109 protein-coding genes and 1 tRNA gene (1 of these 110 cut by a window edge) are annotated in these 113326 nt (G+C 72.0%); 41 read left to right on the top strand and 69 right to left on the bottom strand.

Annotated elements, in window-relative coordinates; translation table 11 throughout:
- Positions 1-109: the 5' end (the start) of an ectoine/hydroxyectoine ABC transporter substrate-binding protein EhuB gene (gene ehuB, locus AYO52_RS00545; protein WP_200841581.1), read on the bottom strand. It extends 743 nt beyond the left edge of the window; only the first 109 of its 852 coding nucleotides appear in the window; its start codon is at positions 107-109; its stop codon lies off the left edge, out of view.
- 229 nt (positions 110-338) lie between these two features.
- Here ehuB and otsB point away from each other — a divergent pair, with 229 nt between their 5' ends.
- The 5 genes from otsB (at position 339) to AYO52_RS00520 (ending at position 5013) form a co-directional block, all read left to right on the top strand.
- A complete protein-coding gene (gene otsB, locus AYO52_RS00540; RefSeq protein ID WP_067711654.1) occupies positions 339-1097 on the top strand; it encodes a trehalose-phosphatase in 759 nt (252 codons plus the stop codon).
- Between the two features lie 83 nt (positions 1098-1180).
- On the top strand, positions 1181-2209 hold the full coding sequence (locus AYO52_RS00535; RefSeq protein ID WP_082923674.1) for a metal ABC transporter solute-binding protein, Zn/Mn family: 1029 nt from the start codon (positions 1181-1183) through the stop codon (positions 2207-2209).
- Complete coding sequence (locus AYO52_RS00530; RefSeq protein WP_067711651.1) at positions 2199-3101, top strand: metal ABC transporter ATP-binding protein; 903 nt, start codon at positions 2199-2201, stop codon at positions 3099-3101. Before AYO52_RS00535 ends, AYO52_RS00530 begins: the two co-directional genes overlap by 11 nt.
- A complete protein-coding gene (locus AYO52_RS00525; RefSeq protein ID WP_067711648.1) occupies positions 3101-3949 on the top strand; it encodes a metal ABC transporter permease in 849 nt (282 codons plus the stop codon). Before AYO52_RS00530 ends, AYO52_RS00525 begins: the two co-directional genes overlap by 1 nt.
- Positions 3946-5013, top strand: a complete 1068-nt coding sequence (locus AYO52_RS00520) for an aminoglycoside phosphotransferase family protein (protein ID WP_082923673.1) — start codon at positions 3946-3948, stop codon at positions 5011-5013. The genes AYO52_RS00525 and AYO52_RS00520 overlap by 4 nt, the downstream gene beginning before the upstream one ends.
- A gap of 278 nt (positions 5014-5291) precedes the next feature.
- On the opposite strand, the gene rlmB is transcribed toward AYO52_RS00520, so the two are convergent.
- From rlmB to AYO52_RS00495, 5 genes are read right to left on the bottom strand one after another with little or no spacing between them, the layout of a single operon-like run.
- The gene (gene rlmB, locus AYO52_RS00515; RefSeq protein ID WP_067711644.1) at positions 5292-6260 is read right to left on the bottom strand and encodes a 23S rRNA (guanosine(2251)-2'-O)-methyltransferase RlmB; all 969 of its coding nucleotides are present in this window, start codon (positions 6258-6260) and stop codon (positions 5292-5294) included.
- Position 6261: 1 nt separating this feature from the next.
- A complete protein-coding gene (gene cysS / locus AYO52_RS00510; protein ID WP_067711641.1) occupies positions 6262-7698 on the bottom strand; it encodes a cysteine--tRNA ligase in 1437 nt (478 codons plus the stop codon).
- A 28-nt stretch (positions 7699-7726) separates the two neighbouring features.
- Entirely contained in the window at positions 7727-8209 is a 483-nt protein-coding gene (gene ispF, locus AYO52_RS00505; protein ID WP_067711638.1) for a 2-C-methyl-D-erythritol 2,4-cyclodiphosphate synthase, read from the bottom strand.
- Positions 8206-8997, bottom strand: coding sequence for a 2-C-methyl-D-erythritol 4-phosphate cytidylyltransferase (ispD, locus tag AYO52_RS00500; protein ID WP_253701717.1), 792 nt, complete (start codon positions 8995-8997; stop codon positions 8206-8208). Before ispD ends, ispF begins: the two co-directional genes overlap by 4 nt.
- A 16-nt stretch (positions 8998-9013) precedes the next feature.
- Positions 9014-9508 (bottom strand): CarD family transcriptional regulator, encoded by a 495-nt coding sequence (locus tag AYO52_RS00495; RefSeq protein WP_067711635.1) that lies wholly within the window; start codon positions 9506-9508, stop codon positions 9014-9016.
- 197 nt (positions 9509-9705) lie between these two features.
- Here AYO52_RS00495 and AYO52_RS00490 point away from each other — a divergent pair, with 197 nt between their 5' ends.
- Positions 9706-10278, top strand: a complete 573-nt coding sequence (locus AYO52_RS00490; RefSeq protein ID WP_067711632.1) for a hypothetical protein — start codon at positions 9706-9708, stop codon at positions 10276-10278.
- Between the two features lie 52 nt (positions 10279-10330).
- Positions 10331-11389 (top strand): DNA integrity scanning diadenylate cyclase DisA, encoded by a 1059-nt coding sequence (gene disA, locus AYO52_RS00485; protein WP_067711629.1) that lies wholly within the window; start codon positions 10331-10333, stop codon positions 11387-11389.
- A gap of 49 nt (positions 11390-11438) precedes the next feature.
- Here the strand turns inward: disA and AYO52_RS00480 are convergent, their stop codons facing one another.
- Both AYO52_RS00480 and AYO52_RS00475 read right to left on the bottom strand, forming a co-directional pair.
- The gene (locus AYO52_RS00480; protein WP_067711627.1) at positions 11439-12098 is read right to left on the bottom strand and encodes a hypothetical protein; all 660 of its coding nucleotides are present in this window, start codon (positions 12096-12098) and stop codon (positions 11439-11441) included.
- Positions 12099-12197: 99 nt separating this feature from the next.
- A complete protein-coding gene (locus AYO52_RS00475) occupies positions 12198-12851 on the bottom strand; it encodes a carbonic anhydrase (RefSeq protein WP_067711624.1) in 654 nt (217 codons plus the stop codon).
- A gap of 38 nt (positions 12852-12889) precedes the next feature.
- Here AYO52_RS00475 and AYO52_RS00470 point away from each other — a divergent pair, with 38 nt between their 5' ends.
- Together AYO52_RS00470 and AYO52_RS00465 are read left to right on the top strand one after the other, a co-directional pair.
- A complete protein-coding gene (locus tag AYO52_RS00470; RefSeq protein WP_067711621.1) occupies positions 12890-13759 on the top strand; it encodes an A/G-specific adenine glycosylase in 870 nt (289 codons plus the stop codon).
- Between the two features lie 23 nt (positions 13760-13782).
- Complete coding sequence (locus AYO52_RS00465; RefSeq protein WP_067711618.1) at positions 13783-14091, top strand: antibiotic biosynthesis monooxygenase; 309 nt, start codon at positions 13783-13785, stop codon at positions 14089-14091.
- 149 nt (positions 14092-14240) lie between these two features.
- Here the strand turns inward: AYO52_RS00465 and AYO52_RS00460 are convergent, their stop codons facing one another.
- Positions 14241-16895, bottom strand: coding sequence for an ATP-dependent Clp protease ATP-binding subunit (locus AYO52_RS00460; RefSeq protein ID WP_067711615.1), 2655 nt, complete (start codon positions 16893-16895; stop codon positions 14241-14243).
- 217 nt (positions 16896-17112) lie between these two features.
- Here AYO52_RS00460 and hrpB point away from each other — a divergent pair, with 217 nt between their 5' ends.
- The 3 genes from hrpB (at position 17113) to AYO52_RS00445 (ending at position 21047) form a co-directional block, all read left to right on the top strand.
- Positions 17113-19725: an ATP-dependent helicase HrpB gene (hrpB, locus tag AYO52_RS00455; RefSeq protein ID WP_067711612.1), complete on the top strand. Its 2613-nt coding sequence runs from the start codon at positions 17113-17115 to the stop codon at positions 19723-19725.
- Between the two features lie 95 nt (positions 19726-19820).
- Positions 19821-20372, top strand: coding sequence for a hypothetical protein (locus AYO52_RS00450; RefSeq protein WP_067711610.1), 552 nt, complete (start codon positions 19821-19823; stop codon positions 20370-20372).
- Between the two features lie 111 nt (positions 20373-20483).
- Positions 20484-21047, top strand: a complete 564-nt coding sequence (locus AYO52_RS00445; protein ID WP_067711607.1) for a hypothetical protein — start codon at positions 20484-20486, stop codon at positions 21045-21047.
- Between the two features lie 10 nt (positions 21048-21057).
- Here the strand turns inward: AYO52_RS00445 and AYO52_RS00440 are convergent, their stop codons facing one another.
- Positions 21058-21696, bottom strand: coding sequence for a L,D-transpeptidase (locus AYO52_RS00440; protein WP_067711603.1), 639 nt, complete (start codon positions 21694-21696; stop codon positions 21058-21060).
- A gap of 158 nt (positions 21697-21854) precedes the next feature.
- Between AYO52_RS00440 and AYO52_RS17505 the strand changes: the two genes are divergently transcribed.
- Both AYO52_RS17505 and AYO52_RS00430 read left to right on the top strand, forming a co-directional pair.
- Positions 21855-22595, top strand: coding sequence for a L,D-transpeptidase (locus AYO52_RS17505; RefSeq protein ID WP_082923658.1), 741 nt, complete (start codon positions 21855-21857; stop codon positions 22593-22595).
- 74 nt (positions 22596-22669) lie between these two features.
- Positions 22670-23317, top strand: a complete 648-nt coding sequence (locus AYO52_RS00430) for a DUF1801 domain-containing protein (RefSeq protein ID WP_067712096.1) — start codon at positions 22670-22672, stop codon at positions 23315-23317.
- 57 nt (positions 23318-23374) lie between these two features.
- Here AYO52_RS00430 and lysS read toward each other — a convergent pair whose 3' ends face one another.
- From lysS to AYO52_RS00415, 3 genes are all read right to left on the bottom strand, one after another.
- Complete coding sequence (gene lysS / locus AYO52_RS00425) at positions 23375-25009, bottom strand: lysine--tRNA ligase (RefSeq protein WP_067711599.1); 1635 nt, start codon at positions 25007-25009, stop codon at positions 23375-23377.
- Between the two features lie 62 nt (positions 25010-25071).
- On the bottom strand, positions 25072-26004 hold the full coding sequence (gene glsA / locus AYO52_RS00420; RefSeq protein ID WP_067711597.1) for a glutaminase A: 933 nt from the start codon (positions 26002-26004) through the stop codon (positions 25072-25074).
- Between the two features lie 49 nt (positions 26005-26053).
- Positions 26054-26509, bottom strand: a complete 456-nt coding sequence (locus AYO52_RS00415; protein ID WP_067711594.1) for a rhodanese-like domain-containing protein — start codon at positions 26507-26509, stop codon at positions 26054-26056.
- A gap of 285 nt (positions 26510-26794) precedes the next feature.
- On the opposite strand from AYO52_RS00415, the gene ygiD reads away from it, so the two are divergent.
- The gene (ygiD, locus tag AYO52_RS00410) at positions 26795-27613 is read left to right on the top strand and encodes a 4,5-DOPA dioxygenase extradiol (RefSeq protein ID WP_067711591.1); all 819 of its coding nucleotides are present in this window, start codon (positions 26795-26797) and stop codon (positions 27611-27613) included.
- Positions 27614-27865: 252 nt separating this feature from the next.
- Here the strand turns inward: ygiD and AYO52_RS00405 are convergent, their stop codons facing one another.
- The 11 genes from AYO52_RS00405 to ftsH form a co-directional block, all read right to left on the bottom strand.
- Positions 27866-28636 carry a type III pantothenate kinase gene (locus AYO52_RS00405; protein WP_067711588.1) on the bottom strand — a complete coding sequence of 257 codons (771 nt, stop codon included), beginning with the start codon at positions 28634-28636 and terminating at the stop codon, positions 27866-27868.
- A 16-nt stretch (positions 28637-28652) separates the two neighbouring features.
- Positions 28653-29078, bottom strand: a complete 426-nt coding sequence (panD, locus tag AYO52_RS00400; RefSeq protein ID WP_067711586.1) for an aspartate 1-decarboxylase — start codon at positions 29076-29078, stop codon at positions 28653-28655.
- Positions 29079-30065 (bottom strand): pantoate--beta-alanine ligase, encoded by a 987-nt coding sequence (gene panC, locus AYO52_RS00395; protein ID WP_067711584.1) that lies wholly within the window; start codon positions 30063-30065, stop codon positions 29079-29081.
- Positions 30062-31015 (bottom strand): Rossmann-like and DUF2520 domain-containing protein, encoded by a 954-nt coding sequence (locus tag AYO52_RS00390; RefSeq protein WP_067711581.1) that lies wholly within the window; start codon positions 31013-31015, stop codon positions 30062-30064. The genes panC and AYO52_RS00390 overlap by 4 nt, the downstream gene beginning before the upstream one ends.
- Before the next feature lie 159 nt (positions 31016-31174).
- Positions 31175-32458, bottom strand: coding sequence for a DUF6779 domain-containing protein (locus AYO52_RS00385; RefSeq protein WP_206473780.1), 1284 nt, complete (start codon positions 32456-32458; stop codon positions 31175-31177).
- Between the two features lie 100 nt (positions 32459-32558).
- Positions 32559-33035, bottom strand: coding sequence for a DUF3180 domain-containing protein (locus AYO52_RS00380; protein ID WP_067711578.1), 477 nt, complete (start codon positions 33033-33035; stop codon positions 32559-32561).
- Positions 33032-33562, bottom strand: a complete 531-nt coding sequence (gene folK / locus AYO52_RS00375; RefSeq protein WP_067711575.1) for a 2-amino-4-hydroxy-6-hydroxymethyldihydropteridine diphosphokinase — start codon at positions 33560-33562, stop codon at positions 33032-33034. The genes AYO52_RS00380 and folK overlap by 4 nt, the downstream gene beginning before the upstream one ends.
- A complete protein-coding gene (gene folB / locus AYO52_RS00370) occupies positions 33559-33969 on the bottom strand; it encodes a dihydroneopterin aldolase (protein WP_067712089.1) in 411 nt (136 codons plus the stop codon). Before folB ends, folK begins: the two co-directional genes overlap by 4 nt.
- Positions 33969-34787 (bottom strand): dihydropteroate synthase, encoded by an 819-nt coding sequence (folP, locus tag AYO52_RS00365; RefSeq protein ID WP_067712093.1) that lies wholly within the window; start codon positions 34785-34787, stop codon positions 33969-33971. The genes folB and folP overlap by 1 nt, the downstream gene beginning before the upstream one ends.
- Positions 34788-34828: 41 nt before the next feature.
- Positions 34829-35452 (bottom strand): GTP cyclohydrolase I FolE, encoded by a 624-nt coding sequence (gene folE, locus AYO52_RS00360; RefSeq protein WP_067711572.1) that lies wholly within the window; start codon positions 35450-35452, stop codon positions 34829-34831.
- A gap of 34 nt (positions 35453-35486) precedes the next feature.
- Complete coding sequence (ftsH, locus tag AYO52_RS00355) at positions 35487-37982, bottom strand: ATP-dependent zinc metalloprotease FtsH (protein ID WP_067711570.1); 2496 nt, start codon at positions 37980-37982, stop codon at positions 35487-35489.
- Between the two features lie 146 nt (positions 37983-38128).
- Here ftsH and AYO52_RS00350 point away from each other — a divergent pair, with 146 nt between their 5' ends.
- Entirely contained in the window at positions 38129-39463 is a 1335-nt protein-coding gene (locus tag AYO52_RS00350; RefSeq protein WP_067712086.1) for an amidase, read from the top strand.
- Positions 39464-39501: 38 nt separating this feature from the next.
- On the opposite strand, the gene AYO52_RS00345 is transcribed toward AYO52_RS00350, so the two are convergent.
- From AYO52_RS00345 to dacB, 6 genes are all read right to left on the bottom strand, one after another.
- Positions 39502-39738 carry a DUF1059 domain-containing protein gene (locus AYO52_RS00345; RefSeq protein ID WP_067711567.1) on the bottom strand — a complete coding sequence of 79 codons (237 nt, stop codon included), beginning with the start codon at positions 39736-39738 and terminating at the stop codon, positions 39502-39504.
- An 87-nt stretch (positions 39739-39825) separates the two neighbouring features.
- Positions 39826-40662 carry a sigma-70 family RNA polymerase sigma factor gene (locus AYO52_RS00340; protein WP_067711564.1) on the bottom strand — a complete coding sequence of 279 codons (837 nt, stop codon included), beginning with the start codon at positions 40660-40662 and terminating at the stop codon, positions 39826-39828.
- Positions 40663-40670: 8 nt separating this feature from the next.
- Positions 40671-42212, bottom strand: a complete 1542-nt coding sequence (locus AYO52_RS00335) for an acyl-CoA synthetase (protein ID WP_067711561.1) — start codon at positions 42210-42212, stop codon at positions 40671-40673.
- 70 nt (positions 42213-42282) lie between these two features.
- Complete coding sequence (hpt, locus tag AYO52_RS00330; protein WP_067711558.1) at positions 42283-42840, bottom strand: hypoxanthine phosphoribosyltransferase; 558 nt, start codon at positions 42838-42840, stop codon at positions 42283-42285.
- A complete protein-coding gene (gene tilS / locus AYO52_RS00325; RefSeq protein ID WP_067712084.1) occupies positions 42841-43812 on the bottom strand; it encodes a tRNA lysidine(34) synthetase TilS in 972 nt (323 codons plus the stop codon).
- A 73-nt stretch (positions 43813-43885) separates the two neighbouring features.
- Entirely contained in the window at positions 43886-45280 is a 1395-nt protein-coding gene (gene dacB / locus AYO52_RS00320) for a D-alanyl-D-alanine carboxypeptidase/D-alanyl-D-alanine-endopeptidase (protein WP_253701690.1), read from the bottom strand.
- 218 nt (positions 45281-45498) lie between these two features.
- On the opposite strand from dacB, the gene AYO52_RS00315 reads away from it, so the two are divergent.
- Positions 45499-46011, top strand: a complete 513-nt coding sequence (locus AYO52_RS00315) for an inorganic diphosphatase (protein ID WP_067711556.1) — start codon at positions 45499-45501, stop codon at positions 46009-46011.
- 140 nt (positions 46012-46151) lie between these two features.
- On the opposite strand, the gene AYO52_RS00310 is transcribed toward AYO52_RS00315, so the two are convergent.
- The 3 genes from AYO52_RS00310 to AYO52_RS00300 form a co-directional block, all read right to left on the bottom strand.
- A complete protein-coding gene (locus AYO52_RS00310; protein ID WP_082923654.1) occupies positions 46152-47015 on the bottom strand; it encodes a crotonase/enoyl-CoA hydratase family protein in 864 nt (287 codons plus the stop codon).
- Positions 47016-47038: 23 nt separating this feature from the next.
- Positions 47039-47260 (bottom strand): PspC domain-containing protein, encoded by a 222-nt coding sequence (locus AYO52_RS00305; protein ID WP_067711554.1) that lies wholly within the window; start codon positions 47258-47260, stop codon positions 47039-47041.
- A 146-nt stretch (positions 47261-47406) separates the two neighbouring features.
- Positions 47407-48261, bottom strand: coding sequence for an SDR family oxidoreductase (locus AYO52_RS00300; protein ID WP_067711551.1), 855 nt, complete (start codon positions 48259-48261; stop codon positions 47407-47409).
- A gap of 67 nt (positions 48262-48328) precedes the next feature.
- Here AYO52_RS00300 and AYO52_RS00295 point away from each other — a divergent pair, with 67 nt between their 5' ends.
- Positions 48329-52177 carry a Pls/PosA family non-ribosomal peptide synthetase gene (locus AYO52_RS00295; protein ID WP_067711549.1) on the top strand — a complete coding sequence of 1283 codons (3849 nt, stop codon included), beginning with the start codon at positions 48329-48331 and terminating at the stop codon, positions 52175-52177.
- A gap of 13 nt (positions 52178-52190) precedes the next feature.
- Here AYO52_RS00295 and AYO52_RS00290 read toward each other — a convergent pair whose 3' ends face one another.
- Both AYO52_RS00290 and AYO52_RS00285 read right to left on the bottom strand, forming a co-directional pair.
- Positions 52191-52601: a transcriptional regulator gene (locus tag AYO52_RS00290; protein WP_253701687.1), complete on the bottom strand. Its 411-nt coding sequence runs from the start codon at positions 52599-52601 to the stop codon at positions 52191-52193.
- Complete coding sequence (locus AYO52_RS00285) at positions 52598-53047, bottom strand: hypothetical protein (RefSeq protein ID WP_067711544.1); 450 nt, start codon at positions 53045-53047, stop codon at positions 52598-52600. Before AYO52_RS00285 ends, AYO52_RS00290 begins: the two co-directional genes overlap by 4 nt.
- A gap of 159 nt (positions 53048-53206) precedes the next feature.
- On the opposite strand from AYO52_RS00285, the gene AYO52_RS00280 reads away from it, so the two are divergent.
- From AYO52_RS00280 to AYO52_RS00270, 3 genes are read left to right on the top strand one after another with little or no spacing between them, the layout of a single operon-like run.
- The gene (locus AYO52_RS00280; RefSeq protein WP_067711541.1) at positions 53207-54610 is read left to right on the top strand and encodes a M1 family metallopeptidase; all 1404 of its coding nucleotides are present in this window, start codon (positions 53207-53209) and stop codon (positions 54608-54610) included.
- On the top strand, positions 54588-55946 hold the full coding sequence (locus AYO52_RS00275) for a polysaccharide biosynthesis protein (protein ID WP_067711538.1): 1359 nt from the start codon (positions 54588-54590) through the stop codon (positions 55944-55946). Before AYO52_RS00280 ends, AYO52_RS00275 begins: the two co-directional genes overlap by 23 nt.
- Positions 55943-57919, top strand: a complete 1977-nt coding sequence (locus AYO52_RS00270; protein WP_067711535.1) for an arabinofuranosyltransferase — start codon at positions 55943-55945, stop codon at positions 57917-57919. The genes AYO52_RS00275 and AYO52_RS00270 overlap by 4 nt, the downstream gene beginning before the upstream one ends.
- 59 nt (positions 57920-57978) lie before the next feature.
- On the opposite strand, the gene AYO52_RS00265 is transcribed toward AYO52_RS00270, so the two are convergent.
- Entirely contained in the window at positions 57979-58326 is a 348-nt protein-coding gene (locus AYO52_RS00265) for a hypothetical protein (RefSeq protein ID WP_067711532.1), read from the bottom strand.
- Between the two features lie 7 nt (positions 58327-58333).
- Positions 58334-59230 (bottom strand): glycosyltransferase family 2 protein, encoded by an 897-nt coding sequence (locus AYO52_RS00260; RefSeq protein WP_067711529.1) that lies wholly within the window; start codon positions 59228-59230, stop codon positions 58334-58336.
- 63 nt (positions 59231-59293) lie between these two features.
- On the opposite strand from AYO52_RS00260, the gene AYO52_RS00255 reads away from it, so the two are divergent.
- The 5 genes from AYO52_RS00255 to AYO52_RS18095 are packed head-to-tail and all read left to right on the top strand — an operon-like array spanning position 59294 to position 63243.
- Positions 59294-60046: a glycosyltransferase family 2 protein gene (locus AYO52_RS00255; protein ID WP_241261256.1), complete on the top strand. Its 753-nt coding sequence runs from the start codon at positions 59294-59296 to the stop codon at positions 60044-60046.
- A complete protein-coding gene (locus tag AYO52_RS00250) occupies positions 60043-60432 on the top strand; it encodes a DUF2304 domain-containing protein (protein WP_067711524.1) in 390 nt (129 codons plus the stop codon). Before AYO52_RS00255 ends, AYO52_RS00250 begins: the two co-directional genes overlap by 4 nt.
- A gap of 8 nt (positions 60433-60440) precedes the next feature.
- The gene (locus AYO52_RS00245; RefSeq protein WP_067711521.1) at positions 60441-60779 is read left to right on the top strand and encodes a hypothetical protein; all 339 of its coding nucleotides are present in this window, start codon (positions 60441-60443) and stop codon (positions 60777-60779) included.
- Positions 60776-62437, top strand: a complete 1662-nt coding sequence (locus tag AYO52_RS00240) for an alpha/beta hydrolase (RefSeq protein ID WP_067711518.1) — start codon at positions 60776-60778, stop codon at positions 62435-62437. Before AYO52_RS00245 ends, AYO52_RS00240 begins: the two co-directional genes overlap by 4 nt.
- An 11-nt stretch (positions 62438-62448) precedes the next feature.
- Positions 62449-63243 carry a hypothetical protein gene (locus AYO52_RS18095; protein ID WP_067711515.1) on the top strand — a complete coding sequence of 265 codons (795 nt, stop codon included), beginning with the start codon at positions 62449-62451 and terminating at the stop codon, positions 63241-63243.
- 21 nt (positions 63244-63264) lie between these two features.
- Here AYO52_RS18095 and AYO52_RS00230 read toward each other — a convergent pair whose 3' ends face one another.
- From AYO52_RS00230 to AYO52_RS00220, 3 genes are all read right to left on the bottom strand, one after another.
- Positions 63265-64203, bottom strand: a complete 939-nt coding sequence (locus AYO52_RS00230) for an SDR family NAD(P)-dependent oxidoreductase (RefSeq protein ID WP_067711512.1) — start codon at positions 64201-64203, stop codon at positions 63265-63267.
- A 92-nt stretch (positions 64204-64295) separates the two neighbouring features.
- Positions 64296-66482: a DUF6541 family protein gene (locus tag AYO52_RS00225; RefSeq protein ID WP_067711509.1), complete on the bottom strand. Its 2187-nt coding sequence runs from the start codon at positions 66480-66482 to the stop codon at positions 64296-64298.
- 136 nt (positions 66483-66618) lie between these two features.
- On the bottom strand, positions 66619-68613 hold the full coding sequence (locus AYO52_RS00220) for a hypothetical protein (protein WP_253701684.1): 1995 nt from the start codon (positions 68611-68613) through the stop codon (positions 66619-66621).
- 374 nt (positions 68614-68987) lie between these two features.
- On the opposite strand from AYO52_RS00220, the gene AYO52_RS00215 reads away from it, so the two are divergent.
- Positions 68988-69833: an HNH endonuclease family protein gene (locus AYO52_RS00215; protein ID WP_067711506.1), complete on the top strand. Its 846-nt coding sequence runs from the start codon at positions 68988-68990 to the stop codon at positions 69831-69833.
- 46 nt (positions 69834-69879) lie between these two features.
- Here the strand turns inward: AYO52_RS00215 and AYO52_RS00210 are convergent, their stop codons facing one another.
- From AYO52_RS00210 to AYO52_RS00195, 4 genes are all read right to left on the bottom strand, one after another.
- A complete protein-coding gene (locus AYO52_RS00210; protein WP_067711504.1) occupies positions 69880-70752 on the bottom strand; it encodes a hypothetical protein in 873 nt (290 codons plus the stop codon).
- 73 nt (positions 70753-70825) lie between these two features.
- Positions 70826-72007 carry an acyl-CoA dehydrogenase family protein gene (locus AYO52_RS00205; protein ID WP_067711501.1) on the bottom strand — a complete coding sequence of 394 codons (1182 nt, stop codon included), beginning with the start codon at positions 72005-72007 and terminating at the stop codon, positions 70826-70828.
- Positions 72004-73167, bottom strand: a complete 1164-nt coding sequence (locus AYO52_RS00200) for an acyl-CoA dehydrogenase family protein (RefSeq protein ID WP_067711497.1) — start codon at positions 73165-73167, stop codon at positions 72004-72006. Before AYO52_RS00200 ends, AYO52_RS00205 begins: the two co-directional genes overlap by 4 nt.
- An 8-nt stretch (positions 73168-73175) precedes the next feature.
- A complete protein-coding gene (locus tag AYO52_RS00195; RefSeq protein WP_067711494.1) occupies positions 73176-73979 on the bottom strand; it encodes a crotonase/enoyl-CoA hydratase family protein in 804 nt (267 codons plus the stop codon).
- A gap of 435 nt (positions 73980-74414) precedes the next feature.
- Here AYO52_RS00195 and AYO52_RS00190 point away from each other — a divergent pair, with 435 nt between their 5' ends.
- Both AYO52_RS00190 and AYO52_RS00185 read left to right on the top strand, forming a co-directional pair.
- Positions 74415-74681 (top strand): hypothetical protein, encoded by a 267-nt coding sequence (locus tag AYO52_RS00190; protein WP_067711491.1) that lies wholly within the window; start codon positions 74415-74417, stop codon positions 74679-74681.
- Positions 74682-74736: 55 nt separating this feature from the next.
- Entirely contained in the window at positions 74737-75042 is a 306-nt protein-coding gene (locus AYO52_RS00185) for a hypothetical protein (RefSeq protein ID WP_067711488.1), read from the top strand.
- Between the two features lie 48 nt (positions 75043-75090).
- Here AYO52_RS00185 and AYO52_RS18090 read toward each other — a convergent pair whose 3' ends face one another.
- From AYO52_RS18090 to AYO52_RS00175, 3 genes are all read right to left on the bottom strand, one after another.
- On the bottom strand, positions 75091-75888 hold the full coding sequence (locus tag AYO52_RS18090) for a hypothetical protein (RefSeq protein ID WP_156523478.1): 798 nt from the start codon (positions 75886-75888) through the stop codon (positions 75091-75093).
- Positions 75889-75961: 73 nt separating this feature from the next.
- Complete coding sequence (locus AYO52_RS00180; protein WP_156523477.1) at positions 75962-76939, bottom strand: hypothetical protein; 978 nt, start codon at positions 76937-76939, stop codon at positions 75962-75964.
- A complete protein-coding gene (locus AYO52_RS00175; RefSeq protein ID WP_156523476.1) occupies positions 76936-77289 on the bottom strand; it encodes an AlpA family transcriptional regulator in 354 nt (117 codons plus the stop codon). The genes AYO52_RS00180 and AYO52_RS00175 overlap by 4 nt, the downstream gene beginning before the upstream one ends.
- Positions 77290-77404: 115 nt before the next feature.
- Between AYO52_RS00175 and AYO52_RS18085 the strand changes: the two genes are divergently transcribed.
- Together AYO52_RS18085 and AYO52_RS00165 are read left to right on the top strand one after the other, a co-directional pair.
- The gene (locus AYO52_RS18085) at positions 77405-77971 is read left to right on the top strand and encodes a helix-turn-helix domain-containing protein (RefSeq protein ID WP_156523475.1); all 567 of its coding nucleotides are present in this window, start codon (positions 77405-77407) and stop codon (positions 77969-77971) included.
- Between the two features lie 3 nt (positions 77972-77974).
- Positions 77975-79324, top strand: coding sequence for a tyrosine-type recombinase/integrase (locus AYO52_RS00165; protein ID WP_082923653.1), 1350 nt, complete (start codon positions 77975-77977; stop codon positions 79322-79324).
- Here the strand turns inward: AYO52_RS00165 and AYO52_RS18080 are convergent.
- From AYO52_RS18080 to AYO52_RS00150, 3 genes are all read right to left on the bottom strand, one after another.
- On the bottom strand, positions 79321-79761 hold the full coding sequence (locus AYO52_RS18080; protein ID WP_156523474.1) for a hypothetical protein: 441 nt from the start codon (positions 79759-79761) through the stop codon (positions 79321-79323). The genes AYO52_RS00165 and AYO52_RS18080 overlap by 4 nt on opposite strands.
- Before the next feature lie 139 nt (positions 79762-79900).
- Positions 79901-79976 (bottom strand) — tRNA-Thr (locus AYO52_RS00155).
- Between the two features lie 74 nt (positions 79977-80050).
- Positions 80051-81265 (bottom strand): DNA polymerase III subunit delta', encoded by a 1215-nt coding sequence (locus AYO52_RS00150; protein ID WP_067711469.1) that lies wholly within the window; start codon positions 81263-81265, stop codon positions 80051-80053.
- Positions 81266-81338: 73 nt separating this feature from the next.
- On the opposite strand from AYO52_RS00150, the gene AYO52_RS00145 reads away from it, so the two are divergent.
- Complete coding sequence (locus tag AYO52_RS00145) at positions 81339-82910, top strand: adenylate/guanylate cyclase domain-containing protein (RefSeq protein WP_067711467.1); 1572 nt, start codon at positions 81339-81341, stop codon at positions 82908-82910.
- Between the two features lie 9 nt (positions 82911-82919).
- Here AYO52_RS00145 and topA read toward each other — a convergent pair whose 3' ends face one another.
- The 3 genes from topA to AYO52_RS00130 all read right to left on the bottom strand — a co-directional run bounded on the left by topA (position 82920) and on the right by AYO52_RS00130 (position 87740).
- Positions 82920-85898: a type I DNA topoisomerase gene (gene topA, locus AYO52_RS00140; protein ID WP_067711464.1), complete on the bottom strand. Its 2979-nt coding sequence runs from the start codon at positions 85896-85898 to the stop codon at positions 82920-82922.
- 135 nt (positions 85899-86033) lie between these two features.
- Positions 86034-87497, bottom strand: a complete 1464-nt coding sequence (locus AYO52_RS00135; protein WP_067711461.1) for an alpha/beta fold hydrolase — start codon at positions 87495-87497, stop codon at positions 86034-86036.
- A 48-nt stretch (positions 87498-87545) separates the two neighbouring features.
- Positions 87546-87740, bottom strand: a complete 195-nt coding sequence (locus AYO52_RS00130) for a hypothetical protein (protein WP_067711458.1) — start codon at positions 87738-87740, stop codon at positions 87546-87548.
- Positions 87741-87984: 244 nt separating this feature from the next.
- Here AYO52_RS00130 and AYO52_RS00125 point away from each other — a divergent pair, with 244 nt between their 5' ends.
- Positions 87985-89988, top strand: a complete 2004-nt coding sequence (locus AYO52_RS00125; RefSeq protein WP_067711455.1) for a 2-oxoacid:acceptor oxidoreductase subunit alpha — start codon at positions 87985-87987, stop codon at positions 89986-89988.
- Positions 89989-90012: 24 nt separating this feature from the next.
- Positions 90013-91083 (top strand): 2-oxoacid:ferredoxin oxidoreductase subunit beta, encoded by a 1071-nt coding sequence (locus AYO52_RS00120; RefSeq protein WP_067711452.1) that lies wholly within the window; start codon positions 90013-90015, stop codon positions 91081-91083.
- 68 nt (positions 91084-91151) lie between these two features.
- Here AYO52_RS00120 and AYO52_RS00115 read toward each other — a convergent pair whose 3' ends face one another.
- The 3 genes from AYO52_RS00115 to AYO52_RS00105 all read right to left on the bottom strand — a co-directional run bounded on the left by AYO52_RS00115 (position 91152) and on the right by AYO52_RS00105 (position 92895).
- Positions 91152-91937 carry an NRDE family protein gene (locus AYO52_RS00115; protein WP_067711449.1) on the bottom strand — a complete coding sequence of 262 codons (786 nt, stop codon included), beginning with the start codon at positions 91935-91937 and terminating at the stop codon, positions 91152-91154.
- A 78-nt stretch (positions 91938-92015) separates the two neighbouring features.
- Entirely contained in the window at positions 92016-92603 is a 588-nt protein-coding gene (locus tag AYO52_RS00110; protein WP_067712074.1) for a hypothetical protein, read from the bottom strand.
- 88 nt (positions 92604-92691) lie between these two features.
- Positions 92692-92895 carry a cold-shock protein gene (locus tag AYO52_RS00105; protein ID WP_067711447.1) on the bottom strand — a complete coding sequence of 68 codons (204 nt, stop codon included), beginning with the start codon at positions 92893-92895 and terminating at the stop codon, positions 92692-92694.
- A 198-nt stretch (positions 92896-93093) separates the two neighbouring features.
- Here AYO52_RS00105 and AYO52_RS00100 point away from each other — a divergent pair, with 198 nt between their 5' ends.
- Positions 93094-95466 (top strand): DEAD/DEAH box helicase, encoded by a 2373-nt coding sequence (locus AYO52_RS00100; RefSeq protein ID WP_067711444.1) that lies wholly within the window; start codon positions 93094-93096, stop codon positions 95464-95466.
- A gap of 4 nt (positions 95467-95470) precedes the next feature.
- Here the strand turns inward: AYO52_RS00100 and AYO52_RS00095 are convergent, their stop codons facing one another.
- The 7 genes from AYO52_RS00095 to AYO52_RS00065 all read right to left on the bottom strand — a co-directional run bounded on the left by AYO52_RS00095 (position 95471) and on the right by AYO52_RS00065 (position 100285).
- Positions 95471-95875, bottom strand: a complete 405-nt coding sequence (locus AYO52_RS00095) for an Rv3654c family TadE-like protein (protein ID WP_371517018.1) — start codon at positions 95873-95875, stop codon at positions 95471-95473.
- Entirely contained in the window at positions 95872-96231 is a 360-nt protein-coding gene (locus AYO52_RS00090) for a TadE family type IV pilus minor pilin (RefSeq protein WP_067711440.1), read from the bottom strand. Before AYO52_RS00090 ends, AYO52_RS00095 begins: the two co-directional genes overlap by 4 nt.
- Positions 96231-96515: a DUF4244 domain-containing protein gene (locus AYO52_RS00085; protein ID WP_082923651.1), complete on the bottom strand. Its 285-nt coding sequence runs from the start codon at positions 96513-96515 to the stop codon at positions 96231-96233. Before AYO52_RS00085 ends, AYO52_RS00090 begins: the two co-directional genes overlap by 1 nt.
- Before the next feature lie 69 nt (positions 96516-96584).
- Positions 96585-97247 (bottom strand): type II secretion system F family protein, encoded by a 663-nt coding sequence (locus AYO52_RS00080; protein ID WP_082923650.1) that lies wholly within the window; start codon positions 97245-97247, stop codon positions 96585-96587.
- Entirely contained in the window at positions 97244-98101 is an 858-nt protein-coding gene (locus tag AYO52_RS00075; RefSeq protein ID WP_067711437.1) for a type II secretion system F family protein, read from the bottom strand. Before AYO52_RS00075 ends, AYO52_RS00080 begins: the two co-directional genes overlap by 4 nt.
- Entirely contained in the window at positions 98098-99282 is a 1185-nt protein-coding gene (locus AYO52_RS00070; protein WP_067711434.1) for a TadA family conjugal transfer-associated ATPase, read from the bottom strand. The genes AYO52_RS00075 and AYO52_RS00070 overlap by 4 nt, the downstream gene beginning before the upstream one ends.
- Positions 99272-100285, bottom strand: coding sequence for a chromosome partitioning protein (locus tag AYO52_RS00065; protein WP_132062774.1), 1014 nt, complete (start codon positions 100283-100285; stop codon positions 99272-99274). Before AYO52_RS00065 ends, AYO52_RS00070 begins: the two co-directional genes overlap by 11 nt.
- A 317-nt stretch (positions 100286-100602) precedes the next feature.
- Between AYO52_RS00065 and AYO52_RS00060 the strand changes: the two genes are divergently transcribed.
- Positions 100603-101436, top strand: a complete 834-nt coding sequence (locus AYO52_RS00060; protein WP_096906146.1) for an HAD family phosphatase — start codon at positions 100603-100605, stop codon at positions 101434-101436.
- A 462-nt stretch (positions 101437-101898) separates the two neighbouring features.
- Here the strand turns inward: AYO52_RS00060 and AYO52_RS00055 are convergent, their stop codons facing one another.
- A complete protein-coding gene (locus tag AYO52_RS00055; protein ID WP_067711427.1) occupies positions 101899-102657 on the bottom strand; it encodes an oxidoreductase in 759 nt (252 codons plus the stop codon).
- 143 nt (positions 102658-102800) lie between these two features.
- Here AYO52_RS00055 and AYO52_RS00050 point away from each other — a divergent pair, with 143 nt between their 5' ends.
- From AYO52_RS00050 to AYO52_RS00035, 4 genes are all read left to right on the top strand, one after another.
- Positions 102801-103628 (top strand): PRC-barrel domain-containing protein, encoded by an 828-nt coding sequence (locus tag AYO52_RS00050; protein WP_067711424.1) that lies wholly within the window; start codon positions 102801-102803, stop codon positions 103626-103628.
- Between the two features lie 155 nt (positions 103629-103783).
- Complete coding sequence (gene acs, locus AYO52_RS00045) at positions 103784-105751, top strand: acetate--CoA ligase (RefSeq protein ID WP_067711421.1); 1968 nt, start codon at positions 103784-103786, stop codon at positions 105749-105751.
- Positions 105752-105831: 80 nt separating this feature from the next.
- Positions 105832-106347 (top strand): phage holin family protein, encoded by a 516-nt coding sequence (locus tag AYO52_RS00040; protein ID WP_067711418.1) that lies wholly within the window; start codon positions 105832-105834, stop codon positions 106345-106347.
- Positions 106348-106442: 95 nt separating this feature from the next.
- On the top strand, positions 106443-107312 hold the full coding sequence (locus tag AYO52_RS00035) for an alpha/beta hydrolase (RefSeq protein ID WP_156523485.1): 870 nt from the start codon (positions 106443-106445) through the stop codon (positions 107310-107312).
- 94 nt (positions 107313-107406) lie between these two features.
- On the opposite strand, the gene AYO52_RS00030 is transcribed toward AYO52_RS00035, so the two are convergent.
- The 4 genes from AYO52_RS00030 to nth are packed head-to-tail and all read right to left on the bottom strand — an operon-like array spanning position 107407 to position 111027.
- Complete coding sequence (locus AYO52_RS00030; RefSeq protein ID WP_067711414.1) at positions 107407-108606, bottom strand: MarP family serine protease; 1200 nt, start codon at positions 108604-108606, stop codon at positions 107407-107409.
- Positions 108603-109574 (bottom strand): CoA pyrophosphatase, encoded by a 972-nt coding sequence (locus AYO52_RS00025; RefSeq protein ID WP_253701678.1) that lies wholly within the window; start codon positions 109572-109574, stop codon positions 108603-108605. The genes AYO52_RS00030 and AYO52_RS00025 overlap by 4 nt, the downstream gene beginning before the upstream one ends.
- Positions 109571-110239 carry a thioredoxin family protein gene (locus AYO52_RS00020; protein ID WP_082923648.1) on the bottom strand — a complete coding sequence of 223 codons (669 nt, stop codon included), beginning with the start codon at positions 110237-110239 and terminating at the stop codon, positions 109571-109573. Before AYO52_RS00020 ends, AYO52_RS00025 begins: the two co-directional genes overlap by 4 nt.
- Entirely contained in the window at positions 110236-111027 is a 792-nt protein-coding gene (gene nth, locus AYO52_RS00015) for an endonuclease III (protein WP_067711411.1), read from the bottom strand. The genes AYO52_RS00020 and nth overlap by 4 nt, the downstream gene beginning before the upstream one ends.
- Before the next feature lie 324 nt (positions 111028-111351).
- Here nth and AYO52_RS00010 point away from each other — a divergent pair, with 324 nt between their 5' ends.
- Positions 111352-112056: a Crp/Fnr family transcriptional regulator gene (locus AYO52_RS00010; protein ID WP_067711408.1), complete on the top strand. Its 705-nt coding sequence runs from the start codon at positions 111352-111354 to the stop codon at positions 112054-112056.
- Positions 112057-112206: 150 nt separating this feature from the next.
- Here AYO52_RS00010 and AYO52_RS00005 read toward each other — a convergent pair whose 3' ends face one another.
- Positions 112207-113208, bottom strand: coding sequence for a hypothetical protein (locus tag AYO52_RS00005; RefSeq protein WP_156523473.1), 1002 nt, complete (start codon positions 113206-113208; stop codon positions 112207-112209).
- Positions 113209-113326: the final 118 nt, after the last annotated feature.

Here is a 113326-nt window from a genome sequence, read left to right as displayed (position 1 = left end):
TGCCGCGGTCCTGCAGGGTCTCCAGCAGGCTCGAGTCGTCGTCGGAATTCGTCGATGTACAGCCCGTGAGCCCCAGGCCGATCACCGCGGCGGCGGCGATCACGCTCATCGGACGACGGCGTACGGATGTCCTCAGCACTGATGGTGCCATGGTCTTCTCACCTTCCGGTCGCGGTCGGACACTGGGCGCACCCGGTGCCCGATCCTCTGCGCTCACCGGTGCGTCCTTCCGACGCCCGACTTCAGCCTTTGAGTCTCCTTAACGTAACACGCGTCACATGACGCGCCGGGCGCTTTCGCGGTGCCCGGGTCCGGGCGGCGCGCTTATCCTGACGTCCATGACCACCGCCGAGACCCTGGACGAGGCGCTGCGCCGCGCCGCCGACGCCCCCACCCTCGTGGTGGCGTGCGACTACGACGGCACGCTCGCCCCGTTCGTCGATGACCCCACGAAGGCCGTGCCCGCCCCCGGTGCCGCGGACGCCCTGGCGAGACTGGCGGGGCTGCCCCGGACCACCGTCGCCCTGCTGTCCGGCCGAAACCGCGCGGCCCTGGCGGAGGTGAGCGGCGCCGACGCCCCGGTGGTCCTGGTGGGCAGCCACGGGTCGGAGTGGGAGGGTGGTTTCGACTCCCCCCTCGACGACGACGAGGTGGCGCTGCTGTCCCGGGTGCGGTCCGCCCTCGAGGAGATCGTCTCCCGCACCCCCGGGGCGCACGTCGAGTCCAAGCCGACGGCCGCCGTCCTGCACGTCCGCCCGGTGGCCGACCCCGCCGAGCGCGACCGCGCGCAGTCCGAGGCGATGGCGGGGCCCGCCGCGTTCGACGGGGTGTTCGTCACCGAGGGCAAGAACGTCGTGGAGATCGCCGTGCGGGAGGCGAGCAAGGGCGCGGCCATCGAGACGATGGTCGAACAGACCGGAGCGGAGGTGGCGCTGTTCGTCGGCGACGACGTCACCGACGAGCGCGGCTTCGCGCGCCTGCGACCGCAGGATGTCGGCGTCAAGGTCGGCGAGGGCGAGACGGCGGCCGCGCACCGCGTCGCGGACATCCCCGCCGTCGTGGAGCTGCTCGACACCCTCGCCGATCTGCGGGGCTGACACCCCCGGATGTACACACTCGCCGTGTCGCGGATCTACACTTAACGACAACGGTTCCCATTACTACGAGAGTGGTCCACGTGATGTCGTCCTCCTCACCCGCCCGCACCTCACCCGCCCGCACCTCCCCCGCCCGCACGCCCCGCGCGCTGGCCCTCGCCGCGGCCGCCCTCCTGGGCGGGGGCGTGCTCACCGCCTGCGGCACCGACGGCGACGCCGGCACGGGCGACGACGGGCCCACCGTGGTCGCCTCGACGACCGTCTACGCGGACATCGCCGAGCAGGTCGCCGGCGACAACGCCTCGGTGGAGTCGGTGATCTCCGACCCGGCCGCCGACCCGCACTCCTACGAGGCCAGCCCTGCGGATGCCGCCGCGGTCGCGGGCGCCGACCTGGTCGTCTACAACGGCGCCGGCTACGACGCCTTCGTCGACATGGCGCTGGACAACGCCGGGGACGTCCCTGTCGTACGGGGGGTCGACGAGTTCGAGCGGGTCACCGGTGCGGCCGTGGACGGGCTGAACCACGCGGAGGAGGACCACGCGGACCATGCCCACGAGGCCGCCGGCAACGAGCACGTGTGGTTCAGCCTGCCCACCGCCGCCGCCGTAGCCGAGCGTGTGGCCGAGGAACTCGCCGCGATCGACTCCGGCAACGCCGAGCGATACCGCGACAACGCCCGCGCCTTCGCCGACGCCCTGACCCCCCTCGAGGCGCAGCTCGACGAGATCCACGACCGCGGCCACTTCCCCTACGCCCAGACCGAGCGGGTCGGCGCGCACCTGTTCGAGGCCGCGCATCTGACCGACCTGACGCCGCGCGGGTTCCTCGCCTCCGTCGAGGACGACACCGACCCGTCCGCCGCCGACCTCGCCGCCATGCTCGACCTGCTGGCCGAGAGACGGGTCGCGTTCCTGGCCTTCAACACCCAGACCGAGACCTCCGTGACCGCCCGCGTCCGCGACGCGGCCGAGGACGCCGACCTCGTCGTCGTCGACCTCACCGAGACCCTCCCCGAGGGCGCCGACTACATCGGCTGGATGACGGGGATCGTCGACGACCTCTCCGGCGCACTGGCCGACGCGACCCCGGTGGGCGACGGTGGCCACTGAACCCGGGTCGGGCCACGCCCGCGGCGCCCCCGGCCCCGGACCGGTCGTCGCGCTGCAGGGCGTGACGGTCTCCCGCGGCGGCCGCACCCTCATCCGCGACCTCGACCTGGCGATCGCCCCCGGCGAGTTCGTGGCCGTCCTCGGACCCAACGGCGCCGGCAAGACCACCCTGCTCAAGGTGCTGCTCGGCGAACACCGGCCCGACTCCGGCACCGTCCTCGTCGACGGTCGCGCCCCCGGCGACCGCGGCACCCACCTCGGCTACGTACCGCAACAGCGCGCCTTCGACCCCGGCATCACCCTGCGCGGACGCGACCTCGTGTCCCTCGGGATCGACGGCACCCGCTGGGGCCCCGGTTGGCCGTCACGGCGCGCCGGAAAGCGGCGCATCGTCGACGACGCCCTCACCAGGCTCGCGGCCGGAAAGCTCGCCGACAAGCCACTCGGCCGGATGTCCGGCGGCGAGCAACAACGCGTGCGGGTCGCCCAGGCCATCGCGTGCGACCCGTGCGTCATGCTCTGTGACGAACCGCTGCTCAGCCTCGACCTCACCGGTCAACGCACCGTCGCCTCCGTACTCGACCACCGACGCCGCGAGCACGACACCGCGGTCGTGTTCGTCACCCACGAGATCAACCCGGTGCTGCCGATGGTCGACCGGATCGTCTACCTGGTCGACGGCCGGCACCGCATCGGCACCCCGGACGAGGTCTTCACCACCGAGGTCATGTCCGAGCTGTACTCCTCCCCCGTCGAGGTCCTGCGCGTGCGCGGACAGATCGTCGTGGTGGGCGACACCCAGCACCTCGTCGCAGAACCCTGGTCGAGCGGGCACCACCACCACGATGACGACGCCGCAGGCGGCCACGACCACGGACACGGAGCGCACTGATGGCCCGACTGCTCGAGATCCTCGGGTCCATCGCCGACACCGAGACCACCGCGTACCTGCTGGAGCAGGACTTCGTGCTCTTCGGCCTCGCCGCGATCGCGCTGCTCGGCCTGCTCTCCGGGGCGATCGGGCCGTTCATCGTGATGCGGCAGATGTCGTTCTCCGTGCACGGCGCCAGCGAGCTCGCCCTCACCGGCGCCGCCGCCGCGCTGTTGTTCGGGCTCAACCTGGGGCTCGGTGCGATCGTGGGGTCGGTGATCGCCGCCCTCATGTTCGGCCTTATGGGCTCGCGGGCGTCCCAGCGCGACAGTTCCATCGGCGTCGTGCTGGCGTTCGGACTCGGCCTGGCCGTGCTGTTCATCCATCTCTACCCCGGCCGCTCGGGGACGAGCTTCTCCCTGCTCACCGGGCAGATCGTGGGAGTATCCGAGCACGGGCTGGTGCAGATGGCGGTGGTCGCGGCCATCATCTGCGGCGCGCTGATCGTGCTGTACCGGCCACTGGTGTTCTCGTCGGCCGACCCCGAGGTCGCCGAGGCGCGGGGCGTCCCGGTGCGGGCCATCAACATGGTCTTCGCCGTGCTCGTGGGACTGGCCGCCGCGCAGGCCGTGCAGGTCGTCGGCGCACTGTTGGTCCTGTCCCTGCTCATCACGCCCGCCGCCGCCGCAGCCGCTGTCACCTCCAGCCCGTTGCGGGCGATCGGGCTGACGATCCTGTTCGCCGAGATCGCGGCCGTCGGGGGGATGCTGCTCTCCCTCGCGCCGGGCGTGCCGGTCTCGGTGTTCGTCACCACGATCTCGTTCGTCATCTACCTCGCGTGCCGCGGTGTCGCGGCGGTGCGGCGATGACCGGGGGCGCCGGGCCGGACGGTGCTGAGCCGGACGGTGCTGGGGCGGACGGTACTGGGGCGGACGGTGCTGCCGTAACGCCCGACGATGCCACCGAACTCGAGGCCATTCGCGCCGCCTACCCCACCCTGACCTGGGACTCCGCCGAGCGGATCGAAGAGGGCTGGGACCACGTCGTGATGATCTGCCGCGGGTGCTCCGGGGCGGATGCGCACGGCCACCGCGAACTGGTGTTCCGGTTCCCCGCCGACGACCAGGCCCTCGCGCAGCTGCCGACCGAGATCGCGGTCCTCGATCACCTGGCGGGACGCGTCGACGCCGCGCTCCCCCACTACTCCCACGTACCCGCGCACGGCCGCTTCGCCGGGTACCCGCTGGTGCGCGGGCAGCGCCTCACCCCGGAGCTGTTCGACAGCCTGCCCGCCACCGAGAGGACGACACTCGCCGCCCAACTCGGCGCGATGCTGGCCGCGCTGCACATCCAGGACACCTCGGCGCCCCCGATCGACCGGGTGCCCCACTCCTACCAGCCGGAGAACCTGGACTTCGTCCGCGGGATCGTGGACAACAACCTGCCGGCGGTGTTCACCGACGCCGAGATGGCCACGGCCCGGGAGATCTGCGACGAGGTCGGGGCGCTGCAGTCCACCCTCCTACCGCGGGTGCTGCTGCACAACGACGTCTACGTCCGACACCTGTACTGGGACCGCGGGCAGGCGGCCGGGCAAGCGGCCGGCGGGCTCGGCGGGGCCGGTGGGGTCAGTGGGCCCGGCAGGCTCGGCGGACCCGGCAGGCTCGGCCTCATCGACTTCACCGACATGTGCCTGGGCGACCCGGCCGTCGACTTCGCCGAGCTGTACGAATACGGCCCGCGCTTCGTCGAGGACGTGCTGGCCCACTACACCGGGCGGGCCGACGAGACCTTCCTCGACCGGGCGTGGACCTACCAGCGGTTCGCCGCGCTCTACATGATCGCCGGCCACCTGTACTACGGGGTGGAGTCCTGGGAGCACGCCCGGTCGGCGTTCGACCGGTGCCGCTCCCCGCGCCGGCCGCGGGCCTGACACCCTCCGCGGGACGGCCCCTGCGCCCGACCTGCGCCCGCATCTACAGCCGCTCCCGCGCCTGGCGTCTCGCTCACGCGCCTGCTCGGCCAGCCCACAGCCGCTCGTCGGCATGGCGTCTCGCGCGCGCATCGGGGCAAGCCAGACGCCATGCCGGCGAGCGAACGTTCAGGCGCGTGTGCGAGACGCCAGAGGCGGTAGCGGATGCCGCGGACCAGCGCGCTGGCGGGCCGGGCGGATGCCGCGGGCCGGGCGGGCCGGGCTCCCGCCTCGGCGGGTCAGCGCTTGACGCGCCGCTGCCGCGCGAACTCCGAGAGCACCACGCCCGCCGCCACCGAGGCGTTGAGGCTCTCGACCTCGGACGCGATCGGGATGGATAGGATCGAGTCACAGTTCTCGCGGACGAGGCGGGACAGGCCCTTGCCCTCGGAACCCACGACGATGACCGTGGGACCGGTGCCGTCGTAGTCGTCCAACGAGACGTCGCCCCCGGCGTCCAGGCCGACGAGCTGCGCGCCCTCCTTGGCCCAGTCGAGCAGCGTCCGGTTGAGGTTGGTCGCCTTGGCCACGGGCAGGCGGGCCGCGGCGCCGGCCGAGGTGCGCCACGCCACCGCGGTGATGGACGCGCTGCGCCGCTCGGGGATCAGCACGCCGTGCCCACCGAAGGCCGCGACCGACCGGATGACGGCGCCGAGGTTGCGCGTGTCGGTGATGTTGTCGAGCGCCACCAGCAGGGCCGGCTTCGAGGAGTGCATGGCGCTCTGGATGAGGTCGTCCGGGTCGGCGTACTCGTAGGGAGGCACCTGGAGACCGATCCCCTGGTGCATGCCGTTGGAGGTCATCCGGTCGAGATCGTGGCGGGGCACCTCGAGGATCGAGATCCCCTTGTCGGCGGCGAACCGCACGGCCTCGGTGAGCCGCTCGTCGTTGTCGGCCCCCACGGCCACGAACAACGCCGTCGCCGGGACTCCGGCGCGCAGGCACTCCACGACCGGGTTGCGGCCCACCACGAGTTCGGGCCCGTCGGCCTTCTTCTGGGCGTACTGGCGGCGCTGCTGGGCACCGTCCGACTTGCGCGACGCGGCCTTGGCCTTGCGGTGCGCCGGGTGGTAGGTCCGGTCCTCGGCCTTGGGGGTGGCGCCGCGCGCCTCGAGCCCGCGACGGCGCTGGCCGCCGGAGCCGACGACCTGTCCCTTCTTGGTGCCGGATTTGCGGATCGCTCCGCGCCGGCTCGAATTGCCCGCCATGTCAGTCCTTCCGGTTGGCGAGCGACCACTTCTGGCCGTCCGCGGTGTCGGCCACCTCGATACCCGCCGCGACCAGTCGGTCACGGATGGCGTCGGCGGTGGCGAAGTCCTTGTTCGCCCGCGCGTCGGCGCGGGCCTCGAGTTCTGCGCGCACGAGGAGATCGAGTGCTGTCAACGCCGCGTCCTCCCCACCCCCGGCGGAGGTCCACTGCGGGTCCAGCGGGTCGACGCCCAGCACCGCGGCCATCGCCCGGACGGACGACGCCGCCGCGAGCGCCGCGTCGAGATCCCCCGACGACAACGCGGTGTTGCCGGCGCGGACCCGGCCGTGGATCTCCGCCAGCGCGGCGGGGACCCCGAGATCGTCGTCCATCGCGGCGGCGAACCCGTCGGTCCACTCGCCGACCGGGACGTCGCCCCCCGGTGCCGTTCCCGACCCGATGGCCTCGTTCACCCGGTGCACGAGCGCCTCGATCCGGCGGTAGGCCGCGGCCGCCTCCTGCAGTGCCTCGGGAGAGTATTCCAGCATCGACCGGTAATGCGCACTTCCGAGGTAGTAGCGCAGTTCCACGGGGCGGACGGCGGTGAGGATGTTGGGCACGCTGAGCACGTTGCCCAGTGACTTGCTCATCTTCTCGCCGGCCATCGTCACCCAGCCGTTGTGCAGCCAGAAGCGGGCGAACCCGTCGCCGGCGGCATGGGACTGGGCCGCCTCGTTCTCGTGGTGCGGGAACTGCAGGTCGAGGCCGCCGCCGTGGATGTCGAAGGTGTGGCCGAGATACCAGGTGGCCATGGCCGAGCACTCGAGGTGCCACCCGGGCCGACCGTCGCCCCACGGGGTGGGCCAGGCGGGCTCGCCGGGCTTGGCGGCCTTCCAGAGGGCGAAGTCCCGCGTGTCGCGCTTACCGCGCAGGTCGGCGGACTCGCCCTGGTCGACCTCGTCGAGTCGGTGTCCGGACAGGTGCCCGTAGTCGCCCTCGGGCGCGGCCGACCAGGCGGCGACGTCGAAGTAGACGCTGCCCTCGGCCGGATACGCGAAACCCCGCTCGATGAGCCTCTCCATGTAGTCGATCATCTGGGTCACGTGCCCGGTCGCGCGTGGCTCGGTGGACGGCGGCAGCACGCCGAGCGCGTCGTAGGCGCGGGTGAACTCGCGCTCGTGGGTGGCCGCCCATTCCCACCACGGGCGCCCGTTCTCGGCGGCCTTGGTGAGGATCTTGTCGTCGATGTCGGTGACGTTGCGCACGAACGCCACGTCGTAGCCGTTGGCGAGCAGCCAGCGGCGCAGGATGTCGAACGCGACGCCGGAGCGGACGTGGCCGATGTGCGGGACCGACTGGGGGGTGGCTCCACAGAGGTAGACGGACGCGTGCCCTTCCCGGACGGGGGTGAACTCCCTCAGGGAGCGGGCGGCGGTGTCGTACAGATGGAGCGTCACGGGTGCCGAGTCTACCGGTGTCGGGCCGTCAGGCCCGGTACACCAGTGCCGTGGCCACGGCGGAGACCCCCTCACCGCGGCCGGTGAAGCCCATGCCGTCGGTGGTGGTGGCGGAGACGGAGACCGGGGCGCCGATGATCTCGGACAATCGCTGCTCGGCCTCGGCACGGCGCGGCCCCATCTTGGGCCGGTTGCCCACCATCTGCACGGCGGCGTTGCCGATCACCCACCCGTGCTCGTCCAGCTCGGCCACCGCTTCCCGCAGCAGGCGCTCGCCCGAGACGTCGTCGTACTCGGGTCGTCCGGTGCCCACCAGCGCGCCGAGGTCGCCGAGGCCCGCCGCCGAGAGCAGGGCGTCGACCAGGGAGTGGGCGACCACGTCCCCGTCGGAGTGCCCCTCGCACCCGTTGTCCTCGGGGAAGTGCAGACACGCCATCATGCAGCGCTTTCCGGGATCCACGCGGTGGGCGTCGGTGCCGATCCCCACGCGGGGGATGACGGGTCCGGTCACGGGTCCTCCTGGATTCGGCCCGCGGGGACGGGGGGCGCCGAGCCGGGACGGGATCCGGCGAGTTCCGTCAGCGCGCGGGCATGGTCGGTGGCGGTGGTGATCTTGAACGCGAGCGCGTCTCCCTCGACGGTCGCAACCCGCTGCCCGATCCGTTCGACCAGGCCGGCGTCGTCGGTGGCGATGTCCCCGGCCGCGTCGTAGGCGGCGAGCAGGACGTCGGGAGCGAATCCCTGGGGTGTCTGGACGGCGCGCAGCTCGGAACGGTCGGGGGTGCCCACGACGTAGCCGTCGACGTCGACCTGTTTGACGGTGTCGACGACCGGGAGCACCGGAACCACGGCGACCTCGCCGGAGCGCACGGCCTCGACGACGCGCCGCGTCGGTGCGGCGGGGGTGAGGCACCGCGCCGCGTCGTGCACCAGCAGGACGTCGTACACCGCCGCGCCGGCATCACCGTGGGTGGCGGTCAGCGCCGCGAGCCCGTTGCGCACGGAGTCGGTGCGCTCCGCGCCGCCGGTGGCGACGACGACGAGGTGGTCATCGTCCCGGAGCCGAGCGAGCATCGACTCGGCTTCCCGGACGCGGTCCGACGGGACCACCACCACCACATCGTCGACGGCCCCCGAGTCCAGCAGGCCGGCGACGGCCCGCTCCAGCATCGTCCGGCCGTGGAGTTCGACGAAGGCCTTGGGCAGTCCCGCGCCGAGCCGGAGCCCGGAACCGGCCGCGGGAACGACGGCGGCCACCCTGCCCGTGGGGGCGGGGTGGCCGTCCGGACCGTGTCCGATCACTCCGACGGTCGCGTCACGCCGGTGCGGCGGAGCCGAGGACCTCACCGAGGAGGGCGTCAGCGCGTTCCTCGTCCGAGCGCTCGGCGAGCGCGAGCTCGCCGACGAGCACCTGGCGCGCCTTGGCGAGCATGCGCTTCTCGCCCGCGGACAGGCCACGATCGAGATCGCGGCGCCAGAGGTCGCGCACGACCTCGGCGACCTTGTTGACGTCACCGGAGGCGAGTTTCTCGCCGTTGGCCTTGTAACGACGCGACCAGTTGGTGGGCTCCTCCGCGTGCTCGGTGCGCAGGACCTCGAAGACCTTGTCCAGGCCCGCCTGGTCCACCACGTCGCGAACGCCCACGTACTCGGCGTTCTCGGCCGGTACCTTCACCGTGAGGTCGCCCTGTGAAACCTTGAGGACGAGGTATTCCTTCTCGGTGCCCTTGACCGTCCGCATCTCGATCGCCTGGATGGTGGCGGCGCCGTGATGCGGGTAGACGACGGTGTCGCCGACCTTGAACTCCATGAGTGGCTTTCCCCTTTCGACCGCCCTATCTTAGCACGCCCTCAGTGCAGGCGTTTTCCGTTTGCGCAGGTCAGCAACGTGTACAGGCTGACGAGGGAATCCCACGGGTGTGAGGGGGCCACTCTGACGCCGGTCTGGACGGGCCGTGGACTACGATGAGACCGGCCTGAGAGACGACCATCCCCGAGGAGCCTGACGTGACTTCACCGAACACCGGCCTGCGCCGCACCGCGCTCGTAGTCCTGGCCGTGGGCGCCGCCCTCGGGGCGTCGGCCTGCAGCGCCGGCCAGGTCTCCCAGACCGCCAACCAGGTCGCCGCGGTCGACGGTGGACGGGGTTCCGCGGGCGACCTGCACGTCAACGACCTGCAGGTGGTCGTCCCCGAGAACGGTGGCGAGGCCCGCGTCGGATTCGTCGCCTCGTTCACCGGCTACGGCCTCGGCGAGGCCGTCTCCCTCGATCAGGTCGAGATCGACGGCACCCCGGTCCAGCTCGGCGAGACCCGGCCGCTGCAGCGTGGCTGCACGATCGTCGTCGACGCGACCGAGGGCGCAGAGCCCGCCCCCGCACCGGAGGGCGTCTGTGTCGAGCAGACCACCGCGACCCTCCCCTCGGCCGACGACCTCGACGTCGGGGTCTCCGTGCCCGCCACCGTGAGCTTCTCCAACGGCGACCGGATCGAGACCGAGGCCGCCGTCGTGGGCGAGCTCGTCGAGGCCGGCGAGTACACCCGTCCGACGGAGTACGCCGGCGAGTCCGAGGAGCACTGACACGTCCGCCCTCTCCGCCCGCTCGGCCGACGGTTCACCGGTCGACCCCGACATGCGGGCCGTCCTGCGGCGACTCGCCCCGGGCACCCCGCTGCGTGACGCACTCGACCGGATCCGCCGTAGCGGCACCGGGGGGCTCGTGGTGCTCGGTGACGATCCCGCCGTCCGGGCCATCTGTGACGGCGGCGTCGACCTCGACGTCGAGTTCGCGCCCGCCCGACTGCGGGAACTGAGCAAGATGGACGGCGCCGTCGTGCTGTCCACCGATGGCTCCCGGATCACCCGCGCCAACGTCCACCTGGTCCCCGACCCGTCGCTGCCGGCCGTCGAGACGGGCACCCGTCATCGCGCCGCCGAGCGCACGGCGCTGCACACCGGCGTCCCCACGGTGGCCGTGTCGGCATCGATGACCACGGTGACCGTCTACGCCGGCGGACTGGCCCGGGTGCTGGCCGACCCGGTGGTCCTGCTGGCCCGGGCCGACCAGACGGTCGCCACGATGGAGCGGCACGGCGCCCGCACCGCCCGTGCCCGCGCCCGGCTCGACCGGGCGGAGATGGGCGACTACGCCTCGGTGCGCGACGTCGTGACCATGGCCCAGCGCCTGCTCAGGCTCGAACGCCTGGGCGCCGAACTCGCCGAGCTCACGGTGGAGATGGGCGAATACGGGCGCCAGACCACCCTGCAGCTCGAGGAGCTGCTCTCCGACACCCCCGATGAACTGTGGGGCCTGGTCGCGGATCACCTCCGCGTGGAGGCCGTCGACGGCGATGCACGCCCGATACCGACACCGGAGCAGGTCACCGCCGGGCTCGAGCGACTGGCCGCGTTGACCGACGCCGACCTGCTCCTGCCCGCGCCCGTCGCCCGCTGCCTGGGGCTACCGGCCGAGCCCGAGGACCTGGACGAGCACGTCACCGCCCGCGGACACCGCATGCTCGCGCACATCCCTCGTCTGCGGCCGGTGCAGATCACGGCGCTGGTCGAACGTTTCGGATCGGTGCCCGCACTGCTGGCGGCCGAGCAGTCGGACTTCGCCGACGTCGAGGGCGTCGGCGCGCTGTGGGCCCGCCACGTCCGGCAGCGCCTCACCGGCCTGGGCACCGGCTGACGACCACCGCGGCGCCCCATCGCTCGGCGCGGGCCCGGTCAGGACCCGGTCAGGACTCGGGGGCCTCGACCACGTTGAAGGTGGAGGCCGGGCTGAAGACGTTCCCGACCAGTGCGTACACCTGGTAGGCGCCGACCTCGACTGGCGTCCGGTCCGACTCGGAACACGCGCCCTCGGCGGACCGCCGGCCGGTCCAGTCGATCTGACGCGGCTCCGGCTCGTCGGGGCGCAGCTCGACCTGGTCCTCCTCGCGCGGCGTGGTGCAGTCGATGCTCGACCACACCTTGGAGTTGTCGTCGAGCCGGTAGACCTCGAACGACAGCGGCGCCTCCGACAGGTCCCGGTCGCACGTGGTGTCCGAGACGTTGACGATGTTGACGAAGAAGCGCACGTCGGAGCCCACGGGCACGTTGGGCTCGGCCGGCCACACGTCCAGACGGAGATCCTCGTCGGCGCACCGGCCCCGCGAGGCGCCTCCGTCGTCGTCCCGCTCGGTGGTCGCGGAGGTCGACGTCTCCGAGGTCTCGACGGCCCCGGTCGTGCCGTTCTCCCCGCCCGCGGCGGTCTCCTGGGTGTCGGTCCCGCTGTCGCGGGAGGCGAGGAACAGCGCGAGCACCACCACGACCACGGCGATGACGGCGACGACGACCGCGGCGACGCGGCGACGCACATAGACTTCGCGCGGTAGGGGGCCCTGGGGTTCCTGCACGGGTCCAACTCTAGAGCCGCGCGGGTGCCCCACCTGCCCGTCGGCGCGGCGTGTCCCTCAGACCGGGTGGCCGCCGGGCCGCCGGGCCGCCGGAGGGCGTCAGATGGCGACCATCTCCTCGCCGGGACCGCGCGCGACGTCCTCCACGTCGCCGAGGACGCTGCGGAGGTAGGCGCGACCGTCGGAGAGCTTGTAGGTCACCCCGACGATCGCGAGCTCGCCGCTGTCGATCCGGTCGCTGATGATCTTGGAACGCTGCTGCAGCAGCTCGCCGGTCTCGAGCACGTGGCGTGCCTCGAAGTCGTCGATGCTGCTGAGCCCCTCGCGACGCCCGTTGAGGATCGACGGGGACACCTTCTCCACCACGTCCCGGAGGAAACCGGGCGGGATCTCCCCGGTCGCCAGCGCGTCCACCGTCGCCTTGACGGCGCCGCAGCTGTCATGGCCGAGCACCACGATCAGCGGCGTGTCCAGCACGTGGACGGCGTACTCGATCGACCCGAGCACCGCGGTGTCGATGATGTGGCCGGCCGTGCGGATGACGAAGAGGTCACCGAGCCCCTGATCGAAGATGATCTCGGCCGCCACCCGGGAGTCCGAACACCCGAACAGGACCGCCTTCGGGTGCTGCGCGGCGACGAGCTGCTCGCGACGCTGGGTATTCTGGCTGGGATGACGCATCTCGCAATCGACGAAGCGGTGGTTGCCGTCACGGAGCGAGGCCCATGCGCTGATCGGGTTGGTATGAGGCATGGCTCATATTGTGCCCCGCCGACCCAGGAAGACTCGCGTTGACCTCTCTCGACACCTCCGCACTCCTCTCCTGGTTCGCCCGCGCCGGCCGCCCACTGCCGTGGCGCGGTGGGCAGGTCGGCGCATGGGAGATCCTGCTCTGCGAGGTCATGAGCCAGCAGACGCCCGTCGCCCGGGTCGAGCCCGTCTGGCGGGCCTGGCTCGACCGCTGGCCCGGCCCCGCGGAACTCGCCGCCGCCGCCCCGGCCGACGTGATCCGCATGTGGGGCAAGCTCGGCTACCCCCGCCGCGCGCTACGGCTCCGCGAGTGCGCCCTCGCCGTCGTCGACCTCCACGACGGTCGGGTCCCCCACGACGTCGACCAACTGCTCGCGCTGCCGGGCGTCGGCGACTACACCGCGCGCGCGGTCGCCTGCTTCGCGTACGGGCGGCGCGTCCCCGTGGTCGACACCAACGTCCGGCGGGTCGTCGCGCGCGCCGTGCACGGCGCCGCGGAGGCCGGGCCCCCGTCGACGCGACGCGACCTGGCCGCCGTCGAGGCGCTGCTGCCGGACGACCGCGAGCGAGCCGTGGCGTTCTCCGTGGCCGTCATGGAGCTCGGTGCGCTCGTGTGCACGGCCCGGACCCCGCGCTGCGACGACTGCCCCCTCGCCCCCACCTGCGCGTGGCTGGCCGCGGGCCGACCCGAGTGGGACGGCCCGCGGCGCAAGGTGCAGACGTTCGCCGGCACCGACCGGCAGGTGCGGGGGCTGCTGCTGGACGTCCTGCGCGACGGCGACGGTACCGCCGCCCGCAGTGCCCTGGACGCGGTGTGGCCCGACGCGCCCCAGCGCGACCGGGCACTGGACTCGCTGCTCGGCGACGGGCTCGTCGTCCGCGTCGGCGAGCACTACTCACTTCCCGCGTAGGCCCGCCTCGGTAGGCTCGGCCCATGGCCGTCGTGAAGATCAATGCCCTGAACGTCCCGCCGCAGGCCGGCGCCGAGCTCGAGCGCCGCTTCTCCGAGCGGGCGCACACCGTCGAGAACTCGCCCGGGTTCCTCGGTTTCCAGCTGCTGCGCCCCACCGGCGGCGAGACCCGCTACTTCGTGGTGACGACCTGGGAGGACGAGGAGTCCTTCGCCGCGTGGCGTGACGGTGACGCCCGGGCCGCCCACGCCGGCGAGCACGGCAAGCCCGTCGCCGAGGGCGCGAACCTGCTGGAGTTCGACGTCGTGATGGACGTCAAGCCCTCCGCCTGACACCCTCCACCTGACACCCTCCGCCCGACACCGCCGCCCCGTTCCCGAGCGGGGGAGAACGAGAACGACCCCCGCCTCAGGGCGGGGGTCGTTCTCTGCGTCACCCGCTCGGGCTCTGCGTCAGCCGCTCGGGGCGGATCGGCGTCCGGTCAGGTGGTGGCGGGAGCCGCCCCGCCGCCCGAGCCCGAGGGCCCGCCGGTGGAGCCGCCACCGAAGCCACCGGACGTCGGCGGCAGCGAGTCACCCGGGCCGGCCTCTCCGGTGGGCGCGACACTGGCCGTGATCTCCTCGCCCTCACGGTCCGTGGGGGCGTCGGGACGCGGGGCGCCCGAGAAGGTGAACTTCGCGTCCTCGGTCTTGTCGGACTCACCGTCCCAGCCCTCGACGTCGACCGTGACCAGCTCGCCGGCCGCGACCTCGCCGAAGAGGATCTTCTCCGAGAGCGTGTCCTCGATCTCGCGCTGGATGGTGCGACGCAGCGGCCGCGCACCCAGGACCGGGTCGAAGCCCCGCTTGGCCAGCAGCTGCTTGGCCCGGTCGGTGACCTCGATGGTCATGTCCTTGGCCTTGAGCGCCACGCCCACACGGCTGACCATGAGGTCGACCATCTGGACGATCTGCTCCTGCGTGAGCTGGTGGAACACGACGATCTCGTCGATACGGTTGAGGAACTCCGGGCGGAAGTGCTTCTTCAGCTCGTCGTTGACCTTCTGCTTCATCCGCTCGTAGGCGTCCTCGGTGTTGTCGGAGGACTGGAAGCCCATCCCGACGGCCTTGGAGATGTCCCTGGTCCCGAGGTTCGAGGTGAAGATCAGCACGGTGTTCTTGAAGTCCACCATGCGTCCCTGACCGTCGGTGAGACGGCCGTCCTCCAGCACCTGGAGAAGGGTGTTGTAGATCTCGGAGTGGGCCTTCTCGATCTCGTCGAACAGGACCACCGAGAACGGCTTGCGCCGCACCTTCTCCGTGAGCTGGCCACCCTCCTCGTAACCGACGTACCCGGGGGGCGCGCCGAAGAGCCGCGAGGCGGTGAAGCGGTCGTGGTACTCACCCATGTCGATCTGGATGAGCGCGTCGTCCTCGCCGAACAGGAAGTTCGCCAGGGCCTTGGACAGCTCCGTCTTACCGACACCGGACGGGCCGGCGAAGATGAACGAGCCCGAGGGGCGCTTGGGGTCCTTGAGCCCCGCACGCGTGCGGCGGATCGCCCGCGAGACCGCCTTGATGGCGTCCTCCTGGCCGATGATCCGCTTGTGCAGCTCGTCCTCCATGCGGAGCAGACGGGTGGTCTCCTCCTCGGTGAGCTTGAAGACGGGGATACCGGTCCAGTTGCCCAGGATCTCGGCGATCTGCTCCTCGTCGACCACGGCGGCCACGTCCATGTCGCCCGCGCGCCACTGCTTCTCGCGCTCGGCACGCTCGGCGATGAGCTTCTTCTCCGTGTCCCGCAGTCCGGCGGCCTTCTCGAAGTCCTGCGCGTCGATCGCGGACTCCTTCTCACGGCGCGCGTCGGCGATCTTCTCGTCGAACTCGCGCAGGTCCGGCGGCGCGGTCATCCGCTTGATGCGCATGCGAGCACCGGCCTCGTCGATGAGGTCGATGGCCTTGTCCGGCAGGAAGCGGTCGTTGATGTAGCGATCCGCCAGCTGGGCCGCCGCGGCCAGGGCCGAATCCGTGATGGTGACCCGGTGGTGGGCCTCGTAGCGGTCCCGGAGTCCCTTGAGGATCTCGATGGACAGCTCGACGCTCGGCTCGGGCACCTGCACCGGCTGGAAACGACGCTCGAGCGCCGCGTCCTTCTCGATGTGCTTGCGGTACTCCTCGAGCGTGGTGGCACCGATGGTCTGCAGCTCACCGCGGGCCAGCTTGGGCTTGAGGATCGACGCCGCGTCGATCGCGCCCTCGGCGGCACCGGCCCCGACGAGGGTGTGGATCTCGTCGATGAACAGGATGATGTCGCCGCGCTGGTTGATCTCCTTGAGGACCTTCTTCAGGCGTTCCTCGAAGTCACCGCGGTACCGGGACCCGGCCACGAGCGAGCCGAGGTCCAGCGAGTACAGCTGCTTGTCCTTGAGGGTCTCGGGGACCTCGTTGTTGACGATGGCCTGCGCCAGGCCCTCGACGACGGCGGTCTTGCCCACGCCGGGCTCACCGATGAGCACCGGGTTGTTCTTGGTGCGCCGGGAGAGCACCTGCATGATGCGCTCCACCTCCTTGGCGCGACCGACGACCGGGTCGAGCTTGCCCTCCATGGCGGCCTGGGTGAGGTTGCGACCGAACTGGTCCAGGACCGTCGACGACGACGGGGTCCCGGCCTCGCGGCCACCGGAGCCGGCGGGCGTGCCCGAGGCCTCGGCCTCCTTGCCCTGGTACCCGGACAGCAGCTGGATGACCTGCTGGCGCACCCGTGTGAGGTCCGCGCCGAGCTTGACCAGCACCTGGGCGGCGACGCCCTCGCCCTCACGGATGAGGCCGAGCAGGATGTGCTCTGTGCCGATGTAGTTGTGGCCGAGCTGCAGCGCCTCGCGCAGGCTCAGCTCCAGGACCTTCTTGGCCCGCGGCGTGAACGGGATGTGCCCGCTGGGCGCCTGCTGGCCCTGGCCGATGATCTCCTCGACCTGACTCCGCACCGCTTCCAGCGAGATCCCGAGGGACTCGAGGGCCTTGGCGGCCACTCCCTCGCCCTCATGGATGAGACCCAGCAGGATGTGCTCGGTGCCGATGTAATTGTGGTTGAGCATCCTGGCCTCTTCCTGGGCCAGGACGACGACGCGACGCGCGCGGTCGGTAAACCGTTCGAACATCGTGCTACCTCACATTCCTCGGTTTTTCACCACTGTAGTGGCCGGTTCTGACGCTCTGCACCGCAGGAGCAGCACGAGGCCCGTCACCAGTGTTCAACGCGGCAGGTCGGGGATCGATTGCATGATCGTGTACGCCGTCAGCGAACGCCCCGCATCGGGCCGGATCCCCGGCCACTAGGGTCGTCGCCATGAGCTACGCGATCGGCGGCCGGGCGCCGTGAGCGCGTTCGATCTCGACCGCATCGGCCGCGGGCTGCCGTTCGCCCGGGCCCTGCCCGCCCTGCGGGACGCCCTCGCCACGTCGGGCACCGCGGTGGTCCAGGCACCGCCCGGCACCGGCAAGACGACGCTCGTCCCGCCCGCGGTCGCCGACGCGGTGTCGGGGCGGGTCGTCGTCACCCAGCCCCGACGGGTCGCCGCCCGCTCGGCCGCCCGGCGGCTGGCCGCGCTCACGGGGACCGGGACCGGTGACGTGGCGGGCTACACGGTCCGTGGGGACTCGCGTGTCGGCAGGGACACCCTCGTCGAGTTCGTGACGCCGGGGGTGCTGGTGCGCCGGCTGCTCGCCGATCCCGACCTGCCCGGTGTCGGGGCCGTGGTGCTCGACGAGGTCCACGAACGCGACGTCGAGTCCGACCTGGCCTTCGCACTGCTGTGTGAGGTGCGGCAGCTGCGCGACGATCTGCCGGTGGTGGCGATGTCCGCGACGGTGGAGGCAGGGCGCTTCGCCCGACTGCTCGGCGGCGGGACCGCGGCCGGGGACACCGCGGCGCCGGTCGTCGACGTCCCCGCGGAACCGCACCCCCTGGAGATCCGGTACGCCCCGCCGCCGACCGCCCGCCTGGACGCCCGCGGGGTCACCGACGCCTTCCTGGACCACGTGGCCGCGGTGACCGCGCGCGAGGTCGCCGCGAGTGGCGTCGACGCGCTGGTGTTCCTGCCGGGTGTGCGCGAGATCGAGCGGGTCGTGCGCGCGCTGTCGGCGAGGTCGGGCGACGCGGTCGAGGTCCTGCCCCTGCACGGCGGGCTGGACGCCGCGGCCCAGGACCGGGCGGTCTCGGGTTCCGGGAGACGGACCGGGGCGGGCGACACGGCGCTGCCGCGGATCGTGGTGTCGACGGACCTGGCGGAGTCCTCGCTGACGGTGCCCGGGGTACGGCTGGTGGTGGACGCGTGCCTCAGCCGTGAACCGCGCCGGGACACGGCGCGGGACATGACCGGGCTGGTGACGGTCTCGGCGTCGCGGGACTCGTGCGTCCAGCGCTCGGGACGGGCCGCCCGTCTCGGCCCCGGTGTGGCGGTGCGCTGCCTGACGGAGCAGGAGTACTCACACCTGCCCGACCACCGCACCCCGGCAATCGCGACGTCCGACCTGACGACGTTCGCGCTCGATGTGGCCTGTTGGGGTGCGCCCCGCGGCGAGGGGCTGGCGCTGCCCGATCCGCCGCCGTCCGGGGAGATCGCCCGCGCCGAGGGGGTGCTGCACGGCCTGGGCGGGGTCGACGACGACGGCCGCGTGACCGACCGCGGGCGCGACCTGGCACGGGTGCCGGCCGATCCGCGTCACGCCCGGGCGCTGCTCGACGGCGCGGGGCTCGTCGGGGCGACGACGGCCGCCGAGGTGGTCGCGATGCTGGCCTCGGGTCGGCGCTCGCCCGGCGGCGACCTGGTCGCGGACCTGCGGGCGCTGCGATCGGGACGGGCGCCGGACGCCTCGTCGTGGGAGCGGGAGGTCCGCCGCCTCGAGCGGATCGTGCGGGGCGACCGCGGTGCCGGCCGGGCCGACGGTCGGGCCGACGGCCGGGGCGGGAATGGCGGGCGCGGCCAGCCGGGAGGAGGGATCCCGCTGGCGGACGCCGTCGGGACGGTCGTGGCGCTCGCCCACCCGGACCGCATCGCGCGCCGACGCGGCGACCAGTACACCTTCGCCTCCGGGACCGGCGCGGTGGTGCCGCCGGGTTCCGCACTGGCGGGCCACGAATGGCTCGCGGTCGCCGAGGTCGGTCGCGCCTCCGGGCGTGCGGCGGGAGAGGCCGGCGCGGTGATCCGCGCGGGCGCCGCCGTGGACCGGCCGACCGCGGAACGTGCGGCGTCACACCTCCTCGACGACGACGAGACGGCCGTCTTCGACAGTGGTTCGGTGGCGGGGCGACGCATCCGGCGGCTCGGCGCGATCGAGCTCTCCTCCACACCGGTCCGGCCCTCCCCCGCGGCCGCCGGACGGGCGGTGGCGGCGGTGGTCCGGGCCGGCGGACTCGCCGCGCTGGGTCCCGACGACGACGCGGTCCGGCTGTGGCGCCGTCTCGGGCTCGCACACCGGGAGCTCGGCCCGCCGTGGCCGGACGTGTCCGCCGACGGGCTGGCGGAGCGGCTGGACGACTGGCTCGGTCCGGAGATCGACGCCCTCGCCCACGGCTCCCGGCTGGCGGGACGGGACCTCGGACCGGCGCTGCGCCGACTGCTGCCCTGGCCCGAGGCCGGTCGGTTCGACGAGCTGGTGCCCGACCGCCTGCAGGTGCCCTCCTCGTCGTCGTACCGCGTCGACTACCCGGAGGTCGGGTCCGATGACCCGCCGGTGCTGGCGGTGAAGTTGCAGGAGTGCTTCGGCTGGACCACCTCCCCCCGCGTCTGCGACGGCCGGGTGCCCGTGACCGTCCACCTGCTCTCGCCCGCCGGCCGGCCGCTCGCGGTGACACGGGACCTGGCGTTCTTCTGGCGCGAGGCCTATCCCGGGGTGCGCGCGGAGATGCGGGGGCGGTACCCCAGGCACCCGTGGCCGGAGGATCCCATGTCCGCCGAGCCGACCCGCCGGACGAACCGGCGGCGGTGACCGACGGCGGTGACCGGCGGTGGATCCCCGGGCGATCCGGGACTAGGATGTGACGTACACCACAAGTGCACGTCCGTGCCGGAAGGGTGATCGATATGACCGCGTACACGCCTCGCGCGCCCCACCGCGAGGACCGCTCCGAGACGTCCCCCTCCCACGACGGGCTCATCCCGCACGTGCGGAACCGGATCGGCGCCCTCATCGCGGTGGCGGGCCTCGGAGCGGCGCTGCTCAGCCTCTACCTCCCCTGGCTCTCCGCCGACGGGGGCGGACAGATCACGGCGATCGGCATCACCGAGATCATCGACGTCCGTGGCGTCGCCCCGGTCCTCTTCCTCGGGCTGGTCCTGATGTCCTTCCTGGTGGTGGTGACCACGGTGACCCGACTCGGCGCCTTCGCCTACGCGAGCGCGATCGTGGCGCTGGCCGTGCTGGCCGCCCACCTCGCATTCGTGTGGACGCTCGGTACCTCCACCGGCAGCGCGGACCCGATCCTGGCGGGGCTGCCGTCCGACGCATCCGTGACGTTCGGCCCCTACGTGGCCGCGCTGGGGTTCGTCCTCGTGGCTGCCGGGTCCGTATGGGCGGCCCGCGCCGCCGACTACCTCTTCCCGGACGTCGAGGCGGGGCGACACCTCCGGGACTGAGCGACGCCGGCCGACGCGGGCCCGCCGCATCGGGTGGATGCACTGACGGTTCGGGCATATCATCAGGTCAGGACCACACTGGCGGCCCTGCGTCGCCGAAAGGCGATCCTCATGGCCGCGTACACACCTCCCCCACCCCACCGGATCCCCCTCCCGACGAGGACCCCCACCCGGACCAAGGTCATATCCCGCGGCCGAAGCCGGCTCTGCGCGCTGGTGGAGGTCGGAGGCCTGGCCGTGGCCCTGCTCAGCCTCTACCTGCCCTGGTTGAGCACCGGGCGGGGAGAGCAGATCACCGCGCTGGGGATCACCGACCTCATCGACGTCCGCAGCGTGGCACCCGTGCTCTACCTGGGCCTGGTGGGAATGCTCCTGTTGGTGGCGGCGACCGCCGCGACCCGACTGGGCGCGTTCGCACTGGCGGCCGCGGTGGTGGCGTCGGGCGCCCTGGTCGGACACCTCGCGTTCGTGTGGATCCTCATCGCCTCCACGGGGGAGGCGGAACCCATGCTGTCCGGCCTGCCGTCGGACGCGTCGGTCACCTTCGGGCCCTACGTGGCGGCCCTGGGCTTCGTCACGGTGGCGGCGGTGTCGGCGTGGGCCGCCCTCACCGCCGAGTACGTCCACCCGGACCCCGGTTCGGGCCACCGACCGATGGACGCGCAGGTGATCTAGTACGGGCGATCTAGAACACCACCACCGTGTCGCCGACCTCCAGTCGATCGAAGAAGGTGGCGGCCGCGGGCTGGTCCAGGCGGATGCACCCGTGCGACTCCACCGTGGGATCGCCCTCGTGGAACGCGATCCCTCCGACGAAGTACACCGCGTAGGGCATGGGCGCGTTGTCGAACAACCGGCTCACCTCGTGCCGCACTTTTCGCGTGACCTGATAGGTCCCCCTGGGGGTCTCCCAACCTGCCATGCCGTGGGACATCCGCACCGGCCCGTAGCTCAGACGCTCCCCGGACTGCAGCCACGTCCGGTTCCCGTCCAGGTCCACACACGCCGCGGCGGTGCGCGGGCACGGGCTCTGCGGGGTCGGGTCCGGGGGCGGAGGCGGAGGCGGGGCGGGCTGCGGTGAGCGGGCCTGGGACGGGGCGAGACCGGGTGGCGGGGTGATCCCGGCGGCGGCGAGCGAGCCGCCCACCGAGGTCCGCACCTGCTCCTCCGCCTGCGCCGAGCCCGCCTGCGCCTGGTCCACCACCTGCTGCACCTCTGCCGGGAGGGCGACCGGCAACTGCGCGGACGCCACCGGGGCCGCCCCTCCGACGGCGATCAGCGCGGCGGCCACCACCGCTCCCGCGCGCGATAAGAGTGTGTCCATACCCGGATTATCGCCCACCCGGATCGCCTGGACGGGCGACTCGCAATCACGTTCCGGTCTCGTCCCCACGGACGGGCCCGCGGCGGGAGGGTGCCGAGCGGGGTCCGAGAGTTCGCGGGCCGGCTGACCCGCGGGCGGGGAATGGATAGGGTCGCGGCATGGCCTCTCGGAGTAGTACCACCGGCCGGGTCCGCCTGTTGGCCCTCGGCGCCGCCGCGCTGCTCGGCGCCTCCGCCGCCGCCGGGACCGCGTCCGGGGTGTCGCCCTCGGCCACCCCGCCCGCCGACGCCGCCGGTGTCACGGAGACGGACACCCGGATCGTGACCGATGCGCCCCCGCAGCCGGCGGCCGTCGACGAGCAGATGGTCCGCTCGGTCGCCCACCGGGTCCTGGAGGAACAGGGGCAGCCGGCCCACCTGACCGACGTGGACCTCGTCGCCCGCGACGTGCTGGCCGGCGGCCCCGTCGAGGCCAAAGAGGTGGACGAACTGACGCGTCAGACCCTGCTGGGGAACGGTCCCGGCGCCCCGGACGCCGTCGGCGAACCCGCGCCATCCCGGTGCCCACCGACCGCCCAGGCGTGCGTCGACGTCGACGGCAAGCGGGCCTGGATGGTCGACGACGGGGAGATCACCTACGGTCCCGTCCCCGTGACCACCGGCATGCCCGGCTACGAGACCGCGCGGGGCGCGCACCGGATCCTGCGGCACGTGCGCCACGACCACAGCCGGGTCTTCGACTCCCCGATGCCGTACTCGACCTACTTCACCGTGGACGGCATGGCATTCCACCAGGGTCGGCTGGACGAACCGTCCCACGGGTGCGTCCACCTGGGCCAGCAGGCGGCCGCACACTTCTTCGAGCAGCTGAGGGTCGGGGACGAGATCGTCACGTTCTGACACCCCCGCGGGACGGTCGATCGTTACGCACCTGAGCCTGGCCGGACTGTGCGTGCCGGTCTAGCGTCGTGGACATGACAGGTCCCCCGCTGCCGCTGCCACGGCTCTCGGCCCCGGCGACGCGCGCCCTGGCCACCGCGGGAATCACCGACCTGCGGCAACTCGACGGCACCCCGGAGAAGGACGTCCTCGCGCTCCACGGGGTCGGACCGTCCCAGCTCGGCGTCCTGCGCGAGGCCCTGACCGCCGCCGGCCTCGCGTTCTCCGCCCCCGTGTCCCGGCCCGCGGCCACCGGACGCAACGACAACACCGCGTTCCTGCCCACCGGTGCCGGACCGAAGGAATGGGTCGAGGGCCTTCCCACCGCTCGGCGCGTGGACGACGGCCTGCGGCTGCTCGCGATGTTCGACGAGGTCACCGGGGAGCCGGCCGCGATGTGGGCCGGTTCGATCGTCGGATACGGGCACAGCCACTACGTCTACGACAGCGGCCGCGAGGGCGACACGTTCGTCGTGGGGTTCAGCCCGAGGTCGTCGGCGATCTCCCTCTACGGGCTCCTGGGCGGGCCCGGCGAGGCGGAGCTGCTCGACCGTCTCGGCCCCCACAAGACCGGAAAGGGCTGCCTCTATGTGACCAGGCTCGACCGGATCGACGCCCGCGCGCTGCGTGACCTGGTCGCCAGCGCGTGGGACCGGCGGGAGGCCGGCGCGGGGGCGTCTTGACCGGCGACCCGAGCGCCGGCCGGGCCGCGGCCCCACCCGGCCGGCCGGCCGCCGCCGTCAGTCGCGCGGCAGCGGCTTGACCATCGGGAACAGGATGGTCTCGCGGATGCCCAGGCCGGTCAGCGCCATGAGCAGCCGGTCGATCCCCATCCCGAGCCCGGTGGTCGGCGGCATGCCCTGCTCCATCGCGGCGAGGAACTCCTCGTCAAGCACCATCGCCTCGTCGTCACCCGCCGCCGCGAGCCGTGCCTGGTCCTCGAAGCGCTGACGCTGGATGACGGGATCGACGAGCTCCGAGTAGCCGGTCGCCAGCTCGAATCCGCGGACGTACAGGTCCCATTTCTCCGTGACCCCGCGGTCGGTGCGGTGATCGCGGGTCAACGGCGAGGTCTCCACGGGGAAGTCCCGCACGAAGACCGGTCCGTCGAGCTGATCGCCGCACAGGTGCTCCCAGAGCTCCTCGACGAGCTTGCCGTGCAGCCACCCCTGGCCACTGGGGACCTCCAGCCCGACCCTGCCCGCCAGTTCGGTGAGCTCGTCGACCGTCGAGTCGACCGTGACGGGGTCCTCGTCGTCGTCCCCCACCACCCCGGGGTGCTTGGCGCGCAGCGCCTCGTTGAGGGACGGGTACATCCGCATCTCGCGCCACTGACCGCCGAGGTCGTACTCGGTGCCGTCGGCGAGCGTGACCGTCGTGGAGCCGAACACCGCGTGCGCGACCTCCTGGATGACCTCGCGGATCATCGTGGCTGACGTGTCGTAGTCCCCGTAGGCCTGATAGGTCTCGAGCATCGCGAACTCGGGACTGTGCGAGGAGTCCACGCCCTCGTTGCGGAAGTTGCGGTTGATCTCGAAGACCCGCTCGATCCCGCCCACCACGCAGCGCTTGAGGAACAGCTCGGGGGCGATGCGCAGGTAGAGGTCCAGGTCGAGCGCGTTGGAATGGGTGATGAACGGCCGGGCCGCCGCGCCGCCGTGCAGGGTCTGCAGCATCGGCGTCTCCACCTCGAGGAAGCCGCGCTTCTCCAGCGCGTCACGCAGGGCGCGGACCACCTTGATGCGGGTGACGGCGTTGCGGCGGGCGGCGTCCCGCATGATGAGGTCGGTGTAGCGCTGGCGGACCCGGGTGTCCTCGCTCAGTTCCTTGTGCGCCACCGGCAGCGGGCGCAGCGACTTGGCCGCCAGCACCCAGGAATCGGCCATGACGGACAGCTCACCGCGCTTGGACCGGACCACCCGGCCGGTCACCGAGACATGGTCACCGAGGTCGACGTCCTGCTTCCACGCGTCGAGCCGCTCCTGGCCGACGGCTGCCAGCGAGAGCATCACCTGCAGCTGCGGGGTGAGCGGTCCCACCTCCCCCTCCGCCACCGGGGCGGACAGGTCCGCCGACGGGTCGAGACCGTCCTGCAGGCGCACGAAGCACAGCTTGCCGGTGTTGCGGATGAACAGGACCCGGCCCGCCACCGAGACCCGGGCGTCGGTCTCCTCACCCGGCTCCAGCGCGGCGAAGCGGGGGTCCGAGGTGATCTCGGCGAGCCCGTGGGTACGGGGGACCTCCACCGGGTAGGCCTGCGCCCCGGAGTCGAGGATGCGCTGCCGCTTGTCGCGGCGGATGCGCAGCTGCTCAGGGGTGTCGTCGGCGGGCTCACCGGTGGCGGCCCCGGGCGCGGCGGGAGTCGAATCGGTCACGACTGTCGAGGATAGTCGTGACCGGCCCGGGGACCGAACCCGTGGGCTGCGACCCGTCGGCCTCAGGCCATGTCGAGGACGTGCAGCTCCAATCGGTCGGACAGCGCCTCGATCGCGGCGGCCGCGCGCACACTGTTGCCGTGCTCGTCCAACCTGGGCGAGTATGCGGCCACCCCGAGCCGGCCGGGCACCACCGCGAACAGGCACCCCGAGACGCCGCTCTTGGCGGGCAGACCCACCTGGTAGACCCAGTCCCCGGCCGCGTCGTACATGCCGCACGTGAACATCACACTGTTGGCGTAGCGCACCGCCCGTCGACCCAGGACCTGCTCACCGTCACCCGGCAGCCGCCCGCCGCCCGCGAACATCGCGGCCATGTGCGCCAGCTCGCGGGTGTCCACCCGGATGGCGCACTGCCGGCCGTACCCGGAGACCACCTGGTGGGGGTCGTCGGCCAGGGTGCCTTCCTCCGCGAGCAGATGCGCCAGCGCCTGGTTCCGGTGGGCGCTCCGGGCCTCGATGTCGATGATCTGCTGGTCGACCTCGACCTCCCGGCCCACGAGGCGGGAGAACATCACGCGGATCTGTTCGAAACGGGTGTCCTCGTCGTCGTCCTCCTCCCCCACGAGCGCGTGCGCGGCCAGCGCGCCGGCGTTGACGAGGGCGTTGGGGGCGCGGCCGGTGCCGGCCTCGAGGGAGATCTCGTTGAACGGGTCCCCGGAGGGTTCCACCCCGATCCGCTTCGCGACCACGTCGACGCCCTTCTGGTCCAGCGCGAGCGCGTAGACGAACGGCTTGGACGCGGACTGCAGGTCGAAGAGCGTCTCGTCATCGCCGGCCGAGACGACGTGGCCGTCCAGGTCGCAGACCGCCAGCGCGAGGGCGTCGGGGTGGGGGTGCTCGTAGTCGCCGAGGTGAGGGACGACGTCGCCGGAGGCGTCCTCCCGGACCTCGTCGAGGATCTCGGCCAGCAGGTCTGCGGAGATGTCCGTCATGGTGCGACCGTACCGGCGCCGGCGTGTCGACGCCCCCGGTCGACCGGGCTCAGTGGGCCGAGATGGCCGAGCGCTCCCGCAGCAGGTGGTCGGCCCCGGAGAGCAGGGCAAGCGCCCGGGCGGCCCGGAGCGCGTCGTGGCCGCCGTCCACCGCGCGGACCCCGCGGACGCCGCGCGAATGGAGCTCCAGGGCGAACAGTTCGGCGTCGAGGCCGTCGTCGCTGACGAGGACGACCGCCCTGCCGTCGGCGACGGCGGCGAGCGGCGCCGCCGATCGGGGGTCGAGGAGGTCGACGACGGGCCGGGCCTCCACCGCGACGGCGCCCGCGAGCACTCCCTGGCGCTCACGCTGGGCCCGGGACCGGATGTCGACGACGAGGGCGCCCGCACGGACCGCCGCGGGGTAGTCGCCGGCGGCGAGGGTGGTCGCGGCGCCCGTGCTGGACGACGTCGCCGGGGCGGGGGTTCCCGTCGTGGCGGAGGTGGTGCTGAAGCTGGTGGTCATGCGGTGCTCCCGGGAGGGGTGAGGGCGGCTGGGGTGTGGCGGGGGCCTGCCGGTCGGGGACACCTGTGCTGGACGCGCGCGGAGGCCACCGGACCGGCCGGGGGCATTCGTCGCGTTGTCATGCGGCCATAGTAGACAGACCGGTCTATCTACCGCAAGGATCGCTCGCGCACGGGGTGGGCACGCGGGGCCGGCGTGGCGGTCGGCGCACGGGGTCGGCGTGGCGGTCGACACTGGCGCCCGGCCGCGTAGTTGATGCATCATGTATGTGAGAGAAGGAGAACCATGACCGCCCCGACCGCCCCGACCGCCCCGTCCCCCTCGACCGCCCGACAGCCCGCCGTCTTCATCGGACACGGCGTTCCCCTCAACGCCCTCGAGGAGAACGAGTGGACCCGCCAGTGGGCCGCCCTCGGCGCATCCCTTCCCGAGCGGCCGCGGGCCGTACTGGCGGTGTCGGCGCACTGGTACATAGGCGCCACGGCGGTCACCGCGATGTCGGCGCCGCGCACCATCCACGACTTCTACGGCTTCCCCCGCGAGCTCAACGAGTTCGAGTACCCCGCCGCGGGCGCCCCGGAACTCGTGGACGAGGTGGCCGATGTCGTCAAGCCCACCTGGGTCGGCGCCGACCAGGACTCCTGGGGCCTGGACCACGGCACGTGGTCCGTCCTCACGCACGTGTTCCCCGACGCGGACGTGCCGGTGGCGCAATTGTCGGTGGACGCGTCCAAGCCGGCGGGTTACCACTTCGACCTGGGCACCCGGCTGGCCGCCCTGCGGGATTCGGGCGTCCTCGTGCTGGCCAGCGGCAACGTGGTGCACAACCTCGCGGCGGTGGACCCGTCGCTCGGCGACACGGGCACCGACTGGGCCCACCGGTTCGACGACCACGCCCGGGAGTTGCTCACCACGCGCCCCGAGGACGCCCTCGCGCTGACCGAGCACCCGGACGCCCGGCTGGCCGTGCCCACGGCGGACCACTTCCTGCCGCTGCTGTACACGGCGGGAATGGCGGCGGGCTCCGGCGAGACGCTCGACGCGTTCACCAGGGGCTACGCCTGGGGCTCGGTCTCCATGACCAGCTACCGCTCGGCGGCCTGAGCCCTGGGCCCCGGGCCCGGTCTCCCTCCCGCGTCCGGCGGCCGCGCGGGCCTGAGCCACGGCCCCGGCATCCGCTCGGCCGCCTGCTCGCCCCCCGACAGTCGCTTCTCTCGATGGCGTCTCGCGCGCCCCGCGGTGCAGGCCAGACGCCATCGCCGCGGGCGGCTGCGTTTCCGGCGGACAGGGGCGCGAGCGAGAGTCCATGCGCGGGAGCCCCTGCGTGCGAGGCAGGACCTCGGCGAGTTGCTCAGCTCAGGAATTCCTCTCGAACACCAACCGCAGGCCCTCCAGCGCCAGTTCGGGCTCGACGTCGGTGATGGTCCGGGATTCCTCCGCCACCACGTCCGCGCGCAGCCCCGTGAGGACGACGGAGGCGTCGGCGAGCTCGGGGACGTCGGTGCGCAGCCGGTCCACGAGTGCGTCGATCTGGCCGGCGAACCCGATCACGATGCCGGCCTGGAGTGCCGCGACGGTATTTTTGCCCAGCGCCCCCTTGGGTCGCACGACCTCGATCTTGCGCAGGGCGGCGGCGCGCTCGGCGAGGGCGTCGACGGAGATGTCGATGCCGGGCGCGATCGCCCCACCGAGCAGCTCGCCGCGGGCGGAGACGGCGTCGACGGTGGTCGCCGTGTCGACGTCGACGACGACGACGGGCCCCTCGAACAGCGTGTGGGCGGCCAACGCGTTGACCACACGGTCCGAGCCCACCTCCCGCGGGTTGTCGACCTTGAGCGGCACCCCGGTCTTCACCCCGGGCGCGACGACGACGGCCGGCAGTCCCGGCCAGTAGTCGGCGGCCATCCGGCGCAGTTCCCCGGTGACAGACGGGACCACGGACATCGCGGAGATTCCGGTGAGCTGCTGCGCGCAGTCCCCCAGCAGGCCGCGGATCGTCAGGGCGAGTTCGTCCGAGGTCACCGCCGGTGACGTGCGCATACTCCAGGTGCGCACGAGCGGCCCGCCGCCCGGGGGGAAGATGCCGAGCCGGATGTGGGTGTTGCCGACGTCGACGGTGAGCAGCATCTTCTGTCCGCGCTGCCTAGACGGCGGCGGGCTCCGGCACGCGGGGGTTCTTCAGACCCGAGCCCTCGGGCACGTCCGCGGGGTCGGTGCCCTCGGTGAGCATGCGGTTGTCGCCGTCGACGAACACCACGCGGGGGGAGTAGGCCCGCGCCTCGGCGTCGGACATCTGGGCGTAGGCGATGATGATGACCAGGTCGCCGGGGTGCACGAGGTGGGCGGCGGCACCGTTGATGCTGATCACGCCGGAGCCGCGCTCGCCGGTGATGGCGTAGGTGGTCAGGCGGGCGCCGTTGTCGATGTCGACGATGTCGATCTGCTGGCCCTCGAGCAGGTCGGCGGCGTCCATGAGGTCGGCGTCGATCGTGCAGGAACCGACGTAGTGCAGGTCGGCCTGGGTGACGGTGGCACGGTGGATCTTGGAGTGGAGCATGGTGCGCTGCATCTACTGGCCTTCCTCGAGGTCACGGGCCATCTCGGCCTGTTGGGCGGCGACGGTGGCCTCGGCGGCGGCGACGAAGCCGGTACCGATCGCCACGCCGACGTTGTCGATGAGTCTGGTGGTCCCGATGCGGGCCGCGACGAGAAGCCTGCCGGGACCCTCCTCCGGCGGTTCCCCGAGGTCCCCGGCGCGCAGCTCGAGGTAGTCGATCGAGATCTGCGGCCGCTCGTCCAGGACCGCGCGGGCGGCGTCGACGACGGCCCGGCGTCCGCCCTTCGCGGCGAACGTCCCCGCCACGAGGGCGGCGTTGAGGACGGTGGCCGCTTCCCGCTCCTCGGCGGACAGGTAGCGGTTGCGGGAGCTCATCGCCAGCCCGTCTGACTCCCGGATGGTCGGGACGCCGACCACGCGCACGTCCATGTCCAGGTCCGTCACCATCTGGCGGATGAGCACCAACTGCTGGTAGTCCTTCTCCCCGAAGAACGCCTGGTGGGGGGAGACGATGTTGAACAACTTGTTCACCACGGTGAGCATCCCGGCGAAGTGGCCGGGTCGCGCGGCCCCGTCGAGGATCTCACCGGTCGGGCCGGGCTGCACCGTCGTGCGGGGGCCGTCCGGGTACATGGTGGCCGCGCTGGGCGCGAAGACGAGTTCCACGCCGGCGTCGGCGAGCCGGGCCACGTCCTCGTCGAGGGTGCGCGGGTAGGCGTCGAGGTCCTCGCCGGGCCCGAACTGCAGCGGGTTGACGAAGATCGACACCACCACGACCGACCCCGGGGTGCGGCGGGCCGCCTCGACCAGCGCGAGATGCCCCTCGTGGAGGGCACCCATGGTGGGGACGAACGTGATCTGCTTGCCGACCTTGCGCAGCGACTCGGTGACCGCGCGCAGCGAGGACGGGTCGTGGTGAATGGTCAGCTCACCCCGGTTGTATCCGGTGTTCGGGCGACCGGGGACCGCGGTCCGGACCGCGAAGGTGGTGGGGGTCATCGAAGCTGCTCCGTGAGGTCGGGGGCCAAGAGGTCGGTCACGTCGGCTCCGGCCCCGACGCGGTCGGCGGTGCGCAGCGCGAGCGCCCGGTAGCCGGCGGCGATGCCCCCGTCGACGTCCTCGAGGGCATCGAGGTGACGGGAGACCGTGACGGCGTCACCGCGCATCACCGGACCGGTCAGGGCCGAGTCCCCGGAGGCCAGGACGTTGTCGAGGGCGGCCCGCAGGAGCGGCTCCAGGGTGCGGCGCGCGAGCGCCTCCGCGTCCTGCCCGAGCATGCCGTCGGGATCGCCCTCGACTCCGCCCCCGGGCAGGACGGCGAACGACGCGGCGAGCGCCTCGGCGGCGTCGTTCACGAGGGTGACGAGGTGGTTGGCGCCGTGCGCGAGGGCCGCGTGGTAGAGGGCCCGGTGGGATTCGGCGACGGTGACGGGCAGGCCACCGGTCTCCATGACCAGCATCTGGCCGACGACCAGTCCGATCTCGTCCGGGGAGGTGAGCGCCCACGAGCACCCCTCCATGCGGTCGATATCGGCCGCTCCCCCGGTGAAGGTCATGGCCGGGTGCGCGGCGACGACCACGGCTCCGGCGTCGGCGGCGGGGCGCAGGACCTCCGCGCCCACCGCGCCGGCCACGTGGACGACGATGTGGCCCGGACGGAAGGCGTTCGCGTCGGCGAGCTCGGCCACGACCCCGGGCAGGGCCGAGTCCGGCACCGCGAGGATGAGGAGTTCGCCCGCCGCCGCCGCGCCGGCGGGATCGGTGGTGCGGGCCTCGGGGAGGCGGCGGGCAGCGAGGTCCCGCGACTGCGACGAGCGTGCGACGAGGGCGGAGACGACGTGTCCCCGCCGCTCGAGCGCGGCGCCCACAGCGGTGCCCACGCGACCCGCGGACACGAGGCCGATGGACAGGCGGGCAGGGGGTGTTCCGGTGACGCCGTGGTCGGACATCTCAGGGTTCTCCAGTGCTCGATCCGTTCCAGGCCCACTCACTGATGGTGGGTCCCGGACATCTCGCAGGCGAGAGTAGTCGCGGCTGCGGCCACGAGCAGCATCGAGTGGCGTACTTCACACAACCGGTGCGAGGGGCGGCGCCACCGTCGGCGCGGCTCAGTCCTCCGCGCGACGGCGGCGGCGACCCGAAGTGGATTCGGACCCCTCCCCCAGCCGCGCCATGAGTTCTGCCACCGACAGACCCGAGCCCTCACCGTGGCGACTCGGCGAAGCCGACTCGGTGGCCGGGGCCTGCGTCGACTGCGACCGCGGCAGCGTGGCCGTCTCGCCGGCCGTGGCGGGCGACTCGTGTTTGCCGGCCTTCTCGGAGGGCGTGGGCGACTCGTGCTTGCCGGCCTTCTCGGAAGGGGTGGGCGACTCGTGCTTGCCGGCCTTCTCCGAGGAGCCGGACGCGGCCGCGCCCCCGGACGCCGCCGGGGATCCCGACGCGGCGGTCTTGTCCGACGTGGCGCCCTCGACGGCCGACGCCGCGGGCCGGGAGCTCGTGCTCGTGCTCGTATTCGCGGGCGTACGCGCGGGCTCGGGCGAGCTGGCGGGCTCGGGCCGTGCCTGCGGTCGCGAGGTGGCGCCGGAGCCGAAGCCGGAGCTGCTGCCGGCGCTGCTGCCGGCACCGGAACGCGCATCGCGCGCGCCGGACGTGGGGCGCACCGCCGGGCGACGGGGATCCCCCGTCGGCGTATCCGACCGGGACTCCCGATCGGAGACCGGGGACAGTCGCTCGGTCCGCTCGGTGCTCGGGGTGGCGTCCGGACCGACGCCGGAGGCCGATGATGCGGGGGACCGCGTCGCGCCGGAAGCGGAACCGGGACCCGCAACCGGGCCGGTGTCCGATCCCGGGGCACGCCGACGGGGCGACACCCGCTCGGACGGGACGGACGGCAGCGACGATCCCGCACCCAGCTGCCCGGCGGGGCCGAGCCCGCCGACCGCGAAGCGGTCCTCGGGGAGACTGACGCCCAGTGCGCCGAGCTGCTCGCGCAGCGCCGCGATCTCCTGCCGCAGTGCGACGATCGAGTCACTGGTCTCGGCGCGTACCGAGGCCCGCAGGTCCCGCTCCACGACGAGCTCGTGCTCCCGGCGGGCGGAGATCTCCCTCTCGAGCTGCAGTTCGTAGACGGTGTGCAGGTCGCGGACCCTGGCGGCCTCGGTGGCGGCCTGCCGCCGGTACCGGGCGACGAGGAACGCGCCGATGAACGCGGCCCACAGTGCGGAGAGTGTCCCGATGCGCATCCAGACGGGATTGTCGGAGAAAACCATCACGATCGTGGCGATGAGCGCCAGGAGGAGCAGCACCCCCAGGGCGATGTTCGCCAGTCCACGATCGTCGCCTCGCGCGGGGCGAGCTGACCGGGGCTTGTCCATCGCGCCGTCGGAACTCATGCCCCGCATGATACGCGGAGAATCACGGGTCACACGGGTAACCAGCGCGTGTCTGCGGTAACGGGGGCGGGCGTGAGAGGACCGGTCCGGCCCGGGCCCCTCAGGCGGGGTCGGCGAGGCCGCCGTTCTCGTCGTCGTCGGGGGGCGTCTCACACGCCGATTCGAGGAAGAGTCCCGCCGCCACCAGCACCGCGCCGGACACCAGGACGGCGACTGATGCGGGCAGCTCCGCGCCCGCCACCGCGAGGTCGCCGAGCCGTGACAGGAAGAACAGCGTCAGCCCGGCCCCTGCCCCGGCGCCCGCGGCGCCGAGCACGGCGGAGGCCTGTCCGAGGGCGGCGCTGCGGGCGATGGTGAGCGGGTGCATCTGGCTGCGGTCCTGCCCGACGCCGCCGTCGGAGATCGCGGCGCGGATCCGCAGGGACAGCAGCACGTCGACCACCGCGATCGCCACGAGGGTCACCCAGCCGAAGCCGATCGGGGTCACAGCGCCGAGGAAGGACCCGGTGAGAACGTAGGCGGCCACCGCCGCGACGAGCGCCACCAGGACGAGGGTGGACTTCGCGACACGCGTCATGTCACTCCCCCCGGGCCGCCGGGAGCCAACGGATCGGGCAGCCGGCGCACCGCGGCGACGTCCCCGGGATCGAGCGCGTCGAGACACTCCCGGACCGGCACCCCGTCCAGCCGGGCGGCCGGGTCGATCTCCAGCCACGGGACCATCACGAAGGCCCGCTCGGCCGCGCGGGGGTGCGGCAGCGTGAGCCCCGGGTCGTCGGACGCCACCGGCTCACCGTCCAGCTCGGCGGTCACCACGTCCACGTCGAGGGTCCGCGGACCCCAGCGCACCTCGCGGGTCCGGCCCGCGGCCCTCTCGCGGGCGAAACCCCACTCGAGGACGTCCGTCGGGGAACCGGGATGGTCGACGACGAGGACGGCGTTGAGGAAGTCGTCCTGCTCGACGCCGCCCCACGGCGGGGTGGCGTACACCGACGAGACCGCGCGCAGGATGCCGTCCGCGGCCGCGGCGTCGACGACCCCCCGCAGCAGCGAGAGAGCGTCCCCCTGGTTGCCGCCGATCGACAGCACCGCCCGGCAGCTCACCGCTCTCCCCCCGCGGCGGCGCTCCCGCCCGCGCGCGAGCGGTGGGCCACGACGGCGACGTTGGCGAACTCCGCCGGGATCGGCGCCTGGGGCTTGTGCAGGGTCACCTCCACCGCGTCCGCACCGGGGGCCATCTCCATGATCCCGTCGGCGATCCGCGAGGCGACGGTCTCGATGAGGTCGAGCGATGGTCCGGCCACCACATCACGGGCGAACAGGGCCAGCGCCCCGTAGTCGACGGTGTCGGCCAGGTCGTCGGACGCGGCGGCGGCCGTGAAGTCGGTCCACAGGACGAGGTCGACCAGGAAGTCCTGGCCGTCCCGCTTCTCGTGCTCGAAGACCCCGTGCGTGCCGCGCACCTTCAGGCCCCGCAGTTCGATCCGGTCGAGTTCGCTGCGATCCGCCATCAGTTCACCCCCGCCCGTCCGGCGGCCCACGCGGCGGCCACCCGCACCGCGTCCGCACTGGGGGCCACGTCATGGACCCGGACCGCCCACGCGCCGGCGGCGGCGGAGAGCGACGTGATCGCGGCCGTCGCCGGATCGCGGCCCGCCACCTCGCGCGGCCGGGCGTCCGATCCGGGCAGCAGCGACCCGAGGAATCGTTTGCGGGACGCGGCGACGAGTACCGGGAACCCCAGCTCGGTCAGTCGGTCCAGCCCGTGCAGCAGCGCCCAGTTGTCGTCGGCGTCCTTGGCGAAGCCGAGGCCCGGGTCGAGCACGATGCCGGCGGCGTCGACCCCCGCGGCGATCGCGGCGTCGGCGCGGCGGGCCAGGTGGTCGCGCACCGCACCCACGACATCCCCGCCGTAGTCGGATCGGCCTCCCGCGCCGGCGCGGTACTCGTCCGGAGACACCCAGTGCATGAGGATGACGGAGGCGCGGTGCTCGGCCACGACCCTCAACATGTCGGGGTCGGCGAGCCCGCCCGAGACGTCGTTGACGATCGCGGCGCCCTCCTCGAGGGCACGCGACGCCACCCCGGCGCGCATCGTGTCAACCGAGACCGGCGCGAGGCCGGACACCGCACGGACCAGCGGGACGACCCGCTGCTCCTCGTCCGACTCCTCGACGCGGAGGGCGCCGGGCCGGGTGGACTCCCCACCGATGTCGATGAGGTCGGCGCCGTCGGAGACCATGCGTCGGGCGTGCGCGACGGCATCGTGATGCGCGAGGTGGCGCCCACCGTCGGAGAAGGAATCGGCCGTGACGTTGAGGACGCCCATCACCGCGCACCGGTCCGGGCGGGGCAGCAGACCGGGCGCGCTCACGTCCCGCGCAGGAGGCCGAGCGCCTCCGCCCTGGTGGAGGCGTTGGTCCGCATGTTGCCGCGGACGGCCGAGGTGGTGGTGACCGCCCCCGCCTTCTGGATCCCCCGCATCGACATGCACAGGTGCTCGCACTCGATCACCACGAGCACGCCCGAGGGCGCGAGCCTGTCGACCAGCGCGTCGGCGACCTGACTGGTGAGCCGTTCCTGGACCTGGGGCCGCTTGGCGTAGAGATCCACCAGTCTGGCGAGCTTGCTCAGACCGGTGACCGCCCCGGACTGTCCCGGGATGTAGCCGATGTGGGCGACGCCGTGGAAGGGCACCAGGTGGTGTTCGCAGGTCGAGTAGATGGGGATGTCCCGCACCAACACGAGCTCGCGGTGGTCCTCGTCGAAGGTCCTGGACAGCACCTCCGACGGGTCTGTGTACAGCCCGGAGAAGACCTCGCGGTAGGCCCTGGCCACCCGCGCGGGTGTGTCCTGCAGCCCCTCGCGCTCCGGGTCCTCGCCCACAGCGATCAACAGCTCGCGGACCGCGGCCTCGGCGCGCTCGGCATCGAAGACCCGCCCCGTGGGGAGCGACCGGGCATCGGCGGCGGGTATGTGGTCAGGCGTCGTCATTCATTCCTCTTCTCGCACGGAGTCGACCGTGCGGTCAGTCCTCACGTTCCCACGGCGCACGCCAGTCGGCGTCCTTGTCCTCACGGCGGTGCGAACCGCGGTCCACGGCGCCCGGGGTCGACCCGCCGGACGCGTCGCCGTCACCGCCGTCGCCCACCGCCGACCACGCCCGGGTCGGGGCCTCGGACGGCCCCTCGCTCCGACCGGCCCGTTCCGGACCGTCAGCGCTCCCGGAGCCGTCGTTCCTCTGCAGGCCCTCGGGCGCGGCCGGCAGGCGGGTGGTCTCGGCCCCGCTCGGCCCCCGGTCACCGCGGTGCGCGGGCTGACGCGGGGGCCAGCCCGGCGCCGACCAGCCCGGGGGCGGCGGCGTGCCGTAGGCCGGGATACCGGTCGGACGCTGCCCGCCGCCGGCGGGCACGCCACGGCCCGAGCCGCCACCGGGCATCCCCACAGGGGCGCCCACGCCGTTGCGGTCACCCCCGTCGTCGCCGGGGCCGTCCGCCTCGCCCGGATCACGGGCGTCCTCGGCGTCGCGGCCGGCCGGGAGGACCGGCATAGCGAACGGATCGGTCACCGGCGGGGGCCACGGCTCGCCACGCTCCTTGGCCAGTTCCCCCGGGGTCTTGATGGGCGGACGGGCCGACGGGATGCGTCCACCGAAGTCGTCGAACTCGGTGATCCGCGGCCGCTTGACCACGTCGGCGAACAGCCTCTCGAGGTCGTCCTGCCGCAGGGTCTCCTTCTCGAGGAGTTCGCCCGCGACCGCGTCGAGGATGTCGCGGTTGGACTCGAGGACCTGCCAGGCCTCGGTGTGGGCGGAGTCGATGATGCGGCGCACCTCGTCGTCGATGATCTTGGCGACCTCGGGCGAGTACTCCCCCGCCGCGGAACCGCCGCGGCCGAGGAACGGGTCCCCGCCCTCGCCGCCGTACTTCACCGCACCGAGCTTCGCGCTCATGCCGTACTCGGCGACCATCGTCCGCGCGATCCGGGTGGCCTGCTCGATATCCGAACTGGCGCCCGAGGTGGGCTCGCCGAAGACGTACTCCTCGGCGGCGCGGCCACCCATCGCCATGACGACGCGGGCGATCATGTCCGCCCGGGTCATCAAGGACTTGTCGTCCTCGGGGACCACCAGTGCGTGACCACCGGTGCGCCCACGCGCGAGGATGGTGACCTTGTGGACGGGCTCGAGGTCCTCCATCGCCCACGCCGCCAGCGCGTGGCCGGACTCGTGGTACGCGGTGACCTTCTTCTCGTGCTCGCTGATCACACGGTGCTTGCGGCGGGGTCCGCCCACCACCCGGTCGGTGGCCTCCTCGAGGATGTCGATGTCGATCTCGTCGCGACCCAGCCGGGCCGCGAGCAGGGCGCCCTCGTTGAGCACGTTGGCCAGGTCCGCGCCCGACATCCCGATCGTGCGCCTGGCCAGCGAGGTCATGTTGACGTTCTCGGCCAGCGGCTTGCCCGCGGAGTGGACGGCGAGGATCGCCTCGCGACCCTTGAGGTCGGGATTGGTCACCGGGACCTGGCGGTCGAAACGGCCCGGCCGCAGCAGCGCCGGATCGAGGACGTCCGGACGGTTGGTCGCGGCGATCATGATGACGGTCTCGCGGTCGCTGAACCCGTCCATCTCGACCAGGAGCTGGTTGAGCGTCTGCTCGCGCTCGTCGTGGCCGCCCCCGGTGCCCGAGCCACGGTGCCGGCCCACCGCGTCGATCTCGTCGACGAACACGATGCAGGGCGCGTTCTGCTTGGCCTTCTCGAACAGGTCACGCACCCGCGAGGCGCCGACACCGACGAACATCTCGACGAAGTCCGAACCCGAGATTGAGTAGAACGGCACCCCGGCCTCACCCGCGACCGCGCGGGCCAGCAGGGTCTTGCCCGTTCCGGGCGGGCCGTAGAGCAGCACACCGCGCGGGATCTTGGCGCCGAGACGCTCGTAGCGCGCCGGGTTCTGGAGGAAGTCTTTGATCTCGTTGAGTTCCTCGACCGCCTCATCCTCGCCCGCGACGTCGGCGAACGTGGTCTGGGGCATGTCCTTGGTGAACTCCACGGCGCGCGACTTGCCCACGCCGAACAGTCCGCCCTTGCCGCCCTGCATGCGGGACATGAAGTAGAACAGCAACCCGAACAGGATGAGCATCGGCAGCAGGAACGACAGCATCTGCGACAGGAAACCCTGCTGGTTGACCGCGGTGTCGTACTTCTCCGGCTCCGCCGCGGCCACCCGGTCGAAGACCTGGTCCGCCGCCCGCTCCGGGTACTTGGCGAGGAGCTTGTCGGTCTCGTCCGCACCGTCCTCCGGGGCGATCGGGGTCTCGAGCGTGAGCCGGAGCTGCTGCTCCCGGTCCTCGATCAGCGCCTCTTTCACGTTCCCCGCGTCGACCTGCGCCAACGCCACCGACGTGTCGACCTCGGCGTAGTCGCGGTCATCTCCTGTGAAGAACGAGAAGCCGACGATCGCCAGGATGATCACGCCCGCGATCGCGACGTTGCGGAAGACGGTATTGCTCTTGCGTTCCATTCGGTCCTCGTGTGGAAGGACGGCCCAGCCGGTCGACGGGCCCGGTCGTGCATCCGACTTCGTCGGTATCACCCCAGGCTACCCGCCGAGCGGGTCCTCCCACCGTGATGATCGCCATGGGCGGACACCGCCGGGGTCGTACGATCATGGCCGTGACCACCGACCCCCTCTCCGCCGCCGAGACCGCCGAGGCCGTACGCACCGGTGCCGTCGGCGCGCTGGCCACCCTCGACGCGGCTTTCGACCGGGTGGGCGACCTCGACCCCTCGCTGCACTCCTTCACCTCCCTGCTGCGAGCGGACGGCCGCGCGGCCGGGGCCGCCGTCGACGCCGCGAGCCCGGCCGACCGTGCGGCACTGCCCCTGGCCGGGGTACCGCTGGCCGTCAAGAGCACCGTCACCCTGGACAACCCGGTCGTCGCCCCCCTGCTGGCCGCGGGCGCGGTGCCGGTGGGCATCACCGCGGCACCCCAGTTGTGCGCCTGGGGGATGACCGATTCCGACGCCCACGGCATCACCCGCAATCCGCGCGACCTCGCCCTGTCCGCCGGCGGGTCCTCCGGGGGGTCCGCGGCGGCGGTGGCCTCGGGCATGGTCCCGCTCGCGGTGGGTGACGACGGGATGGGGTCCCTGCGCATCCCCGCCGCGGCGTGCGGGATCGTCACCATCAAGCCGGGGCCCGGCGTCGTCCCCACCCGCCTGGCCGGCGACAACTGGGGCGGCCTGGCCGAATCCGGTCCGCTGGCCAGGACCGTCGGCGACGTCGCGCTGGCCCTGTCGGTGATGGCCGGTCGTCCGGAACTCGCGGACGTCGGACCCGTCCCCGGCGGGACGCGTATCGGCATGTCCGTGGCCAGCCCGATCCGGCTGGGCCGCGATCTGGTGCGCATCCACGCGCCCTGGACGCGCGCGGCCCGGGAGGCCGCGGAGGTGCTGCGGGGGGCCGACCTCGTCGTCGTCGACACCACCCTGCCCTCCCCCACCGACCCCGTCCTCTATCTCGCGCGCTGGACCACCGGCGTCGCACGGGCGGCGGAGGACGAGAACCTGCCCCTGTCCGCGATGGAGCGACGCACCCGGCACCACGCACTGCTCGGCCGGACGGTCTTCCGGCGCGGCGGCGCGGGAGACGGGGACACCCGCTGGAACCGTGGCGTGGAGACGCTCCGCGCGGAGGTCGAACGGGCGATGGACTCGGCGGGGATCGACGTGTGGCTCACCCCGTCGCTGGCGGACGTGCCACCCGAGGCGACCGACTGGCACCGACGCTCCTGGGGCCGGTCATTGTGGGCGTCGATGAGGTTCTCCCCGTTCACCCCGCTGGCCAACGTGCTCGGTTGGCCCGCCGTGTCCGTCCCGTGCGGTACCACCCACACCCCCCTCGGCCGGGTCCTGCCCACCTCGGTCCAGCTCGTCGGGCGGCCCGGTTCGGAGGCGACACTGCTCGCGCTGGCGGCGGTGATCGAGAGCGGCGGTCGCTGACACTGGCCGGCAGGGGCGGGTCGGCGGGCCGCGTGGCGTCAGTCCTCCGGCAGGTCGGCGAACCTCTTCTTGACGTCCCGGTACCACCCGAGTGACTGCCGCGGCCGCCGCCACCGGCTCTTCATGTCCTCGCGCGCCGGCACGTGGGCGTCGTCGCCGGCCCCGACGCGCTCCTTGAGGTGGGCGTCCTGGGCGTTGATCACCTCGTCCGCGGTGTCACCGCGGTGCGGCAGATCGCAGGGCCCACCCAGGTCCTTGCAGGTCATGGTCTTCATGGGGTCGATCCTCCCTGTCCGGGCGACACCGGAGCGCGTCGCCTCACCTTGATGACGAGCGGGCGGCCGGAAGTGTGACCGCCCCGCTCATCTCGGCTCGCCGTCGCTGCGGCGGCGGATCGCGGCGAGCACGTCCGGGTCCGCACGGAAGTCGATGCGGCTGACCACGCCGCCGGCGATCCGGAAGTCGAACGCCACCCGGGCCACGCCGCGATCGAACCAGGCCGCGCCCGGCCGCCCGTGGACGAACACCGGCAACGCCGCGGCGGCGGCCCCGTTGAAGAACTCCGCCACCGCGTCGCGGCCCTCGATGCCGGCCGGGGTACCGAGGCCGACCGCGATCGGATCACCGGCCACCACCACGTCCGGCGCGAGGAGACCGAGCAGCCGGGTGAACTCACCGTTGCGTGCGGCGTCGAGGAAGGCGTCGACGACGAGCCAGTCCGCCTTCTCGACGCCGGGACCCGCTACCGCGAGCTTCGCGCGCGCCCTCGACGCCTGTTTGCGAGCCGCGGCCGGTGAGCAGTCCAACACGTCGGCGATCGTGGCGAAGTCGACCGAGAACGAGTCGTGCAGCACGAACGCCACCCGCTCGGCAGGGGCGAGTCGGTCGAGCACGACGTGCAGTGCCGCGCCCATCGACTCCGCGAGGAGCACCTCGTCGGACGGGCCCGGATCCGGTGCCGGACTGTCGACGGGCTCCGTCGGGGGCGGGACGACGGCCTTGAGCCGATCCAGGCAGAGGCGGGTCACGACGGTGGTGAGCCACGCCGGGAGTGAGTCGACCGCCCGGGTGTCGGCCCGCGCCAGCCGGAGCCACGCCTGCTGGACCACGTCCTCCGCCTCCACCGGGTCACCGAGCACGCGGGCGGCGATCCGGACGAGCCGGGGTCGTTCACTCTCGAATTCGGAGGTCCGGTCCATACCCCTCGCTAGGCGCTCGTGTACTGCTGCACGATCCGGCGCTTGACCAGCTTGCCGGTGGGGGTGCGGGGCAGTTCGTCCACGAAGTCCAGGCCCCGCGGGATCTTGAAGTCGGAGATCTTCCCGCGCAGGGCGCCGAGGATCTCGTCGGCGAGGCCGGGGTCGCCCGCACGGTCGGCGGCCGGTACCACCACGGCGTGCACCCTCTCGCCCATCTCCTCGTCCGGGATCCCGATCACGGCGACGTCCTCGACCGCCGGGTGCAGGACCAGGGCGTTCTCGATCTCCTGCGGGTAGATGTTCACCCCGCCCGAGATGATGGTGAACGCCTTGCGGTCGGTGAGGTAGAGGAAGCGGTCCTCGTCGAGGTAGCCCACGTCGCCGAAGGTGGACCAGTTGGGGTGCTCGGGGTGGAAGACGGACGCCGTCTTCTCCGGGTCGCCGTGGTACGAGAACGTGCCCTCGTCCTGCTGCCAGTAGATGGTGCCGATCTCGCCGGTGGGCAGCTCGTTGCCCTCCTCGTCGCAGATGTGCGCGATGCCCTTGAGTCCGTCGCGACCCACCGAACCGGGGCGTTCGAGCGCCTCCTGCGAGTTGATGAACGTGATGCCCATGCCCTCGGTGGCCGAGTAGTACTCGTGGATCACCGGGCCCCACCACTCGATCATCCGCCGCTTGACCTCGGGCGCGCACGGCGCGGCGGCGTGGATCGCGTGGGTCATGCTGGACACGTCGTAACGCGCCCGCGTCTCCTCCGGCAGCTTGAGCATGCGCACGAACATCGTCGGCACCCACTGCGAGTGCGTCACCCGGTACTCCTGGATGAGCCGCAGCGCCTCCTCCGCGTCGAAGCGGTCCATGAGGATCACGGTCCCGCCGACGGAGTTGACCACGCCGCAGAACCGCAGCGGAGCCGCGTGGTACAGCGGTGCCGGGCACAGGTAGACACTGTCGGCGTCGAAGGCGTACAGGAAGCTGAACACCGGCGTGTAGCTGTCCGGCACCTCGTCGATCTGCCCTTCGGGCGGGTCGACGCGCACGCCCTTCGGCCGGCCGGTCGTGCCGGAGGAGTAGAGGAAGTCGTGGCCGCGGGGCTGGTCGGCGGGCGGCTCGGTCGACCTGCCCTCGAGCAGCGTCCGGTAGTCCTCGAACCCCTCCAGCGCGCCGCCGAACACCACGCGGTGCTCCACGCCCGGATGCGCCTCCGGGGAGACGTCGACGTGGTCGGCGACCGGGGCGGAGACGAACAGCGCCCGGGCCCCGCAGTCGCCGATGATGTACGACGACTCGTCCGCAGTGAGGTGGTGGTTGATGGCCGCGATGTACAGGCCGCAGCGCAGCGCCCCCCAGTAGATCTCCAGCATCTCCAGGGTGTTGTCCGAGACCACGGCGATCGTGTCGCCGGGACGCAGCCCCCAGTCGTCGGTCAGGAGATGCGCGAGCTGCGCGGAACGCGCCTCGAGCTGGGCGTACGTGATCTGCTCCCCCGTCGCCGGGCGGATGGCCGCGGGCTTGTCGGGAGTGGTGGCGGCGAAGGTTCCTGGAAACATGCTGCCAGACTAACCGCTGAACGTGATCTGGATCACGAATCAGACAGACACGTGTCCAGCAGTCGTCGCGTCAGGAGTACATGCGCGGGTGCAGCCTGCCGATGTACGGCAGATCGCGGTAGCGCTCGGCGAAGTCGAGGCCGTAGCCCACGACGAACTCGTTGGGGATGTCGAACCCGATCTCGAGGATGTCCAGGTCCGCCTTCACCGCGTCGGGCTTGCGCAGCAGGGTGACGATCTCCAGCGACCGCGGGTTGCGGGTGCGCAGGTTGCGCATGAGCCAGGACAGGGTCAGCCCGGAGTCGATGATGTCCTCGACGATGATCACGTCACGGTCGGCGATGTCGCGGTCGAGGTCCTTGAGGATCCGCACCACACCGGAGGAACTGGTGGAGGAGCCGTACGAGCTGACGGCCATGAACTCCATCTCGGACGGGATGGGCAGGGCCCGGGCGAAGTCGGAGACGAAGATCGCGGCGCCCTTGAGGACGGCGACCAGCACGACCTCCTTCTCGACGTCCGCGTAGCGCTCGCCGACGGTGGCGGCCATCTCGGCGATCCGCTCGCGGATCGACTCCTCGTCGAGCAGGACCGATTCGATCTCGTCCGCGTACTTGTCCGTGGTCATCTACGTCCCCGCTCCGCTCGCCCGGTCGTTCTCCAGGACCACCTTTCCACGTCGGCGCCGGGCGACCAACCTGGCCGAGGGCCCCGCCCCACCCGCGCCCGCGGGCCCGGTGCCACCGACCGCCACCCCGCCCTGCCCGCGCCAGTCGGTGACGAGCGCGGCCACCGCCGTCAGGTGCGCGTACGTGGGTGAGGTGACTCCCCGCGCCAGCAGCCAGCGGCGCAGGACCCGGGTCAGCACGGCCGTCGACAGGGGTTCCAGCCGGCTCACCTCCAGGGCGCCGTCGTCGCCGACGGGCACGGCCGCCGCGAGACGCTCCAGCTCGTCGTCGTCGACCCCCAGCAGTGACGCGGTGCGCGCCAACCCCTCCGCGACACCGCCACCCAGCACGTCCTCGAGCAGCGGCAGGACCTCGTGCCGCAGGCGCACCCGGGTGAACGCCGGGTCGGTGTTGTGCGGGTCCTCCCAGAACCCCAGGCCGAGGTCGCGGCACGCGGCGCGGGTGTCGGCGGCGCGGACCCCCAGCAGCGGGCGCCCCCACGGTGCGTCCCACGGCGCCATCCCGCGCAGCGAGCGGGCGCCGGAGCCGCGGCCCAGCCCCAGCAGGACGGTCTCGGCCTGGTCGTCGAGGGTGTGGGCGAGCAGCACGGGCCGTCCGCGGCGCGCGGTGTCGAGCGCGGTGTAGCGCGCCGCGCGGGCGGCGGCCTCGGGGCCGGAACCCCTCTGATCCACGACGACGACGAGGACCTCCGCCTCTGCGCCGAGCCCGCGGGCCGCGGCGGCCGCGTCCCGGGCCACGGCGTCCGACCCCTCCTGCAGACCGTGGTCCACCACGAGGGCGGTCACGGCGGCGAACTCGGCGGTGGCCGCGGCGGTCAGCGCCAGCGAGTCCGCTCCCCCGGACAGTCCGACGCACACCTCGTCGCCGAGCTCGGGGTGGGCGCGGCGGAACGCCCGCAGCGCCGCGCGCACGGTCCAGGCCGGGCCGGTCCAGGCCGGGCCGGGCCGGTCCCCACTGGTCCGGGCGGGGTGCCGGCGAGCGGGGTCAGCGGCAGCCACAGGCGCTGATCTCGGCGGCGATCCGGTCGAGGACCGGGCGCGCGACGGCGGGGTCGGTGCCGGAGGACAGCAGGGCGAAGCTCATGGTGCGGCCGTCGGTGCTGGTCACCGAGCCCGCGAGGGTGCTCGTCCCGGCGAGGGTGCCGGTCTTGGCGCGCACCCAGCCGGCGCCGGCGGCGGCGGGGCCGGTGAACCGGTCAACCAGCGTCCCCGACCCGGCGGCCACGGGCAGGGTGTCGAGCAGGTCGCGCATCTCGCGGGTCGCGTCGGGTGCGGAGGCGGTGCGCAGGACGTCGGTGAGGACGGCCGCCGAGATGCGGTTGCCGTTGCTCATGCCGGAGCAGTCGTCCAGGCGCACCCCGGACATGTCGAGGCCACGGTCGGTGAGCGTGTCGAGCACGGCGGCGGTCCCGGCGGCGAAGTCGACCGGACCGTCCGGGTCGCGGTCCAGCGCCACCTCGCGGCAGATCGCCTCGGCCAGCACGTTGTCGGAGTGCACGAGCATCGAGCGGAGGCGATCGGTGAGCTCCGCCGACGACACCCTGCCCAGCTCCTCGGTCGTCTCCACCGGGTCGGAGGCGACCAGCACGCGCTCCGGGTCCACGCCCAGTTCGCGGGCCAGGGCCCTGCCGGCCGCGAGGGCGGGTTCGGTCGTGCGGGGCGAGTACTCGTCGGCCGGGTCGAGGCGGCCGGAGTCGAGCATCCACGCCTCGATGGGCGCGATGTTGCCGGCCGGGATCTCCGACGGGGGCCAGCCGGGGCCCAGCCGCGGCCCGGTGTACGGGCCCGGGTCCACGACGATGCGCGCCGGGGCGAGCCCGGCGTCGCGGACGACGTCGGCGGCCTGGGTGAGCGTGGCCGCGCCGGGGAAGAGCGGTCCGGGCTCGGCGCCACCGGACATGGTGGGGTCGCCGCCGGGGACCACGACGAGGGTGTCCGGCTCGGCGCCGCGGGCGAGGACCGTGTCGACGCGGGTGTCGCCGGGCAGTCTGCTCAGCGCGGCGACCGCGGTGAGCAGCTTGGTCGTGGACGCGGGGACCTTGGCGTCGCGAGGGCGGCGCTCCCACAGGACCTGTCCGGTCGCGTCGTCGACCACGCTGGCGGTGAGGTCGCCGACCGCCGGGGACGCCGCGAGGGGGCCGAGGATCTTCTCGAGGGCGGCGGGGTCCGGCAGGGGCGCCGAGTCGTCCGCCGCGTGCAGTCCGGGGTTCAGCTCCGCCGTGGTCTGCGCGGGGGCGCCGACGACCGCGCGGACGTCGTCCTCCACGTCGGTGAACAGCGCCGCCGCGACGAGCCCGGCGACCAGGAGTACGACGACGACGAACACGACCCCCGCCCGCCACACGAGCCCACGCCCGCGCCACACTCCGCGCTCGGTCACTCGTGCCCACCCTCCCGGACGCTGTCGCCTCCACTGTCACCGCCACCGGTCGCCACCGGCGGCTGCCGACGCTACCCTCGCCTGCCGTGCGTCGGACCCACGCTAGTGGCCCGCGTGACGGCGGCCACCCCCGGCGCCGGGGCCGCCTACTAGAATCGGCCCGGATTGTCCGGGAGAGCCGTCCCGGGTCCGGAGAATGACGATTTGTGAGGTAGCCCGTGACCGTCGAAGTGACCATCGAGATCCCCAAGGGTTCGCGTAACAAGTACGAGATCCACCACGAGACCGGCAAGATCTATCTCGACCGTTTCCTCTTCACCTCGATGGGCTACCCGGCCGACTACGGCTACATCGACAAGACCCTCGCCGACGACGGTGACCCCTGTGACGCCCTGGTCCTGCTCGACGAGTCCGTCTTCCCCGGCGTGATCGTCAAGTCGCGCGTCGTGGGCGTCTACACCATGTCCGACGAGGCCGGTGGCGACGACAAGCTGCTGTGCGTCCCCGCCCTGGACCCGCGCTGGGAGCACATCCAGGACGTCGACGATGTCCCGGACTTCGAGCTCAAGGCGATCGAGCACTTCTTCCTGCACTACAAGGACCTCGAGCCGGGCAAGCACGTCACCCCGGGCGAGTGGCGGGACAAGGCCCATGGCGAGAAGCTCATCGCCGAGGGCCTCGAGAACTTCACCGAGCACCCCGAGGAGAAGGCCGAGCCCTTCCGCGGCTGACGCCGTCTGGCCCGGCGCCAGGCCCGGCACGCGTGCGGTGCCGTGCCTGGCGCCGGGCCGGGACGCCGAGAAGAGCATTTCGCTCGTATCGCCCGAGTAGCGAGGTGCGAAACACTCTTCTCGGCGGACGGGGCGCGCGGTCAGCGGCCGGTGTACCTCGCCTCGCGCTTCTCCAGCGTCGAGCCGATGGCCTCCATCATGTCCGCCGAGGCCAGGAAGCCGGCGTTCCACGTGGCGACGTAGCGGTTGGACTCGTAGATCGGCCCCTCGATCGCCCGGTTGAGGACCTCGCGGGTGCCGCGGACCACCAACGGCGGGTTGTCCGCGATCTCGGCGGCCGTGGCGTGGGCCGAGTCCAGCACCCCGGCGGCGTCGTCGGCGACGTGCGTGACCAGCCCGTAGCGCAGCGCGGTCTCCGCGTCGATGTCGCGCCCGGTCAGCGCCAGCTCGCGGGTCAGCCCGGAGCCGATGATGTACGGCAGTCGCCCGAGCGAGCCCATGTCGGCGACGATGCCCACCTTGACCTCGCGGACCGAGTAGCTCGAGTCCGCCGAACCGTGGCGGACGTCGCAGGCCGAGATGAGGTCCATGCCGCCGCCGATGCAGCGACCCTGGATCGCGGCGACGGTGGGCGTCCTGGCCGACGCGACGGCGTCGACGGCGCGACGCATGTTCTCCACGAAGTCCAGGATGCGCTCGTTACGCGAGGCGTCCGGGGTCGTGTCCTCGGGCAGGAACTCCATGAACTGCGGCATCATCGCCATCAGGTCCAGGCCGTACGTGAAGTTGCGGCCCTCGCCGGCGAGCACGACGGCGCGGACCCCGGGGTCGGCGTCGAGCTCGGCCATCACGCGGGGCATCTCGGCCCAGAAGTCCGGGCCCATCGCGTTGTTGCGCCCCGGGCCGATCAACGTCACCTGGGCGACGTGCGGGTGACGGGCACCCTTCTCGATGCGGACGGAAGCGTACTCGCCGGGAGCGGCTGAGGTGTCTGGAGTGCTCATGGCCCCAGCCTGCCACGGGCCCCTCAGGCGCGGACTCGCGAGGCACGGGAATCGGGCATGACGAACCACAGGATCACGTAGATGAGCAGCTGCGGACCCGGCAGCAGGATCGAGGCCACGAACAGGAGGCGGACCAACGCCGGGTCCAGCCCGAAGTAGTCGGCGAGCCCACCGCACACGCCGCCGATCCAGCGGTCCTCCGACCGCATCAGTCGCTTGGGCCCGGAATCTGGGGAGTAGGTCATGACGTCACACCTCGTCGTCGTCGGGAAAGGGGGATCGGGGACCTCTCCCCGGTGACCTCCACTCTCCTCCCCGAGCACCCGCTCCGCATCGGGGAAAGACCCGATTCTCAGACCCTGATCCGGCGTCGGGGTGCGGTCCGCCCGGTTCAGGTGTGGAACTCGCCGCAGTCCACCGTGAGGGTCTGGCCCGTGACCGCGGAGGCGGCGTCGGAGAGCAGGAACAGCACCGGGTCGACGATCTCGCGCTCGGAGGGCAGGCGCCGCAGATCCATCTTCTCTGCGGTGTGGGCGTAGACGTCGTCGACCGTGCCGCCGTACTTGGTGGCCAGGTGCTCGAAGTACGCCTTGAGCGTCTCGCCGTAGATGTACCCGGGCGCCACGGTGTTGACGCGGATGCCCCGCGGGCCGAGCTCGGTGGCCAGGGAATGGCCCAGCGCGACGAGGGCGGTCTTGGCGATCTTGTAGCCCGCGTAGCGCTCGCGGGAGTGGTGGATCACCGCGGAGGCCATCATGACGACGGATGCGCTGGCGGGGGCCGCGCCTGTGGCGGAGTCGGCGGCGGCAGCGGAGCCGGCTGCGGTGCCGGTGGCGGGAGCGGCGCCGGCCTCGAGCAGCGGGGTGAACTCCTGCGTGGTGCGCAGGGCGCCGAGCACCGACAGGTCGATCCCGCGGGAGATCTGGTCGTGGTCTGTCTGCGCGAGCGGCTTCATGCTGGGCACCGCGAACGCGCTGTAGACCAGACCGTGCACCGCATCGGTGTGACCCTCCACCGTCTCCCGCAACGCTCGCACCGACTCCGGGTCGGTGGCGTCCACGGCCGCGGCGATCGCGCTTCCGCCAGCCGCACGGACCTCCTCGGCGATCTCGACGACCCGCGACTCCGTGCGGGCGGCGACGACCACCGTCGCCCCCTGTGCGGCGGCCTGCAGGGCGAGCGTGCGGCCGAATCCCGGACCCGCTCCCACGATCACGACGGTCTTGTTGCTGAGGATCTCTGTCATCCGCCTCACTTAACCAGCCCCGGGTGACCGCGGCGGGCAGTTCACCTACGCGGGATACGATCCGCGGGTGGCCACCATTCCCGCGCAGTATCTTCGCAGCTCACACGCCGCGGAACCCCGGACACTCCTCGGCGTGTTCGACGCCGCGGCGACCCGCCACCCGGACGCGCCGTGCATCGACGACGGCACCCGCGTCCTGAGCTACGACGAGGTGGCGCGGACGATCCATACCTCCGCCCGATGGATGCACGACCAGGGCGTCGTCGCCGGCGACCGGGTCGGCATCCACATGCCCTCGGGCTCCGCGGACCTCTACCTGGCCATCCTCAGCACCCTCGCCGCCGGCGCGGCGTACGTTCCCGTCGACGTGGACGACCCCGCCGAGCGCGCCGAGCTGGTGTTCGGTCAGGCGCAGGTCGCGGCCGTCTACACCGCCGACGGCATGCTCGTCACCGACCCCGACCGGGCCACCGCACCCTCGCGACACCGCGGCCCGACGGTGGACGACGACTGCTGGGTCATCTTCACCTCCGGGACCACCGGCCTGCCCAAGGGTGTGGCCGTGACGCATCGCAGCGCCGCGGCGTTCGTCGACGCCGAGTCCCGGCTCTTCCTCACCGGCGCGCCGCTGGGCCCCGGCGACCGGGTGCTGGCGGGGCTGTCCGTGGCGTTCGACGCCTCCTGCGAGGAGATGTGGCTGGCCTGGGCTCACGGGGCGTGCCTCGTGCCCGCGCCGCGCTCGGTCGTCAAGTCCGGCCTCGACCTCGGCCCGTGGCTGCGGGATCGGCGGATCACCGTCATCTCCACGGTGCCGACCCTCGCCTCGATGTGGCCCGATTCGATGCTCGCCGGTATCCGGATGGTGATCCTCGGCGGCGAGGCCTGCCCTCCGGAACTGGCCGAACGCCTGGTCGGTGACGGTCGCGAGGTGTGGAACACCTACGGCCCCACCGAGGCGACCGTCGTCGCCTGCGCGGTCCGGCTGGACGGCGTCGGTGAGGTGTCGATCGGGCTGCCGCTGGACGGCTGGGACCTCGCGGTGGTCGATGCGGCGGGCGATCCGGTGGGCTACGGGGAGTCCGGCGAGCTGGTGATCGGCGGAGTCGGCCTGGCGCGATACCTGGACCCCGAGAAGGACGCCGAGAAGTACGCGCCCATGCAGACCCTGGGCTGGGAGCGCGCCTACCGCTCCGGCGACGTGGTCCGACTCGAGGCCGACGGCCTGTACTTCAACGGCCGCGTCGACGACCAGGTCAAGATCGGCGGCCGCCGCCTCGAGCTGGGGGAGGTCGACACCGCCGTGTCCGCCCTGCCCGGGGTCAGCGCCGGCGCCGCCGCGGTGAAGAAGACCGACGCCGGCCAGCCCGTGCTCGTGGCCTACCTCGTCGCCGAGGACCCCGGCCGCTTCGACCTCGCCGACGCGGCCGGGCGCCTGCGCGAGCACCTGCCCGCCGGCGTGGTCCCGCGCCTGGCCCTGGTCGACGAGCTGCCGACCCGCACCTCCGGCAAGGTCGACCGCGCCGCCCTGCCGTGGCCGCTGGCCCAGACGTCGGCCGCCGAGTCCGAACTCGACGGTATCGAGGCGTGGGTCGCCGAACTGTGGTCGGCCGCCCTCGGAGCCGACGTCTCCGGGGTCGACGAGGACTTCTTCGCCCTCGGGGGCGGCTCGCTCGCCGCCGCGCACGTGGTGGCCCGCGTCCGGGAGCGCTTCCCCGCGGTAACCGTCGGCGACATCTACGACCGCTCACGCCTGGGCGACTTCGCCGGGTTCCTGGACGAGCTCGAGCCCGAGGCCGAGGTCGAACCGCGACACGTCCGACCCGTCGGCCGCGGCGCGCAGCTCCTGCAGATGCTCGCCACGATCCCGCTGCTCACCCTGACCGGCTTGCAGTGGCTCACCTGGGTGGGTATCGCCAACAACGTCGCCGTCGGCCTCGGGCTGCCCTGGGCGCGGCCGGTGTCGTGGTGGGTGCTCGGGATCATGGTGGCTCTGCTCCTGCTGCCCGCCGGCCGCATGCTGGTCACCGCCGGCCTGTGCCGGGTGCTCACCGCCGGCGTGGCGCCGGGGACGTACCCACGGGCGGGGTCGGTGCACCTGCGGATCTGGGCCGCCGAGCGGTTGGTCGAGGTCTCCGGGGTCGCCAACCTCGAGGGTGCCGGGTGGCTCACCCCCTTCGCCCGGTTGCTGGGGGCGCAGATCGGACACGGTGTGGACATGCACACCCTCCCGCCGGTCACCGGCCTGCTCCGGGTGGGCGACGGGGCCTCGATCGAACCCGAGGTGGACCTGGCCGGGTACTGGATCGACGGCGACCTCGTGCACGTGGGCTCCGTGGAGATCGGCGAGAACGCGGTGGTGGGTGCCCGGTCCACCCTGCTGCCCGGCGCCGTGGTGGGCCGCGGGGCCCACGTGGAGATCGGGTCCGCAGTGGTCGACACGGTCAAGGCCGGTAAGCGCTACGCCGGCTCCCCCGCGCTCAAGCGCGGCAAGCGTGGATCGAGTTGGCCGGCCGAGCCCGCGCCCCACAACCGGGCCTGGAGCCTGGTCTACCAGTTCTCCGCCGTCGCGCTCGGTGCGATGCCGCTGGCGGCCCTGCTCGCGGGCCTCGCGCTGGTGGCCTGGGGAGCCCGCGGCGCGGGCGGCCCGGGCGAGATGGCCCTGCTCGCCGCTCTGTGGTCGGTCCCCGCCACCCTCCTCGCGCTCGCACTCTTCGCCGTGGCCACCCTCGGGGCGGTCCGGCTGCTGTCGATCGGCCTGGACCCGGGCTTCCACCCGGTCCACTCGCGGATCGCCTGGCAGGCCTGGTGCAGCGAGCGCCTCATGGACGCCGCCCGGAACTGGCTCTACCCGCTCTACGCGTCCATGCTCACCCCGGTCTGGCTGCGCATGCTGGGAGCCAGGATCGGCAAGGACGTCGAGGCCTCGACCGTGCTGCTCATCCCCGCCCTCACCACCGTCCGCGACGGGGCGTTCCTCGCCGACGACACCATGGTCGCGCCGTACGAACTGGGCTCCGGATGGATGCGTCTGGAGCACGCCCAGGTCGGCAAGCGCGCCTTCCTCGGCAACTCCGGGATCGCCTCCGCCGGGCGGAAGGTGCCCGCGCGCGGCCTGGTCGCCGTGCTCTCGTCCGCCCCGCAGAAGGCCAAGAAGGGCACCTCGTGGCTGGGGTCGCCGCCGCAGAAACTCCCTCGCGCCGTCGCCGACACCGACGACGTCCGCACCTACCAGCCGCCGCGACGCCTCAAGGTCGCCCGGGCGGCGTGGGAGACCCTGCGACTGGTCCCCGTCTGGATGTCGTTCCTGCTGCTGGTGAGCGTCCTGGTGGTGATGCAGGAGATCCACCTGGAGTGGGGCTTCGGCGTGGCGGCACTGACCTCCGGGCTGATCCTGGCGTACGCCGGCCTGGTCGCCCTGGTGGTCGCCGCCCTGGCCAAGTGGATCCTCGTGGGCCGGATCCGCGCGGGCGAGCAGCCGCTGTGGTCGTCGTTCGTGTGGCGCAACGAGGTCGCCGACTCGTTCATCGAGTTGCTCGCCGCGCCGTGGATGGCCCGGCCCGCGTCGGGCACCCCGGTGATGAACGCGATGCTGCGCCTGCTGGGCTCACGGATCGGCCGAGGCGTGTGGTGCGAGTCGTACTGGCTGCCCGAGGCGGACCTGGTCTCCCTCGGCGACGGCGCCACCATCAACCGCGGCTGCGTGGTCCAGACCCACCTGTTTCACGACCGCATCATGCAGATCGACCGGGTGACGATCGAGGCCGGCGCCACGCTGGGGTGCCACTGCGTCGCGCTGCCGGCGTCGTCGATCGGCGACGGCTCGACCGTCGGCCCGGCCTCGCTGGTGATGCGCGGTGACCGCATCCCGCCCGGCACCCGCTGGCAGGGCAATCCGATCGCGCCCTGGCGGGGCTGAGCCGGTAGGCGGGTCAGCCGCCGGCGATGGCTCGCAGCGCCGCCAGGTGGGACGCGTAGGCCCTGCGTCCGTCGCGGGTGAGCGACAACCACGTCCGCGGCCGTTTGCCGACGTACCCCTTGCTGACCTTGACGTATCCGGCTTTCTCCAGCACCGATGCCTGCTTGGACAGTGTCGAGTCGGTGACCTCGACCGCGTCGCGGATGGTGGCGAAATCCGCGTAGTCGACGCCGGCCAGGGCCGCGACGATGGAGAAGCGGACGGGCGCGTGGATGACCTCGTCCAACCGGTGGCGAGCGTGCCCTCCCGATCCGCCGCCCGCCCCCGGGGCGGGGCCCCCCGATGCAGCCGGGGTGCTCGTCGTCGTCTCGCCGCCCGTCGCCTCACTGCTCATCTTCTCGCCGCTCAACTTCTCTCCGCTCACCGCTCGGGTCCCCGCCGGTCGATGATCGCGGCGGCCACCAGGCCGGGCAGGGCGACGAACAGAACCCCGAGGAGGTACCACCAGGCGGTGAGCCCGATCGTGGTGCGGATGACGTTGAGGCCGGTGACGACGACGAGGATCATCACCCCCGATCCCGCGACGCCCCACGTGTAGGTCCGTCCCGATCCGCGGGGGCCCGCCTTGATCGCGCGTCGCTGCCAGAAGATCGCCACGAAGAGCAACAGCACGTACGGCACGAGCGCCCAGTTGGAGAACATGATCGCGACTGTCCCGATCCCCATCAGAAGCGAGATGGCCGCGGCGAACGCGGCGAACAGGCGGGCGTCGTGCCGGGAGCTGACCGGTGGGCGCCCCTCGGCCTCGGCGAGCATGCGGGCGGCCTCCGCTCGATCGACCTCGCCGGTGCTGGAATTCTGCGGGTCCATGGGTCTGCCTTCCGTCGGTGCCCGGGGGAGTTTCCGCCGCGGAGTGATATTGAGACTAGACAAGTACTTTCCAGTTTGGCAACTACTTTCTCGGGATCGGCCACGTCTCGCGTCGAGACGGGTGCCGCCCGCCCCGGGTCCTCTAGACTCGCGCAGGTCATGGAATTGAAGGCAGTGAAGTCAGACCTCGTCGCCAGGATCGCGTCCCCACGCACGCCGTCGGGCGCCGACCCGGTCGACCCCTACCTGCCCGGCGCGGGCAACCACGGATATCGCGTCACGCGCTACGAGCTGGACCTGAGCTACAAGGTGAGCCCCAACAACCTCCGTGGCGAGGCGGTGATCAACGCGACCGCCACCGAGCCGCTGGAGACGATCCGGCTCGACCTCTCCCCGCACCTGACCGTGTCCAAGGTCCTCCTCGACGGCGGCCGCGTCGCCCGCTACACCCGGCCCCGCGGCAAGCTCTCGATCACCCCCGCCGAACCACTCGCCGTGGGATCCGCGTTCACCCTGACCATCCGCTACTCCGGCAACCCGAAGCCGATCCGTGGGCCGTGGGGCGAGGTGGGCTGGGAGGAACTGACCGACGGGGTCCTCGTCGCGGGCCAGCCCAACGGCGCCGCCAGCTGGTTCCCCTGCGACGACCACCCCTCGGCGAAGGCCCCGTTCCGCATCCGGCTCACCACCGACTCGCCGTACCGCGCCGTCGTCACCGGCACGCTGGTCGGCAAGAAGCGCAGTGGCAGCACGACCGCCTGGGACTTCGACCTCCCGCACCCCACCTCGACCTACCTGGTCACCGTCAACCTCGGTCAGTACGACCACCTCGAGGCCACCGACGGGCCGGTGCCGTTCCACGCCTTCGTCCCCGCCGACCTCAAGCGGGGATTCCGGCAGGCCTTCGCCCGGCAACTCGAGATGATCACCGTGTTCTCCGATCTCTTCGGCCCGTACCCGTTCGACAGCTACAAGGTCGTGGTGACCGACGACGAACTCGAGATCCCGCTAGAGGCGATGGGCATGTCGACGTTCGGACGCAACACGTGTGAGGCCGCGGGCCGGCCGGACTCGGACGAGCGACTCATCGCGCACGAGCTGGCCCACCAGTGGTTCGGCAACGCCGTCACCATCGCCGAGTGGAAGCACATCTGGCTGCACGAGGGGTTCGCCTGCTACGCCGAGTGGCTGTGGACCGAGTTCTCCGGCGGCGCCGACGCCGGCAGTCACGCCCTGCGCTATTACTCCAAGCTGCAGAATTCCCCGCAGGACCTCCTCCTGTCCGACCCCGGACCCGAGGACATGTTCGACGACCGTGTCTACAAGCGCGGCGCCCTGACCCTGCACGCCCTGCGCCTGACGATCGGCGACGACCGCTTCTTCGATCTCCTCCGCACGTGGGTCGCGACGTACTCCGGCAGGACCGTCACCACCGACGACTTCCTCCACATGGCCGCCGACCACTCCCCCGTCGACCTGCGGCCGCTGTGGAACGCCTGGCTGTTCTCCGAGCCCCTGCCGCCGACCCTCGGTATGCCCGATGACGACACCGGCAGCCACTGAGCCGACACCCACCACCGGCCGGTCGGCCGCGGGCGGGATGCGGGCACTGACGCTGGCGACCCTGTTCGCCGCGGCCTCCGGGTACCTGGTGATGCTCGTCGCCGGCCGCGCACTCGGCCCGGCCGACTATCCACTGTTCGCCACCTACTGGGGAGCGTTCTTCGCCCTCGGCGGCGTCGCCAACGGGCTGATGCAGGAGGTCACCCGCGCCGTCCGCTCGGCCCGCGTGGGCGAAACCCCGGCTCCCGGCGGCGGGACCGGGACCGGGGCCCGGGCCCGGGCCGAGAGCGGAACCGGCACCGTCGGCGCGCGGCCGCCGCGGTCGGCCGTCCGGTTGCTGCCGGCCGGGCTCACGCTGGGCCTGGTCCTCGCGGCCGCGGTGGCCGTGAGCGCGCCGGCCTGGCCCGCGCTGGGCCTGCCCACGTTCTCCGGCGTCGGCGTCGCCGTCATGGCGTTCGGCATCCTCGGCTTCACCCTCCAGGCCGCCACCGCGGGCGCTCTGTCGGGAACCGAACGCTGGGGCCTGTACGCGGTCCTGCTCACCGTCGACGCGGCGCTGCGCCTGGCCGTGGCGGGCGTCGCGTGGTGGCTCGGCGACGCCGGTCTCGGATTCGCCGTGGCCACGGTCGCCGGCGCCGTCACGTGGGCGCTGCTCATCGCCCTGTCCCCCGCCACGCGCGACGCCCTGGCCTCCGCGGTCGACGCCGGTCGCCGGCGCTTCTGGCGCAACACCGGCGCAGCCATGCTCGCCTCCGCCGGCACCTCGGCCCTGGTGACCGGGTTCCCGCTGTTCGTCACCGCCACCGTCCGCGCGGACGATCCGGCTCCGCTCGTCGGCGCGGTGATCCTCGCCATCACCCTGACCCGCGCGCCGTTGCTCGTGCCGCTCACCAGTTTCCAGAGCGCGATCATTGTCTACTTCGTCCAGCGCCGCGCCCGCGGACCGCGGTCGCTGGCCGCCCCCCTCGGCCTGGTGACGGCGGTGGGGATCGTGGGAGCGGGGGCCGCGTGGCTGGTCGGCCCGTGGCTGATCCGCGTGTTGTTCGGCGGCGACTTCGAACTGCCCGGTGCGGTGCTGGCCGCCCTGACCGCCGCGTCGGTGGGCACCGCCGCCCTGATGGTGACGGGCAACGCGGCGCTGGCCTTCGACCGCCACCTGCTCTACAACGCCGGGTGGTGGGTCGCGGTCGTCGCCGCGGCGGCCCTCCTCGTCGCCGTCCCCGGACCGCTCGACGTGCGCGCCGCGATCGCGCTCCTCGCGGGCCCCGGCATCGGGGTGGCGGTCCACGTCACCGGCGTGGCCGTGACCGCGCGCCACCCGGAAACCGACGCATGACCGACGTCCGTCTGCTCGCCCGCCGGGGCGGCGAACTCCTCGCCGCCCTCCTGGTCGCGGCCGTGGTCGGTGCCCTCACGTTCACGGGAGTCGACGCGCTGCCGTTCGTCGAACCCAGCTGGCTGCCTGAGACCTTCGGCGCGACCCTCGCCGCGGGGGTCGTCATCCTCGCCGGGTGGCTGTTGCTGCGCAAGGCCACTGGCGGCCGGGCCCTGTGGCTGCTCGGAACCGCCGGGCCGGCCTTCCTGGCCTCCTCCCACCTCGGACTGCTGCTGAACGGCACGCCGCACTACCTGTTCGGCCTCGGCGGCGACCAGCTCAACCGCGTCGCCTACGTCACCCGCTTCGCCGACTCCCCCGCCCTCGCCGACCCCTTCTACGCCGACGCCGCGCCCTTCTATCCGCCGCAGTGGTTCTGGGTGGGCGGGCAGCTGTCCCGGATCACGGGCATCGACGGCTGGGAGTTCTACAAGCCGTACGCCATCGTCACCATGGCCATCGCCGGCGCGATCGCGTTCGCGGCCTGGCGGTGGCTCGTCCCCGCGCGGCTTGCCGTCGTGTTCGGTCTCGTCACCTCGGTCATCGGCGGGCACACCAACGCCTACGAGCCCTACTCGTGGATCCTCATCTGCCTGCTCCCGCAGGTCGTCGTGGCGACGTTCCTGCTCTCCGCACGGGTGGCCGCCGCAGCCGGATCCCGGACGAGCCGCGGACCCACGTGGCCGCTGGTCGCGACGATCGGCCTCTACCTCGGCTGGGCTGCGCTGGGTTACACCCTCATCGCGGGTGTCGCGGCGCTGCTGGTGTGCCTCGTCGTCGTCATCCATTCCTGGCGATACCGCACCGATCGTGCGGTGGTCCTCGCCCTGCTCGGCCGCCTGGCCGCCATGGCGGCGATCTCCGCGGCGATCGCACTGTTGTTCTGGCACCGATTCCTGCTGGCCGCTCTCGGCGGCGCGGACACCGAACCCTCGGTGGCCAACGACTTCGCGCCCGAGATCGCCTCGCGGTGGCCGCTGCCGATGCTCGAGGTGTCCGCCGTCGGGCTACTGTGCCTGATCGGCGTGGTGTGGCTGGTCGTCACCGTCTGGCCCGACGGAGCCGGCCGGGCCTCCGAGCGCGCGGCGGCGACGTGGCGAACGCGGATCGGCACCGAGCACGACACGGACCACGTCGCCGACACCGACGCCGACGGCCCTCTCCCCCCGGCCGATCGACGGCTCGTCCTCGCACAGGCCCTGGGCCTCACGGCCGTGACCGTCCTCGGGTGGTACGTGCTCTCGGGGCTGCGGGCGGTCACCGGCAGCACGCTGCTGCCGTTCCGGATGATCCCGATCATCACCCTCGTCCTCGCCCTGGCGGGCGTGGTCGGCGCGCTGACGCTGGCCCGGTGGGCCGTGCGGACCTCTCCCGACCGGTCCCGTGGCCGCGTCACCGCCGCGGCGGTGGTGGTCGCGGGCCTCGCTGCCGTCCAGATGGTGCAGCACGTCTCCGGGGAGGATGCGGAGTTCGCCGCCGAAGCCCGCGGGTTCCCCGCGGTGCCCCGCGACGTGCTGGACGCAGTGGACGACATGACCGGCGACCGGGCACCCTCGGACCTCGTCCTGCTGACCTCGGATCCGACCCTCTACGCCTACCGGCCGTACTTCTCGTTCCAGGCGCCGGCCCAGGCGTACGCCACGCCGGCCGGCCGGTACGAGGAGCGCCTCGACGAGATCCGGAGCTGGGCGGACACCGAGACCCCCGAAGAGCTGACCGCCGCACTTGAGGGGAGCGAGTTCCGCAGCCCCGACGTTCTGGTCCTCACCCGCGAGGGGTCCCGCCGCTGGGTTTTCCCCGCGATCGTCAACCAGATGCCCCGGGTCCAGAACAACGCGCGCGAGGAGATCGTCTTCCGGCCGCGGCAGTTCGACGATCCCGCCCGCTTCGACGTCCGCGAAGTCGGGGAACGGATGGTGATCGTGCAACGCTGAGGCCCCGGCGGGCGCGCCGGGGAGCACGGGCCCACCCGGGCCCCGGCAAAAGAGACCCGCTATGCCCTCCGCAGCGATGCCTGCGCCGGGAACGGCACGACGATCTCGCGGCCCACGTCCTCCACCGCGTCGGTGAGCACGGTGGTCAGCACGATGCGGTCGTCGTAGACGTGGGCGATGCGGACCTCGGTGTCACGCCCGTCCTCATCGACGAGGTAGCGGTCCATGAGGAAGCGGAGGCCGACCCGCTCGAGCGCGGCCTCCGCCTCGTGCCAGTCGTCGACCGGGCCCATCGGCCGGCCCAGCCTGTCGATCGGCACGAGCGCCGGCTCGGCGACCGTCATGTCGATCCAGCCGACCACCTCGCCGTCGTCGCGACGGTGCGGGATCCACGTCTCGGGGATCACCCGTGTGTCAGAACTTGCGGAACGTGTGCCCGAGCAGCTTCTTGCCGCCCTCGGTCAGCTTGCCGGCCCTGGCCGCGGTCGGGATCAGCGACAGCGCGTTGAGCCGCGAGGTGACGTGCAGGCGCGCGGCCCGCTCGGCGCTCTTCCAGCCGCGGGCGGCGAACGCGTCGGCCTCACCGGCGAAGAAGCGGGCCTCCTCGTCGAACCGCCGACCGTCGAGGGCGCGGACCGACGAGTCCGACGCCGAGTGCCGGCGGTAGAGGAACGCCAGCGTGGGGTCGTAGATCATGTGGCCGCCCCCGGTGATGACGTCAACCAGCAGCGCGAGGTCCTGCACCACGTCCAGACCCTCACGGAACCCGATCCGCTTGACCCACTCGGAGTTCCACGCCAGCGACGGGAAGTAGGTCCAGTTGCCGTGCATGAGCGAGGTCATGAGCTTCTCGCCGTGCAGCACGGTGCGGCCCTGCGCCTTGGGCTGGGTGAACGCCTTCACCGAGTCGGACAGCCCCCGGACGGGCGCGCCGTGCTCGTCGATGACGCTGACCCCCACCTCCATCACGGCGGCGTCCGGCACGGCGGCGAACCCGTCGGCCACGACCTGCAGGTAGTTGGGCAGCATGATGTCGTCGGCGCCCATGATCACCACGGTCGGCGCGGTGACCATGTCCACGCATTTGCGGTAGTTGCCGTTCGCGCCGAGGTTGGTCTCGTTCTTCTCGTAGGTCACCCGCTCGTCGCGCGCGGTGATCTCGCCCATGTAGCGGGCCGGCTCCGGATCCGGGTAGCCGTCGTCCACCACGACCAACCGGAAATCGCGGTAGCTCTGCGCCAGGACACTGTCCACGGCCTTCTTGAAGTGGTCGACGTCCCCGTAGTAGGGGAGCATCACGTCGATGGCCATCAGGGGAACCGCCGTCCTTCTCGTCACCGGATTGTCCGTCCGGTCGCATAGTATCGACCTCCGATGAGCAGTGACAGTGTGCGGGATACGGGGCCGGGTGTGGCGGGCGGTGATTCGACCGTCGGTAACCACGACGTGTGGCTGATCGTCCCCTGCTTCAACGAGGGCACCGTGATCGAGGAGGTGCTCCGTTCGGCGCGTGGGACGTTCCCCAACATCGTGGCGGTGGACGACGGTTCGGCGGACAACTCGGCGACGGCGATCCACCGCGCGGGTGCGCACCTGGTCCGCCACCCGGTGAACCTGGGCCAGGGCGCGGCCATCCAGACCGGTGTGGAGTACGCCCGCGCCCAGCCGGGGGCCCGCTACTTCGTCACCTTCGACGCCGACGGGCAGCACCAGGTCAAGGACGTGCTGGCCATGGTGGAGCGGGTGCGCTCCGAGCCGGTGGACATCGTGGTGGGCACGCGTTTCGGTCGCCCCCGCCGCGACGACGACCAGGTGCCGCTGATCAAGCGCCTCGTGTTGCGGACCGTGGTGCTGCTGAGTCCGCGCACCCGGCGGCTGGGTCTGACCGACGCCCACAACGGTCTGCGCGTGTTCAACCGTCGCGTCGCGGAGGACCTCAACCTCCGGATGAACGGGATGAGCCACGCCAGCGAGTTCGTGGAGCTCATGGACAGCCGCGGCTGGCGGGTGGCCGAGCAGCCGGTCGACATCCTCTACACCGAGTACTCGATGTCCAAGGGCCAGTCGCTGCTCAACGGCATCAACATCCTCTCCGACGGGTTCGTGGGAAAGAGGCTGCCCCGATGATCAAGGTCCTGCTCCTGCTGGCCGGCGCCGCGCTGGTCGTGTTCTTCCTGGCCAACCGCCGCAAGGCGCGTGCGAAGGCCGGGGTGAAGATCGGGTTCGTGCTGTTCGTCGTGTTCATGGTCTACGCCGTGATCCGGCCCGACGACCTCACCGTGGTCGCCAACGCGCTCGGGGTCCAGCGCGGCACCGACCTGGTGCTGTACGCGCTGGTCATGGGCTTCGCGTTCGTGACGGTGTCCACCTACGTTCGTTTCCGCGAGCAGGAACTGCGGTACTCGCGCCTGGCGCGGACGATCGCGTTACGCAGCGCAGTGCGGCCCGATGACAAGGTCGACGCAGTGGTCATGAAGCCGGCCCCGGACGACGACGACCCGATGCGGTCCTGACCGCAGCCGTGGACGAGGGCGCGAACGAGGACGTCCGCGGCGAGGCCGCGCGCCTGCGACGCCGCCTCGGGGTGGCGCGCGGACGACTCGACGCGGTCCTCCATGCCGGAGACGACCCCGGAACGGGCAGGGTGGGTGACGCCGCCGGTGGGGTCGCCGGGGCGCGCGGGGTCTCAAGGATCGACGACGACGACGAGGTCCGCGCCCTCCTTCGCCCCGCCTCCGATCGGATCGCGCGCCTGCTCGAGCTGACCGACGGTTTCGCGGAGGGCACGCTGTCCGAGGCGGCTGTCCGGGACGCGGCCCGGGCCGTCGCCGACACCCAGCCGTTCCGGCGGCCGCGGTGACCGGCGCACTGCCGGAGACCCCGCCGCCGGCCCGGGTGATCCGGTTACTCGACCTGGCCGCCGGCCTCGTCTCGGCGCGGGATGCCCTGGCGACCGCGCGCGACGCGCTCCTCACCTCCACGACCCGCTCCCCCGCCCTGGACGCGCTGGCCGACGCCGTCGGCGGCGAGGCCCGCGGCCTGACCGAGATCCTGGCGGGCGTGTACCGGCTGGTCGAGCTCGCCGAGGACTCCTGGGACGACCTCGACGGGCCGGACCCGCTTCCCGAGCCCGGGCGCGCGGCCCTGAGGGCGACGCTGGACCGGGCGGTGGACAACGCGTTGGCCGACCTGGCCAGGCTCGCCGGGGTCGCGGCGGGTGGGCCGGACGTCGCGGGTGGGCCGGACGTCGCGGGCGGGCCGGGCGGATCCCGCGGGCTCGACACCGCCGCCACGGTCGCGGCCTGGGGACCGGGCTCGGCCGGACCCGAACCTGCCGACCCGTCCGATGTGTACGCGACGGTCGAGCACATGCCCGTCGCCGACCGGCGACTCCTCGCGCTGGCCGAGCCGAAGGCCGTGGGCGGGACGTACGGCGTGCCCTGGCCGGTGCGGGCCCGCGCCAACGCGGTGGCCGTGCGCGCCGCGCTCCACCGCGAACAGCTGGCGGGTACGCCGTGGAGTCCGCGCATCGGGCGTCTGGAGACGATGGCGCGGCGTGATGCTCGTCGTCGTCGTTCCTTCCCGGCGTTCTCACCGCGCCGCGGTGGGCGGATGATCGAGGGGGTGGGCGAGCTCGGCCCGGAGACCGAGGCGGTGGCGGTGTACGTGCCCGGCACCGGCACCAACCTGGACATGTCCCACGTCAACACCGACGTCGCGGTGGACCTCGTCGAGGCGGGCGGCGGGCGACTGGCCGTGGTGACGTTCCTCGACGGCGAGTTCCCGCAAGACATCATGGCCGATGCCGGCGATCCCCGGTTCGCCGACGCCATGGCGCCGCGCCTGGTCCGCTTCTGTCGCGAGGTGGACAGGGTCATGGAGATCGAGTGCCCCGGCGCGGCGCTGACCGTGGTGGGGCACTCGTACGGCGGGCGGATCGTGGGCACCGCCGAACGGCTCGGCCTGCGCGCCGACCGGGTGATCTACGCCGAGTCGCCCGATCTCGGGGTGGGCGTCGCCGGGCCGTCGGACTGGCGCGCCCCCGGACCGGTGCGCAGGTACTCCCTCACCGCACCCGGAGACCCCGTGGAACTGCTGCAGATCCGGTTCGGCCTGCGACAGCGCTGGTCGCACTCCGACCTGGGCGGCGGCGCCGTCCGACTCGACACCGGCTACTTCGCCGACGGCACGCCCGTCTACGGCACACGCGGTCACGGCGGCGTGTTCGACCGGGACTGCGGGGCGTTCCGGGCGATGCTCGCCGTGATGCTCGGCGGGCAAGTGCCCCTGTGGCGGGAACGGCGGATCCGGGCGCGCCACACCCGCGTGGACCGCGGCGAGGAGGGGCGCGTCCTGCCCGTCCTGCGCCGACATACCGTGGGCCTGTTGCTCCGTCGCGATCAGGACCCCTACGGCGAGGCGACCGTGCTCTGGGAGGGACCCGAGCGACTGACGACGGTTCCACCGGCGACGCGCGCGGCGAGGGAAGAGGTTGGCGTTCCCACGGACGCTGTCTGATACTAGAGCCCATGGCTTCGCTCGACACCCGGTTCACCCCACCGTCCCTCACCACCGTGGGGATGGGCGCCCTGGGCGTCCTGTCGGTCGGGCTGATCTCCGCCGGCCTCTGGTACGACTCGCACCGCAGCGCCGAGGCCGTCGAGCGGGCCCGCGCGCAGGTCGAATCCGCGCAGACCACCGGGCCCACCGCCGAGCCGATCGCGAGCACCACCTCGGACGCCAGCACCGAGTCGAGCACCGAGGAACTCACCAGCACTAGCGAGGAGTCGACCGAGTCGAGCACCGAGACCAAGCCCGCCGACGACCGGGCCGAGCAGGCGGTCGCCCCGGTGGCCCCCGTGACCAGTGTGCCGACCGTGGCCCCGGTGCCGCGGGCCGCCGCCGTCCAGCCGGTCCGTCAGGCGCCGGTCGTCCCGGTCGCGCCCGCGGCCCCCGCCCCGGTGGTGCCCGCTGCGCCGGCGGCTCCGGTGGCTCCCGCGGAAGGCGACGGTGTCGCCGGTGGCGGAGCCGAGGGCGGCACCGCGGGTGACGCCACGGACGGCGCGGACGACGCCGGTCAGGGCGAGGGAGAACTCGAGGTCACCGCGCCCGACGGTGCCCGGCCCGCGCCCGGATTCCCGGACCTGCTCCGCCCGTTCCTGCCCCGGCCCAACTTCGCCCCGCAACCGGACGCCGTCGGCGCCGCGGCCGTGGGCGCCGACGCGGTCGGGGCCGCCGGCGCCGCCGAGGCGGAGGGCGACGCGGGTGAGGACGGAACTGCTCGCGCCGACGGCGACGCGCGCGCCGAGGCCGGCGAGAACTAGCGCATCAGTCGCGGAAGGACGTCAGTCGCGGAAGTAGTCGACCGTCCGGGCGACGCCCTCGCGGATCGTCACCCGCGGCGTCCAGCCGAGTACCTCGGCAGCGCGCTCGGCATCGAGGGCCGAGCGGGCGACATCCCCCAGGCGGGCGGGGGCGTACTCGGGATCATCAGCGGCCCCCGCGGCCTCGGCGACCAGGGTGTGCAGCCCACGGTCTGTGGTCTCCACGCCGGTGCCCACGTTGAAGCGCAGCCCCGCCGCGGCCGGGACCTCGGCGGCGCGGACGAAGGCATCCACCACGTCGTCGACGAACACATAGTCGCGCGTGTTGCCGCCGTCGCCGAACACGCGCGTGGGCTGACCGGCCAGCAGCCGCTGGGAGAAGATCGCCACCACCCCGGCCTCGCCGTGCGGGTCCTGCCGCGGCCCGTACACGTTCGCCGGCGCCACGCCCGCCCACTCGATCCCGTACAGGCGCGAGAACATCTCCAGGTAGATCTCACCGGCCACCTTGCCGGCGGCGTACGGGCTCAGCGGGTCCACCGGTCGGGTCTCGGCGACGGGCAGCTCGGTCACGGGCCCGTAGATGGACCCGCCTGAGGAGGTGAAGACGATCCTGCGCACCCCGACCTTGCGGGCCGCCTCGGCCAGCCGGACGGTGCCGACGACGTTGACCTCGGCGTCGTGGACCGGATCCTCCACCGACAGGCGCACGTCGATCTGCGCGGCCAGGTGGAAGATGACCTCCGGCCGGGCGGCGGCCACCACGTCCTCGATGGCGGGGTCGGTCAGGTCCAGCTCCCGGAACTCGAACCGGTCACCGGCCTCACGGGCCGCCGCCAGGTTCTCGAGCCGCCCCCGGGACAGGTTGTCCACCACGGTCACGTCATGGCCCTCACCGAGCAGCCTGTCCACCAGGGTCGACCCGATGAACCCGGCCCCTCCCGTCACCAACGCGCGCATGTGATGCCCTCCCCTCGTCTGCGACGACACCGCCGCGGCTCCCTCACCTTCAGGCCCGTGCACAGGATACGACCGTGGGACCGGTAGCGAGGTCACTCCGGCCCGTATGTCCCGGTCGCCCGGGTGAGCGGGGACCGCCGCTCGGGCGGGAACGGGGAGTCCTCCACCATCTGCGCCAGTTCGGCGTCGGTGAACGCGTCCCGCACCGCGTAGATCCGCACCTGCGACTCGGCGTACACCTTGACCAGGCCGGGCGTGCCGTCGAGGCGCAACAGGTGCTCGTTGGGCTTCTGGAACCCCCAGTAGTTGGGCGGGCTCACGTACACGTACGTCACACCGAGCTCCCCCAACGCCCGGTCGACGCGGGGGTTCACCCCGGCCTCATCCATCCGGGAGAACAGATAGGTGGTCAGCGGGGCCGTGGCGCCGGGTTGCAGGTAGTGCCGCGAGGTCGAGGGCAACCCGTCGGTGGCGTACATCCAGCCCGAGCCCTCGTCGGGATTGGTGTAGATGAGACCCGAGTAGGCCTGCGGCTGCTCGGACAACCAGCGGAAGGCGCGCAGGTCGTGCTCGTCGACCATGCGGTTCCACCGCTGGTTCACCCCGGCCGCGACCGCGTACTCGGGCGAGGCCTGCACCACCCAGGACCCCACCCCGACCAGGGCCGCCAATGCCACGGCCGCCCGGGCGAGCCGGACGCCGCCACCGTCCGGGTCGGTGAGGGGATCGACCAGCCTGCCCAACCATCCCGCCAGCGCCTGGACGGTCGCCCCGACGCCCACACCCACCGCCGCGGCCACGACCACGGCCAGCACCACCCCGATCCGGCGGGGGTCGTTGTAGTAGATGCTGCCGATCCCGCGGAGCACACCGCCGGTCCAGTTGCCGAACACGCTCATCGAGTTGACGCACACCACCAGCAGCCCGCCCCACAGCAGCAGCGGCCAGAACACCTTGCGGCGCAGCATCACCACCAGGCCCAGCGCGGCCAGGGACAACAGCACCCACCGCACGCCCCAGTCCTCCACGTGGCGCACCTGCAGGGCTACCGCCTTGCCCCAGGTGGCGGCGCGGTCGGCGTCGATCTGGAACTCGAAGGCCGAGATGTCGTCGGCCTCCTCGGACACCGTGAGCACCTGCGGCAACAAGGTGAGCACCCCGGCCAGCCCGATACCGGCCAACACCACGAAGTCGCGCACGCGGCCGCGGACCGGCCGCCACAGCCCGTCGAACAGCCACCAGAACAGCACGAACACGGCCGCGGTGACCATGGCCGAGGGGTGGACGCCGCCGATGCCGACCAGCCCGAGCGCGGCGGCGGGGATGAGCCGCCGATCGGCCAGGGCCGCCACCACGACCGCGGCCCCCAGGCCGGCCATGCCGTTGGCCACGGCCGACGGGGTGGCGGCCACCATCACCTCGACGAAAGGCAGCCCCGGGAACAGCGGCGTGGCCATCGCGGCCACGGCCGCCGAGGTGGCCACCACGGGCCGGGAGAACCGGCGGTGGGTGATCAGCCACGCCAACGCCGCCACGCCCAGCGGGAACACGAGCGCGACGCTGCCGATCTGCACGAGGTTGTACGTCTCGACGGCGCCGATCCCGCGCAGGCCCATGACCAGGGCGGCGATCGAGTGCCACGTGCTCGGGTAGTAGAGCGTCGCGCCGTTCTCCGGGTAACGCAGCTCCCCGGCGAGGTCGGGCGACGCCACGCCGAGGTCATGGATGAAGCGGATGTAGTTGGCGTGCCAGTGGGCGTCCCAGCCCTGGAAGATGTTCGCCGTGCCGCCGGGGGTCGCCGAGAGTTCGGTGAGGATCATCTGGCCGATCAGCCAGGCGCTCGCCAGGATGGCCGCGCCCGGCAACAGCCACCACCACGAGCGCCGCCCGGGCCGGCCGTCCACCCGGCCGGGGCGCTCGACCCCGGCGGTTCCGCGAACCCGGCGGAGTCGGCCGACCCGGCCGGTTCGGCGGAGTCGGCGACGGCGTCGCCCGTCCGCCGGCGTGGCGTCGCGACTCCGTCGTCGTCGTCGCCACACCCACGTCGCCCCGGTGATCAGCAGCCCCACCACGCCGACCACCGCGGCGGTCGCGGCCGTGGCGACCACGTACCCGCCGAGCGACCACGGCACCCCGACCCGGCCGTAGACGTAACCGGCGATCGCGGCGATCCCGAACGAGACCGGGATCGACGTGCCCAGCGCGAGACGCAGGGGCAGTTGCGCGGCGGCGCCCACGATCGCGCCGGGCACCACCAGGAGCGCGGTGAGGGTCATCATGACCAACGCGATGTCGATGACCCGCCTCCGTTCCTGGACCTGTCCGTGTTCTGGCCCTGTCCGTGTCCGTGTCCCTCTCGGCGTCCGTGGGCCCGCCGTCCGACCCGCCCATTATGGTCCACCGGGCCGTGGAACCTCAGCGCGGCACGAGTACGCCGACCGGTCCGCTGCCCACGCACAGCTGGGAGGCGCCCCCGCCCGGGGAGACGGTCAGGCCCGTCCCCCCGCCCTCGAGGCGGACGTACACCGTCCCCGGCCCGGCCTGGACGGGAGCCGTCACCTCGTCGCCGTCGTCGAGGCGGACCGCCACGTGACCGTCCGCGTCCGCGAGGAGGTGGAGCCGCACCACCCAGTCGCGCCCGATCAGCGGCCCGTCCAGGGCGATCCGGGCGCCGTCCGGACCGACCCGGTGGCCGCACCCGGGCACCGTCCCCTGCGGGATGGTGCGGCCCGGGACCACGTCAGCGGGATGCAGGGCCCCGTGCGCGTCGATCGCCACCGGGTCGCGGGTCCACGCCCCCACCGCCGGGACCCCCGGCACCCCGGCGAGCAGCGCGGACAGCCGGTTGGCGGGCGTCGTCAGGGGGAGCAGCACCTCGAGCGGGACCTCCTTGTCGAGCAGGGGCTCGGTGCGCTCGCGCAGCGCCGCGAGCAGCGGCTCGGTGTAGTCGCGGGACGGCTGCTCCGACCACACCTGGCGGTACGAGACGGTCGAGACGGCGGAGGAGGCGAGCAGCGCGACCAGGCCGAGCGCGCCCGCCATCGGCAACCAGGTCCCCGCGCGGCCGATCCGCGGGGCGGGGTCCCCCTCGGGCGCGGCGCGCTCCCCGGGCGCGGCGTCCTGCCGGCGCGGGGCGTCCTGCCGGCGCCGGGCGTCCTGCCGGCGCGGTGCGGCGATCGCCAGAGCGGCGGCCGCAGCCAGCACCACCGGCAGTTCGGAGTGGTACCGGAGGGTCTGCACGATCTCCGTCGCGGTGTCCGGGCCGGTGCGCCCCACCGCGACCAGGACCACCGTCACCATCGGGTACAGCGCAGCGGCCACCCAGATCGCACCGGTGCGCCGCCGGGTGAAAACGGACCACGCCAGGACCGCCGCGACCGCCAGGGCGCCCACGACGACGGCCATCGTCGACGGGTCTGCCATCGGGGGTCCCGGGTGCCAGCGCTCCCAGCTCCACGGTCCCCCGCCCAGCGTCGGCACCACCGCCAGCCGGTAGGTGTGGTCCACCAGGTCGACGAATCCGGGCCCCGGGCTCCCGGCGCCGGTGCCGCCGGTGTCGTCCCCGCCCTCGGTCCCGGCCGGGAACCCGCCCGACGATCCTCCTCCGAGACGGCCGACGACGACGAGGAACACCGCCCCCCACACCACGACGATCGCGGCCAGTGCCGACCAGGCCCAGCGGGTCCGACGCCACAGGGCCCGCAGCTCACTGCGTGTTCCGCCGCCCGTCCACCACGACCCCAGCAGCACCGCCGCGGCCACCACCGGGATGATGAGCGCCTTCTCGACGAACAGCAACCCCAGAGCCGTGGCCACCGCGGCACCCACGGCATGGCGTCGGCGACCCGAGCGGGCGAGCAGGATTATCGACGCCACCGTCCACGCCATCGCGGCGGCGAGCGGCAGCGCGTTGAGGGCGGCCGCCCACCACGTGGCCGACGGCAGGCCGAGCGGGATCGCGAGCGTGGCCACGAGTGGGACCAGCAGGATCGCCCGGCCGGCCAGCAGGACCCACAGCATCCGGGCGAGCGCGGCGCCCGCGACCAGCTGGAGCAGCGCGATCTGTACCAGCGGCACGCGGAAGTCCAGCGGCGCGACGTGCGCCGCGACCCAGGTCAGGGCCATCGCGCCGGGCATGAGGTGACCGTCGTGGTCCGCGAACAGGAACGCGGGATCCGGGAACGCCTGCGCGGCCGCCCTGCCGTGCAGGAGGAGATCGTCCCAGTAGAACCAGCCCGCCGCGGCGACCCAGGTGCGCACCGCCGTGGCCGCCACCACCAGCGCGCAGGCCGCCAGGACGAGCCGACCGCGATCCGTCGGCCGGGCCCGCGCGGGAACGTCGGGCGTGCCCGGGGTGCGGTCGTCGGGCGTGCCCGGGGTGGGTCGGCGGCTGGACGTGGCGGGGGGCATCGCGGGCCACGCTAGTCGGCCCGGCGGGAGCGCACGTGCCCTCCCCTGAGTGTCAGGGCGCTCGGGAACGATGGCCGCTACGCCTGCGCCCCCGCAGACCCGCATCGCCGCGCATCCGGTCCCGCCCCACGCATCCGCTCCCGCGCCTGGCGTCTCGCTCGCGCGGCTGCACGCCCGGGCGACAGCCGCACGTCAACATGGCGTCTCGCCTGCCCCGAAGCGGGTGCGAGACGCCACCCCGGGGAGCGGCTGCGATGCAGGTGTACGGGCGCCACGACCATCATGGGCACAGTCGCGCCCGTGGGTGCGCTCCGGCCTGCGACGATGCTCGGCCGCGGGCGGGGGTGTCGGAGGCCCTCGATAGGGTGCCCCGCATGAGTTCCGGAACCCCTCGTGCAATCGGTGCCGTCGTCCTCGGGGTGGCCGTGCTGGCCGGGATCGGCTGGTGCGCCGAACCCGAGGAGGGCGCCCCGGGCACGGTCGGCGCCCCGGGCACGGTCGGCACTCCCCCGACGTCGGCGGTCGACCCGGAGGGGAACACCTCGCCGTCGTCGCCGGTGGAGCCCCCGCCCGTCGACGCGCAGCCGGCGCCCCCCGCCGAGCCCGCGCCCCCGGTCGACCCCGACGCCGGCCCACCCGGAGATCCCCTGGTCGCGGCGGCCCGCGGGGCCCTGCCGCAGCTCGAGGTCAAGGGCCGGGCGCCCAAGACGGGCTACGACCGCGACCTGTTCGGGCAGTCGTGGACCGACGACGTGTCCGTGGAGTTCGGCCGCAACGGCTGCGACACCCGCAACGACATCCTCCAGCGCGACCTCCGGGACATCACCTTCCGGCCCGGCACGCGGGACTGCGTGGTCCTCACCGGCGTCCTGGAAGGGCCGTACACCGGGGAGCGGATTGACTTCGTCCGCGGGCAGGACACGTCATCGGAGGTTCAGATCGACCACGTGGTGGCGATGTCGGACGCGTGGCAGAAGGGCGCACAGCAGCTCACCGAGGAGCAGCGGCGTGACTTCGCCAACGACCCGCTCAACCTGCTGGCCGTGGCCGGGTGGGCGAATCAGCAGAAGGGCGACGGCGACACCGCGACCTGGCTCCCGCCGCGTCGCGAGTTCCGGTGCTCGTACGTCTCGCGCCAGGTGCTGGTCAAGGACCGGTACGGACTGTGGGTGACGCAGGCCGAGCGCGACGCGATGGACCGGGTCCTGGCCGGCTGCTGAACCCGCCGCAGCGCACCGCGGCCGGGCAGGGCGCACCGCAGCCGGGTCAGAAGTCGAAGAAGCCGCCGCCGTCGCCGCCGAACAGGCCGCCGTCGAAGAAGCCCCCGCCGCCGTCTCCCCCGCCATCGCCGCCGAACAGGCCGCCGTCGAAGAAGCCTCCGCCGTCGCCTCCGCCATCGCCGCCGTCCCCACCCATGAGTCCGCCGTCGAAGAACCCCTCGCCGCCGTCGCCGCCGCCCATGTCACTGACGTCGGCGCCGCCCTCGCCCACCCCGGACGCGAAGTCCTCACCGGAGTACCCGATGCCCGACATGCCGGCGAACATCATGTTGAACATCATCATCGAGCCCATCATCCACACGCCCGTGGTGAGGGCCGACGCCCACCAGGGCTCCGAGTACCAGCCGGCCGGGACCGGTCGACCGGCCACGACACCGCCCGGGTAGTAGTGCGGGGTCTCGTCGCTCGGATCGGTCGCGGCCTTCATGGTCCGGCCCTCGACGTCGACCTCGCGGTCCTCCGTCACACGGCCGGCGCGGTCCTGTCCGGGGGTCTTGGGCAGCTCAGGGCCCGGGTCCAGGCCCATCGCCGAGCGCGCGGCACGCACGTAGTACAGCCCCTCCAGCGCGGTGTCCTTGGCCAGCTGCGCCTGCACCGGGGTGCGGGCGTTCTCCAACTCGGACACGGCCGCCGTGTAGCGCTCCGACGCGTCGGCCATGGCCTGCTTGGACGCCTCGTCGGTGCCGTCCAGGTTGAACACCTGGCCCCCGAGACGCTCGACCCACCGGGCCGCCTCGGCCCGGTAGTCCGCGAGGTTGTGATTGTGCTGCGCCTCCAGCTGGGTCTGGCCCTTGTTCTGACTGCGGGAGACCACAGCGACGGCCACCGCGATCACTGCGGCGATGAGGAGGAATTCCACGACACGACCTTTCTCGGTACTGGTGTCGAGGGTACCGAGATCGCGGCCCGTGGCGCGCGGCCCAGCCCGGGGCTCAGCGGTCCCGCGAGGGCGCGGGGTGCGCCCGGGTCACGCGGTCGAGCCACGCCACCGCCGCACCGTCGATCGGGGTGCCCTCGACGACCATCGGCCACGCCCCGTCCATCCCTCCGTCCACGGCCGCGTCGGCGAGCAGGGACTCCCAGAACGTGGCAGAGCCGAACTCCCCGCGCCACTGCAGGGCGGGCAGAGTCAGGCGGTGCAGGGTGTGCTCGTGGGTCGTGCCCATCGCGCCGTGGACCTGGTGGGCGTTGCGGACGGCCACCGCCAGGGCCTGCGAGACCACGCTGCGCGCCGCGGCCACCCGGAATCCGGACAGCGGCCCGCCGAGGTCGGTGGTGAGGGCGTCCGCGACGGCCTGGTCGACCGCCGCTCGCGCGAGAACCGTCTCCGCGGCGATGTCGACGACGAGGTTCTGCACCGACTGGAACCGGGACAGTGGCCGGCCGAACTGATTCCGCTGGGTGGTGTGCGCGACGGCCGAGTCGAGCATCCCCTCGGCCGCACCCACGCACTGCACCGACCTGGCCAGTGCTCCCCGCAGGACGGCGGCCTCGACAGCGGCGGTGTCGACCGCGGTCCACGTCGCGTCCTCCGGCGGGCTCACGTCGGCCAGCGGGACCGCGGACACCCCGCGGACGGCCGCGACGCCGGTTCGGCCTGTCGGCACCTCGGCGAGCTCGTACCCGCCGGCCGGGTGCCCGCCCACCTCGTCGTCGTCCCCTCCGGCCCGTCGGACGAACAGGACCGTGTCGGTGCCACCCGCCCAGGCCACGCGCCGCGCGAGGCCGTCGGGGCCGATCACCGCGAGGGTCGCCGTCGTCGTGGTGGCGTCGTCGAGCGCTGCGGCGCGACGAAGGGGCCCGACGACGAGGTCGGTCTCGGCGTAGGGGACGGCCACCCCCGCGGCCGCGGACATGCGGAGCAGAGCAGCCGCCTCCGCCCATCCGGCGCCGCTCCCGCCGCCGGCCTCGGGGGCGGTGAGCCGGGCCAGTCCCACCTCGACCAGGCTCTGCCACACCGCAGCCGGGTCCGGTTTCGCGTCGGCGCCGTTGTGCGCGGCGAGGACGTCTCCCATCATCGTGAGCAGGTCCTCGTCGACGTCGAGGTCGGCGGTCGCGGCGTTCGTATCGGCCGGGTCCGCAGACGCGGTGTGCTGATCGGTGGCGTCGCTCATCGCATCCCCAGTGCTCGCGCGATCACGCCGCGCAGGATCTCGTTGGTCCCGCCGCGGAGCGTGAATCCGGGGCGTTGGTGGAGTCCCGCCCGCAGCAGGTCCGTCAGTTCGGCCGCAACCGGGTCGTCACCGGCCGCGAACTCGTCGCCGAGGCCCGCGGAGACCGCGTCCACGAGATCGCCCTCGGTGGTGGTGCCCAACAGCTTGACCAGCGCGGCGGCGGTGTCCGCGGGCTCGCCCCGCTGGAGGGACCCGGCGATGTTCTGGCTGAGCGCGTGCAGACCGGCCATCCGGGCCACGGACCGGCCGAGGTCGGCGCGCGGGGGCAGTGCCCCCTCGGCGACCGCCCCGATCTCGGCGGCGAACACCCGGAAGGAGGACAGGAACCGCTCGGGGCCGCTCCTCTCGAAGGCCAGCTCGGAGTTGACCTGCTCCCAACCGTGGCCGAGGGTGCCGAAGACCATCGAGTCGGGCACGAACACCTCGTCGAGGACGACCTCGTTGAAGTGGTGGTCGCCCGAGAGCGACACGATCGGGCGGATGGTGACGCCCTCGCTACGCAGGTCGACGATGAACTGACTGAGCCCCGCGTGGCGGTTCGACGTGTCCAGGGGCTCGGTGCGGCACAGGGCGATGAAGGCCTCGGCGTGCTGCGCCCCGGACGTCCACACCTTGGTCCCGGTGATCGACCAGCCACCGTCGACCCGGACGCCCTTCGTCCGCACGCTCGCGAGGTCGGATCCCGAGTCCGGCTCGCTCATCCCGATGCCGAAGCAGCACTCGCCCGCGGCGATCCGGGGCAGGTACTCGCGCTTCTGCTCCTCGGTTCCGTACCGCAGTAGCGACGGGCCGATCTGGCGGTCGGCGACCCACTGCGCCGCGACGGGCGCGCCCACGGAGAGCAGCTCCTCGGTCACGACGAAACGTTCGAGGAAGGTGCGCCCCCGCCCCCCGTACTCGGTGGGGATCGTCATCCCCACCCAGCCGCGCTCGGCCAACCGGCGGGTGAAGTCCTCGTCCCACCTCGTCAGCCACGTGTCGATCCACGGGGTGAGGCGGCCTGCGGCGCTCTCGTCGGCGAGGAATTCCCGCACCTCGGCCCGCAGGGTGGTCATCTCCTCCGACGCCAGGGTGGTCGGTGGGGCGATTCGTGACGACATCGGACCCGCTAGCGACCGGTGTAGGTGCCGGCGCGCTTCTCCCCGAACGCGGCGAGAGCCTCGCGGTGATCCTCGGTGTGATGGGCGAGCGCCTGCATCGTCGCCGAGAGCTCGAGCAGCGACTCCAGCGACTGGTGCTGGGATTCGCGCAGGAGGCGCTTGGCCATCCGCACCGCGTGCGGCGGGTTCTTGGCCACCCGGGCCGCCAGCTCCCGGGCGGCGTCCATCAGCGCGTCGTGCTCGACCACCCGGTTGACCAGGCCCCACTCGGCGGCCTGCTCGGCCGTGACCCGGTCCCCGGTCAGGGCCATCTCCGCGGCTCTCGCCGGGCCGATCGCCTTGGTGAGCAGCCAGGCACCCCCGTCGCCGGGGATGATGCCCAGCTGGACGAAGCTCTCCGCGAACCACGCCTTGGCGGAGGCCACCCGCAGGTCGCACATCACGGCGAGGTCGCACCCCGCGCCCACCGCCGGCCCGTTGACCGCGGCCACCACCGGCACCTCGCAGTGGTACAGGGCGCGCGGGATCCGCTGGATGCCCTGGCGGTACCCGTCGCGGAGCTCGTACGGGCTTCCCCCGAACATGCCGGCCCGGTCCACCATGTCCTTGACGTTGCCGCCCGCGGAGAACGCCGATCCCGCCCCGGTGAGCACGACCGCACGCACGTCGTGGTCCGCGTTGACCACAGCCACCCGCTCACAGATCGCGTCGACGATGGCCGGATCCGAGATGGGGTTACGGACGTCGGGCAGGTTGAGCGTCCACGTCTCGATGTGGTCGGCTCGCTCGACGAGCAGGGGCGTTGAGGCCATGGGGCTTCTTCCTGGGTAGCGGGATCGGCGTTGTCGTTCCGGGGGCCCGGTGTCGGACCACCTCGTCGGTACCCGACTGTATCCAGTGGCCCAGGTCGCCGTCACCGTTCGCCGACGCCTCCCCTCCGCTCGGCGCCGCGGCCCCTCCGCTCGGTGCCGCGGCCGGGAGACGGCGAAACCCCGGCCTGGGGGGACCGGGGTTCGTGGAGCTTCTGGTGGAGCCGCGTGTCGGAATCGAACCGACGACCTTTTCATTACGAGTTAGCTCTGAACCTATTCACGTCGTGATTCGTGATCACACTCTAATTCACAAAAGCCCAGTAAGAAGCCTATTTCCTATCGCTTTCACTGACTCTCGTGCAATGACGTGTGTGTGCACATTGTGATCACACTGCAGAGGCTCGACATGTCCCGCACGGCAATAGCATTCGACACATGAAACTCGACCACTCGCACCAGAACTACTCCACGTCCACGTGCCACACGCTGTGCTCGCACCCCGACTCCTACAAGGAACGCAAGGCCTGCGTCTACGAGTGGTACCAACGCCTGACACACCGACACTGCGATCACGACGACACCCGCGACGCACGACGCGACTGCACGCGCGCTCGCCTCAAGGGAGGGCCTGCGAGAGGCAATGGCGGACGCGACGCAGCGTTCCGCATGTCGGAGATGATGCACAAGAGTCTTTCGGGGTAGCGAGCAAAGTCTCTTATCGTCCTCACGTCAGAACCCCACTGCCCAGGAGGACACCATGACCGAACCCAAGACTCTCTCCACTCGCGAGGTCGCCGAGAAGGTCGGCACCGACCCGAAGACCCTGCGAGTGTTCCTGCGTGCAACCTCGCAGGGTGTGGGATCAGGCAAACGCTACGCCCTACCCGCGAAGGACGTTGCCAAGGTCAAGAAGGAGTTCGTTGCCTGGGAGGCTGAGCGAAAGGCCGCGCGAGAAGCAGCCAACGACCAAGGCCCGTGCGACAACTGCGGCGCGAAGGTCGATCTGTACCACGACGAAGCGTCCGGCTCGTCCCTGTGCGAGGACTGCGTGCCCGCCGAGTAATCCCACACCCTCCTGCTGCCCTCGTCTCGTGCGGGGGCGGTGGAGTAGTTAGTCACTCGCCTCGTCGTTACCGTCAGTCGCGACAACCTGCTCAATCGCAGAGTACGTCCCTGTCATATCCTCGATAATCCCGTGAACGTCGCCAGTTACATCCTCGACATGTCCAAGCGCGGCGAATATCCACAATGCCGCATTGCTAATCTTCTTCTTTAGTTCGGGACTGGTTACACGCGAGAACAACCCCAACCCCTCGGAAGCGGCTGAGGTCGCGTGTCGCTTTATCGCTGCCGCCCCGAAAGTGGAAGCGTGAGCCATGTACCACTCGGCCTGGCGAAGATGATACGCAATCCGATCACGGATCGCCGGGGGAACTTCTGCAGCGTCGACTACGTCTTTTAAAGCCTCCAACGCTCGCAAGAGCTCAGTGAGTTCAGAGGACGTTGCCTGCCCCGACGGGTATGAATTAGAAGATTCTAGAAACTGGCCAAGACTTTCAAGCTGATCGAGTACAGGCACATCGAGATGCTCAGCGAGCTTGATTCCCGCATTCCAATTAGGGAAACCAATGGCGTAACCATGCCACTTCTGCAGGTAAGGGGAATACCTGCGGTACTCACGCGACTCGTCCGGGAAGGCGCGAACCATCGCAGAAACCTCACCGAATAGGTCCATCATCGCTGAATGGCGTTCGGAGAACTCTCGCGACGGAAAGCCCGCACCCAATGCGCTTGCCCACCCGTTCTGGAAGTTGTCTTTCCCTGAGGTTCGCACACGCTCGAACAGGTCCCTAAGCGCGTACGCGGAGTTCGGTGCGTCCTCGATCTGCGGCTGTTTGCTTTCCGTCATGTGAGCAGCGTAGCGGGTGGGTCCGACACAGCAGCGCCCGTGAGCGTCTGGGACACGGTGACCATGCATGCACTCATGCGGGACGGCGCCAGGCGCTCAGCGGCGAATCTAGCTTCGCAACCTTCCCCGCGATGCGCTGAACGTCTCGCAGCAGGTCCTCGTCAGTTGCGTAGTGCTCGCGGACGTTCGTTAGGGCCACGTGCTCCCGAAGAATCGTCGCCACCTGACCCGACGAGTAACCAGCCCTGAGACATTCCTTCACGGCGGCGTATGCAGAAGCAGACCCGTCGTCACCCTGTGCGATGCGCTCCAGCTCGCGGTTGAGTCGCCCTTTGATCGTCCCGTTGCGACGCATATCCGGCACGTCCTCGAACTGGAGGCCCTGAGAGCGATTCTGAGCGCCTGGCACCCGGTCATGCGTGTGTGCACTCGGTCGCACGTTCACAGCGACGCTGAGGCCCTGCTGGGTGTACGTCACGCCGGGTCGGTCCTTGACTTCGCACACTGCGGGCGGGTCGTGCTTGAAGTTGAGCGTTCCAGGAACTCGCAGGAATCCCTCGTCGGTCGTCTTGTCATTCCCGCACCCGAGCACATCGCCGATGCCCTGCGCGAAAGGCTGGTACTCATCGACTCCCACACCCTCCGGCACTGAGTAGTACAGGTGCGAGTGATCGGGCGTGCCCGACTCAACGATGAGCGTCGGCGCGAGCGCGTCTGGATTCGTTATCGGTCGGTCCTGATCGACACACACCCACCGTCGCTCGACGGACGCTCCCTTGCGCTTGCTGTCTGCGCTCCTATGCACGAACGGGCAGTAGAACAGTTCATGTGTCGTCGCGTAGATCTCGATGTACTCGCGCACATCGTCTCGCCCTGCGGGCCACTCGAGGGACTCCTGAGTCCATCCCTTGGCTTCCGGCCTTCCGTTGACAACTTCTCCCCGCGTGCATCGAGCGAGCCAGGCATAGCCTTCTGTCTCGCCCCACATCTGGGCCAGGTGGTTCATCGCTGTGTCGATATCCACGCCCTCGTCGGTGGTCGCCACAGTCATGCCCCCACCCCGAAGATGCGAGCGCCTGCGATCAGATCAGCGCCAAGGACGGATCGACCGCGGTAGTTGTATCGCTTCGTGGAGACGATCACCTTCCCCTTGCGCGTCGTCATCGTCTCGCCCTGCACGGAGGGTGTGGGATCACTTCCCCCGTCACTGATCCCGAGGTAGTCGAGAAGGGGCGCTGTCGGGAACTTGAAGTTCGATCCCAGTTGATGCATCGGCACCGGCAGCCTGTCTTCTTTGATCATCCGATAGACGTAAGTCGTCGAGACATCCAGTGCCTTGGCCAGTTGCGGAACCTTGATCGTCGCGGGTAATGCCAGCAGTTCTTCCCTCGTCATAGCCATGACTTCACCTTCCTCATGTCACGTTCTGAGTTGATTCATGATCGAACGGTGACAATGTGCCATGCGTTCATGACCTGAGTCAAAAGCATGGTATGAAGGTGATACAGTCTTGTTCATGAGCGAATCGAGCACCGGACGGATCGTCGGCGAGAACCTGCGCAAGCAGCGAATATCTGCTGGTCTTAGCCAGGCGGAGGTAGCGAGCAAGGCCAGCTCAAAGGGCCTTTCATGGACCCAGGCCAACGTCACGACGATTGAGACGGGTCGTCGTCAGTCGATCACCATTGACGAACTGCTCGTTCTCTCAACAGTCTTTGACTGCCCGCTCGCCTCATGGTTCGCCGGCACAGGTGATGTGGCCGTGACTGAACACATGAGCATGAAGCGCAGCGTCATCCGTGAGGCACTCGCGGGCGAGACTCCCACACCCTCCCGGGTCGTGTCCGTCGACTTCTCGACCGTCGAGGACTACAGCGCAGACGAAAGCGCGGCGCGTGTCCTTGGCATCACCCAGGAACAGGTCACGCAGATTGCCGTGGACCTCTGGGGCCACTCGCTCACCGCCGAGCGCGACAAGCGACTCAGCGAGCACGGCGACAAGTCCCCGCGAGAACTGCGCACCCTACGGGGCGGCATGACCAAGCGCCTCTCGAAGATCATTCGCCAGCAGATGGAGGAATAAGCAATGGCCCGTGGCTCTGTCTATCGACGGTGCGGCTGCTCAGAACTGGACCCGAGCACCGGGAAGCGCAAGCAACTCGGGCGGTCCTGCCCCAAGTTGAAGCGAGCGAACGGCCAGTGGGCGAACCACGGCGCGTGGGCTTTCACGCTCAGCCTCACGCTGCACACAGGCGAGCGCCGACAGGTCTCACGATCTGGGTTCGATACTCGCGACGAAGCCGAGAAGGTCATGGATGACCTGCGAGCACAAGCGGCCAACGGCATTCGCGTAGACAAGCGCATCACGACGGGCGACTTCCTCACCCGCTGGATCGACAGCAAACACAACGTGAAGGCGAACACCGCAGCGCACTACAGGCGCTACATCGAGAAGGTCTTCATCCCCCACCTGGGAAGCATCGCCTTGGCCGACCTGCGAGCGCATCACATCACGACGATGCTGCAGGAGGTCAATACCAGCGCCCAGAATCGCCGTACGTCGTCTACCGGGAACGCGACGACACAACGTGTGCGAGCGGTCCTCAGAAGCGCGCTAAGCGACGCTATGCGTGAGGGCTACATCTCCACGAATCCGGCAGCCCTCGTGAAGATGCCCACCGCGACTCGCACGAAGGCCCTTGTGTGGACGCGTGCGCGAGAGGACGAGTGGCGAGCAGAGGTCCAGCGATTGATCAACAAGGGATCCACACCCTCCCTCGCCCGTCGTAAGGCGAAGCGCCCGACCAGTGTGATGGTGTGGCGAGGGGATCACCTTGGGACCTTCCTCGATCACGTCGAACAGCACCGGCTCTACGCCCTCTTCTACGTCGCTGCACACACAGGCATGAGGCGAGGGGAAGTGTGTGGCCTTCGATGGGCAGACGTAGACATGGACGCGGGCACGATCACGATTGAGCGCCAACTCGTCAACGTCGTGGGCAAGGTTCAGGAGGACTCGCCCAAGTCCAGCGCGTCAGGTCGCGTCGTCGCTATCGGCAAGGAGGGTGTGGAAGTCCTCAAGGCCCATCGCGCTCGCACGAATGCTGATCGTCTCGCCTGGGGTCCTGCTTACTCCCACACCTCCCGAGTGTTCGTGCGCGAGGACGGGACAGACCTCGATCCCTCGTGGCTCCTGAAGGAGTTCCAGCGCCAGGCATTCAAGGCTGATCTTCCGCCCGTGCGATTCCATGACCTACGCCACGCGGCAGCGTCCCTCATGCTGGCCTCTGGTTCGTCCATGAAGGTCGTTTCAACCGTGCTCGGGCATTCATCCACGGCGATCACGTCAGACGTTTACACGAGCGTCTACGACGATGCGAGCGCGGCTGCTGTCGATGCGATGCGCGCACTCATCCCTCGCAACCAGGCGCGCTAGAGACGAATAATCTTCTCCAGCGTCTCGGGAAGGTAAGGGGAGTATTCAGTCGCGTCCCCAAACTCGTCTGCGACTTCCTGACTGCCGAACTTTGAGCGGGCTTGCTCGTAGCCAGGTACCTGGAGGCGGCGAACTGTATCGACGTAGTTGTCGAAGTTCGTGATCTTCTGTCCTCCCCCGCCACGAATCGGCCCCACGCTGAGGAACGACAGCAAGATCGCGAAACCCTGGTCTCCAACCATATGGGCCAGTTCCATCGAACTAGTATTGCCATCCGGGTCGCAGGATGGCCGTACTGACAACCTGTGGACAATTACAAAGCGGTCGACCGCGAACTCGTCAGCCGGGGAATGGCCCCACGCCACGATGCCTTGCTCGGGCCCGTCGATCGTCTCGCCGCATGTGTCACAGGTCCAAGTAGCCAGTGTCGTCGTCACCCCGGAAAGGTAACTCACGCCGTCCGTACCATGTAGCACTTTGAGGAACGCTCGTGTTCATAGTGTGATCACACAGCAGACTTCGCACAGATGCTCGAAAGGCCCCTAACGCGCTGGTGCACGTCAGAGGCCTTCCTAGTGGAGCCGCGTGTCGGAATCGAACCGACGACCTTTTCATTACGAGTGAAATGCTCTACCGACTGAGCTAACGCGGCGAGCCCTTGTGGGGCGTCGCAACTATATCCGACCGAACCCCACCGCCGAAAAACGACCCGCCCCCGCCAGGCTGTCAGCCCAGTGCAGCGCGGATCGCGCCGACCATGGCGGACACCGCGAACTTGGGTTTGACGTTGACCTCGATCGCCGCCCGGCACTCCTGGATCGCCTCGATCGCGCGGAGGATCGCCGCGGCCGGGTAGTGACCGCCGAGCCTCGCGGCCTCCTCCGCCTTGTCCGGATGGACCGGGTCGACCTCACGGGCGCCGAGCGCCGACATGAGCGCATCCCGGTAGAACCCCGCCAGGTCGACCAGCGCGAGGTCCAGTGAGTCGCGGGTGGACCGGGTCCGTCGCGACTTCTGGGCCTTCTCGAGTTCCTTGACCGCGCCCGTCGCACCCCGCCCGGCCGACGCGGTGCCCTTGCCGGTGCCGCCCGCGCCCAGCGCGGTGCGCAGCTCCTCGACCTCGCGCTCGTCGGATTCACTGTTGCGGGCCAACGCCTCCTGCTCAGCGGCGCTGACGAGCCGGTCCGCGAGAGGGAACGCCCGGCCCGGATTGTGCATGACCATGGGCAGCTGGAGGACGACGTCCCGCCGCTCCCGGGTCGCCTCATCGGTGGCCAGCCACCGGGCACGACCCACGTGGCCCGAGGAGACCGACGCCGCCCACCGGGCCAGATCGGGGTCCATCGGGTCCCCGCCGGCGAGCAGCGCACGCTCGACCGCCGCCGCGTCCGGCTGACGCAGCGCGACGTTCCGCGAGCGCGACCGCAGGGTCACCATGATGTCCATCGGGTCGGTGGTCGGCGAGCACAGGAGGAACACGGTCCGACTGGGCGGCTCCTCCACCACCTTGAGCAGGGCGTTCCCGGACTGCTCGGTGAGCCTGTCCGCCTCCTCGACCACCACGATCTGCCAGCGCCCGGTGCCGGGGCGGCTCGCCGCGCGGTGGATGGTCTCCTTGACGTCCTTGAGCAGGATGTTGACGCCCTGCGGGGCGAGCAGGTGCACGTCCGCGTGGGTGCCGGCCAGCACCGTGTGGCATGACCGGCACTCCCCGCAGCCCACCACGTCCGGGTCCTCGCACTGCAGGGCGGCGGCGAACGCCATGGCCGCCACGCTGCGGCCGCTACCCGGCGGACCGGTGAACAGCCAGGCGTGGACCATCCGGGCGTCCGAGGCATCCCACCCCTGTCCCGGCACGCGGGCACGAGCGGCCGTGGCGGCAGCCGTCAGCTCCGCCACGACGTCGGCCTGTCCGGCCAACCGATCGAACACCCCGGGCATGGCCCCCACCTTATCCCCGCCCACCGACACACCTGCGGTCCCGGCATCACCGGCGCGAACTAGGCTTGGGCCGATGGAACGATGGGTCAGGTTGTTCAGGTGGCTGTGGGCCACCCCCTGGCCCGTCTATGCCCTGACGATGGTGCAGGCGAACATCATCGGCGCGGTCTTCGTGTTCTCGTTCCTGCGCTTCGTCCTGCCGATGGACCGGTTCCTCGACCTCGACCAGTTCCGCTTCCTCAACCAGTACCTGTTCATCGGCTATCTCGTGTTGGCCTTCGTCGGCGGCGTCATCGCCTCGACGCTGCTCCTCCTGCCCGTGCTGCGGGTCGACCGGTCGGGGGCGGACTTCGACGGCGCCATCCGCCGGCGCACCCTGCGCCTGCCGTTCCACCAGGCGCTCATCTCCGGCGCCATGTGGGTGACCGGGACGCTGCTGTTCGTCGCCGTCAACGTGGGCCACTCCCCCAGGTTGGCTCTCATCGTGGCGGTGACCAGCCTGCTCGGCGGCAGCACCACCTGCCTGATCTCCTACCTGCAGGCCGAGCGGATCATGCGACCGATCACGGTCCGCGCCCTGTCCAGGGGGGTGCCGGAGAGCCGCCATGTACCCGGTGTGCGTCGCCGGATCTTCCTCGGCTGGTCACTGACCACGGTCATCCCCATCGCGGGCATCCTGCTCATCCTCACCGGACACTGGTTCGGCCTGTTCGGCGACGACCCCGGTCTGATCCTCGTCGCCCTCGCGGTGCTGGCGAGTGTCGCCGTGATCGCCGGCGCGATCGGCATGGGGCTGGTCTCGGACTCGATCGCCGACCCGGTGCGCGAGATGCAGGCGGGCGTCAGTCGCGTCAAGCAGGGCGATCTCGAGACCCGCGTGACGATCTATGACAGCTCGGAGATCGGCCAGCTCGCCCAGGGGTTCAACGAGATGGTCACGGGCCTGCAGGAACGTGAGGCCATCCAGGACCTCTTCGGTCGCTACGTGGGCGAGGACGTCGCACGCAACGCGCTCGAGCGGGGCACCGAACTGGGCGGGCAGGAGCGCCAGGTCGCGGTGCTGTTCGTCGACCTCACCGGTTCGACGGAGTTCGCGGCGGCCCATGAGCCGGCCGAGGTGGTCTCCGTGCTCAACGACTTCTTCCGGATCGCCGTCGAGTCCGTCGACACCAACGGCGGGTACATCAACAAGTTCCAGGGCGACGCCCTGCTCGCGGTCTTCGGGGCGCCGCTGGAGGTGGACAACGAGGCCGGCCGTGCGCTGCGGGCCGCGCGTGCACTGCAGAGCCGACTCGCCGACCTGGCCCCGCTCACGGCGGGGATCGGCGTCTCCTACGGCACCGTCATCGCCGGACACATCGGCCACGCCAAGCGGTTCGAGTACACGGTCATCGGCGACCCGGTCAACGAGGCCGCCCGCCTCACCACGCTGGCCAAGATGGAGCAGGGACACGTTCTGGCGTCGGCGGCCACGATCCACCGGGCCGACGCCCCCGAGGCGGCACGCTGGGTGCTGGGCCGCAGCGTCGAACTGCGCGGCCGGGGCATCATGACCCAGCTCGCCCGACCCCTGCGCCCCACCCTCGCGGACCGGTGGCAGGCCGGCTCCGTGGCGTTGCGCCCGGCCGACGACCCGGCGCGCTGACCGCGGGCCTCAGCGGCGCGACGCCGCCGTCTTCTTCGCCGGCGACTTGCGGGCCGGAGCCTTCTTCGCGGGCGCCTTCTTCGGCGGCGACTTGGCGCGCCGCTCCGAGAGCAACTCGGAGGCGCGGGCGTCGGTGAGGCTCTCCACGGTGTCGCCCTTGCGCAGGGAGGCGTTGGACTCCCCGTCGGTCACGTACGGGCCGAAGCGACCGTCCTTGACCAACATCTGCTTGCCGGAGACCTCGTCGACCCCCATCTCACGCAGCGCCTTGGGGGCGGCGGCCTGCCGGCCCCGACGCTTGGGCTCGGAGTAGATCTTCACCGCGTCCTCGAGCGTCACCGTGAACACCGCGTCCTCGGAGTCGAGCGTCCGGGAGTCTGTGCCCTTCTTGAGGTACGGCCCGTAGCGACCGAGCTGGGCGGTGATCTCCTCGCCGCTGGTGGGGTCGACGCCCACCACGCGCGGCAGCGACAGGAGCTTGAGCGCGTCCTCCAGCGTCACCGTCGCGGGCTCCATGGACTGCATCAACGACCCGGTCCGGGGCTTCGGCCCGGTGGGGCTGTCGGCCTCCTTCTTCGCCCGGCGGGTCACGGCGGCCTTGGCCTTGGTCGCGGCCTTCTTGGCCTCAGCCTTGGCGTCGTCGTCCTTGGCGGCGGCGATCGCGGCGTCGCGCTCGGCGTCGATCCGCTTCTTCTCCGCATCCGCGTCGGCGAGCACCTTCTTGGCCCAGACCGCCTTCTCGGCGTCGGTGGCCTCGGGGAGCTTCTCGGTGACGTAGGGGCCGTAGCGCCCGTCCTTGACGACGATCTCGTGTCCGGTCTCGGGGTCCACGCCCAGCGGGCGGCCGTCCTGAGGGGTCGAGAAGAGCTTCTCGGCCACCTCGAGTGTGAGCTCGTCCGGGCTCATCCCCTCGGGCAGGTTGGCCCGCTGGGACTCCTCGGCGCCGTCCTCGCCGGCGACCATGCGCTCGAGATACGGACCGTAGCGACCGACCCGGACGTGCACCGGGCGGCCCTCGGAGTCGTCGAACACCCGGATCGAGTTGATGCTGCGGGCGTCGATCGCCTCGAGGTTGACGTCGACGAGGTTCTTCAGCCCCACGGCGTAGTTGGCCTTGTCCTCGTCGCCGGACCCCTCGGTGGCACCGAAGTAGAAGCGCCGCAGCCAATCGTCCCGGTTCTCGCGGCCCTCGGCGATCGCGTCGAGTTCGTCCTCCATCAGCGAGGTGAAGTCGTAGTCGACGAGCCGGCCGAAGTTCTGCTCGAGCAGTCCGACCACGGCGAAGGCGACCCAGCTGGGGACAAGCGCGTTGCCGCGGACGTAGACGTATCCCCGGTCCTGGATGGTGCGGATGATGCTGGCATAGGTCGACGGGCGGCCGATGCCCATCTCCTCCATCGCCTTGACCAGGCTCGCCTCGGTGTAGCGGGCGGGCGGGCTGGTGGTGTGCCCGTCGGGGACCAGGTCGGTACCGGTGAGCTGCTGTCCCTCGTCGAGGCGGGGCAGGCGCCGCTCGGCGTCGTCCGCCATCTGCTTCTCCGAGCCCTCGGCCGGGTCATCGGTCGCCTCGACGTAGGCCTTGAGGAAGCCGGGGAACGTGATGGTGCGGCCCGAGGCGGCGAAGGTGGCGCGCTCGTAGCCGGAGGCGTTGTCGCCGGCGTCACCGCTGATGCGGATGCTGACGGTCGTGCCGCGCGCGTCGGCCATCTGGGAGGCGACCGTGCGCTGCCAGATGAGCTCGTAGAGCCGGTATTCCTCGGCGTCGAGGGCACTGTGGAGCTGCCCGGGGGTGGCGAAGGTCTCGCCGGCGGGCCGGATGGCCTCGTGGGCCTCCTGCGAGTTCTTGACCTTCCGGGTGTACTGCCTCGGCGTGGGTGAGACGTAGTCGCTGCCGTACAGCTCCGTGGCCTGCGCGCGGGCGGCTGCGATGCCGCCCTCGGACAGGGTGGTGGAGTCGGTACGCATGTAGGTGATGTAGCCGTTCTCGTACAGTCGCTGCGCGATCCGCATGGTGCGCTCGGACGTGTACCGCAGCTTGCGGCCGGCCTCCTGCTGGAGGGTGGAGGTCATGAACGGCGCGTAGGGGCGCCGGGTGTACGGCTTGGACTCGACGGAGTCGACGACGAAGTCGGCACCGGTCAGCGCGTCGGCCAGCGCCCGGGCCGCCGGTTCGGCGAGGACGACGGAGTCCTTGGCCGCGCCGGTGGACTTCAGACGCCCGTCCTGGCCGAAGTCGCGGCCCTGCGCGACCCGGGCGCCGTCGACGGCGGAGAGGCGGGCGGTGAAGCTGCGGGGTTCACCGGCGTCCCCGCCGGCGGATCCCTTCGTGGCCAGGGTCGCGGTGATGTCCCAGTAGTCCGCGGCGACGAACGCCATGCGCTCGCGCTCACGCTCGACGATCACGCGGGTGGCCACCGACTGCACGCGGCCAGCGGACAGTCGCGGCATGACCTTCTTCCACAGCACCGGGGAGACCTCGTAGCCGTAGAGACGGTCGAGGATCCGGCGGGTCTCCTGGGCGTCGACGAGGTCGGTGTCGAGCTCGCGCGTGTTCTCGGCGGCGGCGAGGATGGCGGGCTTGGTGATCTCGTGGAACACCATCCGCTTGACCGGCACCTTGGGTTTGAGGACCTCGAGCAGGTGCCAGGCGATCGCCTCGCCCTCACGGTCGGGGTCTGTCGCCAGCAGGAGCTGGTCCACGCCGGCGAGTTCCTTCTTGAGCTCGGCGACCTTCTTCTTCTTGTCGGCGCTGACGACGTAGATGGGTTCGAAGTCGTCGTCCGGGTTCACCCCGAGCCGCGCCCACGGCTCCTTCTTGTACTTGGCCGGGATGTCGGCCGCGCCCTTGGGCAGGTCACGGATGTGTCCGACCGACGCCTCGACCACGTAGTCGGACCCCAGGTAGGGCTGGATCTTACGTGCCTTGGTGGCGGACTCGACGATCACCAGGCTCCGCTTGCCGCCCGATGCTGCCTTCTTGCTCGCCACTGGAGTGCTCCCAACCTGCGCTGATTCCGTCGTCGACGCCCTTCACCGACCACCGGTCCCGGCTACGGTACGCGTGCCGGGGCCCTTCTATAGGAATTCATACCAGGCGGGATGCCCTCCACGAGAACCGTCGAGTCACCCCTCCGGCACCCACGGTGGGCTTCCCGGCGCGGGGCGCGGGGTGTCCAGATACTGCCCGGGTTCCGCCTGACCGGTCTCGAGATACCGCAGGACGATCTCGTCGACCGCCTCGTTGCCGGTGTCGAAATGGCAGTGCACGGTGCCCCGGATCCGGACGAGTGTGCCTCCCGTCGCGTCGGCGGTGGCCGGACCGAACATCCCCGGGGTGTTGGGGTCGTGGTCGGCCTGGAGGATCAGGGGCGGCGCGGCCATCTCGCGTGCCTCGATGCGCGGCGGGACCGCGGAGGGCGGGTAGAGGCAGTATCGGGTCTGCTCGGTCAACGCCCACACGTCCTCGCCGGTGCTACCCGCCGGGTCGCTGCTGCCGATCAGGGCCGGGGCCGCCAGGTTCGTCCGGGGCGGCGCGGTCTCGTTGCAGTTGATGATCTTCAGGTAGGTGGCCTGGTCGGACGTCACCGGGGGCCGGCCGGTGCGCTCCTCGGCCTCCTCCTCGATCCGCTCGTCCAGCTCCTCCGGTGTCTCGACGTCGGGCGCCGTGCCGTGCACCTTCGCCGAGATCGCCCAGGCGATGTCGGGCCAGGCGTCGGGGGACCGGCTGTAGAAGTCGAGGACCCGGAAGTAGCCCACGGCGTCGTCCGGCGTCGAGTCGAACCCGCCGGTGGACGCGACGGCGGCGTTCTCCGCCCGCACCGACCCGGTGTTGAGGGCGTCGAGGGAGCCCGCCGCCAGCGATCCGGTGGGAACCGACCCCGGGGCGTCATCGCCCGGCACGGCGGGGGGCGGAAGGAACCGGCCCGCGGCCGCCCCCTCCGACAGGTCGAGCTCGTGGATCCGCCGGTACACCTTCAGGGCGGTGTCCCCCAACGCGTAGACGTCGTCGTACTCGGCGATCCACGCGAGGACGTAGTCGCGCGCCCGGTGCCGATTCTCCGCCTGCCGCTGGTGGAGCTCGTACCACCACGTCTCGGACGGTCCGACCGAGGAGTCCAGCACCATCCGGTCGAGGCTCTGCGGGAACAGGGTCTGGTACATCATCCCGATCGCGGTGCCGTAGGAGTACCCGAGGAAGGAGATGCGCTCCAGGCCCATGCGTTCGCGGACCACCTCGTGGTCGCGCACGACGTTCTCCGTGGTGATGGACCGCACGAACTTCGGGTCGGTGGCCATGCACCGCGCGGCCTGCTCGTTGAGGTCGTCGTCGTCGTCGGGGTCGGAACGGTCCGGGGCCTCCACCTCCGGCCCGGGGAGACACTCGAGCGCGCCCGATCCCGCCAGGCCCCGGGGCTGCACGATCACCAGATCGTGGGTGCGACGGATCTCGTCGACGGCGGAGTCGTCGTCCCTGTCGAGTGCGGTGTACCAGAGGGTGCGGGCGTCGCCTCCCGGCCCGCCGGGGTTGGAGAACAGTGCCCCCTGACGATCGCCCGTGGCGGTGATCCTGCGGACCTCGATCCCCACGGTGCGACCGTCGGGGTCGGCGTGGTCGACGGGGACCGTGACGGAGGCTCACAGGACGTCGGGGCGGGGCAGGCGGTGGAGGACGTCGGCCGCCGACTCCGCGGGGCACGGGGTCCAGGTCACGACGTCAACCCCGGTCAGGGTGGAGGTGGGTGCGGGCGTGGCCGGGGCGACGGGTGGTAGTACGACGACGACGAGGGCTGCGGTCGCGGACGCGACCAGGCGTCGTGAGAAGTGGGGCATGATGACGAGTTTTTCATCTCCGCTGCGTTCCGGGGGGTTTTCCTGCGGGGGGACCGCCCGACTGGCAGCAATAGACAGATCGGTCTAGGGTGAGGGAAGAAGCCACGTCGCCGAACTGGAACCTGTTACAGTCCCGGTCACACGGTCGTGGCCGCGGGCTGCGCCGGAATCGGCGTACCGTCGAGGGCTGAACGGGAGCCGCGACAAGCCTCGATTCATCACGACTTTCTGGAGGTCAGCACCGGTGGGCAACTCGTCCAAGACCAAGCTGGACAAGGTGGTCATCCGCATCGCGGGTGACTCGGGCGACGGCATGCAGCTCGCCGGTGACCAGTTCACCTCCGAAGCCGCCGCCTTCGGCAACGACCTGGCGACCCAGCCCAACTACCCCGCCGAGATCCGGGCCCCACAGGGCACGATCCACGGGGTCTCGAGCTTCCAGATCCAGATCGCGGACTATGACATCCTCACCGCCGGTGACCGTCCCGACGTGCTGGTGGCGATGAATCCGGCGGCGCTCAAGGCCAATATCGAGGACCTGCCCTCGGGCGGCATCCTCATCGTCAACTCCGACGAGTTCACCAAGCGCAACCTCACCAAGGTCGGGTACGAGTCCAACCCCCTGGGGTCGCCGGCCTTCGAGGCGTTCCAGGTGCACGAGGTCGCGATGAGCACCCTGACGATCGGTGCAGTCGAGTCGGTCGACCTCGGCAAGAAGGACGCCGAGCGCTGCAAGAACATGTTCGCCCTGGGGCTGCTCACGTGGATGTACGGGCGCACGGTCGACTCGATCGAGAACTTCCTCAAGGACAAGTTCGGCAAGAAGCCGACCATTCTTGAGGCCAACATCCTCGCCCTGCACGCGGGCTGGAACTACGGCGAGACCACCGAGGCCTTCGCCTCGGAGTACGAGATCGCCCCCGCCAAGCTGCCCGAGGGCCGCTACCGTCAGGTCACCGGCAACACGGCGATGGCCTACGGCCTGGTCACCGCGGGCCGGTCCGCCGACATGCCCGTCTTCCTGGGCACCTACCCCATCACCCCGGCCTCGGACATCCTGCACGAGCTGAGCAAGCTCAAGCAGTTCGACGTCACGACCTTCCAGGCCGAGGACGAGATCGCCGGCGTCGCCGCGGCACTGGGCGCCTCCTACGGAGGAACCCTCGGTGTCACGTCCACCTCCGGTCCCGGTCTGGCCCTCAAGTCCGAGGCCATCGGCCTGGCCGTGATGACCGAGCTGCCGCTGGTGGTCATCGACGTCCAGCGTGGCGGCCCCTCGACGGGCCTGCCGACCAAGACCGAGCAGTCCGACCTGTTGCAGGCCCTGTTCGGGCGCAACGGCGAGTCCCCCGTCGCGGTGATCGCCCCGCAGTCCCCCGCGGACTGCTTCGAGATCGCCCGCGAGGCCGCCCGGATCGCGGTCACCTACCGGACCCCGGTCATCGTGCTGTCCGACGGCGCGATCGCCAACGGCTCCGAGCCGTGGCTGCTGCCCGACGTCGCCGCCCTGCCTGCGATCGACAAGAACTTCGCCACGGCCCCCGAGGCCGAGGGCGAGGGCGACGACGGCAAGCCCGCCTCCGAGTACCTCCCCTACGCCCGTGACCCGGAGACGCTGGCGCGCGACTGGGCCATCCCGGGCGAGCCCGGACTCGAGCACCGCATCGGCGGACTGGAGAAGGCCAACGGCACCGGCAACATCTCCTACACCGCCGACAACCACGACCTCATGACCCGGACCAGGGCCCTGAAGATCGCGCTCATCGACGTGCCCGATCTCGAGGTCGACGACCCGTCCGGTGAGGCCGACGTGCTGGTGGTGGGCTGGGGTTCGTCCTACGGGCCCATCGGCGAGGCCGTACGCCGCGCCCGCGCGAACGGCCACCGCGTGGCCCGCGCCCACGTGCGTCACCTCAACCCGCTGCCGCACAACATCGGTGAGGTGCTCGAGCAGTACCGTCGGATCCTCGTCCCGGAGATGAACCTGGGACAGCTCGCCATGCTGCTCAAGGCCCGCTTCCCCGCCGACATCCAGCCCATCACCAAGGTGCACGGTATGGCGTTCTCGGCCGAGGAGCTGCAGACCGCCATCGAGTCCGAGTTCGCCGGCCGCCTCGCCCACACCGAGCACGACAAGTACCGCCTGGCGCTCGACGGGGTCATCACCACCACCGGCGAGCCCGCGGCCCGCAACCGGCGGATCGGGCACACCGCCACCGGCACCACCACCGCCAACCGAACCCGCTGACCTGCGAGCGAGGAGAGGAACCCCATGACCACCACCGAATCCGGCCTCGTCGGCAGCGCATTGCCGCTCGACGCGTTGGCGTCCGTGCCCAAGACGGATGCTCCGCAGAAGCCCAAGGACTACACCTCCGACCAGGAGGTGCGCTGGTGCCCCGGCTGCGGCGACTACGTCATCCTGGCCACCATCCGCGCCCTGTTGCCCAAGCTCGGGCTCAAGCGCGAGAACATCACCTTCATCTCCGGCATCGGCTGCTCGAGCCGTTTCCCGTACTACCTCGAGACGTACGGGATGCACTCGATCCACGGCCGTGCCCCGGCCATCGCGACCGGCCTGGCCACCGCACGCCCCGACCAGTCGGTCTGGGTCGTCACCGGTGACGGCGACGCCATGTCCATCGGCGGCAACCACCTGATCCACACGCTGCGCCGCAACGTGAACTTGAACATCCTCATGTTCAACAACCGGATCTACGGGCTGACCAAGGGCCAGTACTCGCCCACCTCCGAGCCCGGCAAGGTCACCAAGTCCAGCCCGATGGGCTCGCTGGACCACCCGTTCAACACCCTGTCGCTGGCGATCGGCGCCCAGGGCACCTTCATCGCCCGCGCCCTGGACTCCGACCGCAAGGGCCTGACCGAGGTCCTCGACGCGGCCGCACGCCACCGCGGCACGAGCTTCGTGGAGATCCTGCAGGACTGCCCGATCTTCAACGACGGTTCCTTCGACCTGCTCCGCAAGGAGGACGCCGGCGACCACCTGATCCCGGTGCGCCACGGCGAGAAGATCATCTTCGGTGACGACGGCCAGCACTGCGTCGTGCGCCGCGGTTTCTCCCTCGCGGTGGCCGCGACCGCCGACGTGGACGAGGCCGACATCGTCGTCCACGACGCCCACGCCGACGACCCGACCTACGCCCACGCCCTGGCCAACCTGTCCAGCCAGGACCTCGAGTACACGGTCACCGGCATCATCCGGCAGGTCCGCCGCGACACCTACGACGACCTCGCCCGCGGCCAGGTCGCCTCCGCCAAGGAGACCTCACCCACGGACCTGCAGGCGCTGCTCGACGGCAGCAACACCTGGACCGTCGGCTAGGGCCGAAGGCACCACCCGCGCCGCGTCAGCGGCGTCGGAACCAGCCGCCCGCGGGGGCGGTCACCGGCTCAGATGCGCCTGGTGACCGTCCCCGTGATGCGTCCTCGGGCGTCCCACGTGCGCTCGACCACGTCGGCCACGCCGTGCTGGTCGACGCGCACGGCGGTGGTCGACCGGGTGCCGTACCGCCGGCCGATGCGGACGAACCTCGACGACAGCCGCCACTCGTGCGTCAGCGGCACGCCCGTGCGCGGCATCGTCCACGGTGTCGCCGGGCGACGATCGGCCAACACGTCCAGCAGCGCCCCGGACCAGTCCGGGCCTGTCATGACGTCGGTGCCCATGAGCGCTCTGACGTCGTGGACCGCGCCCACCACCTTCGGCCAGGGGGTGTCCAACGAGGCGTTCGACAGCCCGTGGACGCCGGTGCCGAGCGCAACCGGGCCGCGGGTGGAGCGGTTGGACGCCCACCACATCCGGTCGAGGTCGCCGGCCAGGAGGTTGACGCCCCCGTAGCGATCGAGGTCGTCGACGACGTGGTGGGCGAACTCCGCGACGGGCACCGGCCCGGTGAGCGCGTCGATGGGCAGCTCGCCGCGGGAGGCGGCTGCGGGGAGCACGGGTCCGGGCTCGCGCACGTTGGTCACCGCCGAGAACCGTCCGCCCGGGGCCACCGCGAGCCAGGTCCCGCCCGCGGTGACGTCCCGGCCGGCGACGATGCCCTCGGCGCCACCGGCGTCGGCGGTCCACTCGTGCAACGGCTCGGTGGGCCGGCTCAGGACCTCGTCCCGGTTGGCCACCACGATCAGCGGGTAGTGAGGGTGGACCCGACGGGCGACGACCAGCATGCACATACCCCCACGGTACTTCGGGCGGCGTCCGCGCAGCGCAGGGCCGACGTCCGGCGCGACGGCGCCAACTATGAGGTCCAGCTAGCCGGGCCAGTGCTGCGGCGGGACCCCGGCGGGCGCGGGCCCGATGCTCTGCGCCAGACGCGTGCGAGCTCGGGCCGTCCCGAGCCGCAGCAGCGGCCCGCCACCCTTGGAGCCGACGTAGGTGGTCCGGATCCCGACGCGGTCCAGCGCCGCGCGCAGGGCGTCCCGTCGAGGCGCATGGTGTTCCATCGCGGCGTCGATGCCCAGCTCGACCGCTCCCCCGTCGGTGACGTGGCCGGCGGTGAGCACCCAGACGCGCAGCGCACCGGCGGAGGGCGTCCACCCCTCGGGCACCGCGGTGACCGCGCCCCGCCGCCAGCGGCGCACCACCGGTACCAGGGCCGGGGTCCGCGCGGTCGACACCGTGCAGCGGCCGTCCGGGCCCGCCTCCGAGCGGATCGGATCGAGTCCCGCCTCCGCCAGGAGGGACTCCAGCGCGTCCGCCCGCCAGGCCGCGTCGAGGGCCACAGAGACCTGCGCGAGCTCACCGGCGAGGGTGGACTGACCCCGGGCGGCCAGCGCCCCCTCCAGGTCCGAGGGCTCGGGGACGTGGTCGTCCGCGGCGAAGAACGACAGCTGCGTCACGGACCAGAGCCTACGGTCGACCCCCGACACATCGCGAGGCCCCCACCGCGCGTGCGGTGGGGGCCTCGCCGTGATCGAGCGGAGCGCCTCAGATGGCGCGGACCTCCTGGGCCTGCGGCCCCTTCTGGCCCTCGCCGACCTCGAACTCGACGCGCTGGTTCTCCTCGAGCGACTTGAAGCCCGAGCCCTCGATGGAGGAGTAGTGGACGAAGAGGTCGGCCGAACCGTCCTCAGGGGCGATGAAACCGTAGCCCTTCTCCGCGTTGAACCACTTGACGGTGCCCTGTGCCATTTTGATGTGTTCCTTTTCCGTACTGCCAGGTGCGACTCGCGGGATGGCCACGCGTGTCGGGCCGGCGCCCCCGACCACGGGGTTCCCGTGGACGATGGTGACGACCGAGTCCAGTACATCACGACCGCGGCGCGAGGAGAACAGATCCGGGGCAGGCCGATCCGGCGCACGGGGTGATCAGCCCTCTACGGTCGAGGGGTGACGACCTACGGACGCGAACTCCTCGGCCACCTGCTCGAGCAGCTGCCGGCCGGGGCGTCGCCTCTCACGCACGCCGTCGACCTGCCGGCGCGCGAGGCCCGGCACGCCGACTGGCCGGCCTGGGCGCACCCCGGTCTGGTGGACGAGCTGCGTGGCCGCGGGGTCGAGCGCCCGTGGGCCCACCAGGTGGCCACCGCCGAGCACGCGCACGCGGGCCGGAACGTGGTGGTCGCGACGGGGACGGCGTCCGGCAAGTCCCTCGGCTACCAGCTGCCCGCACTCAGCGCGCTCGCCGCGGACCCGGGCGCCTGCGTGCTCTACCTGGCCCCGACCAAGGCACTCGGGCAGGACCAGCTGTCGTCCGTCATCTCGCTGGTGGACGCCGTGCCCGAGCTCTCCCACGTGGCACCTGCGTCCTACGACGGCGACACCCCGACCGACGCCCGGCCGTGGATCCGGGAGAATTCCCGGTGGATCGTCACCAATCCCGACATGCTCCACCTGTCACTTCTCGGCCGGGCCCGCCAGTGGACACGGATCCTGCGGGGGCTCCGCTTCGTCGTCGTCGACGAGTGTCACTCCTACCGGGGGGTGTTCGGCTCCAACGTCGCCCTCGTCCTGCGCCGGCTCGACCGCCTCGCGCGGGCGCTCGGCGCCGCACCGACCTACATCCTGGCCTCCGCCACCACCTCCGACGCCGGCGTCGCCGCGACCACGCTGGTCGGGCGCGAGTGCGTGGAGGTCACCGAGGACGCCTCCCCGCAGGGCGGACGGACCGTCGCACTGTGGGAACCCCCGCTGATGGAGGGCCTGTCCGGGGAGCACGGCGCGCCGGTCCGGCGGCCCGCCCCGGTCGAGGCCTCCACCCTCATGGCCTCCCTCGTCGCGGAGGGTGCGCGAACCCTGACCTTCGTCCGGTCGCGGGCCGGTGCCGAGTCGACCGCGTTGCGGGCCCGCGAGCGGCTCGCCTCCGAGCACGGGGAATCCGGCCGCGAGCTGGCCGGACGGATCGCCGCCTACCGCGCCGGCTACCTGGCCGACGACCGCCGCGAACTCGAGCGCGGCCTCGCCGAGGGCGAGCTGGTGGGCGTGGCCTCGACCTCGGCGCTCGAACTGGGCGTGGACATCTCCGGGCTCGACGCCGTGGTCAGCGCCGGCTTCCCGGGCACGATCGCCTCGTTCTGGCAGCAGGCCGGACGCGCCGGACGCCGAGGACAGGGCGCCCTGGTGATGCTGGTCGCGCGCGACGACCCGCTCGACACCTACCTCGTCCACCATCCCGAGGCGCTACTGGGCCGCCCCGTCGAGGCCACCGTCACCGACCCGCGCAACCCCGTCCTGCTGGCCGGGCAACTGAGGTGCGCCGTGAGCGAGCGGCCTATGTCGCACGACGAGGCCCGCGCGTGGGGCGCGACCGACGTTCTGGAACGGCTCGCCGCCGACGGGCTGGTGCGGCGCCGACCGGCCGGCTGGTACCCGGCCGCCGACGACCACACCCCGCACGCCGAGGTCGACATCCGCGGCACCGGCGGGGCGGAGGTGGTGATCGTGGACGCGGTCGACGGCCGCATGCTCGGCACGATCGACTCCGTTCGGGCCCGCTCCCAGGTCCACCCGGGAGCGCTCTACCTGCACCAGGGTGAGTCGTTCGTGGTGGACGAGCTGAACCTGGAGGACGGCCTGGCACTGTGCCACCCCGAGGTGCCGGACTGGACGACCAGCGCACGTGAGCAGGTGTCGATCGACCTGATCGAGACCCTGGAGTCGGTACCCGCCGGTCCCGTCACCCTCTCGCTGGCCGACGTCGAGGTGACCACCCGCGTGACCGGCTACCAGCGGCGGCTGCGTGGCGGCGAGATCCTCGACGTCACCCCGCTCGATCTGCCCGAGACCACTCTGGCCACGCGGGCCGTGGTGTACACGCTCACCCCGCAGTTGCTGCGGGTCGCCGGGCTGGAGGAGGCGGACTGGCCGGGGGCGCTGCACGCGGCCGAGCACGCGGCGATCGGGCTGCTGCCGCTGGTCGCGACGTGCGACCGCTGGGACATCGGCGGCGTGTCGACCGCCCTGCACCCGGACACCGGGTTGCCCACGGTGTTCGTCTACGACGGCTACTCGGGCGGCGCGGGCTTCGCCGAACGCGGGTTTCGGCGCGCGACCGCGTGGCTCGGCGCGACGCTGGCCGCGATCCGCTCCTGCGAATGCGAATCGGGCTGCCCGTCCTGCATCCAGTCCCCCAAGTGCGGGAACGGCAACGACCCACTGTCCAAGCCTGGCGCGATCGCGCTGCTCACCGAGGTGGTGGGACAACTGGGCGGAGTGGGTGCCGGGGAGCCCGCGCCGGCCGGGCCCGCCGCCGGTCCCCGCTGACCCGTCAGACCGGCCCCGCCCGGGCCACCGCCGAGCCCGACCGCACGCCGAACACCCCGAGCTCCACGCGCACCTCGGCGCGGGCCACGACGTCGTGGCCGTCGACCCGGCAGACCGACAACTCAGCACTGTTGGCGGCCGCGATCCCGGCCGCCGCCGCGCACGCGTCCTCCCCCGCGCGCAGCGCGTGCGCTCCACCCAACGCGGCCAGGTCCGCGGCGGCCCGGGCCGCATGCGCGGCCACGGCGGCCCGTCCCACCAGGAGAACCGCCACCGTCAATGCCAGAACCGCGGCGACGGCGAAGGCGGTCATGACGGTCATGGCGCCCTCGTCGTCGTCGACCACCCGCCGCCACCCCGGCGAACGGGGCGCGGCCGCACCGGATCGGTCAGGTACGGGGCGCGTCATCCCACCACCCCCGGCTCGGTCCGCGCGACCGCCCGGCCACGGAGCTCGACACCCGGCAGGCCCCGCGCCGGGGCCACGACCACGGCCGTGACGAACGACCCGCCGCCGTCCACCGACACCTCCGATCCGGGAGCCACCGCCCGTCCGGCCGCGACCCCGTCGCCCGGGCCCGCCATCGCCGCCACCCGGGCGGCCTCCCGCGCCGCGTCGACCACCCGGATCTGCGTGAGCGCCGCGCCGGCCCCGGCGGCGGCGACGCCGAACACCACCACCAGGGAGGCGATGCCGAGGGCCGCCTCCACGGTCACCGACCCGTCGTCGCGGGCCGACGCGGTCCGGAGCCGCCGCTGCGCCATCACACCGAGGTGTTGAGGGCCTGTTCGATGATCCCTCCGAGCGCATCGGGGATCGAGTCGCCGCTGACCACGGTGTAGAGCACCGCGCCGAACGCGGCGGCGGCGATCGTCCCCACGGCGTACTCGACCGTCGACATGCCGGCGTCCGGGGTGGTCACGGCACTGAACCGCCTGGCCAGGGCGGCACGGGCCCGGGCTATCGGCGCGCCGGAGACCGCTGGCGTGCAGGCGGCGTTCCGGGCGGCGTTCCGGGCGGTGGAGTGGGTGGTGGAGTGGGTGTTCATCTGGGTTCTCCTTCTTCGGTGACCGGGGCGGCGTCTCCGTCCCGGAATCGGTGTGGCCGGCCGGTCCGCTCACGGCAGGACTCCCGGCAGCATCCCGTCGGCCAGGCCCACGACGACGGGGAGGACTCCCAGGCAGACGAACGCCGGGAGGAAGCACAGGCCGAGCGGGCCGGCGACCATGACGGCGGCCCGCTCCGCCCGGGCGGTGGCGACGGCGTCCGCCTCGGAGCGCAACCGATCGGCGGCGTGTCCGAGCGCGGCCAGTACCGACCCGCCGCCGTCGGTCGCGCGGGCCAGAACCGGGGCGATCGGGGCCAGCCGGGCGGCGTCCGGGACCTCCCGCCACGCCTCGGCCGGGGCGGCGCCCAGCCGCATCCGCGCCGCGGCCGCCCGCAACGGACGCGCCGACGCGGGATCGGAGTGATCGACGGCGTCGGCGACCGCGGCCAGTGCGTCGGGCACGGGCAGACCGGACTGCAACGCAACCGCCAGCAGGTCCACCAGCTGGGCCAGGGCTCCGGTGTCGGCGCTGGTGGGGCCGCGGCGCGTGATCGTGGCCAGGGCGCGGGCGGCCACCTTCGAGGGGAGCCTGCCGCCGGGTCGATCGCTGTCGCGCGCCCGGGGTGTCGATCCCTCGGCACCCACCGGGAGGGCGTCCGCCCTGTCGGCGGCCCGCGGGCGCCACGGTGCCACGCACAGCGCGGCGGCGAGCAGGAGGACGGCCGCGGTCATCGGGCGGCACCGCCCGCGATGCGGTCGGTCCACAGCAGTCCGGCGGACAGCAGGACCGACCCGGCCAGACACAACCCGCCGCCCAGCGCGCCGCTGCCCAGGACCCCCAGCGGGTCGGCGCCGAAGCCGGACCCCAGGAGCACGCCCAGTCCGGGGAGCGCGGTGAGGATGACGGAGGTGGCTCGGGGTCCGGCGAGGGTGGCGTCCACACGCAGCGCCCGCTGCCGCCGCGAGGCCACGTCGGCCCGCAATCCGTCCACGACGTCGGCCAGCACCACCCCGTGTCGGGTGGCGAGGAGCCAGGCGCCGGCGAGCTCCCCGGCGACCCGGTCCCCGTCCGGGCCGTCGCCTCCGGCGGGTCGCAGGGCTGCCGCGACGTCGCCGCCCAGGCGGGCGTGTGACCCCGCCGCGGCGAGGATCCCGGCCACCCGCGGGTCGTGCGCGGCCGCGGCGTCGGCGGCCTGCCCGAGGGCGCCTCCCGGCCCGGCGCCGGCACGCAGGGCCGAGGAGGTGTCGTCGAGCGCACGCTCCCACGCCCCCAGTCGCGAGAGACGCTGTCGGCGTTCGGTGGCCCGCCCGCGCAGGTCGGCCGCGGCGCCACCCAGCACGGCGGCCGCGCAGGCGTGGATCGGGCCCGCCGCCACGAGCGCGACCGTGCCCGCGGCGACAGGCCACAGCACGCCGATCGGCACCTGCGCGAGGGCGTACCGCAGCCGGGCCACGCCCGCGCCGCCCGCCTGCCCCGCACCGCCCGCCTGCCGCGCACCGCCGACCCCGAGCGCGCGTACCCTGCCGGCCGCGATCCCGCCCGGCCACACCAGCAGCGCGGCGGCGAGGAGCACCGCGGCCGTCATGAGACCCTCGCCCCGAGCACCGCGTCCAGGCCCGCGCGGCCGGGAACCGCCCCACCGTCGGCGCGCCAGGCCGGGTCCACGACGATCCCGTGCGCCTCGCGCCGCACCACCCCGATCGAGTCGACGCCCCGCCGCCCGTCGGGCAGCCGGCGCATCCCCACCACCACCCGCAGGGACGCCGCGACCTGTGCGGACAGGGCCGCCCTGTCGAGTCCGCCCAGCGCGCCGAGCGCCTCCAGCCGGGCGGGCAGCTCCGTGGGCGAGTTGGCGTGGACGGTGCCGGCGCTGCCGTCGTGGCCGGTGTTCAGCGCGGCCAGCAGGTCGGCGACCTCGCCGCCACGCACCTCCCCCACCGCGATCCGGTCCGGTCGCATGCGCAGTGCCTGCCGGACCAGGTCGGCCATGGTCACCTGTCCGGCGCCCTCGACGTTGCCGTGCCGCACCACCAGTCGCACGACGTGCGGGTGCGCGGGTCGCAGCTCGGGGGAATCCTCGACGCACAGCAGCCGCTCGGTCGCCGGGACCAGCCCCAACAGCGCCGCGAGCATGGTGGTCTTTCCGGAGCCGGTGCCACCCACCACGAGGTAGCCCACCCGGGCGTCGACGAGCCCCCGCAGCAGCGGCTCCGCGGAGGCATGCACCGTCCCCGCCTCCACCAACCGGTCGAAGGTCACCTGCGCCGGCCGCGACACGCGCAGCGACAGGCAGGTCCCGTCCACGGCCACCGGCGGCAGAACCGCGTGCAGTCGCCACGCCATCCCGTCGCGGGAGCGCACCACGCCGTCGGCCCAGGGTCGGGCGTCATCGAGCCGCTGACCCGCCCGTCCGGCCAGGCGTACCGCGAGCGCCCGCAGCTCGGCCTCGGTGGGTACGACGACGTCCGTCTCCTCCAGGCCGCGTCCGCGGTCCACCAGTGCCGGCCCCGGCCCGTCGACCACGACGTCGGTGACACCGGGGCTCGCGAGGAGCGCCTCGAGCGGCCCGGCCCCGGCCAGGTGCTCGCGGACCAATCGCGCTGTACGCAGCAGGTCGAGGTGGCCGTGCAGCACCCCGGACTCGGCCCGCACCGCGCGGACCACCTCGTCCGGCTCGGGCTCCACGCCCAGGCCGGCGAGCCGCGCGCGCACCCTGTCGACGAGGTCGGCCGGCGGTGCGACCACCGCCGGATCGTCACCGTTCATCGAGGTCCACCTGCTCCAGCAGTGCGTCGGCGAGCGCGGCCAGTCGTCGCACCCGGCCCGCCCGTCCGCGATGGAGCGCGGCCGCCAGCTCACCGGCGCCCGCCGCACGGCGGACCGCCCGGATCTCCGGCAGGACGTGCCAGTTCCTCGCCCCGGCCACGTCGGCGACGTCGGCGGCGTGCAGGGGGTCGCCGCGTCCGGTCCTGATGACCAGGACCACGCCCGGGTGGTCGCGCACCGCGTTCCCGGCGGCGACAGCGCCCTGGAGGTCGGCCCTGGTGACGACGACGACGAGGTCCGCACCGGCGAACACCGGCCCGCCGTCGGCGAGCCCACCGCGATCGCTCACCACGAGTCCCCCGGCCGACCGGTGGGCCTGCTCCGCTCCCGGGGCGCCGTCGAGGGCGCGGACAGGGTCGGCCACGACCGGTCCACTCCTGGACCGCGCCAGGACGCCGAGTCCGGGCAGGGCCTCGGGCACCGCACCCCACAGGGCCTCCGGATCAGGTCCGCCCAGGTCGGCGCGCACGTCCTCGACCCGTAGCCCGGGCCGCTCCTCGACGCCCAGCACCAGATCGACGCCGGTGCCGTGCGGGTCCGCCTCGACCAGCAGGGTCCGGAGGGACGGCGCAGCCCGAACCGCCAGCGCCGCCGCGAGGGTGCTGGCCCCGCAGCCGCCCACCGCGCCGGCGACCACGATCAGCGGACCCGACCGCGTACGCACCGGCGCGAGCAGCGCACCCACGAGATCGCCGGTGCCGGACGGCAGGCGGACCACCTCGTCGTCGTCGCCCCGGTCGCGGTCAGACCCCACCCGCACGACGCGTGACCTACCGGTATCCACCACGGCGTCCGCGCGATCGGTGACCACCACCTCGGAGTGGTTCCCGGCCCGGGTGTCCGTGTCCAGGGCGAGGGCGGCCAGGACGGCACGCACGTCGGCGTCCAGATCGGGGTCCGCGACGTCCACCGCGACGGACCGCGCTCTCGTAGTCGTGTTCACGGGGCTCAGCCTCGCGCATCCACCCACCCGTCGACCGCTCCGCGGAGGCCCACGGCGGCCCGCCTGTGGAGGGGGACGGGGCTGTGGACAACGTGCCGCGGGGAAAGCTCGCGAGGGCACTGTGCGGTGGGCGCGTCGGCAGCTGTCCGGTACAGCCGAGCCCGCGAAATGCGAGAGACCGCGGCAGGGGGTGCGGCGGTCTCTCAGAAGTGTCAGTTCTCGGGGGGATGAACTGAGCACCTTAGGGGGATGCCCATCACGGGCACCGTCAGTATCGCCCATCTGCGTCGCCAGCACAAGAACCGTATCGTTGGGGCGTGTCCGCCCCACGCCCACCGGGCCCCAGGATGTCGCACCGCCCTCGCCGGGTCGCTGCGTTCTTCGACCTGGACAAGACGATCATCGCGACCTCCTCGGTGTTCGCGTTCAACAAGTCGTTCCTCGGCGAGGGACTGCTGTCGCGACGGTCGGTGATCGATCTGGCCTATACGCAGCTGGCGTTCAGCCTGTCCGACGCCGACGACGAGCAGATGCAGAAGGTGCGTCAGGCCATGGCGACCGCCACCAAGGGGTGGTCGCCCGAGCAGGTCGAGCGGATCGTCACCGAGGGACTCAAGGAGACCGTCTCCCCGACCGTGTACGCCGAGGCCCAGGACCTGCTCGCCGAGCACCGCGCGCTGGGCCACGACCTGGTGATCGTGTCCGCCTCGGGCGAGGAGTTGGTGGCGCCGATCGCCCGGATGCTCGGCGTGGACCACTACGCCGGCACGCGGATGAACCGGGACGCTGACGGCCGCTACGGCGGATCGATCGAGTTCTACTGCCAGGGTCCCGGCAAGGCGGAGGCGATCAGCGCGTTCGCGGAGCGCTACGGTTACGACCTCGAGGCGAGCTACGCCTACTCGGACTCCTCCACCGACCTGCCCATGCTCGACATGGTCGGCCACCCGACGGTCATCAACCCCGACCGCGCACTGCGGCGCGAGGCGCTGGAGCGGGGCTGGCCGATCCTGACGTTCGAGAACCCCACTCCGCTGCTGCCCACGCTCGAACGGGCGACCGGGCCGATCGTTGGGGTGGCGGCCATCGTCCTGGCCGTGGGGTCCGCCACCGTGTCGTTCGTCCGGGCCGCGCGACACGCGGGGCGGTAGCGCGCACCATCGGGTGCGCGCGGCGGCGGGGCGGGCCCGTGCGGTGCGTCGGCAACACCTCATCATCGGCGTCGGCGACGGGCACGGGCGATAGCCGGACTCCCCCACGAGTTCCCGTGTTCCTTGTGCGATCCCACCATCGCCCCGGGCCGGTCACAGGCGGCATGCTCAGGGCACGGTGGTGAAGACGCCAGGACCGGGACGGAAGAGAAGTCACGGCCCCCCGCCCTCCTCACCGTCATCGACATTCGGAAACCCACGCGACGGATAACGCCCGAGAGGCAACACCAGCCGTGGGTCCGCGCCAGCCGTCACCGACGGTTGTCCCGGACCGGCGACACGGCGGATCACAGGACGCTTGGTACCCGGATCTCTCGATGCACCGCAGTGAATTGGCGGGTCGACTCCGGTCGGCCCGCCATTCGCGCGCGCCCGGCCCGTTCGGCCACCGGCGCGCTCCGCTTAGCCCCCGGCTGCGTCGGCGATCGAGGTGGCCTCGCGCGCGCCGGCCTCGAGGGCTCTACAGCAATGGAGGAGCCATTCGGTCACGCCCTCCTCGGTGCCGCTCATGTATCCCTGCAGGGCGGCCCGGTGTGCCTCCGGGTCCCGATAGAAGGTCACCTCGGGCACGCCCAGGCCATGGGGGTCGAGCCCGGTCGACACCCCGACCAGGCGGAACGCCGCCCGGGCGACGATCCCGTCCGCGGACCCGAACGGTCGCAGGCCCGAGAGTTCGCCGACGACGACCGCGGCGAGGACGGGCGCCGGCGCGCGGGTGCCACCGGTGATCAACTCGGCGAGGCCCTGGAGACGCTCGGCGACCCCCGCCTCCGGGCGCGGCCGGCCGAGACCCTGAGGGTCCACCCCGGGCCCGGACGCCGCGAGGAGGTGCAGATGGGCGAGTTCCTGGAGGGGCGAGCGGGTCCACACGGACACGGCGCGGTCGAGCGACTCGCCCGTCAGTTCCCCGGCCACGCGCAGCGCTGCCGAGAGCACCTCGTCCTGCTCGCCGTCGGTGTCCAGGCGGACGGACGCGCCCTCGACGCCGGCCGATGCGCGCGCACCCCGCAGCACCGATTCGGCGGCGGTGGTGGGCCATCCGCGGCGGTTGGCGGGGTGTCGGTGCACCGAGGCGAGGGCTGCCCGGGCGGCGTCCGCGGCCTCGGCCACACCGGGCAGGGCGAGGAGCGGGGCGAGCGGGTCGGGGGCGGTGGAGGTCACGGGTCGAGGTTACCGACCCGGCGCGAATCGGCCGACACAGGTGATTTTCAGCTGCCTCAACCGGTGTCGAGCTGGTGTAATCAGCCCAATCCGTCGGGGCACGCGCCCGGCTCAGCCCCTACACCTCGATCCCGGAGGCCCTCGTGAATCTCAAGGACCAGCTCGACGCGCTGCTCGACGCGACCGCCTTCGACTCGACCGGGGCCAAGGTCGGCACCGTGCGCCAGATCTACGTTGACGATGCCAGTGGCAAGGCGACGTTCGCGACCGTCGCCACCGGGATCTTCTCCGCCGACGCGATCGTCCCTCTCCACGGCGCGCGACTCCTCGATGACGAACTCCATGTCGACCACACCCGCGCCGTCATCCGCGACTCCCCGCGCCCCGACAACACCGAGGACGCCCTCACGCCGGAGCAGGAGGCCAGGTTGCTGGAGTACTACGGCATCGAAACCCCCACGCGGCTTCGCGGAACCTCCGCGTCCGGGCCCGGGACGGCGACCGGGGAGTCGGCGCCGAGCGGCGGAAAGGAGACGAGCGCGGGCAAGACGGCAGGCGCCGGGAATGCCGAGGGCACCGGCAAGACGGCAGGCGTCGGCAAGACAGCCGTCGCCGACAAGACGGACACCCCGGCGGGTGCGGGCAAGACGGACAGCGCCCGGACGACCAGCGGCACGCCGGCGAGCGGCGGCGGGGCCGCGGTCGGAGACAGCGCAGAGGGAACGGGCACGTCGTCGGGCACCGGCGCGCCGCGCCGGCCGGCTACCCCACCCGCATCGACCGGGACCACGGCACCGACGGGCGCGACGTCGGAGAGCGGGAACGAGTCGACGACGACGAGCTCCGCGACCTCATCCTCGTCGACCGACACCCCGGAACCCGCGAAGTCCTCCGGCCCGGGGCCCGCCACACCCGCCGGGCCGCCGTCCGACGACGGCTCCTCGAAGGGCGAGAACCCCCCTCGCGAGTGAACGGAATCGGACAGGCCTCCCCCGACCTCCCCCCGCCGGGCCAGATCCCGAACACGGTGCGCCGCATGTGACTACGCTCACATACATCGGTCCGGTCGCTTCCGCCGTGACGATCCCGGCCGTCCGTGAAATCTGATCCCGAGAGAGAGCCGCTGATGACCGCTCCCGAGCACGACCAGTCCTTCGCTCCCGACCCCGACTTCGCCGCGCAGGCCAATGCGCAGGCCGACCTCTACGACAGCGCGTCGAGCGACCGTCTCGCCTTCTGGGAGGAGCAGGCTCGGCGACTCGACTGGGACACCGAGTGGACCGAGGTCCTGGACTGGTCTGACGCGCCGGTCGCCAAGTGGTTCGTGGGCGGCAAGATCAACGTGGCCTACAACTGTGTCGACCGCCACGTGGAGGCCGGCAACGGCGATCGTGTGGCCATCCACTGGATCGGCGAGCCCGGCGACGACGCCCGCGACATCACCTACGCCGAACTCAAGGACGAGGTCAGCCGGGCGGCCAACTACCTCAGCTCGCTCGGCCTCGTCGCCGGTGACCGCGTGGCCATCTACATGCCCCTGCTGCCCGAGGTCTACATCGCGATGCTCGCGTGTGCCCGCCTGGGCCTGACCCACTCCGTGGTGTTCGCCGGATTCTCACCGAACGCGCTGCGCTCCCGCATCGACGACGCGGAGGCCAAGCTCGTCATCACCGCCGACGGACAGTTCCGGCGCGGTAAGCCCGCACCGCTGAAGGCCGGGGTCGACGACGCGCTCTCCGGAAACGGCGTCGATGCCGACGGCGACGCCGAGTCCGTGCAGAACGTGCTCGTGGTCCGCCGGACCGGTCTCGATGTGGACTGGACCGACGGCCGTGACGTCTGGTGGGACGAGGCGATGTCCGAGCAGTCCACCGAGCACACGCCGGAGGCTTTCGACTCGGAGCACCCGCTGTTCCTGCTCTACACCTCCGGCACGACCGGCAAGCCCAAGGGCATCGTCCACACCTCGGGCGGGTACCTCACCCAGTCCGCGTACACCCACCACAACGTCTTCGACCACAAGCCCGGCGAGGACGTCTACTGGTGCACGGCGGACGTCGGCTGGGTCACGGGCCACACCTACGGCGTGTACGCCCCGCTGGCCAACGGCGCCGAGTGCATCGTCTACGAGGGAACCCCGAACTCGCCCGACGAGCACCGTCACTTCCAGATCATCGAGAAGTACGGCGTCACCATCTACTACTCCGCGCCGACCCTGATCCGGACGTTCATGAAGTGGGGCAACGAGATCCCGGCCGCGCACGACCTGTCCTCGATCCGCCTGCTCGGTTCGGTCGGCGAGCCGATCAACCCGGAGGCGTGGCGCTGGTACCGCGAGAACATCGGCGGCGGCAAGGCTCCCATCGTCGACACCTGGTGGCAGACCGAGACCGGCGCGATCATGATCTCCCCGCTCCCGGGCGTCACCGAGACCAAGCCCGGTTCCGCCATGCGGCCGCTGCCCGGTATCGAGGTCGCCATCGTGGACGGCGACGCCAAGGAGGTCGCGACGGACGAGCAGGGCTTCCTCGTGATCACCGAGCCGTGGCCGGCCATGCTCCGCGGCATCTGGGGCGACATGGAGCGCTATCGCGACACCTACTGGTCCCGGTTCGCCGAGGAGGGCTACTACTTCGCCGGTGACGGCGCCAAGTGGGACGCCGACGGCGCACTGTGGGTGCTCGGTCGCGTCGACGACGTCATGAACATCTCCGGTCACCGCATCTCGACCTCCGAGGTCGAATCGGCCCTCGTCGGTCACCGCGCGGTCGCCGAGGCCGCGGTCGTCGGCGCCAACGACGAGACCACCGGCCAGGCGATCGTCGCGTACGTGATCCTGCGGGGCAACGTGGACGCCGAGGAGGATCGTCAGAAGCTCATCGACGAGCTGCGGGCCGAGGTGTCGCGGGAGATCTCCCCGATCGCCAAGCCCCGCGACATCACGATCGTGCCCGAGCTGCCCAAGACGCGGTCCGGCAAGATCATGCGTCGCCTGCTCAAGGACATGGCCGAGGGCCGCGACGGCGGCGACACCTCGACCCTGTCGGATCCGACGATCATGGACCAGATCCGCGAGAAGGGCACGCGCGGCTGACGGGTAGCGGGTGAACACCGCCACGTGACGTGGCACGATGGACGACGGTGCATCCGTCGCCGGACTATGGAGGAACAACCGTGAGCCACGCCCAGGGAACGCACAAGCCGACCGAGGCCTCGATCCCCTTGCATGACGCTGACTCGATCGGCCGTGGCGACGCCAGTATCGGCACCCTGGTCAAGAACGCCACGACGCAGGTGTCGACACTGGTCCGTGCCGAGATCGAGCTGGCGAAGACCGAGGTCACCGAGCAGGTGAAGAAGGCCGCGACCGGGTCCGGCTTCTTCGTCGCGGCCCTCGTCCTGCTGCTGATGTCCTTCTTCCCGTTCGTGTTCATGTGGGCCAAGCTCATCTCGATGTGGTTCGGCACCAAGACCTGGGACTGGATGGGCTTCCTCATCGTGTTCGTCGTCCTGGTGCTGCTCGCGGCGGTGTTCGGACTACTCGGCTACCGCAAGGTCAAGAAGATCCGGAAGCCGCAGCGCACCATCGACTCGGTGTCGGACCTCAAGCTGGCCATGCCCAAGGGCAACGAGCCCCGGCCCGGCACGGTGCGTGTCACCGAGACGCCCTTGCCCGCGTCGAAGTCCTGAGAACTCCCGCTCACCGGCCGCCCGACCCGTCGATCGTCAGGATCGACGGGTCGTGGCGGCACCGTGACGTCTCGGCCAACGGCATCCGCCTGCACATCGCCGAGGCGCTGCCGGCCGACACCCCGCCGGGCCGACTCCCCCCTCTGGTCCTCCTGATCCACGGTCTCAGTGGAATCTGGTGGACGATGCGGGCGCCCATGCTCGCGCTGGCCGACGCCGGGTTCCATGCCGTTGCCGTCGATCTCCGGGGCCACGGCGACTCGGACAAGCCGCCGCGCGGTTACGACGGGTGGACCCTGGCCGCGGACATGACCAACCTCATCCGGGCCCTCGGTCACTCCTCGGCGGTGGTCGTCGGCCAGGGCGAGGGCGGATTCATCGCATGGACCGCCGCCTACCGCCGGCCACGCGCGGTGCGGGGCCTCGTCGTCGTCGGCTCTCCCCACCCGATCGCCACCCGGCGCGCCGCACTGCTCGACCGCTCCCAGCGTCGTGCGCTGGTGCCTCGCCTGCTCGCGGACCAGGCGCCGCGGTTGCCCGAGCGGCACCTCACCCGCGACGGCGCCGCAGTGGTCGAGGAGATGCTCCGCAGTCGATCCGGGCCCACGTGGCCCGACACGGAGAACTTCCGCGAATCCGCCGACCTGCTCAGGCGGTCCATGCTCATCCCGAAGGTCGCCCACCTGACCCTGGAGAGCCGCCGCTGGATGGTGCGGAGCCAGTTCCGTCCGGACGGCCGCGACTTCCGCCGCGCGGTCTCGGGCGTCCTGCCGCAGCCCGTGCTGGGGATCAGTGGGACCGAGGACCGGTTCATTCTGCCGGCCACCGTCCGCGCGTCCTCGGCGTGGGCGCGCGACTTCACCACCGAACTGGTCCCGGGGGCCGGGCACTACCCCGCGATGGAGGCCCCGGACGCCACATCCCGGCTGATCGTGGACTTCGCGCGGCGCGTCACCCCGCTCTGAGCCGCCGGGACTCCGACCCGCCGGCCGGGCCTCGCCGGCCAGCCCCGCCGGCCGGGCCTCGCCGGCCAGCCCCGCCGGCCGGGCCCCGCGGTGATCAGCTGGGCAGCCCCACGCACCGCCCCGTCGAGACCGACTCCTGCGCATCGACCGCGAGCTGGAGCTGCGGCAGCACCTGCTCCACGGTCAGCGCGTACCCGGTGTCCGCGGCGTCCATCGCGGCGCCGAACACCACACCGGCGACCTGCCCCTGCGGGGTGACCAGCGGTCCGCCGGAATTGCCCTCGCGAACGGAGCCCCGCAGGATGTACACCTCGCGCTCGACGGTCTGCTCGCGGTAGATGTCCGGGCCGCGCAGGGTCACACGCTCGCGGATCCGTGCCGCGTCCGGACGGTAGGGCCCGTTGCCCGGGTAGCCCACGACGATCGCGTCGTCGCCGGTGCGGGCACGGTTCTCGGCGAAGGGAAGAACCGGAGCGTCCAGCCCGTCCACGCGCAGCACCGCGATATCCACGCGGGGGTCGTAGACCACCACCTCGGCGTCCAGCTCGTCATCACCGGACACCACGGTCGCGGACTCGGTGCCCGCCACGACGTGCGCGTTGGTCATCACGAGCCCCGGCGCGGCCACGAACCCCGACCCCTCCAGCGCGCGGCTGCAGGACTCGGCCCGGCCGCGGATCTTCAGCACGGACGGCTGTACGCGGGCCACCACCTCGGAGCCGGCGAGGACCGGATCGGGCGGTGGGACCTCCTGCATCGGGGTGGTCCCGAAGGGGCCGAGGATGTCCGGGAAACCGGTGGTGCCGAGGACCGAGGTGAACGTCGCGGGGATCCGTTGCAGCTGTTCGGGGGCGACGTCGTCGATCTTGGCCAGCACGGACGACCCCCGCACCGCCTTGCCCAGCCCGGGTCCCTCCTGCGCGGCGATGGGCACCGCGACCAGCCAGGCCACGAGCAGCATGGCCGCGGACTGGAGGACGGCGCCCACCGTGCTGTCGAGGAGTCGTGCACCGGATCCGGCGATGTAGCGCCTGGCGGCGCGGCCGATCGTGACGCCGGCGACCTGCCCGATGATCACCATCACCGCGATGATCGCCAGCCCCGCGGACAGCCTGCCGAACGGCGAGTCGATCTCCCGCACGAGGTGCGGGGCCACCAGCAGGCCGGAGGTCGCGCCGATGCCCACCCCGAGCAACGCGAAGCCCGACGCGGCGGCCCCGTTGATCCAGCCCGAGATCGCCGCGGCCGCGGCGAGTGCGAACAGTGCCAGGTCGAGCCATTGCGAGCCCGTCACCGGTACCCCCTCCGAGGATTGTCCGCGGGCAGGTCGAGCGACTCCTCGCCGTCGGCGGGCTGCTCGCGGTCTCCGGCCAGCTCGCCGTCGGGGGCCGTGCCACCGGCGACGGCGCCGGCGGCGGCGCGCGCGCTCAGCCCGGGGACGCCGGCGACGGTGCGATCGGCCAGTGGGTCCGCGGATTCGCGGCGGGCCTCCTCGGCCGACATGCGGTGCTGCTCCCCGTTCGCGGACGCGGCCAGGGTCTTCTCGAGGTCCCGGATGTCGGACGTGTCCCAGTCCAGGTCCCATCCGGCGGAGTGGAACATCGCGGCGAGGATGCCGGCGGTGAAGCCCCACACGACGAGATCGTCGTGCTGGAACGCCGGGCCGGTCCACCCGGTGGTGTGCCGGAGCAGGAATCGGTTGGCGGGATCGAGCAGCTCGTCGACCGGCACGGTCATCACGCGCGCGGTCTCCCCCGGGTCCACGACGTCGACCTCCATCGGCTCCCGCCAGTATCCGAGCACCGGTGCGACGGAGTAGTTCGAGACCGGGATGTACAGCTCGGGGAGCACCGCGAGCACGTCCACCCCGTCGGGGTCGAGGCCGGTCTCCTCCCACGCCTCCCGCAGGGCGGCCTCCACCGGGCCGCTGTCGGTGTCGTCGACGCCGCCGCCGGGGAACGAGATCTGACCCGAGTGGCTGCGCAGCGTGGGGGCTCGGTGGGTGAGCAGGACGCGGGCATCGCTGGGCGGCTGGGGGCCGGGCGCGTCCTCCGAGCCGGAGAACAGCACCAGGACGGCGGCGTCGCGGTGCGGCCGGCCGACCTCGTTGGGACCGCGGTCCTCGGGCGGACGCCGTCTCGGCAGCAACCCGTCGAAGCTGCCGTCGGTGCACGCCGTCATGAGGGGGTCCATCCAAGCGGGGTGCGGGACGCCGGTGACGTCGCCGGGCCGGGGCACGGGCCCGTTCGCGGGGTTGCTCACGCGGTCACCCCCAGGTGCTCGGCAACGGCGTCGAGCACGTCCTGCTCACTGTCCATGGGTTGGACCAGCACGTGCGCGACCGTCCCGTCGGCGCGGACGAACAGCGTCAGGGGCAGGACGGGAGGCGCGCCGAGCACGGTCGGCAGCTCCTCGTCCTGGTCCGAGACCGAGATCAGGTCCTCGATGCCCAGCGCGGCGAGGGTGTCGAACCCCTTGGTCTCGGACGGGTCGGTGTGCGAGAGCACCACCTTCACCTTGTCCCCGAGGGTGGCCTGCGCGTCACGGATGGCGGGCAGCTCACGGCGGCACGGTTCGCACCAGTAGGCCCACATGTTGACCACCATGGGCGTGCCGGCCTGGATCTTGCCGAGCGTGGTGGTGGAGCCGTCGTCCATGCAGCGCACCATCAGTCCGGCGACGGGGCCGGTGGTGGTGGCGGGCACGGCGCTGTCGCGGCAGGCGGGGAGCCCGGCCTCGGCGCGGACCGCGGGGTCCACGACGGTGCGCGGCTCGTCCGCGGGCGGGGCGCCCACGGGAGGTGCTGTGGGGGCGGCGGTCGGGTCGCCGGACCCGTCGTCGGTGTCACCGAACGTGGAGAGAAGTGCGACGACGACGCCGATCATCGCCACGAGAGCGACCAGCGACCACCGGGCTGAGGCGCTCACGCGTGGTCCCCCAGTCCGACCAGTTCCAGCAGGTGGTCGCGCTCGGGTCCCGCCACGAGGCGGGCGGCGGCGACCGGGTCGAGCGGGCCGGCCTCGCCCGCGGACGGGCAGTCGTCGGCCAGCACACACGCCCCACAGGCCGCGGTCCGGGCGTGGCACACCCGGCGACCGTGGAAGATGATCCGGTGGCTCGCGTCGGTCCAGGAGGCCCGCGGCAGCATGCGCGACACCTCGCGCTCGATGCGGACGGCGTCCGTGGCCTCGGTCCACTTCCAGCGGTTCACCAACCGGATGAAGTGGGTGTCGACCGGCAGACCCGGGATCCCGAATGCGTTGCCCAACACCACGTTGGCCGTCTTCCGTCCGAATCCCGGGAGGGTGACCAGGTCCTCGAGCCGCTGCGGCACCTCGCCGTCGTACCTCTCCACGAGCGCCGCGCCCAGGCCCTGGATGCTCCGCGCCTTGTTGCGGTAGAAGCCCGTCGGTCGGATGAACTCCTCCAGCTCCTCCCGGTCCGCCCCCGCGTAGTCGGCGGCGGTCCGGTAGCGCGCGAACAGTGCCGGCGTGACCTCGTTGACCCGCTTGTCCGTGCACTGGGCGGACAGGATCGTCGCCACGCTCAGTTCCAGCGGGTTGGTGAAGTCGAGCTCGCAGTAGACGTGCGGGAACGCCTCCTCGAGGGCGCGGAGCATGCGTCTCGCGCGCCGGGTGCGCCCGAGGTCGGTCTCCACCCCCCTCGCGGCCGCCCCTCGTCTGCGGCGCGTCACGGCAGGAGCTGGGTCGGGCATGAGTCCACATTACGGCTCGGTGCCCCCGCCGCGCGGAACCGCCGCCCCGGGTGCGTGTGCGGCACGGGATCCGGGGGTGGATAATCGGACAGATGCAGGGAATCCTCGTCGTCCTGGTGCCGGTCCTCCTCGCCGGATTCGCACTACTCATGGACCGTTTCGAGAACGCGATCCTCGACGAACCCGAACAGATCGACGTCTGAACCATCCCGCTGATCGCGCGTCGCCACCACCACCGACGCGCTTACGACTACAGTGGTTTTCGCCACACGCACGCCATGGCGCGGACACGCATGTCCTCGCCCGAACGGAGGGTCACAGACTGTGACGATTGATCGCCGCACGGACCAGTCTGCCGACGACGTCCTCACCAGAGCCGGAATCTTCCAGGGCGTGGAGCCGGCAGCCGTCTCCGCCCTGCGTGACGACCTGACCAGCGAGGAGTACTCGAAGGGTGACGTGATCATCCGCGAGGGCGAACAGGGCGACAGCCTGTACATCGTCACCTCCGGCAAGGTGAAGCTCTCCCGCAAGGCGCCCGACGGTCGCGAGAACCTGCTGTCGATCCTCGGTCCGTCCGACATGTTCGGCGAACTCTCCATCTTCGACCCCGGCCCGCGTACCTCGTCGGCCGTGTGCGTCACCGACGTGTCCGTGCAGGCCATGGACCGTTCGGCTCTCAAGCGCTGGATCGCCGAGCGGCCGGAGATCTCCGACCAGCTGCTGCGCGTGCTGGCCCGCCGCCTGCGCCGCACCAACAACAACCTCGCGGACCTCATCTTCACCGACGTTCCCGGTCGCGTGGCCAAGGCCCTGCTGCAGCTGGCGCAGCGCTTCGGCACGCAGGAGGGCGGCAACATCCGCGTGACGCACGACCTCACGCAGGAGGAGATCGCGCAGCTCGTCGGCGCCTCCCGCGAGACGGTGAACAAGGCTCTCGCCGAGTTCGCGCACCGCGGCTGGCTGCGTCTCGAGGGCAAGAGCGTCATCATCTCGGACACCGAGCGTCTGGCCCGCCGCGCCCGCTGACGCCCCAGCCCCAGCCCCAGCCCCGGCCCCGTCCCCAGCCCCAGCCCCCGCCCCGAAATCCGCTACCCGGAATAGGGATCCGCTAGTCCAATTCGACCAGCCGATCCCTATTCCGAGTAGCGGATTCTTGGTTGCCGGCGGGCGACGCTCTTACGCCGCGCGGCCAAGTCCGAGTTGCTCCTGCCGACGCATCGCGTCCTTCACCCGCCGGACGATCACGTCCGGACGCCGCAGGTCATCCCATACCCAGCGAATCACCACGTAGCCGGCATCTTCCAGATCGCGCTGCCTGTGGCGTTCGCGGCTCAGTGCTTCCCGTATCTCCTGCGGGCTGTTCCCGTATTTGCCGAAGCCGTCCGCCTCGCCGATGAGCCTCCATTCTCGCCAGTAGAAGTCCACGCGGAACCGCTTGCCGCTCCGGCCCGACAGCCACACCTGCATCTCGGGCTGCGGGAGACCCGCGAACACCAGGATCAGCCGTATCAACGATTCCAGAACCGATTCCGCCAACCCGCATGTCAGCTCCGGCAGCGCCCGCGCGCGCCCGACACCCGTGCGCCCCTTCGCCAGACCCGCCTCGTCCTGGAGTTCTGGGCGCGACAACATGCCTCGGCGGATGGCCTGATCGGCAGCAGCCACGCCGCTCTCCAGGCTCACCGTCCGTGCGACGTCGATGATCGTCCTGGCGGGAGAGGTCAACTGGATGCCGTCGACGAGCCTGGTCGCCCCCTCCACGGGCAGGGTGAAGCACACGAGCGCCGAACTGCGCCGCGTTCCGCCGCCCTCGCGTGGCCGGGTGGCGGTGGGCCGGTCCAAGGAGATCCCGTGGAGCGGCAGCCCGTAGAGCGCGAGGGCGGAACCGTGCGACATCACCGTCCCGGGTTCCACCGCGAGCGCGGCCGCCCGAGTTCGTTCGAGGAACTCCCGCTCCCTGCGGACGTAATCGGGCCCGCTCCCGGCGGGCGCCTCCTCCGGCTCGTGGGCGTAGACGCCGGACCGCACCCGCCGTAGCGTTCCGGCGCCGATCCGCCTGTTGATCTCATCGTGGTCCAGGCCGCTGCGGGCGAGCTGCGCGAACGTCGAGAGAAAGGGACTGTCGTGGACGTCTGTCTTTGATGCACCCATGTTCGGCAGTCTCGCCCACGCCGACACGCGCACTCCCGCTGTAACCCGCGATATGCAGGCCGCCTGTGGAGAAATCCTCCCTGTGGACAATCTCCCCCGCGTCCCCGCGCCCCACCCAAATCCGGCTCTCCTGACATATCCGTGG

It is taken from the genome of Dietzia sp. 111N12-1, from assembly GCF_001658045.1.
GTDB lineage: Bacteria > Actinomycetota > Actinomycetes > Mycobacteriales > Mycobacteriaceae > Dietzia > Dietzia kunjamensis.
The sequence above is the reverse complement of the archived record's forward strand: the minus strand, read 5'-3'. Positions and strand labels throughout refer to the sequence as shown.

Bases quoted from the DNA above. Each gene is read 5' to 3' on its own strand.
- otsB (WP_067711654.1), top strand. From the start codon at position 339: ATGACCACCGCCGAGACCCTGGACGAGGCGCTGCGCCGCGCCGCCGAC.
- AYO52_RS00535 (WP_082923674.1), top strand. From the start codon at position 1,181: ATGTCGTCCTCCTCACCCGCCCGCACCTCACCCGCCCGCACCTCCCCC.
- AYO52_RS00525 (WP_067711648.1), top strand. From the start codon at position 3,101: ATGGCCCGACTGCTCGAGATCCTCGGGTCCATCGCCGACACCGAGACC.
- AYO52_RS00520 (WP_082923673.1), top strand. From the start codon at position 3,946: ATGACCGGGGGCGCCGGGCCGGACGGTGCTGAGCCGGACGGTGCTGGG.
- rlmB (WP_067711644.1), bottom strand. From the start codon at position 6,260: ATGGCGGGCAATTCGAGCCGGCGCGGAGCGATCCGCAAATCCGGCACC.
- AYO52_RS00495 (WP_067711635.1), bottom strand. From the start codon at position 9,508: ATGGAGTTCAAGGTCGGCGACACCGTCGTCTACCCGCATCACGGCGCC.
- disA (WP_067711629.1), top strand. From the start codon at position 10,331: ATGCGGGCCGTCCTGCGGCGACTCGCCCCGGGCACCCCGCTGCGTGAC.
- AYO52_RS00475 (WP_067711624.1), bottom strand. From the start codon at position 12,851: ATGCCTCATACCAACCCGATCAGCGCATGGGCCTCGCTCCGTGACGGC.
- AYO52_RS00465 (WP_067711618.1), top strand. From the start codon at position 13,783: ATGGCCGTCGTGAAGATCAATGCCCTGAACGTCCCGCCGCAGGCCGGC.
- AYO52_RS00460 (WP_067711615.1), bottom strand. From the start codon at position 16,895: ATGTTCGAACGGTTTACCGACCGCGCGCGTCGCGTCGTCGTCCTGGCC.
- AYO52_RS00450 (WP_067711610.1), top strand. From the start codon at position 19,821: ATGACCGCGTACACGCCTCGCGCGCCCCACCGCGAGGACCGCTCCGAG.
- AYO52_RS00445 (WP_067711607.1), top strand. From the start codon at position 20,484: ATGGCCGCGTACACACCTCCCCCACCCCACCGGATCCCCCTCCCGACG.
- AYO52_RS00440 (WP_067711603.1), bottom strand. From the start codon at position 21,696: ATGGACACACTCTTATCGCGCGCGGGAGCGGTGGTGGCCGCCGCGCTG.
- AYO52_RS17505 (WP_082923658.1), top strand. From the start codon at position 21,855: ATGGCCTCTCGGAGTAGTACCACCGGCCGGGTCCGCCTGTTGGCCCTC.
- AYO52_RS00430 (WP_067712096.1), top strand. From the start codon at position 22,670: ATGACAGGTCCCCCGCTGCCGCTGCCACGGCTCTCGGCCCCGGCGACG.
- glsA (WP_067711597.1), bottom strand. From the start codon at position 26,004: ATGACGGACATCTCCGCAGACCTGCTGGCCGAGATCCTCGACGAGGTC.
- AYO52_RS00415 (WP_067711594.1), bottom strand. From the start codon at position 26,509: ATGACCACCAGCTTCAGCACCACCTCCGCCACGACGGGAACCCCCGCC.
- ygiD (WP_067711591.1), top strand. From the start codon at position 26,795: ATGACCGCCCCGACCGCCCCGACCGCCCCGTCCCCCTCGACCGCCCGA.
- AYO52_RS00405 (WP_067711588.1), bottom strand. From the start codon at position 28,636: ATGCTGCTCACCGTCGACGTCGGCAACACCCACATCCGGCTCGGCATC.
- panD (WP_067711586.1), bottom strand. From the start codon at position 29,078: ATGCAGCGCACCATGCTCCACTCCAAGATCCACCGTGCCACCGTCACC.
- panC (WP_067711584.1), bottom strand. From the start codon at position 30,065: ATGACCCCCACCACCTTCGCGGTCCGGACCGCGGTCCCCGGTCGCCCG.
- AYO52_RS00390 (WP_067711581.1), bottom strand. From the start codon at position 31,015: ATGTCCGACCACGGCGTCACCGGAACACCCCCTGCCCGCCTGTCCATC.
- AYO52_RS00385 (WP_206473780.1), bottom strand. From the start codon at position 32,458: ATGAGTTCCGACGGCGCGATGGACAAGCCCCGGTCAGCTCGCCCCGCG.
- AYO52_RS00380 (WP_067711578.1), bottom strand. From the start codon at position 33,035: ATGACGCGTGTCGCGAAGTCCACCCTCGTCCTGGTGGCGCTCGTCGCG.
- folB (WP_067712089.1), bottom strand. From the start codon at position 33,969: ATGGCGGATCGCAGCGAACTCGACCGGATCGAACTGCGGGGCCTGAAG.
- folP (WP_067712093.1), bottom strand. From the start codon at position 34,787: ATGGGCGTCCTCAACGTCACGGCCGATTCCTTCTCCGACGGTGGGCGC.
- folE (WP_067711572.1), bottom strand. From the start codon at position 35,452: ATGACGACGCCTGACCACATACCCGCCGCCGATGCCCGGTCGCTCCCC.
- ftsH (WP_067711570.1), bottom strand. From the start codon at position 37,982: ATGGAACGCAAGAGCAATACCGTCTTCCGCAACGTCGCGATCGCGGGC.
- AYO52_RS00350 (WP_067712086.1), top strand. From the start codon at position 38,129: ATGGCCGTGACCACCGACCCCCTCTCCGCCGCCGAGACCGCCGAGGCC.
- AYO52_RS00345 (WP_067711567.1), bottom strand. From the start codon at position 39,738: ATGAAGACCATGACCTGCAAGGACCTGGGTGGGCCCTGCGATCTGCCG.
- AYO52_RS00340 (WP_067711564.1), bottom strand. From the start codon at position 40,662: ATGGACCGGACCTCCGAATTCGAGAGTGAACGACCCCGGCTCGTCCGG.
- AYO52_RS00335 (WP_067711561.1), bottom strand. From the start codon at position 42,212: ATGTTTCCAGGAACCTTCGCCGCCACCACTCCCGACAAGCCCGCGGCC.
- hpt (WP_067711558.1), bottom strand. From the start codon at position 42,840: ATGACCACGGACAAGTACGCGGACGAGATCGAATCGGTCCTGCTCGAC.
- AYO52_RS00310 (WP_082923654.1), bottom strand. From the start codon at position 47,015: ATGAGCACTCCAGACACCTCAGCCGCTCCCGGCGAGTACGCTTCCGTC.
- AYO52_RS00305 (WP_067711554.1), bottom strand. From the start codon at position 47,260: ATGACCTACTCCCCAGATTCCGGGCCCAAGCGACTGATGCGGTCGGAG.
- AYO52_RS00300 (WP_067711551.1), bottom strand. From the start codon at position 48,261: ATGACAGAGATCCTCAGCAACAAGACCGTCGTGATCGTGGGAGCGGGT.
- AYO52_RS00285 (WP_067711544.1), bottom strand. From the start codon at position 53,047: ATGGACCCGCAGAATTCCAGCACCGGCGAGGTCGATCGAGCGGAGGCC.
- AYO52_RS00280 (WP_067711541.1), top strand. From the start codon at position 53,207: ATGGAATTGAAGGCAGTGAAGTCAGACCTCGTCGCCAGGATCGCGTCC.
- AYO52_RS00275 (WP_067711538.1), top strand. From the start codon at position 54,588: ATGACGACACCGGCAGCCACTGAGCCGACACCCACCACCGGCCGGTCG.
- AYO52_RS00270 (WP_067711535.1), top strand. From the start codon at position 55,943: ATGACCGACGTCCGTCTGCTCGCCCGCCGGGGCGGCGAACTCCTCGCC.
- AYO52_RS00260 (WP_067711529.1), bottom strand. From the start codon at position 59,230: ATGGCCATCGACGTGATGCTCCCCTACTACGGGGACGTCGACCACTTC.
- AYO52_RS00255 (WP_241261256.1), top strand. From the start codon at position 59,294: ATGAGCAGTGACAGTGTGCGGGATACGGGGCCGGGTGTGGCGGGCGGT.
- AYO52_RS00250 (WP_067711524.1), top strand. From the start codon at position 60,043: ATGATCAAGGTCCTGCTCCTGCTGGCCGGCGCCGCGCTGGTCGTGTTC.
- AYO52_RS18095 (WP_067711515.1), top strand. From the start codon at position 62,449: ATGGCTTCGCTCGACACCCGGTTCACCCCACCGTCCCTCACCACCGTG.
- AYO52_RS00230 (WP_067711512.1), bottom strand. From the start codon at position 64,203: ATGCGCGCGTTGGTGACGGGAGGGGCCGGGTTCATCGGGTCGACCCTG.
- AYO52_RS00225 (WP_067711509.1), bottom strand. From the start codon at position 66,482: ATGATGACCCTCACCGCGCTCCTGGTGGTGCCCGGCGCGATCGTGGGC.
- AYO52_RS00220 (WP_253701684.1), bottom strand. From the start codon at position 68,613: ATGCCCCCCGCCACGTCCAGCCGCCGACCCACCCCGGGCACGCCCGAC.
- AYO52_RS00215 (WP_067711506.1), top strand. From the start codon at position 68,988: ATGAGTTCCGGAACCCCTCGTGCAATCGGTGCCGTCGTCCTCGGGGTG.
- AYO52_RS00205 (WP_067711501.1), bottom strand. From the start codon at position 72,007: ATGAGCGACGCCACCGATCAGCACACCGCGTCTGCGGACCCGGCCGAT.
- AYO52_RS00200 (WP_067711497.1), bottom strand. From the start codon at position 73,167: ATGTCGTCACGAATCGCCCCACCGACCACCCTGGCGTCGGAGGAGATG.
- AYO52_RS00195 (WP_067711494.1), bottom strand. From the start codon at position 73,979: ATGGCCTCAACGCCCCTGCTCGTCGAGCGAGCCGACCACATCGAGACG.
- AYO52_RS00190 (WP_067711491.1), top strand. From the start codon at position 74,415: ATGAAACTCGACCACTCGCACCAGAACTACTCCACGTCCACGTGCCAC.
- AYO52_RS00185 (WP_067711488.1), top strand. From the start codon at position 74,737: ATGACCGAACCCAAGACTCTCTCCACTCGCGAGGTCGCCGAGAAGGTC.
- AYO52_RS18090 (WP_156523478.1), bottom strand. From the start codon at position 75,888: ATGACGGAAAGCAAACAGCCGCAGATCGAGGACGCACCGAACTCCGCG.
- AYO52_RS00180 (WP_156523477.1), bottom strand. From the start codon at position 76,939: ATGACTGTGGCGACCACCGACGAGGGCGTGGATATCGACACAGCGATG.
- AYO52_RS00175 (WP_156523476.1), bottom strand. From the start codon at position 77,289: ATGGCTATGACGAGGGAAGAACTGCTGGCATTACCCGCGACGATCAAG.
- AYO52_RS18085 (WP_156523475.1), top strand. From the start codon at position 77,405: ATGAGCGAATCGAGCACCGGACGGATCGTCGGCGAGAACCTGCGCAAG.
- AYO52_RS00165 (WP_082923653.1), top strand. From the start codon at position 77,975: ATGGCCCGTGGCTCTGTCTATCGACGGTGCGGCTGCTCAGAACTGGAC.
- AYO52_RS00150 (WP_067711469.1), bottom strand. From the start codon at position 81,265: ATGCCCGGGGTGTTCGATCGGTTGGCCGGACAGGCCGACGTCGTGGCG.
- AYO52_RS00145 (WP_067711467.1), top strand. From the start codon at position 81,339: ATGGAACGATGGGTCAGGTTGTTCAGGTGGCTGTGGGCCACCCCCTGG.
- AYO52_RS00130 (WP_067711458.1), bottom strand. From the start codon at position 87,740: ATGCCCCACTTCTCACGACGCCTGGTCGCGTCCGCGACCGCAGCCCTC.
- AYO52_RS00120 (WP_067711452.1), top strand. From the start codon at position 90,013: ATGACCACCACCGAATCCGGCCTCGTCGGCAGCGCATTGCCGCTCGAC.
- AYO52_RS00115 (WP_067711449.1), bottom strand. From the start codon at position 91,937: ATGTGCATGCTGGTCGTCGCCCGTCGGGTCCACCCTCACTACCCGCTG.
- AYO52_RS00105 (WP_067711447.1), bottom strand. From the start codon at position 92,895: ATGGCACAGGGCACCGTCAAGTGGTTCAACGCGGAGAAGGGCTACGGT.
- AYO52_RS00095 (WP_371517018.1), bottom strand. From the start codon at position 95,875: ATGACGCGCCCCGTACCTGACCGATCCGGTGCGGCCGCGCCCCGTTCG.
- AYO52_RS00090 (WP_067711440.1), bottom strand. From the start codon at position 96,231: ATGGCGCAGCGGCGGCTCCGGACCGCGTCGGCCCGCGACGACGGGTCG.
- AYO52_RS00085 (WP_082923651.1), bottom strand. From the start codon at position 96,515: ATGAACACCCACTCCACCACCCACTCCACCGCCCGGAACGCCGCCCGG.
- AYO52_RS00080 (WP_082923650.1), bottom strand. From the start codon at position 97,247: ATGACCGCGGCCGTCCTCCTGCTCGCCGCCGCGCTGTGCGTGGCACCG.
- AYO52_RS00075 (WP_067711437.1), bottom strand. From the start codon at position 98,101: ATGACGGCCGCGGTGCTCCTCGCCGCCGCGCTGCTGGTGTGGCCGGGC.
- AYO52_RS00070 (WP_067711434.1), bottom strand. From the start codon at position 99,282: ATGAACGGTGACGATCCGGCGGTGGTCGCACCGCCGGCCGACCTCGTC.
- acs (WP_067711421.1), top strand. From the start codon at position 103,784: ATGACCGCTCCCGAGCACGACCAGTCCTTCGCTCCCGACCCCGACTTC.
- nth (WP_067711411.1), bottom strand. From the start codon at position 111,027: ATGCCCGACCCAGCTCCTGCCGTGACGCGCCGCAGACGAGGGGCGGCC.